This window comes from Ruegeria sp. CDSA020 (assembly GCF_059612345.1).
In genome coordinates, this window is record NZ_JBXWQK010000002.1 from 283,533 (window position 1) to 398,875 (window position 115,343).

The following is a 115,343-nucleotide window of genomic DNA, read 5'->3' on the forward strand; positions in this document are numbered from 1 at the left end:
CGGCTTACTATGGTTGCGCTTTGAAGAACGCCAATCTACTCCGTGCAATCCTAGACGATGTAACGCTCATGAGCGCGGACCTCATGAACGTGGCCGAGGAATTAAAGGTCAGCACGGACCAACTCGAATACAGCGATGGCGGTGATGTTCTTGTTCACGTGCTGATCGACTATGCACATGGGTTTGTGCTCTCAGCCTCGAGCGGAGAAGACAATCCCCTGACAATAGACGATTTTCTGCGGGGGGTTGACTGGATTCTTGCGCAAGCGGCGGGTGACTTCGCGGAGACGTGATATGAAAACATGCCCATCAGAGGGTGTCCTCAAGCAATGAGCAGTTTGCGTCATTCAATTCTGACCCTAACGTCAAGTATTTCAGCCCCAAGGCTACTAACTTTCATCGAGGCTGAGGCTTATGTCTCAAATGAGTTCGGTTTGCCAAAGGACTGATAGTAGGCGGTTAGCTGCTTTCGTGTTCTCGATTGTTTTCGGCTCGAGGAAGGTGCGTTATCGCCGACCACGGCTTAAATGCTTCATACGATGCCTCAGGCACCTAGCCTCGCCGATGTATCCTCTATGGCGTTGCCTTCCGCCATTCGGCAGAACGCTTGTCGCCAACCTTGAGCCAGTTCTTTCATCTGAGACAACACCTCTGCATCTTCTGGCAGAATGCGACGAGTCAACCTTGCACGTGTGACGGCCAATACAGACCAATTGGGATTTAACCTTTCAACCAAGGTGATCCGATCACCGGCGCCAACTTCACCCGGTTCCAGGACACGGTAGTACCATCCGGTTCGGCCCGTCTTCTGAAACTGGTAAGGCATTTCCTTGCGTCCCGTATGTAGCCCAAGTTTCCAGCACGGTTGCCGTCCCTGGCTAATTTGAACTACCGCCGTCCCGAGTGACAGGATGTCGCCGATGCAGAGGTTTTCCTCGGTCAGTCCCGTCGTAGAAATGTTCTCGCCAAACGCCGCTGGCACTGTGCCGGGTGCCATTAGGCCCTCTGCTTGCCAAGCCGAGTAGTGATCAAAAGCATAATGATGGATGGCTTTGTCTTCGCCTCCATGCACGGTCAAATCTGCCTGTGCATCCTCGGAAAATCCGAGCGAGGTAATCAACTGCCGCCCGTCCACCCTGTCTTTTTGAATGGCCGATGGCGGTTTGCCTTCCCAACAATCTTTGACCGCTCCGACAAATATGCCGTCGATGTTCGCCGATAAATCAAAATGGTTCATCTGGCTTTCTCGTGCTCGATACAGATCTTGTCTTTTTCACCGACGTCCAATGATACACCCAACAGTTTGCAGAAACCGTTTTCCGTCGTGGCATCATGGTATGTGCAGGATTTGCATTGGCCGAATGACCGACCTCCATTTGCGGCCAAAGCCAGACTGAGGCTTTGCATCAACCCCTGCTCAAGCATGGCTTGGTTTTCTACGGGTATATCTCCAATTGCCTGTGCAACAGGATTCGGTTGACGTACAATTTTGACCCCCTCCTTGGTCAGGTCATAAGAGATCGACCGTTGATCAAGCTCTTTGCGTTGCTCTTCTACATAGCCCTTGCGCGCCAAAGCCTTGAGCGTTTGTGACATCGTTCCACGGGTTGTTCCGATATACTCCGCAACTTGCGACGGCGAGCGCGAAAACATGTTCGCCTCTGCGAGGTATTCCAGCGCCATCCTCTGAGTCGGGTTCAAATCTCCCGCCCATCCTTCGGAAGCATCAATACGGGCCAAACGGTTGATTAGCGTGCGTATGCGGTGGTCTGTGTTCATAACACTTTTAGTAGCGAGTCGAAATTATAGTTGCAATGCATTTCTCACTATAGTAGCGACTCGATATTATTTGATTGGAGACACTCATGAAACTCTCAATGCTCACTTCCACTTTGGCGCTGGTCATCGGAGGCACGGCTCTTGCAGATGGGAACCATGCCATCCATCAAGATGGCGCCATCATATCTTCGCCGGACGCCAGTAAAGTCGCGGACTTTGACATTCTGGCAACGCATGCGCATCGCAATGGAAACACGGTCACTTTTCACATGACAACGAATGGAGCGGCTGGCGCCTCGGTTCCGGTGGCAACCGGAGAGGTCGGTGGATCAGACGTCTGGTCATATGTCTGGCCTACTTCTTTGGACCCTTCGGCCGTTGGGTTCGAAGGCGGCACAGGCATCCTTGCAATGGCCGCAACCAGTCATCCAGATTTTGATGACACACCGCTTTTTGACGAGAACGGCGACGGAGATCCGGCGAATGACGGTATCGAATGGCACAGCCACTGGGTTGTGTTGACCCCGACCGAAGCGTGCGGGCCCGACGCGCTTGCCGTACGGGACATCCCCGAAGGTTCCACGCCGAAGCTACCTGCAACATGGCCTGGGTTCCCGATCTTTCTGGACAGCCCAGGGTTTACACCGCTGTTTGATGGGCCCGAAATTGTGGTGAACGCAGGCTTTGCCAGCGACGTAGAACTGGATGGTGTCGCTTACGATGGTGTCACTTCTGCATTGCGAGTGAACGCTAACATCCATGCGCCCTTGCTGTGCGTCACAGATGTTTTCGACGTCGCATCCGGCGACCTGAGCCTGCCGGGGAAGCTTCACTGACATTCGACTACGCAGCCGCCGAACCCAAGACGGCTGCGTTTTATTGAGGGCAATGAAAATGCAAACACCAGAACTAGACGTTTCGGAATGGTTTAACACAGACACACCCCTAACCTTAGGCGGTCTAAGGGGACGGGTTGTTGTTATTGAGGCATTTCAAATGTTGTGCCCGGGATGCGTCCTGCATGGTATTCCCTTGGTGCAATCAATTCAAAAAACGTTTCCTGAAGAAAAGGTAGCCGTGATTGGCTTGCATACTGTGTTCGAGCATCACGACGCCATGACACCGGTGTCTCTGAAAGCCTTCCTGCATGAATATCGCATCACCTTCCCTGTCGGCGTGGACAGGCAGGGGGTGGGGCAATTGCCAAACACGATGTCCCGCTTTCGCATGCGCGGTACACCAAGCCTTGTCTTGTTGGATCAGTCGGGACGGATCGTTGTGCATCACCTTGGACAGGTCTCAGAACTGCAGTTGGGGTCTGAGATTGGCAGTCTTCTGACACGAGGGGCCGCATCGGTCACAAGCAATCCCGCCACCGTCAATCAAAACGAAGGCGCATCAGGTAGCTGCAATGTGTGAGCCGGCCAATGCGCCCGCGTATGGAAACCGTCTTTCCCCAAGGTCGTCGCCAAAAGGCTGTTTAGCCACACGCAGCGACGGAATACCCGATCACACCAAACGGTGCCCGCCGTCGAATACCCCGCAGTATCAGGCAAGCCCTCGAAGATCGGGGGCTTGCCAGTTGTCTTTACGCGGGGAACCCACTTTCATCGGTAAAACCAAGAGCCCTTGCTACACCGGCACCATATGCAGGATCTGCCTTGAGACAGTTCGATATGTGGCGGATCTGAATTTCTCTTTGTGCAGCCCCGATTGCGCTGGCAGTGTTTTCGAACAGTACTTCTTGCTGCTCTGGCGTCATCAAGCGGAACAAATCACCAGGCTGCGAGAAGTAGTCATCATCCTCGCGGTGGTTCCAATGATCCGCAGCACCTTCGATGGACAAAGGTGGTTCAGAGAAATCCGGTTGCTCGGACCATTCGCCATGCATGTTGGGCTCATAACCAATCCGAGATCCGGCATTGCCGTCGACCCTCATCGCGCCATCACGATGGTAGGAATGATACGGGCAACGAGGCGCATTCACAGGGATCTGGGAATGGTTGACACCCAACCGATACCGCTGAGTGTCACCATAAGAAAACAAACGTCCTTGCAACATCTTGTCCGGCGAAAAGCTGATACCAGGCACGATTGTAGAGGGGGCGAAGGCTGCTTGTTCAACCTCGGCAAAGTAGTTCTCAGGGTTCCGGTTCAATTCCAGCTCGCCAACCTCAATCAGCGGAAAATCCCCATGTGGCCAAACCTTGGTCAGATCAAACGGGTTGAGGTGATATGTACCCGCATCCTTCTCTGGCATGACTTGGACATAAAGCGTCCATTTAGGAAAATCACCGTTTTCAATGGCGTCAAAAAGATCTCGCTGATGGCTTTCACGGTCACCGGAGATGATCTGTGCTGCTTCCTCGTCGGTGAGGTTTTTTATCCCCTGTTGCGTTTTGAAATGGAATTTGACCCAGAACCGCTCGTTGTCCGAGTTGTTAAAGCTGAACGTGTGGCTGCCAAAGCCGTGCATGTGTCTGTAGGTGGCCGGAATCCCCCGGTCAGACATAACAATCGTCACCTGAAGCAAGGCTTCGGGAAGGCTGGTCCAGAAATCCCAATTGCTATCCGCACTGCGCATGTTCGTCCGCGGATCGCGTTTGACGGCATGGTTGAGATCGGGAAATTTCAGCGGATCGCGAAGGAAGAACACAGGGGTGTTGTTGCCCACAAGATCCCAGTTGCCCTCTTCCGTATAAAACTTGATAGCGAAGCCGCGGATATCCCGTTCTGCATCCGCTGCGCCGCGTTCCCCTGCAACGGTCGAGAACCGCAGGAAGAGATCCGTCTTCTTGCCAACATCAGAGAACATTTTGGCACGCGTATACTGGGTGATGTCATGGGTCACTTTGAATGTACCGTAAGCGCCAGACCCTTTGGCATGCATCCGACGTTCTGGGATCACCTCGCGATCAAAGTGGGCCATCTTCTCGAGAAACCAAACATCTTGAAGCAGCGCAGGTCCACGCGGCCCCGCCGTCAGTGTGTGTTGGTTGTCAGGCACTGGCGCGCCAAATGCGGTGGTCAGCTTCGATTTACTGGTCATGTCAATCTCCTGAGTTGGTATTGGCAGGACAAAACCGAAAACCGCCAAATTACTCCAACTTATATAAATTATCCGATCGATAATCAGAGGTGATGCATGGTTAGAAGAACCTCAGTCGCCGGCCTTTCACTCAGAGATCTTGAGTACATTCAAAGCATTGCCGAAGAAGGTCATTTTGGCCGGGCGGCTGATATCTGTGGGGTTTCACAACCTGCAATCAGCCAACAGGTATCCAAGCTGGAGGCGCGTCTTGGCTTTTCGATATTCGAACGCCACGGACGGCATATTTCGTTGACGCAAAATGGCCAGATAGTTCTGCAAAAAGCAGAAATCCTTCTGACAGAGGCCCGTGAACTGCTGGAATTGTCGCTGAGCCTAAGTGACAATCTGGAGGGAGAGTTGAAATTTGGGGTACTTCCAACACTTGGGCCTTACTTGCTGCCGCTTATCCTCAAGTCTCTCAAAAATGCGTACCCCAATCTCCAGTTGTCATTGTTCGAAGAACCCACTCACGTTCTTGAAGAGATGCTCGTCAGGAGGACGCTGGACGCTGCACTGATTGCGACGGCCCCGAAACAGCTTGTACTGAGAGCGCTTCCGTTGTTTCACGAACCATTTGTTTTTGCCTGCCCCAAGGATCTGAACTTCAGACCCAATGAGAAAGTTCGCTGGTCCAAGGTTCTGTCCTCTCAGCTCGTTCTGCTTTCTCAAGAGCACTGCCTAAGAGATCAGACCGTAGCATTCTGCGACCGGATTGACCGACCTGGACAGAGGGTGGCGAGCAGCCTTGAAATGCTCCGGCAAATGGTCGCACTCGGAGAGGGTTGTGCGCTGTTTCCGGCATTGTCTGTGAGTGGCCCTGATCGTTTCGGCGGCTTGGCAACGACACATCCCATTGCTGATGGGATCTTTGGCCGTTCTATCAGATTGGCATGGCGCGACAGCGACCCGCGCGCAGGGTCGCTTGAACATTTCGGGACTTTCATTCAGACGCTTATGGCCGCTCCGGATATGACGCGATATTTGAACGGAAATACCTAGAACGAGACCAGCCAAGGTTGGGATAGGCTTTGCTGATGACGTGGGTGCCTCCTCCTGACGAAATCGCAACGTGCCAATGTGATGTTTTTTAAGCCATCAACAAAGCCACCCAAAGATCAAATTCGGCTGATGCCCTACATTGAGGCGCCTTCTGACGTCGAACGTTCATCACATTTCTAGCCCAACTGTGACGGTTGGTTCAGGTTCATTCAATTCTGACCGAAACATCAAGCATTTCTAACCCAGAACGAACAACAACCCCTCATCGACGCTGCGATAAATGTCTCAAATGAGCCCGACCTGTCCCTTGCGCTTTCTCACAGCCAACTTGCAGTGGGAGAAATAGTCATTCATGCGGCGAGCAGCTATGCTGGCACTGGTTTTTCATAAGCACCCGGACTTTCCTGCCTTTCGGTTGGAAGGCAAAAAGTGTGCTCGACCACGGTTTTCCGTTGGAGCTCTTAAGGTGAAAATCCTGTGATTTAGTAACCCAATAATTGAGTGAGTTTTTTCCGATCAACTTTGGACCTGTGCCGTTTGTCCATAGGCATTTTTTTCACATGGGTCACATTGGCAACACCGAATTCCTGCGCCAGGCTATTCCAGTTTGAAAGCTGATCCGCGTCGCCTTCAATGCATAAAATCGGACGCCCATCGAAGCTCATGAGCGCGCTGTTCGCCACGCTCGGCCATTGCCGGGCAGCTACTTCGATTGCAAAAGGAAAGGTTTGACCAGCCGGGGTTGTCACATCGCTCCCCAGTCTGCCCCACAGCCACAAACGCCCCTGATCATCTAACCGACCCGCGTCGCCGGTTCGATGCCAAATCGTAGTGCCGTCTTTGATTTTGTTTTCCTTGGAGTGTGCGAGATCAAGATAGCCATCATTTACATGATCGCCCGCCACCTGAACTTCATCTTCCTGAATTCGGAGTTTGATTTGCGAAACCGGATGCCCAACAAGAAGCCCCTTGCCCGCCGCCATTTCAAGTTGATCAACTTCGGTGATTTCCCGCGCATCAAGATGCGCAATCGGTTCAGCTTCAGTCGACCCATAGACACAGACCACGTCCAGATCGGAATTGGCGAGAAGCCTTTCAATCAGGTCAGGGAATACCGGACCGCCGCCGGTGAAGACTGTGTGCAGCCGGCCCGTATCTTTACGCTGTGCAAGTTTTTCGCACAACGACGGAGGTATCAAAAGACGGGTCACTTGCTGCTTCGATATCCAGCCCGCAAACTGTTCGGAGGATAGTCGATCCAGATTACTCATTCTCCAATTCGGCAGAACTGTCGTGCGCCCAGCCGCCAGGTTGATCAGGGTGAACACCGGGAACGCTACCAGATCCCGTTCAACTGCATCACTGTCCAGAAGCGGCGCAATGGCATCATGTTGTGCCATCAGAAACGCGTGGCTGCGGGGGATGGCCTTGGCCTGACCTGTAGTGCCGGATGTAAAGGAAATGAGCGCCGTGTCACCGTCTTGAACGGGCGCGACGCTCAGATCACCCCGGGCGGTGCCTGGTAGCAAAAGGCGCAGCCTCAAGAGTTCCGGCACAACAAACCTGAGCAACGCAAAATAACCCGACGCGCAAAAAGCCTTGGGCCGGGTCGTTCTCGCTGCATGACGCAGCCCCGCGAGTCCCATCGCGGGTTCAGGCAAAACCACAGTTGCGCCCAACAACCACAAGGCCGCAAGACTAGCGTAGAGATCAGCGTTGACCGGCATCGCCAGAAGAACGCGGTCGCCACGCCCAATCCCCTTACGTCTCCACTTTCTAGCTATTTGCTGCGCGCGTATCTGCACATCACGAAAGGTGACTTCGCGACCGCTGCCTTCAACAATGGCCGTCCGGTCCGGGTGTCTATCAACCGCTACGGCAAATTGATCCAACAAGTTAGTCATCCAGGCGCAGTCCTAACAGGTTGTACCGTCGAAATACGGTGGCCCCTTCAACAACACTGCGATCCGCGGATTGGTTGTCATCATGGATCAGCGCGTGGATAGCGGAATCAAAGCCTAGCTTCAGAGCAGACTTGTGGAAATGACTGGCCAAATGGCGACCCGCACCACGCTCAAGGCTTGCATAAGTTTTCAGGATCGCGGCTGTTGGGTTTGGGCCTTCAGCATAGTTCGGAATACCAAACAGAAAGCCCGCTAATGAGCTGTCGGGACGGCGGGCAAAAAAGATAAGCTCGCGCTTCAACATCGGAACGACAGGCATATACATTGCAAGAAAATCGCGCTCAGAAATAGGTTTATAGAAAGCGTTTCGAGAAAAAGCCTCGACAGATAGTTGATACACCTGCCGGAACAACTCCTCAGGGTTGGTTCCGTCCCAGGGTTCTACGTCGAACCCATCAACTGCAGCTAGAGACGAATTGGCCGTTTGCGCCAATGATACTCGCGCCGAGAAATACTTGCTGATGGCGGCAAATCCTGCCGCCCTAAACACATCGGGCTCATGTGACTTGTGCGTCGGCTCCATTAAAAAGGGTGCTGATCCGTCACTGTCCGATACAAACCGATAGCTGTGCCATGTATCACCGGACATAGGTCCAATAATCCGATCAACCCCAGCGTACCGGACCCGTCCAATAGCCGTTTGCAATACCTCCAGACCGGCCTCTGGGGTCTCGCACGAGAAGTCGCCTATTGTTGCCGCTGGGGCACCATCCCAATCAGGGCCCTGCAGATAAACAGATAGTTTGGCGCCTTTGGTCTGAATGTTTTCTTTCGTCATGATACAACTCCGGCAACAATCCCGCCGTCAATAGACCCTGCTATGGACCAGATGTAATAGGCAAGCGGAGGTAACAGCGCCAAAAGCGTGAGCCTCGAAACGCGGTTCTTTTGGAGCAAATGCGGAAGCACCAAGGGCACAATCGCCATAAATGCGAGTGATACAAGTGAGAGCGCGTTCAAAGGCTCGGCCCAGTTTGATTGGTCAGAATTCAGGGAAACCGCCCAGGTACGGATTAGAAACAGAACAGCGGCAGCAAGCGGTATCGCAATAGGAATGGCACGCAGCGCCACAGCTGTGAGCCCCATGGCCAACCCCATTGCACTCATTCCAAAAAAGGATATTGCATCCCATCCCGTTGCATTTCCCGCTGCAAGCCAGCCGAACCCTATTAGCCCCAAGGCGGCTACGATGTCCAAATCGGGGAACTTACTGTCACAAGGAGAAGCAGTACGCGCCCAGCCGTGTGCCGCGAGAACCATGATCGGCAGTACTGTATTTTGCAGTTTCGCGGTCGCCAGCAGCAGAAAAACCGCAACAACATACACACGGGTCGTATGTTTGGTCAGGCCCAGCTTGGTTCCCACCACCCCAAAACTGGCAAGTGCGGCAAAGAACAAAATGGCCAGCAAAGCCAGCTCTGCCAAGGAGCTGTAGTAGTGAACTTTCAAAAAAATCAGCAAGCCAAGCGGCAGGAACAAGTTGTCAAACCCCCGCCAGCTTTGTGCCTCGACCAATGTGCCAAAGGCCGCAACCATAAGGCACAGCATCATGATGTTGGACGGTGGGAGTTTCGACGAAAACAAGAAGCAGATGATCGCAACCAATAGCGTTACGACAAAAAACACCACTGACCCTTCTAGGCTTTTTTCGCCATCTTCGACCACATAGCGTTTGGTCCCGTACGTGGTCCCGGCAAGCGCGGCTGCGGCATCAGCCAGTGTTAAAACGGCGATCGGAAGCACGTAATACAGGGTGTTTTCCCCGGCCAGCAACAAGCAAAGCCCAACGGATAGCGCCAACAGGAAATCGCCGTATGACGTGCGCTCGACGCTGTGTAGGGTTGCGCCCAGACCTTGTGAGAACCGGGGCAGGCGCAAGATCAGCATGACGATCAGCGTTACCCCGATTAGCATGTATATTGGCCAGCGTTCCGGAAAAATCCACGGCAGAACCAGTGTAAAGAGTCCGGTTCCAACATGCATCAGTTTACGTTGCACTTCTGCGCTCAAGCCGACCTTTTGCGCCAGCCATCGGACAACTGCCATCAATCCCAACAGGGCCGCAACAGACGCCAAGGCCAGTAAAATCTGGGCCTGGATGCTCACGAAAGCACCTCTTCCACGACGAAATCCGAGTAGAAAAACGCCATGTCGCGTGACTTCAGTCGATCCTCAGTCGTGCGATGTGTTTCAACTTCGCTCCTGTATCGCGCAGGCACGCGGCGCGGTGCCATCATGTTCCAATACACGAGACGTGCCTTGGGCGCGGCAGCTGACAGGATCGAGCCATAGACTTGCTCAAATACATCGGGCGACATGTATTCGAAAATGTCAGACAGGTTGAACCCGTTGGCTTTTTCACCGGTCGAGACAAAAGCCTCTAATGATCCCGGACGGATATCGAGACGATCCAGGCGGGTGCGGATCGTATCAAAATGCTCGGGCCGCCATGCCATCGGCAACGCGTCTCCGTGCGTGCCTTTCAGAATCCAGTGCAAATAGGGGTTCTGTGACGGGTCGGTATCAACGCCCGCATGGCGAATGCGACGAGCCACATGCTGGGCCGGGCTGCCCTCGACGTGATCGAAAAACGCCTTATCGCGGCCCATGCGCCCCATCACAAAGCGGGAAAAGAACACATTCAACAACAGCCGCCATCTGAAGGTGTCAAAGCGCGTATCGAAAAAAACCTCGCGCGCCTCAGGTGACCGGGGCGTAAAAACGTCATCAATCGTACGTCGGGAATGCACAAACGGCAAAAGCCGGGTACGGAAGATGCGAAAATACCGCTCGAACTTGCCAACCCCGCCTGCCCCGTATCTTTCAACGTCAGGGACAAAACCACTCCAGAAGGTTCGGGTTTCAGGGTCGGTATCCTGCAAAGCTCGCGCCAGCAGGGCTGCTCTCCTCTTGCTGGGCTGCGATCCCGTCAGCTCCAGAAACTCGGGATGTGTCAGGGTCTGGAAAGCGCCAATTCGTAGCTTTAGGCAGGCGATTTGTGCTGGCGACAAATCGACAACCACAACTTTCGCTGGATCGAGTGTCAACATAGCCAGCGCATTATCCCCGGCCGAGCAGATGGATACCAGCGTTCCTCCCGCACAATCGCCCAGCGCGTCGGTCAAAACGTCTGCATCTTCCCACAGCTGTGCATAGCGGATGTGATCAAAATCAGCCTTGCCTTCGATTTCACTATGCCCCATCGCACCGCTCCACCTTACCACTCGCCCCGTCGACCGACAGGGTTTCGCCATCCTTGATCCATTGAGTGGCCCCTTTCAGACCGACCACACAAGGGATTCCCAACTCTCGCGCCACTATTGCGGAATGCGACAAAAGTGACCCCCGTTCCACAACAATGGCCGAAGCGTTCGAAAATACTGCGATCCAGCCCGGATCGGTGTGACGCGCCACGAGGATGTCACCAGGTTGCAGCGCCTCAGTCCGCGGGTCACGGATCACACGGGCCTTTGCGATAACTTGTCCAGCAGAACAGCCGGTGCCGGATTTAATCCGCTCCGGATCGCTGTCTACCTCTTCTATTTCCGCCCAAATCGGAGCAATGGCGGGACCTCGAATTTCTATACGTTCTGGCGGATCCGGACGCTGGGACGCAGCGGATTCTTCGCGCTGACGCTGCGCGACTATGGTTTTCAGATCAGGCGAAAGGCTGAACCCTTCGACGGCTCCCAAGACCTCATACGTCGTCAGATGAAATACGTCTCGGGGTTCTGCAAGCAGCCCCCTTGCCGAAAACTCTCGACCAATTCCCAGAAAAACACGTCTCGCATGGCCAAAGATACGGGTGCGTTCAAAGCGCAGGTTTTCACGGTCTCGTACGCGGCCCTTGGCCCAGCCTACGAACCATTTGGATAGGTAGCGTTTCAGCGGATTGCCGGGAAACAGGGCTTTCCAATCCGGCTCGGTGCCGATGTGTCGCTTACCCTCAGTACGGGCGGCACTGGCTGCGACGGCCATCAACAGGCTGGTGGGATCATCGCGCAGCGGAATGCTCTCCAGCTTCAACTCCTCAGTGCATCGATCCCCGAATTTATCGAGATATGACCGAACCTCGGCTTCAATCTCAGGGTAAGGAGCAAGGGTTTCCAACCGGCATTTCGCGCCTAGCTGATCAGCAATCCCGGCCTTGCGGACCAAGCCGGCCATGCGGGCAATACGCTGCGCCGGTTCGGCTGAGACGATATCACCCTGACCAATCATGACGTCGTTATGCAGCAACAGCCCGTCTTCACCCAACCACCTGTGCAGCAAGTTGCGCGATGCACCAAACGCAACCATGCAAAGGAAATCATTGATAAGCGGCGCATCCCAGCGATCCAGTAGGGTGCTTTCGATCTGACGATACTCGGCGGCCAGTTCGGTTGCATTCGCAGCTTCTATGTCCAGACCACGGTCCAGAACATCGTTCAGCCTGACATAGAATTTACGCCGCGTACGCGGCAAACGCACGGCCTGCCAGATCAGACTGCCCGCTACCGTCGCTAGTTTGGCGTATTCCAGTATCTTGCGCACACCTCTGGCAGGAGCAGGTCCAATGCTATCTGTGATCTCGCGGGGCATGGGTTCGGACACACCCATCATCGTTTCCATGTAGTCGCGATTCAGCGAGAACCCCGGCAGCAACGCCAGCGCCCGATACCAGTTGACCAGATTGTAGTAGACACGCCCATCAATACGCCCAAGAAAATTGTCGAATATGGCTGAGTTCTGCGCGACAGTTTTATTCGAAACGCCCAGAAGCCGCACAAAAGCGCGATAAACCCGTGAGTAGACGTGCAGGGCAAAAGAATAGGTCAGTGGACTGACCATGCCCGGATAGCTTTCGACGATGTTCGAATTGTCAAAAATGGTAAGTGCATCATCCGGCACCGCCACTGGTCGCAGCTCGGTCGTAATCGGCCGAGCCTGAAGAATGTGCAGCCCATCCGCATCGAACGCCCACTCGATGTCTTGGGGGACGCCAAAAGCCTCTTCCGCTTTGCGCGCCAGCATCGCAACCTGCAGCACCTGTTCCGGTGTCAAAACCTGAGGCGTGGTTTGCGCGCACTCGGGCTGTTTGGCTTGATCAATAATCCAATCCTCACCATCGACCTCACCTGCTACTAGCGCATCGCCTAAACCTTTGATGGCAGACACGACAACGGTGTTTCGCTGCCCGGTCACTGGATCGGCCGAAAAAGCAACACCCGCGGTCGTCGCATCAATCATGCGCTGTACGATTATCGCAGGCGCTTCTGTCTCGCCCCCGGATTTGACCGAGCGATAGGTGGCGATTGTATCCGCAAACCCCGATTGCCAAACCTGTTTTGCCGCCTGTATGACCTTGCTACCGGTGACATTCAAAACCGTATCAAACTGACCTGCATGGCTGTGTTCGACACCATCTTCGGCCCGACCGGAACTACGCACTGCATAATATCCCGGACCCAACGCATCCAGCGCAGCGGCAAGCGCCTTAATCAACCCACGTGCTGCCACAGGCCCTGTCTTACCTGCACGGAATGCGGCATCGGTGATAACAAAAAACGCAGGTGGATTGAATCCGCGACGAGCGAGGTTTGATAGCGCAGCGGCTTTTCCTCCGACCACTGTTGGGTCAGTCGCATCGGATTGATTGATGATAAGGGTCATCTAAAGCCTCCAATCAGGAACGGCAGAAAGCCCGCAGTGGCATAGCAGAAAAATACCCATAGTCCCGCGATTGCGTCCATCTTGTCCTGTGCCTTGGGTGTTGGAGCCTTCACATAGCTGCGTGCCGCAAGACCACAGGGCACGAACGCAGCGGCCCCGACCAATACGGTTAACCAACCAGCTCCAGACGCAAACCCCGTGCCAACCAGAAACACGAATGACAGCACAACGCAGCACAGCCAAATGATAGCGGCGCGGCGATACCCCCAAAGACCGGAATAGGTGTCCACCCCGTCAATTTCGTTTTCGGGCGACCATAGCTTGCGACCGATCTCAAGAACGCAGCCATTCACGAAAGACAACGCCAGAAATAACCACAGCATTGATGCGGCCTTTCCGGCCGGAAGCCATTCGATGCTGGTCAGCAGCAAGTCGATCAGCGGCATGATCGCCATATGACTGACGAGATATAGAACTGGGCGCGCCTTTAACCAGGTTGGCACCCCGAACTCGGCCGTCATTGCCGCCAGCCATACCCAAACCAAAAAAAGGCACCACAGAACCGGGAGGTACCAAAACCATGCAGCGGCGGCGGCCATGGGAAGGGTCAGCAAGCCAAGGACAAGCACCTCAGCCGGGGACACCAGCCCTCGGGGTATCGGTCGCTCGGGCCGGTAGCGGCGGTCCTCTTCGGCATCCTTGAATTCGTCGCAAACGCGCATCTGAAAAAACAGCGCCATCGCCAGTACGAACCCCACCACAAAGGCAGACCACTCGGGCAATGGTCGATCAGCAAGCCGGGCCGATACGCAGATACTTGCTGCTGAAAACACCAGCAAAAGCGGAACAGTTTTCTTCAGTGGGAAGCGTTCGGATTGATATATCCACAGTCGAGCCAGCAAAGTCATCTTTGGCGGGCCAAACTTTCATGGGCTCGCGTGAAATGCCCCGCAGCGATTGCGGCGACAATCGATATTTCTCCGCACAGGCATATGGCGGCAGCCACTTCGGCCAGCGCCGTGCCGTGGCCGGCGCCTTTCAATCCCAGAATGTTCAGTGCCGCAGTCTGGCTGGGCAAACCGGTACCACCGCCCACGGAGCCGACAAGGATGTTCGGGAGCGTCACCGAGCAGAAAAGATCATCCCCTCTGGGCTCCATCCGCGTCACCCCCATCGCGCTTTCGGCGACACAGGCCGCGTCCTGCCCAGTTGCTATGTAAAAGGCCGCAAGCCCATTGGCATAATGGGCCTGAGCTCCAAGCTGACCCGACAGATGTGACCCAAGATTGGCGACCCGACCATAAGCCAGCATGGCATCCACGGTGGTGCCAAGCGTCTTTTCCACGACGTCCGCAGGCAAGGTTACCGACGCGCTAACCTTTCGGCCACGACCCGTTACCAATCCAAGCGCCGAGGCTTTTTTGTCGCCTGAAAAATTTCCCTCAATATACCAGTTCTCAATTGGAACTGGACAGTCTTTGGTGATGGTGCAGCACAGCGCATCCGTTGCAATGGTTACCATGTTCTGACCGGCCGCATCACCTGTGGTGTAGCGGCAAATCAGAAAGACGATATTTGTGTCTATGAAAGGCTCCAGCGAGACAAGTTTACCATGCCCGGTTGTGGCATCAGCCGCCGCCTGGAGTTCATCGACATTGCTGACCACCCAATCCACGAACTGACCGGCCTGCAAAAGGCTTTCGAACACAAAGGCCGGCGTACGCAAAACACCTTCATACAAAACAGCTGTGCTGACCCCACCAGACCGGCCAGCTGCAAAGGCCCCCCGCGCATAAGAGGCAACAAGCGCGGCCTCAGTCGTCGCCAGAGGCACATAAAAATCCCCGTTGGCGTTCATACCGTTCAAGCGCAAAGGCCCGACGATGCCAACTGGCACTTTCACAGTTCCAATGAAGTTTTCAATATTGGCGCTGTAGGTTTCAGATGCCTCGACTGTTGCAGGATCCGCAATCAATGCCTGATCTGCGCCGCTTGCCTTGGGCTTTAGATGATCCCAGAACCGCGCAACTGTCTTACGGTCAGCCTTGCGAGAGGGGCGTATAGGCGAAAACACTTCGTCACTTGGGGCCATCTGCTGTGGCGTGCGTTCAACATCATATCGCATTTTGATGCGCCGCAGCATCTCCCGCACATGAAATGGAATGATCAAATGGCAGCTCCAATAAACGCTGTGCAAACGGCTGCAGATTGAATTCTGCGCCGGCTGCACCCTAACAAGAAAGTATGCGATTTCCAGCGAATACATCCAGTTGGAGATTGTGAGTGATCCTACCTTTTTGAGTTGCTCGGCCCCAGACACAGGCCCGGCATTTGCTTATCGGTCTTTGGAGACGGGGATATTGGCAAGTTGTATCACGCTCATGATCACGCCCCCACTAGACAGGATGTCTGGTTGACGCGGGCGTCGCGACACCCTTGACCGTGGGTTTCGACGCCGCTCGCCAATAGCCGTAGCCCATGATCCCGGCACCGGCGAGTGCGTTGCCCAAGGTGACATACATCAAATTGTGGGCGGCTCCGGCCAGGGTGATGCTGTCGGGATGATCTGAGAGTAGCGCCAGTGAAAACACAGTCATGTTCGCAACACTGTGTTCAAACCCGGCGGCGATAAATGCATACAGGCACCAGAAGATGACGATGCATTTGGTAACATCGTCTTTTGCGCGCGCCGAACACCACAAGGCGAGACAAACCAGCCAATTGCACAGGATCGCTTTGGCGAACAGCTCCAACTCGGTGCCGTGCATCTTCTTGGTGGCCACCTTGTAAAGCAAAGCGTCTTCTCCTGCTCCCAGGATAAGTCCGCCACCGCCTACGACGAACAGCAACGTCAACAATATGGCCCCGATCAGATTTCCTGCCCAACTGACAAACCAACAGCGCAGCACATCCGACCACGCAATACTTTTGGCAAGCAATCCGTGCGTCATGTACATGGTGTGACCGGTGAACAGCTCGGCCCCTGCAAAGACCACAAGGGTCAAGGCGATACCGAAGCTAGCCCCCATGACGATGGGACGGATGGATGGATCCGCGCCCTGCCCCACGGAAAAGATCAGCAGGATGCCCGCCCCAACAAACGCACCTGCCTTTACAGCGAGGATCAGAAAGGCGATTGGATCTGCTCGCAGGTTGACGCTTTTCTTTTGCGCCAGTTCTGCAAACCCAATGACTGTGTCAGCATAGGTCATTTCGTATTACACTCCACAGCTTGCGCAGCTGGTCGCATTCGACCTTTGGCCGTTTGGAATTCCAAACAGGATCGGGATAGCCCAGAGACAGGCCAAGCCAGCAGCGAGGTAGAGAAAGGCCATGCCCAGATCCTTCTGAGCCGAGACCAAGTAAGAGTTGCAGATCCTGACAGGTGCATGCGTGTACAGAAATCCCAGCACGCCCAGCATCGACAGCGCATTCGCCTTCAGAAACCCCCTCAGGACCGGGCCCAGCCTGGGCCAGGACACCCTTAGAGGAACGCCCAACAACAGTGGCAAGCTTAGGTATTTGGCAATTTCGCCCGTCGATGTCAGCGCCCAATCGACATTTCGCGGAAGCATCCAGAACAGAAAGACGGTTAAGGCGACAAGCAGCAATGGAACCGCCCATTCTTGCCGAACCTGCCTGTTCCAGGCTAACAAAACCCCGGCCAAAACCAGCAATGGCATTTGCACCAAGACATGCTGGATCGGGCTTTCAATGACCGCATAACGAAGTGCGACAGCTTCGGCAGCCGCAAGTAATGCAAGGCCAAGCAACTTCATGAGCTGTGCTCCTCCAAATGGGTCAGAACAGCGTTAATCGCATCAGTGTCAAACACCGCCGAAAATCTGCCGTTGCTGTCAATCACATGGATCGCGGCATTGTGCTGAAACCCGCCCCACTCATCCGGGATGACGGTAACGTCAAACAACTTCAACAATACCGGCAACTCTTCCGGCCTCGGCCGAGCGATGGTCCACATTTTGCCGTCCGCCTCATGGGCATCTCCATAAACTGCCATCTGCTCTGGCGTGTCCCGCACGGGATCGAAACTGACCGAGATCATCCGGACGGGCACTTCGCGCAGCTCCAATTGATCCCGGATCTCGGCAAAATCCGCCGCTGCAACCTGGCAGATGTCGCCGCACACAGTGTAGATAAACTCGACCAGAACCACCTCTTCCCCTTGCGGCGACAGGGGCAGCAACTGACCTGACATATCTTCCAATTGCAGGGCCGGAACTGGACGTGGCGCGCGCACCACGTCCAATCTCCGTGCGGCTTCGCTGGTGAATGCCTGCCCTCCGTCTGTGGCATGCCAGAGCATTCCCAGGCCCATGATTGCGACCAGAACCGATGGAAGAGCGCGCGCCATCATCAGCCGTTACTCCGCCCAAGACGCAACACAAAGCGCAAAACAAAAGCCAATGTTGCCAACACGATCAGCACGCTGAACAAAGTGCCTATACGGTCGTGCATCAGCCATTCTTCATAGTGCACTGCCCAGCGACGTGGGATCGAAGCCGCGCCAGAGAAAAGAAACACCGTCACAAACCCTGCGGCACCCGCGAGGTAGGTCACAAAGGCGACACGGTCCAGCCCGCTCATCTGGGCGATGGTTTTACCGCGAACCAGCCAGGCCATGAAACCAAAGGCCATCGCCACCTCGCCCAGCAGCAGGTAGGTGTGAAAATGCCCCGGGACCCACATAGTGTTGTGCATCACCTTGTTCACGCTGATCATTCCATCGATCGACGCGGGGATTGAGCCAACCGCCCAGCCTGCCACGGACAGAACCAGCAGCGAAGACGTCAGATCCCAGGTCATTTTTGAGCCGCGCACGTAGAGGAATGTGGAAAACGCCGTGACCGCGATAAGGGGAATGCCGCTGAAGTACGAAACCAGTTGCCCGATCACCAGCATCCAGGGTGGCATGACAACATCTTGCAGCAGATGGTGCCAGTAAACAGCCATCACGAATATCAGTACGGCATTCCAGGCTATCGCAAACAGTCGGTTCGATTTCCAAGGCTTGCCGGTGTATTCCGGCAGGATTTCATAAACCGCAGTCACTGCCATATAGATCGAGGCATTGATGAAAACGTGGCCAAAGAAATAGATCAGGTTCTTGGCCAGCAGCGCATTTACTTCAAATCCTGGGACTAGCAGGTGGACAAAGCTCGCCACCAATACGGCAGCACCAAGGATGATCCCGATCGAATTGAAAATAGTCACCGCCGCCGCCGCGACGATGGTTGGCGGTGGAGGGTTCTTGTCCTCACGCCCAAGGATCAGGTTCCAGCCCAAGGCCCGTACAAGGCTACCATAGCGGGCATGAATCTGGCGACCGAGCTCCAGATAGTACAACAAAAATCCTACGCCGATCGAAATATATCCAAGCATAAACGCAGCCGCTGCACCTGCCTCCCACGCTCCGCCGGACATTGCCGGTAACGGATACAGGAATGTCCATGCGCCGCCATATCCGCCGATGAAGATCGAGCCCAAGATCAAGGCCACGCCCAACAAAAACAGGGCAAGGAATGCCCAAAAAATTCTTGGCGTCAGAACTATGTGACGTCCGCAAAAATACCACATGATCGCGGCGCCAGACAGCGCCGCTGTACCGACCATTCCGGCACCATGGGCCGTCAGGAGCTGATAGAACAATGCAGGATCCACTTCGATCCATTGACCCTGCGCGGCGCGCATGATCAGGCCAAAGACCATCATCAAGGCAAAAACCACGCCTGAAAGGATCATCGTGAGCTTGACCGCTCCGGTTTGAGGTTCAGCGGCGATTGATTTCCCCGCAAAAGGCTCAGATGCAGTGCTCATTCAGTCCTCCACCGCGACGACTTCGAATTCGTTGACCATGTCCTGATGTGCCACTCCGCAGAACTCCATGCACAGGATCTGGTAGGAGCCCGGATCATCGAACGTATACGTGACTTTGGTTGTGTAGCCCGGGATCACCTGGACCTGCGTCAGAAGGCGAAGATCTGAGGTGTAAATGCCCAATCCGTGGGTAACGTCTTCGGTCGTGGCGCTAAAATTTATGGGTATTCCAGCGGGGATCTCGACGGTGTCGATATCCCACCACCACTGCCCGCTGGTGATAGAGACGGTCAAGGCGTCGTCTGTTCTGGCTACGGCATGCGGCCACGGTCGCAATGTGCCAACCGCAACAATTACGCCGACAATCGTCATTGCCCAGATCAAGCCCGAACGTTTCGAGTTGGCCTTGGGTCCGGGTTCCGGCCCATCAGAAGCCCGCACGGCCAACCAGAAGACAAGTGACAGCACTGCCATCAGGATCAGCGAGATCAATAACACAACGGGCTGCATGAGCCATCTCCCATATTAGGTATTATAAATACCTATTATAAAGGTAAGAAAAAGATGTCAATAAAATAGGCATTTTCAAAGCCTATTTTTTATGGGAAGAATAACTATGCAAATTACCAAGTTCTCCGACTATGCCCTGCGCATCCTGATCCATCTTGCCACCCACGAAGAAGGGTTGATGTCGACGCGTGAGATCGCGGCTATGCAAAACTTGCCCTTTAATCACCTGGCCAAGATCTCGCAGTGGCTTACACACGAGGGCTATGTAGAATCCATGCGTGGGCGCAACGGTGGCATGCGTATGGCCCTACCTCCCAATGCTATATCGATTGGCGGCCTACTACGAAAATCCGAACGCGGCACACCTTTGGTGGAATGCATGAAGGAAGACGGCGGCTGTTGTGTAATGACGCCCGCTTGTGGATTGTTGCCAATTCTGAACGAAGCTCAGGAGGCGTTTTTTGCTGCCTTGGACACCAAGACTTTACAGGACGTATTGGAAGGGAACCGTGGCATGAAAAACCTGATCCGAGCGTTGGAAGTCAGTCATGCGCTGGCATCAAGCGATTAATACGCAAACTGTAGTCCTATAATAATTTGATTGTTACTTGGCCGCGCCAGGCACAGCCTTTACAATCGCCTGCCCTTCCCATGCCTCGAAAGCCATGGACAGGTGCCATGCCTTGAACCCGATGTAGCCGACCAGAAGGACCAGTATCATCAGATACATTGCCCTTCGGAATCGTGGATTTTCTTCAACTTGGTGCATCTTCTGCATTCCACAGTAGATACAACGTGAGCATTCGAATCTGGGCGTCGCTCAGACGTCCTTCCCACGCAGGCATCACACCTTGCCGACCGTGATAAATGCTATGGTAAATCTCATCCCGGTCGCCTCCATAGATCCAGCGTTCATCACCCAGATCGGGCGCGCCGATTTCATAGCCCCCGCGCCCGTCATCGCCATGACAGGCCGCGCAGTTTTCTTCGAAGATCAATCTACCGGCGCCAGCCGCCGTCGCATCATGCTGCTTTCCAGAGAGGGCCAAGACAAATTCTGTAACCTCTTCAACCTGCTGCTTTTCGATCATGCCGTCTGCGCCAAACGCCAGCATCTGTGCAATCCGTGTATCGTCATGCTGCGCATTGATCCCATAGCGTATGGTCGCCTCAACCTCTTCCGGTGCGCCTGACCACAGCCAATGTCCGTCTACCAGATCGGGAAAACCAGGCTGCCCTTTCAGATCATTCCGGTGACAAGCGGCACAATTGTCAGCGTAAAGCTTGGAAATCGACGCGCTATACCTTGCCTCCAGTGTTGGGTCTGCGGCCAGTTCTTCGAGATCCTGTGACGCAAAAGGCGCAAATGTCATTTCACGATCAGCATTCGCTTGCTGAAGTTCTGCAACAACCTCTGATCGGGATGAATACCCCAACAGCCCTTTTGCATAGTCGCGCGCACCTGGGAAGGATGGGTAGAACACCCAAAACAGTGCTGCGATGATGATACTGATCCACAAAGCCCATCGGGCCGCCCAGGGAACAGGTGTGTCCAACTCTTTGATACCGTCCCACTCGTGGCCGGTCAGATCAGTACCGGAAATCGGATCCTTTTCCTTTAGCGCCACGGCTGATCCTCCTGATGGTCCAGCGGAGATTGCGCAGCGTCATCGTAGACTTTTCGCCGTGAGGGCCAGTAGGTCCAGACAACTGCGGCAAGAAAGACGACCAGCAGGTAGATTGCACCCCAGGTCTTGGAGAAGACAAGAACGGTATCATGTGTCATCGGTCAATCTCCTCGTGATCTACCGAATCCAGATCGGCCAATGTGCCAAGAACCTGAAGATAGGCCACAAGGGCATCCATTTCCGTCAGCTTGCCCGGTTGCCCGTCATAATCCCGAACCTGAACGTTTTCACCGTAACTTTCTTGCAGTTCACCTTCATAATATTGCTCGGCATCTGCTTGCCATGCAGCATCCTTTTCCGCATTTTCGATCTGAGCATCTGTGTAAGGCACCCCGGCGCGGCTAAGGGCTCTTAAAGAGGCAGGCAGGTGGCCTGTTTCCAGCCGCGCGTCAGACAAAAACGCATAACCAGGCATGATCGAGCCTTCCACCAGCTCTCGCGGCGCTTCCAGATGCGCCACATGCCATGCGTCAGAGTATTTACCGCCAACTCGCGCCAAGTCCGGCCCTGTACGTTTCGAGCCCCATTGGAACGGGTGGTCATACATGCTTTCGGCGGCCAGGCTGTAGTGCCCATAGCGTTCGATGTCCGATCGTAGGGTGCGGATCATTTGACTGTGGCAGGCATAGCAGCCCTCGCGCACATAAATATCGCGCCCGGCTAGTTCCAGCGGAGTGTAGGGCCGCATGCCGTCGACTTCTTCCACCGTGTTTTCGATGGTGAACAAAGGGGCGATTTCAACAATGCCACCGATTGATGCAACCAGCAGGATAGCCATGGCAAAGCCAAGTGAGTGGCGTTCGAGCTTTTGGTGTTGTGTACTCATGGGCTGCTACTCCGCCGGCTGGACCAAAGGTCCGGATTGCCTGGTCTCGGCTTGCCGCGGCCCACTGACCGTCATGTAGATGTTGTATGCACCGATGCACGCTCCGATTAGATACAGCAGCCCCCCGATCGCACGGGCGACATAGTAAAGATGCATCGCGATCACACTGTCGAGGAAGGAATAAAGAAACGCACCATCCGCATCATAGGTCTGCCACATCAGTGATTGTGTGATGCCACTGTTCCACATTGCGCCGACGTAAATCAGCGTCCCGCTCAGGGCGAGCCAGAAGTGCCATGCCTCCAGCCGCAATGAATACACGCCATCTCGTTTCCAAATCCAAGGCACCATTTTATACATGGCACCAAAAGTGATGAAGGCGACCCAGCCCAACGCGCCTGCATGTACGTGGCCGACGGTCCAATCCGTGTAGTGGCTCAGCGAATTGACCGGACGGATCGCCATGAACGAACCTTCGAATGTCGACAGTCCGTAGAACAGAATCGCGACCATCATGAACCGGACCGCCGGATCCGTCCGGACCTTATCCCAAGCCCCATTGATCGTAAGGATGCCGTTGAACACAGAGGCCCAGCTCGGGACCAGCAGGATGATCGACATGGTCATACCAAGGTACTGAACCCAGTCCGGTAGTGCCGTGTAGTGAAGGTGATGTGAGCCAGCCCAGAGATACAGGAAGGTGATCCCCCAGAAGCCAACAATTGACATTCGGTAAGAGTAGATTGGCCGGTTCACAGCTTTGGGCAAGAAGTAATACAGCATCCCTAGGAACCCGGCGGTCAGCAGGAAGCCAACAGCATTGTGCCCATACCACCATTGCGTCATTGCATCCTGTGTGCCGGAAAATAGCGAGTAGCTTTTGGGATAGGCAATGGAAACCGGAACCGAGAGGTTGTTCACCGTATGCAGCATCGCGATGACGACGATAAAGGCCAGGTAGTACCAGTTAGCCACATAGATATGCGGTTCAGCCCGGCGAGAGAGCGTCTTTAGGTATAGACCAAGATAACCAACCCAGACGATCAGCAAAACCAGATCCATATACCATTCCGGTTCGGCATATTCCTTGGATTGGGTGATCCCCAAGGGGTAGCCGGTCGCCGCAAGGACCATGAACAGATTGTACCCCCAGAACACCATCCAGGGCAGCGATTCACTGGCCAATCTGGCGCGCGAGGTACGTTGGACCACATAAAACGACGTCGCGATTAACGCGTTGCCGCCAAAACCAAAAATCACGGCAGATGTATGAACCGGGCGCAAACGGCCGAAGTTCGACCAGAACATATCGCCGTTCAGTGCTGGAAACGCCAACTGCCAGGCGAGGATATCGCCAACCGTGAACCCTATGATTGCCCAAATCAGCGCGGCGATGACACCAAACCGAATGACCTTGTCATTGTATTCTAAAGGGATGTCCTTTGGGGCCTCGCTCAAACGGTTGATCATCCACATCAACCCCCAACCAGCGGCTATTGCGATCAACCAACCGTGCAGCACGTAGGCGGTAGGAACCCCCCAGCCAAGTATGGCTATGCCACCGACAAAGATCAAAGCAAGGGCACACAGGACGGCAGCATCCTCAAGAAAACTCTCACGCTGCATCGGGCGCCTCCTGCCGGTGGAAGCGTACTTCAAACTCGACTTCGCCAATCGGGTTCACCGAATGAGTTTCCTGTGGTGCGAACACAGCAGTATCCCCAACGCCCAGAACCAAATCACACTTGTCATCCCGGCTCAGTAGAAGTTGCCCATGTTGCACAGCCAATTGACCCCAAACACCCGCTTTGGTACTGTGATCTTTGCGCAGCTTTTCTGGCAATGTCTCATGCGTGAACCGCGAGGTCGCATAGTGCACCACGCCTTTTGGAAGCGCTTCGGTCATTTATGCATCTCCATGAAAAAGCTCGGCATAAGCATGCCAGGTCGCGTACCCGAGCAATGGGAACACCACGACCAAACCCAGTAGCCCGGACAGTATTCCAACCAAAGTCAAAAGAGTGATGATGGCTCCCCAGCACAAGCAAAGCTTGAAGTTGTGAGTGGTGGCGTTGAAGCTGAGCCCCATAGCCGAGAAGCCATCGATCTTGCGGTCGATCAGCATTGGCAATGAAAACGCTGACACCGCAAACCCTAATGCCGCAAACAGCCCGCCAACGAATGATCCTGCGATCAACAGCGCCCATCCTGATGGCGTAGTAATCAGCAAAAGCAGCGTATCTGCGAAGCTTGAGAATGGGCGCAGCCCGTAGACTATGGCGAACATAACTGTGGCCGCGCGAATCCAGATTAGGGCAAAAACCATCAGTATGACGCCCACCAACGTAATCTGACCCGTGGCCGCTCTGAGCCCTGTTTTACCACTTGCTAAGGAATAAAGACCAATCGTTGCAAGTGGTCCGACCAAAACGCCGCCAGCTAGCAAAGGCAACAAAACCCAACCAAGATCGTTGAGCATCAGGGCCGCAACGCAAATCCACCCCAGAACTACGAGTGAACCACCGTAAAGCAAGGAATATCCCGGGTTGCGTTTCACGTCGCCCCAGCCCGCCTGCAGCCAACGTTTGACAACACGTGCGGGAGGATCAGAGATGACCTGAGCTTTGGTATAGACAGAGACCGTCATGACAACACCGGCGGAGCGTCAGCCTCTCGACGAAAGTTCTCAATTCCGAATGACAAGCCCTTACCGATCCTGCTGGCCAAATGAGAGAACGCTTCGGCGGTTGCAGGTTTAAGGGCTTTTTTTGCGGTGTCTTCGAACAGGTCAAGCCACAAGCGAAAATGTTCTGGCAGGATTTCAGAGTTCGCCAGGTGAACCTGCATCGGGTTACCCGAATAGCCTGTCTCTCGTAGAATGGCGCCGCGCCAAAAGGCTGCGATCTTTTCTTCGTGTTCCGGCCAATCTTCGATTGCCCTGTCAAATACCGGCCCCAGATCAGGATGCACTCTGATGCGCGCATAGAACCGGTTGACCAAAGTCGCGATTTCATCCGCTGTGATGTCAAACATATGTGGCCGAATTGGCATGGTACGAGTCATCGGATCTACCTTAACGATACGCCTCACTATCTGCGCACTATAATAGGCATTGTCAATACCTATTATAGTGTGAATGGTACGACCTACATCAAGGGGAAAGGCGCGTGGGTCTATCTTTACCCAGCCGTCGACATCCACAGCAAAACGCTCGACGGAATAGAAGTGGTGCACATAATCCGCAAAGGACAAATCACGCCCGGTGTCTGTCCGTTTCGGCAATTTGCGGAGCTGGCGGCTTAGTCCGCCGGTACAAAGATATCACTGTGGCAAGTTAAAACTTCGCAACAGATCCCGTCCGGTTTATTGCGCCGATGATAACGTGATTTGCCGACGGAAGCCGGCAGGTGAGAGGCCAATTTCCCTCTTGAAAACGCGTGCAAAAGCAGAATCCGATGCGTATCCAGCACGTTCTGCCGCATCCGAAACAGAACTTGATGGGTCAGTAAGACAGCGTTTGGCGATCTCCAGCCGCCAAGCTGTTACGTATTGCATTGGCGACATCGCCATCTTTTTCTGAAACTGAACCGCAAAGTTTGTTCGTGACATGCCTGCAATGCGCGCCATTGTTTCTATCGTCCAGGATGCGCTTGGATCCTTGTGAAACGCGTCAAGAGCCCGGGCCAGATGGTGATCAGAGAATCCGTTCAAGCCCCACCTCGAGGATTCGTCACTTTCCACAAACGAACGTATGGCCTGCGCAAGAATGGCTTCTGACATTTTCAAAGCAATGAGATCGCCACCGAGGCGAAGACCCCCGGCCTCATCTCCGATCATGCGCAGTGTAGCCTCCATCCATTTTCCAGCGGATTCCCCGTAATTCCTGAGGTGAATGATCGGTGGAAGGCGTTCCAACAGTATATGTTTTGCATGAGGGTCGAATGAAAAATGGCCGCAGATAAGTTGCGTGTCACGTTCATCGCCGTCGCCGCCGTAAACCAGAACCCCAGTTCCAGTGTATCCAGACCGTTCGATGACCGTGTCCAGCGGCAAAACTGCATTTCTTGTTTCAGCTGCGCAGTACAACTTGTGTGACGCGCCATGCGGAACAATCAACAGATCGCCCTGCTCCAGCGCCACCACTTTTTCATATCCTTCAACTTCGATCAGGCAATTGCCCCTATGAGCAAAATGAAATCGGGCGACGTTTTTGAACTTGGGAACTTCAATCCCCCAAGGGGTGGTCAACGAAGTTCGAAAATAGAGCGCGCCTTGAACAGACAGTTTCGTAAGAATATCGCTAAGCAAATCAAGCATGCATTTTCATGGCAGTATTTGGCGTTTTTGTACAGAAGCTTGAACGATCTGCACAGAAAATCGAACGTTCCCGCATATATCTCACTTCCCGGTTCGGATTACTCCTATTGCCATCGTAACACTCAGTGGAGTCTCCAAAATGAAGAAACTGATTTCCGCATTTGCTGTGGCACTTGCCATGACTGGCGCTCAAGCCTCTGCGCAGGACGTCGCCGAGATGAGCGATCTCGAATACGCTCACATTGCCTATACGGCCGACAACATCGACATTCGGTATGCCTATCTGGCGCTGGCTTTGTCTTCGAACCCCGACATCCATGAATTCGCAAACACGATGATCCGCGACCATACTGCCGTGAACGCAGCGGCCTTGGGCCTGCTCGAAAAACTGGGCGCGTCAGCGCAGGACAATGCGTTCAGCCAAACGCTGAATGCCAATGCCGAAGAGATCATCGATGGCTTCGTCAAGCTGCGTGGAGCAGAGTTTGATGCCGCTTATGCAGCCAATGAATTGGCCTATCACCAGGCGGTGAATGATCTGGTGGAGAACACGATGATCCCCAATATCGACAATGCCGAGGTGAAGGCTCTGTTCGAGCAGGGCCTTGAGATCTTTAAAGCCCATGAAGGTCACGCCGAAATGATGGTCGAGGCACTGCAGTGATGGGAAAAGCCCATTCACGCCGTCGCGTAATGGTTGGAGCGGTCGCATCGGCGGCCGCTCTCGCTTTAACCCGAACGTGGGCCCGGGCGGCAGAACCCGTAGTCCACGAAGTCAAGATCAAAGCATTTGCATTCACGCCAAAGCTTCTGAACGTGTCTGTTGGTGATACCATTCAATGGACCAATGAAGATCTGGCACCACATACGGCCACGGCCGATGAGTTCGGATGGGACACTGGGGAGATCCCAAACGGTGTCAGCGCCAAAGTTGAGGTTACTAAAGGTATGGAAACAAAATATTTCTGTGCGTTTCATCCACATATGAAGGGAACAATTGTGATTATGTGATTTGGCTCATTGGATCGACTGAACGAAAGCGGACTATGATGCAGGTCGCAGCATATGGAACTTTGTGCTTCGCACCTTCCAGCTTCTGTTGGGGCACACAAAAATGGGCAGCACGGTCAGGTATCTTGGCGTTGAACTTGAAGATGCCTTGGCTATCTCTGAAGCCATTGAAATATAACATCTCTAGGCCGCTCTCGCTGGCAACCCGAAGCGGACCATCATCGCAACTTCAAGTGCTGCGATGCAGTGTTCTCAAAATCCGGCGAGGGTCACGAGCAATATGCGACTTCACTGCACGGAAGTGAATGAGTGCTTTAATTGGCATATTCTTTCGACAGAAACTCGGGCGACTCGAAGAAAGTGGATTTCTGTCTGGCAAACACTGTTTTGTGTTCTGACACCCCATCCACTAGGGATGGTGTTGCATTTAGCAGGAAGTGAGCCGACCTATGCATAACATCATTGCACGAAGAAACTTCGCCGTTGCGGTAGCAGAAGAGGCAGGCGCGCTTGCACTAGAGTATTTTGCTTCCAGAGACACCTTGGTCATTGATCAAAAAGGCGCGCAAGACTGGGTCAGCGAGGCGGATCGCAACGTCGAAACCTTCATTCGTCAAAAGATTATGAACTCTTTTCCTGATGATGGGATTTATGGCGAAGAACACGCCGAAAAAGCTGGCTCCAGCGGTTTTGACTGGGTGATCGATCCGATTGATGGGACAACGAACTTCGTCAATGGCATTCCGGCCTGGACGATTGTCTTAGCGGGCGTCTCAGACAGTCAGACGCAGGTCGGTGTGATTTTCGAGCCAAACGTTGGTGAAACTTACGTGGCGGTCCGAGGCGAAGGTGCCACTTTGAATGGACACGCCATGCAGGTTGCCTCAAGCGTGGAGCTGGCAAGTGGAACCGTCTCAATAGGTTATTCGAACCGGGTCGAGGCATCAAAAGTCATACCGGTGATTGCGGCCCTTATCGAACGTGGCGCTCTTTATCATCGCAATGCAAGCGGTGCGCTTTCGCTGGCCTATGTCGCGGCGGGACGTTTATTGGGGTACATTGAAGAGCACATGAACGCCTGGGATTGCCTCGCCGGTCAGTTGATGATTGCCGAAGCAGGTGGCGAGATCGAGGATCAAGACGCCGACGGGATGATCCGGGACGGTGGTCGCGTGATCGCTGGTACACCGGCCGTGTTCGAGACCTTGAAAATGATCTGCGACGACGCTTGGAACGAATGACGTCGTTCAGGCAATCGGGCTCGACCCGAATTCAGGTTGAAGAGTATTAATATCCACACGCCTGAAGTGGCCCAGACCAGGTTGAGCAATCCGACGATCGATTTTCTGCCCTGCAAGATGGCACCAAAGCAGTGTTCCGACCGCGCCTTGGGTTACAATGGCCAGGTCTTTTCCGTCTTGGTTTATGACGATTGACAAGACTGTTCGAACGATACGCAGTTGCGCGGCATGGGCTGTTTCCCAACTGCAGAAGCTGGACATAGGTGCCTTGAAAAAGGGTGTCAGCGGTGGACCTTGAATATCGAGGGAGGAAGGAACCCGGTAGTGTTTCGGTCGTTCTCACTCAATCCAGGCTCGGAATTCGCAACCAGCCCCAAAGGCTTTGCAAGGATAGCGTCTGTTTCGGACGCTTTTCGCTCGGTACTGGACCAGATATCTGTCGCGCTAGACATGGCCTTGCTTTGTGAAAATGTGTCGGCTCGGGCGCGGCCAATTTCACTCAAACCCCATTCGGTGACCGGTGTCTCTGGCTCAAGGACGACCTCCGGTTGAGAGACGACTAAAAGTTTACCCACGTCACCCTTCCGGCAACAGAACGGGGCCACGTTCGGCAAAAGACATTTTGACTTCCGAGCCGATTTCCAGTGGCTCGTCCACGTCGTCCTGCACAGCAAATACCTGCCCGAAGGCACCGGCCAGAGTGTACTCCATCCGCACGCCAACATAGGTCGCCTTGGCAACTTTGGCCGGGATGCCGATATCAGATCCAATCAATATCCGTGACGGGCGCACGGCCAGCGTTGCGGGACCAGGCGTTAGGCCACGAGAGGGGAGCGTGTGTTGATAGCCCTCGATTTCGATCGTGGCTAAATCGCCTTTGACGGAAAGAATAGTGCAACTGATCAGGTTAGCCTCACCAATGAAATCGGCCACGAACCGGTCAACCGGCGCATCATATAGTTTACGCGGCGTGCCGATCTGTGCGATGGCAGCGTTGCGCATGACGACAATCTCATCTGAAACGGCAAGGGCTTCTTCCTGATCGTGAGTCACATAGACGACGGTCAAACCGAGATCTTGCTGAATGGCACGGATATCTTCGCGCACCTGGCGACGCAGTTTTGCATCGAGGTTTGAGAGAGGTTCGTCAAAGAGCAAAACCTGTGGCTCCAGTACCAATGCACGAGCGACAGCAACACGCTGTTGCTGCCCGCCGGAAAGTTCGCTTGGCAAACGATTGTCGAAGCCCTTCAGGCCAACCAAGTCTAACCCATGCAGCGCGCGCGATCGGGACTCGCGCTTGTCAAAGCCGGAAAAGGTCAACCCATACATGACGTTCTCTAGCACGCTCATATGCGGAAAAAGCGCGTAGGATTGGAAGACCATCGACACGTCACGGTCGGTAGCGGGTAATTTGGTCACGTCTCGGTCGCCGATCAGAATTCGACCCGAGGTCGCCATTTCCAGTCCTGCGATCATGCGCAACGTCGTCGTTTTACCGCAGCCCGAGGGGCCTAAAAGCGTCACCAGTTTGCCCGCTTGGACGTGCAGATCGATGCTGTCGACGGCCACCACATCCCTGCCGAACACTTTCGAAACACCGTCGAAACGAACAGGCGCGGCTTTACTTGCTATAGTCGTTTCGGTCATGTCGTTTTCTCTGTCCCGAGTTGTGTACGTCGCCCGATCTGAACACGGCCCACGAGGATTTGTAACATCCCGACTGCCGCCAACATCACGAAGATCAGCGTTGTGGAATATGCGATTGCAAGACCGTAATCGTTGTTTTCGACCCGACCGATAATGTAGCTGGTGGCCATGTCATACTCGGCGGAAACAAGGAATATCACCGCCGATATCGCCGTCATTGCCCGGACAAAACTGTAAACCAACGCAGCCAGGATAGCGGGCCGTAAAAGAGGAAGAATTACCCGCCTGAAAGTCTGCCAGGAATTTGCACCGAGCGTCAGCGAAGACTCGTCAAGCGACTTGTCTAGTTGTGACATAGACGCAATACCCGCGCGAACCCCAACCGGCATATTGCGGAAGATAAAGCTGACGACAAGGATAACGCCTGTGCCAGTGATCTCGATCGGGGGCACGTTGAATGCCAGGATATAGCTGACGCCAATAACCGTGCCGGGAATAGCGAAAGAGAGCATCGTGCCAAACTCAAACGCATTCTTTCCCGCAAAACTTTGCCGTGTCAGCAGATAGGCAGTGACCAACCCCACGGCGGCCGTCAACGGTGCGGCAATGGCAGCAATGGTGATTGTGGTCCAGAAACTGTCCCAGGCGGCTCCGGTCCAGCGAATACCTTCTTCTTCGAAGCGAACCGAAAAGGCTGTGACGTAGTGTTTGAACGTCAGCGAGTTATCAACGCCCCACAGTTCGACGATACTTCCATAGATGATCATCCCGTAAACCACGGCAGTGAAAACCGCCCAGGCAATTGCAATGCCCAGAACCGGTATGGCAAGGCCGCGCGGCATCAAGGGGTGCACACCCGCGTCGCCCTTGCCGGAAACGGTGGTATAACTCTTTTTCCCCAGCCACGCGCGCTGCGCATAGAAGGCGGAAAGTGTGAAGAACAAGAGCACCATGGCCAGAACAGCAGCACGGCCCTGATCGTACTGCGCTCCGACGATGGCGAAGAAAATCTCGGTCGACAGCACATCGAAATTCCCGCCCAAAACAAGCGGGTTGCCAAAGTCGGCCATGGATTCGATGAACCCAAGCAGGAAGGCATTGGCCAGGCCGGGACGCATCAGAGGCAGGGACACGGTTTTGAATGTTTGCCAACGATTGGCTCGAAGGGTTTGGGCGGCCTCTTCCATCGAAGGTGACACCCCTTCGACCACCCCGATCAAAACCAGAAAGGCGATCGGCGTAAATGCCAGAGTCTGAGCGATCAGCACCCCGGGCATGCCATAAAGCCAGCGCGTAGGCTGCACACCAAAGATCTCGGCAACAAATTTGGTGACCGAACCGGAAAGCCCAAACAGCAGGATCAGTGCAAGACCAATCACGAAGGGCGGTGTGATAATCGGCAAAACTGTCAGCGCGCGCATCCCGCGTTTAAAACGAAAACCTGACCGTGTGACGACAAGCGCGAAACAAAGGCCAAGCGCGGTTGTGATGAAGCCCACAAGAACTGCAAGAAACAGAGAGTTCCACGCGGCCCCACATTTGGCACCGGCAAAACAGCCCAATCCCCAAAGTCGGTCATCAAAGAATTTCGAGGCAAAAACCGAAACTGAATAGGCACCATCTTCGGTAACGAAGGCGGCAAACAACATCTTCGCAATTGGAAAGAAAACGAAAATTGTAACAATGGTGATTACGCCACCAATAGCGCTGACGACGAAAACGTCGCCATTTATTGCGCCGCGGGCCGCAATACCCTGAGTTAAAAGGAACAGGAACGCTGTGGCGCAGATCATCGCGCCGTATCCCATGCCGAACTGGCGGATCTTCGGCTCTCCGAACAGCGCCTTCATCCAGTCGAAATTGAACCCGCGAATGCCAATTGAGAACCCTTGCGCAATCAGCCAGCCAAAACCCAAGGCACCAGCCAAAATCAGGATACGTGCGTATTGTGGATCGGACTTCGGTTTGCCGAGTATCAACAAAGGCAAGGTAAGCGGGACCAAAAGCGGCGTAAGCCACAGCTTTTCGCCCTGTCCGATCAGGAAAGCGGCGGGCGCATAATCTTCATCGAACGGATATCCATCGACCAGCCATACGAATGACCAAATGCCATCCTCCACCATGAACCATGGCAGCAGACAGAAACCGACCCACCCGGCAACAATCCAGAAGATCAGAACCGGGTGGTTCGTTTTTGGTGTGGTGTCAGTCACTTACTGTGGCAGTACTGAGACCTCTTCGTCCCATTTCTGCAAGAGACGCTTGCGTTCGTCAGACGAGCCGTACTTTTTGAAGTCATAGTCAATAAGCTTGATCTGGCTCATGTCAGGTGCGCTTTCAGAGGTCTCCGAATTTTTGTTGGACGGAACCTGGAAGGCGTTAACCTCAAGCGCAAGGTTCTGGGCCTCGGGGCTGAGCGCCCAGTCATAGAACTTTTTGGCTTCTTCTTCATTTCGAGCGCCGTCAATGATCGACATCGAGCCGATCTCATAACCTGTGCCTTCGCATGGGGCCACGACCTTGACCGGAAAACCTGATACGGCCTGCTTGACCGCATCATGCATAAAGACGATGCCGATGGTGTTCTCACCCCGGCCGGCGGCCTTGATTGGGGCCGAACCCGACTTGGTGTATTGGTTGATGTTCGAGTGCAGGCCCTTCATGAACTCAAAGCCGTCGTCTTCGCCAAATATCTGAACCATCGAGGCAAGCGTCGTATAAGCGGTGCCCGAGGAATTCGGGTTCGCCATTTGCACGTGCCCTTTATATTCGGGCTTCAGCAAGTCTTTCCAACATGCGGGCTCGGGCAAGCTGTTCGCGGCCAAGAGGTCGGAGTTGTAGCCGTAGCCGAGTGCGCCTGAATAAATTCCGATGGTTTTGTTACCTGCACTTTCAGCCTGCGAGATCGCCCAGTCGTGAAGCTGGTCACGCATCGGCGACACGTATTCCATCGTCAGGCCTTCTTCGGCGGCTTGCAAATGGGGATCACCGGTACCGCCCCACCATACATCGCCTTTAGGGTTAGAACTTTCCGCGCGAATTTGTGCAAACGTCTCGCCCGAGGACTTGCGGGTCATATTGACGTCTATGCCGGTGGCATCCTCGAAACTGCGCGCCATGAGTTGACACCAATCTTCCTGTGCCGAGCAGTAAAGCGTCAGCTTCTCAGCTTGGGCCGCAGTTAGCGAAGCCGCAAATGCTATCAGCGATCCCGCCAGCGTCGTCGTCAGATTTTTCAATTTCTTTCCTCCCCTATGTGTCGTGCCGAAATTCCCAGCGCGATACTCGTCAATTCGTCGCTAGTGGCGGTCGCTCTAAGTCGCTAGTTGATCTACTTGCGTTGGCCAGATCAACATCCGACCAGCCTCCCAATGACAGAAGCAATCTCAACACTGTACTGCTGGTTCTGCAAGAAAATTCAACGAGCATTGGTTTTTTGCACCGGTGGGATTTGAACCGCCAAGCCTGTTTACAGCACCAAGTTTGAGTATCGGGAGCGTATTTTGATGCCGCATTGTTTAGGGTCAGGACTCATAACCAATAGATGACAGTTGCTGCGAGAGCGATTGCTGAGAGGAAGACCTTTGGACATCGGTCATAGCGGGTTGCGACCCGCCGCCAGTCTCTCAATCTGCCGAACATGATCTCGATGCGATTGCGCCGTTTGTACCGGTGCTTGTCATAGCGCACGGCTTTGGCACGCGACTTTCTACCAGGGATACATGGCCGTATACCCTTATTTTGCAGGGCTTTTCTGAACCAATCAGTATCATAGCCGCGATCACCAAGCAGCCATTCGACGCTCGGCAGGCTGCTCAATAGTGCCCTTGCACCAATGTAATCGCTGACCTTGTCCAGCCGTTACAAAGAAGCTGATGGGGCGTCCCTGACAGTCGCAGACAGCATGCAGCTTGGTGTTCATACCGCCTTTGGTCCGTCCAATCAGGCGTCCACGCCCCCCTTTTTGACGCCCATGCTGGTCGCAGTCCGGTGGGCCTTCAAATAGGTGGCGTCGATCATGACAGTCTTTTCTTCGCCGTGCTCGGTGGCCAATCCCATTATGATCCGGGCAAAAATACCTTTCTCACTCCATCGCTTCCAGCGGTTGTACAGGGTCTTATGCGGTCCATACTCTTTGGGTGCATCTCGCCAGCGTAAACCGTTGCGGTTGATGAAGATAATACCACTCAGCACGCGTCGATCATCGACACGTGGCTTGCCATGTGACTTTGGAAAGTAGGGCTCGAGACGTGCCATCTGCACGTCATTTAGCCAATAAAGATCTCTCATGTCACCGCTTGATTTTCCACCCGTGAATCATGCAGAGCGGTGAAAATCAATGGGTCCTGACCCTAAGTCGCCGGTTGCTGCCCAGCAGAATTGCCATGTAGTTGAACGACGAAGCTTGCCTTCGAGAGGCTAGATCAAGTGGCGCCGACACTCGCTTGTCGAAGCAGGAACCTTTGAATTTTGCCGCTGGGTGTCTTTGGCAGTTCTCTAACGAATTCGATAAGCCGAGGATAGGCGTGTGCAGAAAGGCGCTGTTTGACATAATCCTTCAGCACTGCAGCCAACGCCTCATTACCTTCTGTGCCTTCCGCCAGTACGACCACCGCTTTCACTATTTCGGTCCGTTCCTTGTCCGGCACGCCTACAACTGCCGCCTCCGTCACAGAAGGGTGTTCAATCAGAGCGCTTTCAACGTCAAACGGTCCGATGCGATACCCCGAAGAGGTGATGACGTCGTCGTTCCGCCCTACGAAAGTGATACATCCGTGTTCGTCCCGCTCCACCGTGTCCCCGGTAAGATAGTATCCGTTCTCGATCGATTTGTCGCCCTTGTTCAGGTAGCCGCTAAAAAACAAGAGAGGTGAATCCGCGATGTTGACGGCCAATTGACCAGGCTCATTGAAATCGGCGATGCTGCCATCATCGGCCAGAACCTCGACCCTGTATCCCGGCATAACAAAGCCGGCCGATCCCGGACGAACCGGATGTTCGAGCCCGTGATGATTATTCACCAGCATACCCGTTTCGGTCTGCCCATAGTGATCTTTGATCGGCGCATTCAGTTCGGTCTCGAACCAGCGGATGACTTCGGGGTTTAGCGGCTCGCCTGCGCTGCTGATGCACCGGATCTGATCGCGCAGCTGTGCCGCGCGCTCGGTTCCGGCGGCGATGATTAGTCGAAACGCAGTAGGCGCGCCTGCAAAGTTAGTCACATTCAATCTCGAAATCACGTCATATGTACTGTCCACTGTGAATGGTCCCTCGACCAGAGTGGTTGCATGACCCAACAGTAGCGGGCCGATCAACGCATAGTATAGACCATAGGCCCAGCCCGGATCGGCAATGTTCCAGAAAACATCCTCATGCCGCAGACCGATCCCTTCGACCATGTAAGATCTAAAGGCAGGCAGCGCCTTTAGGGGCACGGGAACTCCTTTTGCGGGACCTGTAGTTCCAGATGTCGCCATCATGAACATCAGGTCATCGCCGTTCCGCAATACCGGGACGAACTCAGGCGATTGCGAGGCCATTGCCCGGCGGAAATCAATGTCTCCCCCAACTACCCCTTGTTGCGTATCCACAATCATCGCGACAGGCGGGCAACCTTCCACTCCGCTGAGTTTTTCGCGGTTCGCGGCGTCGGTCACAACCAGCTTCGCCCCGCTCATGGTCAAACGGTCTTGAATGGCCTTGGGCCCAAAGGCTGTAAACAAAGGTTGATAGGCCGCACCGGCCCGGAGGGCGCCTAGAACAACTGTCACAAGATCCGGGGTGCGCGGCAACAGACCCGCCACGATGTCGCCGGGTTGGATGCCTTGTTCCTTAAGCAAATTGGCAAAACGCGCAGCTTCGTCGCGCAACTGCTTAAAGTCGCGGGTCTCATGGTGCCCGTCCAATGCAATCCAGTTCAAAGCCATGGGATTGCCCTGCAAATGGGCGTCACAGCATTCTACGCATGCATTGATCCCGTCGCTGAAATTACCGAAAAAGACAGACTTCGCGACGTCCAGATCAAATTTCTCCACCGCTTTGGAGTATTCTGGGGAAGTCCCAGAGTCAGAATTCGATTCCATCAAAACGTATTCCTCCAAATGCAGCCCTAAATTACCTTGCACTCAAATAGGTCGAATTTCCACGTTGGAGATTACGCGAACATCAGCGCGCCACGAGTGGTCCGTTGGTCCCGAACCAAGGCTCGATTTGGCACGAAACGGTAGGGCAACGGTCCAATGCGTGGCAGATGAAATGGGAGTGAGCCGACGCTCGTTACAGAGATACCTAGACGCGTCAGGATTCACATTTTCAGGGATACGCGACCAGGCTGTAAATCATGCAGCATTGCTCGTGCAAATGGTCTAGGTCAGGGCAGGCTCGTTCGACCATCGGAACTTTGCCTCTCAGCGAATTTCATCGAGCCGGTCATTGAAGGCCGCGCTGGGATGCGAAAATTGAGCAGCCCATTTACTGCGGTTGGTTTGAACAATAAGAATGGCTGTCAATCCTGACGTCAATTTTAGAAAACGCGGGAGCATTCCCGCTACACGGAGCAATGACAAATCAACTACTTGCCTGCGAGTTGGAATTTAAGAGCACACCATGCAAAACGTGGTAGTTCACGAAGATTCTACCCTGCGTAACGGTTTTTCCTGATCTTGCTCAGACGGTACGTGTTGCGATTTTTAAATGATCATTTTAATATGCTCCGATGGGTAGACCAAGATCATATTCACGCGAAGCTGTAGTTGAAAAAGCCATGGGTGTTTTTTGGCAAAACGGCTACAAAGCTGCATCGATAAGTGACGTTGTCCGCGAAACCGGGCTGAACACGGCCAGCATGTACAAGGAGTTTGGAGACAAGGAAGGATTGTTCTCAGCAGCTTTGGATCATTACCGCGATCATGTTATCGGGCCGCGCTATCGTATTTTGATCGACAACCCTAACTTAGAAGGCGTCGAAATGTTTCTCCGAAACGTTTTTTTGGGGGCCGCCAAGTCGGAATACAAGGGCTGCCTGATGATGAACCACCTTGCACAAAAGCATGTGATAAGTCCTGAAGCCGCAAAGCAAGTGGGCGCGTTCTGCGCAGAAGTCGAGTCATTGGTTGAAACTGCTCTTCGTAATGCCCAGGCGGATGGAGATATCGGGGCGGAGAAGGACACGGCGCAGCTTGCGAGCTTTGTGGTTTTTTGCGTTCACGGGACCGTCTTGTATGGGCGGCACGACGAAAAAAAGCACGTTATACCAAACTTTTACGACCTGGTCATGAGGGAAATTCGCGAGTGAATTTCATCCCTTATTTATTTTAAAATTGATTTTTTAAAATAAATGTTCTAAAACTATCCCATCCAGACGGAATTGAAGGCAACGACGTGCTGGACGCTAGTGAAACAGGGATAGGAGAAACACGATGAGTATTTCCGAAACGGCCATGGCCTTCTTTGATGCATGCGAAACAGGCAAAGGCTGGAACGTCTGCAAGTCATACTGTCAGGACGGTGCCGCTTTTACATGTGAAGCCGACGCATTGGCCGATATCTCGACAATCGAAGGCTATACAGCTTGGACCGCCGGAATTTTGACCCCAATCCCAGATGGCAGTTACGACATCACCTCATTCTCGACTGATCACGAACGCAACATCGTAACGGCCACAGCAGTATTCAGCGGCAAACAAACCGGTGAAGGTGGACCAGTTCCTGCCACCGGCAAAGAAATCGCAACCAACTATGCCTACGTTATGGAATTTGAAGGTGATAAGATCGCCCGAATGACCAAAATCTGGAATGATGGGCACTCTCTAAAACAACTCGGATGGGCGTAGTGACGTCGCTATAGCGGCGGCGCCATTTAGCGGCTGTTTTGCGGGAACTTGGTAACCACTTCGGGCTCTCACCGGCAACTTTGCGTCTGAGCTCCAGCCTACACATCAAGATGACCGTCTAAGGCGCATTTGGACCCAAAGTGGTTTTGAACCCTTTGTAGGTCAAAATAACCACGCCAAACACTCTTTTGGGGAGCGTGCCATGTCAACACAAACTGGATATCTGTTGATCGCCGACATTTCCGGCTACACAAAATTTTTGACCACTTCGGAAATGGATCACGCTAATCCGATTTTGCATTCCTTGCTGGGCGTACTGGTCGAACAGGTGGGTGATCCGCTCCATTTCTGGAAAACCGAAGGCGATGCCGTTCTGGCATATTCGACGCGGCAGGATTTCCCCTCCGGCGAGACCTTCCTGACCATCTGCGAGAATCTCTACAACGCATTTGCTCTTCGTCGGCAGGACATAATTTCCAACACAACCTGTACCTGCAACGCGTGTGCCAATGTCGGAGGGCTGGATTTGAAGGTTATCACCCATCATGGCCAATTCGAAGAAATGCAACTTGGCCCGGTAAAGGATTTTTCCGGCGCCGACGTTATTTTGGTCCACCGAATGGCCAAGACGAACGTTGCTGAAGCCACCGGTGTGCGCAGTTACGCGCTGTTCAGCGAAGCTGCTGCAAATGCCATGGATATCAAAGGTATAGTGGAACCGTTTTCACAGGACATCGAACATTTTGGCGAGGTTTCGATGATGGTCTACGATTTGGCTAAATCTTGGGAACGTTTGCGTGCCAACCGCGAACGCCATTTCTTGACCAAGGAAGACGGAGTTTGGACGTTCCTCCATCATTTCGATGCCCCAATTGCGGTCGTCTGGGAGGCGTTGGTCGCGCCGGAACTAAAGCTGAAATGGATGAACCGTGTACAGGAAATCACCGTCGACAGCCCGCAAGGGCGCCTCGGCAACGGGTCGGGATATCATTGCTCTCACGAACTGGCGGACTTTTTCTATCGCATCACTGATTGGGAGCCGTTCGACTATTTCTCGACCTGCATCCAAGACCCGGCGCGCACCGGGGTGAGCTTGCCCGAGACATATCAGCTGACGCAAACGAACTCTGGCACCGACTTGCGATACACAATGGGTCAAGCGACGGATGCCGAGGGCAATAGGTCGGAAATCTCAGAACAGGAGGTTTCAGCGTTCCTGGCAGAATTCTGGGCCGCATCGTTCTCTGATCTGGACGAACAACTCAAGGCCTCGAAGTAAGAGCGCTTTGTTGGGACAGCTTACATTGCGTCGGCAACCGCGAAATGCTGCTCTCTGTGATGTGTATGATGTCTGACGCCATCACCTACCGAACATTGGAGCAACAGTAACGTTTTCCCATGCCCTGCTTCCCACGATCAATCCAACGACCCTACCCGTCATAAACTCTGGGACAACATTTCACTCAGGGATTTCCACGGTTCCTACTATGTGGGTTCGCCTCAAAGGTAGTGCTTGGTACATCGACACAATGTCCGTCGTGGCTATGCCCTCGCCAGTCATCCCATCATAGCGCCCGGTTCCGACGATAATTTCCCAAGAGTTAGCCGCGCCTTTTTCACCTGCTTTCCAACGCATCGTGAAAGTGTCTTCGCCCTCACCAAAAATGCATATTCCGGAGATTGAGTTGGTCCCATCTTGGTAACCGAACCCCGATCCAAGGCATCGAGCAAGCCCGCCGTCAACAGGACCTTCGATAACTTCAAATCCTCCTTTGTTGTCGGCGATGTGGAAAATATGATCACCAAGGTCAAAGTTTTCCTGAGAAAGCGGATAGAAATTATTAAGCTCGATGCGTCGCTCCTCGGCACTGGTCGCAGTACTAGTAGCGGCCAAGACCGAGATCAAAATTAGGTTCTTCATTAAGGCCTCCTAAGGCTCCATTCACCTTAAGAGTTTTAGTGACATTAGCAAACGACGGGCATGTAAATTACGGCTATTCATGAGCGCCCGCTCGTCTCGACCCGCCTGTATGTGCGGATTGTCCGGGAATGGGTGAAGCCCATGGACCTTGAGGCGAGCACCAACGGAACGCATTCTAAGAGGTGAACCAAGGTTACTCAGATCTGCGGAAACATTGACAATCTGCGCAATAAGCGACTTCTGCCTGGACATACAAAATTGGATAGGACGGTACGGTATCCTGGCCTAGAGTTGGAGGACACATTGGCCATCGCGGAAGCTTTTGAAATTTAGAGCCACAGGGTCGTTTTCCTAGACGGCCCAAAGCTGCCATTCATCGGGTCAGGCCACGCCGCAACGCAGCTTCATCAAACCGGCCATTCGCTGCGCGGGCGAGATCCGTGCGTTGTGATAGGTAAGCACCGCGGACGAAGGGGGCTTTCGCATTATCTCGGACAACGACGCCAGGCAGCCCTAAAAACAATCAAGGGATCTATCACGACCGGCCGCCAGAGCGGCGGCGACCTTGACCGACGCCTTCCGGCACAGCCGCGCGCCAAGCTGAGGTGCCCTTGCAGCGGGAACAGATGCGCTCGCCAAAACCTTCACTCCAGAAAGAGGATTTGCAGCGCAAGCAGAACCGTTCCTTGGGCGCATCTGCAAGCGCACGCTTTGGCGGTTCCGAGACGATGAATTCCTTCTTCTTTTGCATCAGTTCCTCGCGTATCGTTGATTCAGGCATTCGCTTCTTCAACCTCATTCGGGCATAGGCGAAGTGGACTGTTGGCATGGCATCCCTTCATTTTCGGCGTTCTGAATTTCAGAGCTGTCCTGCGAAAAAACTTGCGGGGTATCGTCTTTGGAACTTTGGTCAACGAGATCGATATTCTCCCGTGTTGTCCGCGATCCCGAGTAAAGATGGCGCAATTGGGCCTCGGATACCCCGTCGGCCTGCATCACAAGCTGCACCATTGGGTCTGCCAGCATTTCTTCCAGAAAAACATCAGACAGCTCTCTTCCTGAAAGCTTGTCCTTCGCGCGGGCATTGTCGAGATCAATCAATGAAACGGTTAGGCTCCGGGTTAATCCCGGATGGGAAAAGCGTGGATGCAGGTGGACAACAACCGAAGCCTTCCAAGCTTCCGGGTTTTGGTGATCCGGAGGCGAGGCGAGTTCGGTCTCGATTTCATACTCGCCGGCGGGGAGCGTTTCTGCGAAACCGGGCACTGTGAATGGCCCGTCGAAAACTGCGATGGTCTTGCTGAATTGGTCATCCATTGCGGTGGTCCTTTCGATTAAGGGCCAGGTAGGGCTCGTCAGCCCGCTCCGGCGCGACTCTCGGGATTTTTCGAGATTGGCTGAACCGGCCTTTGCCGCCCTGATTGTCGGTTTCCTTATTCGACGGTTCAGCAGGACGGCAGACCTAATAGCCAGGTCATTGAAAGACTTGATCCCAATCGATTTCGGATTTTCCACTGAGACCTCGGTGCGTCGGTCAGACCCGAAAATTCGCACGTAGCCTATCAGTATATGGGGTTTGAAGTGCCGATTTACTACGGCGCGTTGCCAAGCAAATCAGCACACGAGGCTCGGTATCGGACCAAGGAGCGCTATTTGAGAAGTTACAACAACTTCAAATTTAGGCAGGCTTCGCTATCCCCGTTAGTTTTGGCAAGTTTTCCTTGCATAATCGAATTCTCGCGACATCCGGCGCGTTTGTTTCCCCAATAAGAGCGCTGTAGTTCATGCCTATTTTCATTTCGGACCTGACGGGCCCGGTTGGTTTGGCTGAGCCGGTGTGATCGCTTGTTGCGCTGCGATAGATTGTACCTGAGGGAAATTTCAGACTGCTTGCATCGGTATCCCGCTTTCTAACATCAAGGGTCGAACAGGTTCCATGGTCACTTTCCAGTTGCAATCTAAGCATCCCACTGACCGTAGCAAACCAGTGTAAATTGATGAGGGCGGCATTAACACAATCATACTAAGATGCATCAAGGTTCAGTCCTTCAATGCACGCTTTGGCGAGATCGCGGTTCGGGGAATCGGAACCAGGCATGGTCGCCCAACCCGCATCCATCACGGCGTCGCGTCGCTTGTACGACGTGGCAGCCTGGATCGTCGCGAGCTTTGCTAAACGCTGATTATCCGTGCGGGACATGTCGTGGCAAATTGGCACGAGCGCCGCGATCACCTGGTCCCGCGCCATTTCGCTTGCCAACTTGTTCGCGCTTCCGCCGGTCATCCAGCCGCCCCAAGAGAATCCAACGACGCCGACAAACACCGCGCCGAGCAGTGCGCCATACATACCGGGTTTCAGCCATTCAGGATTGGTCATATCAAGTCCTCCAGCGGAGAAAGCGCCGCTTCGCTATGTTGAATTGTTTCACAACGGGCCTAGTCGCAGGCAATGGCGTGCTCCAGATCCTTTTGTGTTGTCATGTGCATCGTTGTTTGACCGACATGACTCCCTCGACCCCTGACCATTAAGTAGGTCGCAGTGCGTCGGTAAGCCTCAAAGCTGAGGCCCTGCAGCAACTCCTCCTCGAAGAGAATTTCATACGCGCCAGCCGGAAACACGATGTCGCTGTTTCCCAACCTGAAGGCATTGGTGAACGTCACCTTTGACCTGATCGAACGCGTGAGCATCCCATATCTCCGTTGAATTGATCGCTGGATTTCCGGTACCGACCATGGTCGGCCGCATCAGTCCAGATGCCCCGTCAAGTCACAGCACTTAGGGCTATATTATTCCCAACCCATGGGCTTTATGCTGATCGAAGTTAGCACCCATCAGGTTCTTTACTGTCAGGATGTGAGCAACAGCCTCACCCCCAACAACCGGGGCTTGAAGGTGGCGCATTCAGGTAGATGCAAGTCTGTGCGCCTTGCAGCAATCAAGCAATATTGAATGCGGTATCCAACGCGTTGGTCGGTATCTTTGTCCCAACGATTTTTGTCGAGCGCCGCTCCCCTAGTCCGAAAGGAAAAATCATGTCTGTATCAGATGTTCTTCGCCCGGATGGCTCCGACTACGACCCTTTCCTGCTTGCAGAAGTGGGTGAAGACAAAACCGGTGCAACAGTCACGGTTTTGTCAGCCCTTGCGCGTCTCGGGCTCGAGCCTTGGACCGAGGCTCGTGAGCTTGCACTTCTGGGCCGCGATGCAGCGCATGCCCGGCTGAAAGCACATCTTTCAACAGTCAGGGATGTACCCACGCTTGATCATGCGAGCGGCAGTGTGGCGACAAAGTTGGTGGCCTTGTTACCTAAGCGCGTGTCGCATCGCGTTTCGAAATTGCCTGAGACAATAAAATATACCGGCCCCCGGATCCCGATCTATTGGATGCTAATTTCACTCATGGGCGCTCTGATACTTGCGCGGATCTTTTATCTGGCTCAAGCGGGCTAACCTGCGTCAGTACGAAGGCGCTCCGAAACCCGTTAGGTAACATGTGTCCGCTGTGTATTTGGTTGGCATTTTTTTTGAGTATCTGAGGGGCGCGGGGAACATGGAGTTCCCCAAAAGAGCTGTATGAGTCTCGTGCTTCTTGTTCTCGGACCGTCCAGGAAAGGACATTCCAATGAATGATGAAGACCAGAGTCAGGAAAACCACACCGTCAAACACATGGCCTCCGTCAAGGCCGCCTGGGACCAAGCGCCTGAAGGCCCCAAAAAGGCGACGGCATTGAAACACTATCAGGCCGCTGAAAGCGCCCATGAAGCCGAAAATGACGAAGAGGCTCACAAGAAACTCAAGGAAGCCAGTCGGGCGCTGATGTAACGTCACCCGTTGGAGATGTAAGCAAGATCGTCCAAAACCAGATTGTGGGACCCAATCAGGCCAGAAGTGGCCGCTTCTGATCCAGATACGCTGGATCGAAATCCGCCAGTTTAACCAGACCCTCATAGTTATTGAACGTCACAAACCCATCCCGAAATGTAACCAACTCGTCCTCCCTGAGTTTGCGCAGGACGCGGTTGACGTGAATGGCGCTCAATCCCAGTGCATCGGCAAGATGGTACTGTGTGAGCGGGCAGGCATAGCCTTTCTTGCTGCCCATCCCTACAAGCGACAGCCTGACTCCTAGTTCCAGTAGGAAATGTGCCATGCGCGCATCCGCATCACGCCGTCCAAGCCCGACAAGATGTTCGACAACCATCGCTTCGTCGCGTGACACGGCCCATAAAATTGCAGTGGCCAGCCGAGGTGTCTCTGCGAAGGTTTGCAAAAGATCACTCACCAGAACCTCGGCGGCTTCGATATCAACAATCGGCTCAATGCCATGGTCTGACGTGTGCAACAAAACGCTGCGCAGCCCAAGGAAATCCCCTGGAATCTGGAAATCGACGATTTGGCGTGATCCGTCAGGCTGAATCTTATATGAAACAACCCAGCCAGCGGCGAGGATATAGGCAGCCTGTTCCGATTGTCCCTGATGAACAAGATCTCGGCCAGCCTCAAAGGTTCTCCTCCGCTGGTGCAATTGTTCCAAAACGGCCAGTTCCGCCTCTGCCAAGGCAACAAATGCCGAGAGTTTCTGTGTTAGCGGGCTGGTGTTGGTGTTCATCGTTGGATTTCCCCGAGCCTGCAAAGACTCTACGAAGAATTTGGTATTGAGGCTACTTTCGATCAGTCCAAAATACCAAAACTCATGTGACAATAGAAAAACCATCACCACCTCGCCTGGTCACGAATCCAATGACTTTAAAAGGAATGACCCCAATGTCAGACCACCAAGATCCCGCAGGCATGGCTGCACTCTCGATCTGCGAGGCTCTTCTACTTGCCTTGAACGATCTCAATCTTCTTCAGGAACGTGAGATCGTCGGGGTTTTGCGCGATGCTGCCGTGACCCACGAGTGTGCCAATGGTTCGGAATTAGAGCTAGAAACCCATTCGGCAGTCGCCAAATTGATCAACGAGATTATTATCAGCGGTAACTTTTCGCGCCGATCTTAGATCACGCGGCCGGGTACTTGGACGTCCTGTTGTTCGTGTTTCTACCGACGATGCTCCTCGCTGCAATTGCCGGCATGTGGTTCTTTCACATGCAACACCAGTTCGAAAAAACCAGTTGGCAGCGGGAGCATGATTGGAACGTTCAGAATGCGGCGCTTGAAGGTAGTTCAAACTAAGCACTGCCCGGAATGCTGAGCTAGATCACCGGGAAAGTCTGAGTTCACCATGTTCATAATCTGGCCAGCCGTATCCCGTTCTATCGTCTTCTCGAGGTCCTTCGAGGTCCTTCGAGGTCATGACGTCCTTGCCAACACCCGGCGCAACACTCTCCGCGATAGCTTGCGCTTCACAAGCCTCGCGCTCTGGGAGGAATCCTAACGCATCGTTATAGTGAGTTATGAATCAATCCGGGTATAGATCAGAAACTTCAGAAACCAAATTGCGAAGCATGCCAAAGCGGCGCTCCAATGGCCTTCGGACACCATGGGCCGGAGTTGCGGCTATTGCCCATGTCTCCATCCCTTCCTGACGACGGGAATCCTGCACGCACCGCCTTGGTTGCAATCTTCGTCTTGCGACAATGGAAATTACTTTTTCTTACTCCCTATCTTGACCGGCTTCTGACCCTTTGAGAAATCGGCCGTCGCCACGATTTTTTCCTTTGCTTTCTTTGGTTTTTTAACTTCGCGGTTGCCGCGCCTCTTGTCACCTTTTGACATCTGAGTTCCTTTCAGGTTGGATTCTCTCAATACGTTTGCATGTCACAGACCAACCGACTGCATTGTGGTGGTCCCGTAGTTGGGTCAAAAGACCTGCGTCACGCCCTCAAGGATCCCAAATCTGATGCAGTTCCAGACCTGTAGGGTTTTTGTGCGACCATCGCCTCGGTTGTGATCAGAAGGCTTGCAATCGACGCCGCATCTTCCAGAGCAACCCGGACAACTTTGGTGGGGTCAATGATCCCCGCTTTCAACATGTCGACATAAGTTTCCATTTGAGCGTCGAACCCGAAGGATGGGTTTTCGCTTTCGATGATCTTTGCCGCGACGACCGATCCGTCCACGCCGGCATTTTCGACAATCTGGCGCAGCGGTGCCTGGATTGATCGCCGGACGATCCTGATGCCGGCATCCTGGTCGGAGTTGGCACCTTTAAGGGTCGCAAGCGCTTTGTCTGAATGGAGCAGCGCAACACCACCGCCTGGAACAACACCTTCCTGAACCGCTGCGCGAGTGGCGTTCAACGCGTCGTCAACCCGGTCTTTGCGTTCCGTTACCTCAATCTCCGTGGCCCCTCCGACCCGGATGATGGCGACCCCGCCTGCCAGTTTAGCAAGACGATTCTGCAGCTTTTCCCGTTCGTAGTCGGACGTCGTATCTTCGATTTGGGAGCGAATCCGGGCGACCCGTGAAGAGATTGCTGATTTGTCGCCCGCGCCATCAATGACGGTCGTATCGTCCTTGGAGATGACGACTTTTTTTGCGGCACCGAGCATGCCCAGCGTGACGGTTTCAAGCTTGGTCCCCAAATCGGTCGAGATCACTTGGCCACCCGTCAGGATCGCGAGATCCTCCAGCATCTCCCTGCGGCTATCCCCAAACCCAGGCGCCTTCACGGCGGCTACTTTCAATCCGCCTCGAAGCTTGTTGACCACAAGCATGGCCAGCGCATCGCCCTCCACGTCCTCGGCAAGAACCAGAAGCTGCTTTTCGGCTTCCATGACTGCTTCGAGCAACGGCACCATGTCGGCAAGAGACGACAACTTGCTCTCGTGGAACAGGATAACGCAGTCTTCCAGCTCTACGCACATCTTGACCACATTTGTTATGAAATATGGGCTAAGGTAACCGCGATCGAAATTCATACCTTCGACCACTTCGGTTTCGGTCTCCAATCCCTTGCTCTCTTCAACCGTGATTACGCCTTCAATGCCGACCGCAGCCATCGCATGGGCGATCTGACGGCCAATCGCTACATCTCCGTTGGCGGAAATAGCCCCTACCTTCGCAATTTCAGCACTGTCGCCAACCGGTCGGGACAGGTCCTTGATCTTTGCGACGACGACCCGGACGGCTTGTTCAATACCTCGCTTCAGATCCATCGGATTCATGCCAGCGGAAACGGCCTTCATCCCTTCCTTGACGATTGCCTGAGCCAGAACGGTAGCAGTGGTTGTGCCATCGCCAGCCTCTTCGTTGGTGCGGGAAGCGACTTCCTTCACCATCTGGGCTCCCATGTTTTCAAAGTGATCCGGAAGCTCGAATTCTTTGGCAACAGTAACGCCATCCTTGGTGATACGCGGGGCACCGTGGGATCTGTCCAAAATGACGTTACGACCTTTGGGACCAAGAGTTATCCTGACGGTGTTCGCCAGCATGTTGATCCCTGTTAGGATTCGGTTGCGCGCATCAGCACTGAATTTGACGTCTTTGGCGGACATGTCGGGAACTCCCTGAGACAAGGATTGGATGATGGTCTGCAGCGTCGGAAAAGACCGACTGGTCCATGGTCTTTTCGTCTTCGTCGAAAAGGCGACGTCGAGTGAATGGCCTCGAAGCACTCCTTTTTAAGGTTTGCCGAGCAGAACAGCACTGGACGGAGGCGTGCTGATCGAGTGAGTTTCATTCGGGCGGGAGCGGTGGCGATTTCTTTTTCGGGTCCACTTCAAAGGTCGGGAGCCAAACCACTACCGCGCGGTGTCACAAACATCGAACCGTGTTTTTGGTGACTATGATCGCGTTAATCAAGTCAGCAACGGCCTGATGGCATTTTGTTTCCAATCCTATTGTTGGAGCGTTTTCGTGAGCCGTCGCCGCGGCGCGTAATACCCTCGCGACATGGCGTTCCGGAAGCAATTTTTTGATTATTCAAGGAGAGCGACGGTGCCTCGCTGGTCGAGAGTGCCGCCATTCCTGCAAACTCTGTTGGGTCAGACATCATGGGCGGTTCCTGTTGCGTGAATTCATCAGGATCAGAATTGGGCCCGATGAATTCAAACATCGTTGCAGAATTTTCTGCATGTTGGACTGATTGAAAGCAGCTTCACGGCGAATTTTCTTATGAAATTTTCGTCGCACTTAGAGTACTCAATAAAAACAAGCGAAAACAGGCCTCTCATTCGAAAACTATCTGCAATCGTCGCTCTTTCGGGTGCTGAACGGTTGTTTGCAAACTTTTAAAACGGCCAGAGTTAGCGACATGCTGGACACATTTGTCCAGCGATCACAGCAAACAACCGAAAGCCCGAAGTTGTAGCGCTAGAGAACTGCTTCATTCAGATCATATGGACGACTTCGATGCCATCCGGCTTAGCGGGTGCGGATGCGAAGGATCCGAACACACACATGCGCGGAACACACAGATATGTTTAGTCCATGCGGCAGGAATTCAGCGCAGGGCGCTTTTTCGATTATGCTCGCGCGGCGATCATCGGCGAGTATTTGGGAACATACCTAATCAATGTGGCATGATCTACGCGCATGACCGACTGCTCTGCGGGCTAAGCGGACATAATATGCTCCTTCAACTTGTGCCATCGCCATGGAGTGTAGTCTAATCTTGGGAGCATTGGAGGATGTCACATTGTGGGTGTCGTTGCTTGACCGCCTTTTGACCAAGATCATCCAGGAAGGTGAGCTTGCGGTGACTTGGCCGGATGGGCGTTGTAGCACCTATGGCCGCGGAAAAGGACCCAGTTCAGCCATAACCCTCCACGACAAAGCGCTTCCGCGCAAATTGGTAATGAACGGCGATCTCGCCTTGGGCGAAGCCTATATGGATGAGACTCTAACAATTTCGCAAAACGATTTACGCGGCTTTGTTTCGCTAATTGTGCGCAATGCAAACAACTATGGTGGTGGGCGTTACGGCACGTCGGTTACAGGGCTGCGCAAGTCACTTAGACGTATCGCACAGTATAATCCCGTTCATATCGCGCGCAGAAATGTCGAACATCATTATGACCTTTCCGCTGATCTCTATGAACTTTTTCTCGACCAGGACCTTCAATATACCTGCGCCTTTTTCTCAGACCCGGGGCAAAGCATCGAAGAGGCCCAGGTAGCAAAGAAGGTGCACATAGCCAAGAAGCTCTTAATCGAACCAGGAATGACAGTGATGGATATCGGCTGTGGTTGGGGCGGCATGTCAATTACCTTGGCGCGAGACTATGGAGCGAAGGTGGTTGGTGTGACCTTGTCCAAAGTGCAGTTGGAATATGCAAAAAGAAGAGCCGAAGCGGCAGGTGTCGGGAATATGGTCGAATTCCGCCTGATCGACTATCGGGACGTCAACGAAGAATTTGATCGTATCGTTGTGGTCGGAATGATGGAGCACGTTGGTCGGCCCCAATATCCAACTTTCTTTCGCAAGCTGCGTGAGAATCTGAAACCGGATGGCGTCGCATTGGTGCATACAATCGGTCGATCCACCCCACCCGGTCGAACGTCACCATGGATTCACAAATACATTTTTCCCGGCGGATATGCACCATCAATGTCCGAAGCCATGAAGGAGATTGAAAAGCAGGACTTGGTGACCACAGATGTTGAAGTCTGGCGCGGCCACTACGCGCGAACGCTTCAATGTTGGCAGGAAAAGTTCGAGGCCAATCTGGAATCGATCCGCGACCTCTACGATGATCGGTTTCTGCGAATGTGGCGATACTATCTGATCGTATCCGAGATGGCCTTTTCGGAACAGGGCTTGGTTGTATTTCAGTTTCAGTTAAGCCGAGGTCAGATGGTTGTACCTGTAACCAGGGATTATCTGAGCAAAACGTCTAATCACTCGGCTTGAGGGTCGTGGGAGTCAGCGGTTCTAAGATACGGCGGAGGAGCCTGTGCGGGCATCGAGAACAATAGAACTTAAAGTGAAAACATCGAGAAAAAAGGGTTCCGTTTTGGGCTTTAGAGCGGTCATCGACAGGCTGTACAATTTCACTTTTTCAGACAAACCCTGACTGTCGCGCTGCGGCCCATTCCGAACCTTCACTCACTTTCTGCAATGCTGCGGTGCGGCCCGTCATAGCTGCCGTTGGTGCGGCGCGCAGCATTTCAGTTATCAGGACGACTGTACAGCGGGACAAAGTTACCTTTCGCCGTGTTCGAACCAACGGCAGCGACATTCAGAATTCCGGACTTTGAAATTTTCGCTCAATCAAATGTCTTCAGTTTCCAGGCCTGCTTTGCGAAGACTATTCATCAGATTCCTCTGAAACGATTCATCCAATTGCCAGATTGACAAAATTTCGGGCGCCTCTGACGCAAAATCTGGCTGCAGTGACTGCAATTCGTTCAGTGATGCTTGGGCCGCTTGTTGATGCCCCAACTCACCGTTCAAGGCCGCGCTCCACAGGTGAGTCCAGAAGAAGTTCGGCATGTCGATTTGATCTAGAAGCGTCAGGGCCTGTTGGTGGTTTCCCTGATCGAACTCATAAAAAACACTCGGAAAACGATACCAGTGCGGATGTACCGGGTTCAGGGCGATGGCTCGTTCCACGAAGGTCAGCCCTTCGTCCCATTCGCCACTGAAGGCCAATCTCATTCCGTAATGTGCCAATACTGCGCTATCATTTGGGCTCAAGCCAATCGCGACCTGGCCAGCTTGGCGAAACCCTTGAATGTCGCCAAGAACAAAGCGCATGTTGGCCAGCATCAAATGCCCTGCAGCCAAATTTGGATCAATCTCCACAGCCCGATGCGCCGCCTCATCTGCGGCGGTAAGAAGCTCCTGGCGGCCTCCCCCAAGACCAAATCGGATCTGCTGTAGATAAAGGTTGGACAAAACCGCCCATGCTTCGGCGTAATCGGAGTTTTCTTCAAGCGCCCTCAGAATGCAGGCCTTGATCGCGTGATGCCGGTCAAGATCAATTGTCACCTGATAGCTGTAATAGCTCAGCACACAGTCGTAGGCATCGCGGTTGCTAGGTGGAGTTCGGGCAGCCGTCTTCATCGCATCTTGTGTTAGTACACCGTACTTACCTGCGAGCTTTCCGATCACATCCTGTATGACCATATCTTGCGCGGCATAGATGTCGCTGGGTGAGCTCCCCACTTTGTATTCGTGAACCCAGACGTATCGCTGACTCTTGAGGTCTATGAGACGGGCAGACAGCAGTATCGTGTTGCCCTTGTCCATGACGCTGCCTTCCAGCGCGAAATCCGCGTCGAACTCCGTACGCAAAGCTTGTGAATCTGTTCCGCCTTGTAAAAATCGCTGGACGCTGCCCAAAGGGAGAACCCAAATATCGCGGAACCGGACCAACTCGCTGGTCAGTTGCTGTGTAATGCCGTCGGCAAAATAACTCGGCCCTTCACCCAGAGTGTTAAATGGCAGCACTACGACCACAGGACCCTGCGGCAACGATTGAACCGAGAGCTGAGGCGTTCTTGTGGATGATCCCAAAAAAGAAACCCAGATCGAGGCGCAAAATACCAAAGCCCCTAAAACAGCCAATCCGACGCTGAGAACGCGTCGGGAACTGAGGCCATAATCAAGAGGAGTCTCAGGCGGTTCTGGTGCTGGTTCTGCTGAGGGCGCAACGCTCTCAAACCGCGGTGCATAGCCCCCCTTGGGAATGGTCAATCGAACAGGATCTGATCGGCCAGGTCCAGCATAATAGCCGTCAATATCTTGACGCAGGCGCCGCGCTTCAAGCCGAACAATCGGATCAACCTGCTGATCGAAGGTTTCATCCCGTCCGAAAACGGACATGGCGATGGACACACCTTTAATTTGACCCGCGCGTCCGGCCAGATACTCATCCACGATATAAGAAAGAAAAGCGCGGCGTTGGGGGGTGGCGGTGAAATCGTGATGCGTCAAAAGGCGATGCAACTGCGCCCGAATTTCATTTTCCGACAAGTCCACCCTAAGAATCCCAGTTCTGTAAAAAGTCTACACAAATCAAAGACTCAGATCACTACGGCCACCTTGATATATGGGAATGAGCACAAGTTGCAACATGTTCGCACTTCCTTAATCCAATTCTCAGGTTAGCAGGAACGTGCAGTTTGCCGCGCAGGCAGGTGCCGGAGAGTCAAGGAAACGGTTTTTGTGTTGAAAATAACTGCCGTCCCATGCGAACGACCAGATCTTTCCTCGTGATGTGGTTTTGTCGCTGTTTCCTTGCCGCTTTCGCTATTTGAATTCACCTCGACAGGAACCGTATGAACATGGCACGCCGACATACACTTTTTCTTTCCACCGCACTTTCGATTTTGACTGCTGGCGCTGGGGTCGCACAGGAGCATTTTGATCCAAAAGGCAAGATGCCATCGAAATTTACAGTCGAATATCAGGAACAGATGCGCGACTCTCTTCCGTTTGAAGACCAGCGCGATTTTGAAGAAAGCCGCAAAGGTCTGATCGCAGTTCCCGATTATCGCCAAATCAAAACCGAAGACGGCACCGTTGCATGGGATATCGGCAGCTATGACTTCCTGTTGGAAGACGGGCAGGACTTCGACTCGATCCACCCATCGCTGCAACGTCAGGCGATCCTGAACATGAACTATGGTCTTTACGAGATTCTGGAAGGCAAGATCTATCAGGTGCGTGGCTTTGATCTGTCGAATATTTCATTCATCCGGGGGGATACCGGCTGGATCATCTTTGATCCGCTGGCATCTAAGGAAACAGCAGCTGCTGCGTTAAAATTGCTGAATGACACTGTTGGGGAACTGCCAGTCAAGGCGGTTGTCTATTCACATTCACATGCCGACCACTATGGCGGTGTACGTGGTGTCATCACCGACGAAGACGTGGCCAATGGCGTCGAAGTCATCGCACCCGAAGGCTTCATGGAACATGCGGTTTCCGAAAATGTCTATGCCGGTAATGTGATGAACCGTCGCCTGTTCTTCCAATACGGCGTTCTGCTGCCGCGCGATCCGCATGGCCATGTGGATCAGTCGATCGGAAAAAATATCTCTGCTGGAACAACCGGCCTGATCGAGCCGACCCGCTATGTATCGGATGACTACGAAGAGATCACCATCGACGGCGTGCGCATGATCTTCCAAAACACACCCGGCACCGAAGCTCCGGCAGAGATGAACACCTATTTCCCCGATCTCAAGGCATTTTGGGCTGCGGAGAATATCACCGGTACGATCCATAACATCTATACCCTGCGTGGCGCACTTGTGCGCGATGCACTCAGCTGGTCCAAGCATATCAACGACGCGCTGTATGAATTTGGACAAGATGCCGATTTGATGTTCGCTTCACATTCCTGGCCCCGCTTCGGCAATGACCGCATTCAAGAGGTCATGCGTGCACAGCGCGACACCTATGCCAACCTCAACAACGGCGTGTTGAACCTGGCCAACAAGGGTGTAACCATCAATGAAGTCCACAACGTCTACGAGGTGCCGGAAAGTCTTCAGCAGCAATGGGCCGCGCGCAGCTATCATGGCTCGGTTGAGCATAACAGCCGCGCTGTCATCAACCGCTACCTCGGGTACTGGGATGCAAATCCGACAACTCTGACACCCTTGTCGCCAAAGGACAGTGCACCGTTGTTTGTTGAAATGATGGGCGGCGCTGCGCCGATCCTGACCAAAGGGCAGGAATTGTACGACGCCGGTCAGTACCTGCACGCAACCGAGATTCTGAATAAGCTGGTCTATGCAGAACCTGAAAACCAGCAAGCCAAGGATCTATTGGCCGATGCGTTCGAACAGATCGGGTATCAGAAAGAAAGCCCTTCGGTCCGCAACTCGTTCCTTGGGGCCGCTTATGAACTGCGCAATGGTATTCCACAAGGTGCAACCATCGAAACCACAGGCCCTGACACGATCCGGGCAATGGAGACGTCAATGTGGCTTGATTTCATAGCCATTCGCGTCAACAGCGAAAAGGCGGCGGATATGGAGTTCACGATCAACCTGTCGATCCCGGATCGGGATGCGAACATCGTGGTTGAGATGAGTAACGCTACACTGACCCATATCGTTGATCGAACAGCACCCGATGCAGACCTGTCGATTAGTTTGAGCCGGGCGGATTTAGAGAAAGTCATGACCGGCGAGAGCAGGCTTGTCGATATGCTGGCGGACGGTACTGCCCAATCCGAAGGCAACAGGGATGTTGTGTCGCAACTGGCTTCGACTCTGGACCAGTTTGATCTTGGGTTCGAATTGATGCCCGGAACCGGAGCCGAGGATTTGACACCGCCAACCAATGATTTCGCCCAGCCACCACTGGCGAACTCAAACGGAGGTTAAGTTCTACATCAATTGCAACTGATAAGACCCAGGTCGGCAACGGATCGTGGCAGCAAGAATCGAGCTGGCAAAAATCCAAAACCGGCTTGGGTCACATTTCCTCAGAGATGTCAGCATCGGCGTGAGATGCAGCCATTTGTCCTTGGTGCGGCATCAGTAGTTTATGGGCTCGTTGCCGACCTTCGAGGCAGCGCAGCATCGGCCCAACGTGAGCCGTCGAGCCCGTTCAAGGCAGCCCACAACTGCCGTTCGTCGGATCGTCAAGCGTCGCAGCGCAGCGCAGCGCAGCTTAGGGTCATGGCGACGTCACCGTCAGGGCCAGCACTGATTGTTTGAATGGCAAGTCAAAAAGCGCTTATCACCAGTTCCTTGATTTGAAGGGCTGCGCTGGACAGACCCATATCGCGTTCTACAATTTGAATGCAAGTCCTTGGCAAGTTAGGGAGCCGGTAACTCTTGGAAAGCGGGCGCAGCTCAACAGGAATGGTCCCCAATGCCATGACGGTAATAGCGGTTTCCGCGGCGGCGGCGCTCTGAATAACCTGCCCGCTGGGGCTGACCAAAGCTTCACGAAACGCTATGCCTTGCTCAGCAAGACATTTCTTGGCCGCGGCGCGGAACGCACAGCCCTCAGGAAAGAAGGCAATAGGCCAGGGCGTTCCCTCTCCATGTCGGAAGCCGGGGGCGGCTACCCATTTCAACTCAGGTTCGGCCAGCACATGCGCCCCGGGTTTGGTCTCTGGTAGTGTCACCACTGCCAGATCCAGATTGCGGGCTTCAACCTGCTGGCACAGGTTTCGACTGAGCCCAGTAACAATGCTCAACTCGATGCCGGGATAAATTTGCTGTACGCGCTTCAGAAGATTGGCCAACATCGGTAAAACATAGTCCTCGGCAATCCCCAGTCGCACATTGCCTGACACCTGCCCTTTGCGAGCCCGGTTCAGGAAGTTGTCGTGCTCGTCTACCACTCGCTGGGCATGGGGCAACAACTCGGTGCCACCGGGGGTGAGGACAACACTGTGATAGCCGCGTTCAAACAATGTAACGCCCAACAGCCCTTCGAGCTGACGAATGCGTTGCGACATGGTCGCCTGCGAGTATCCCAAGCGACTGGCCGCGTTGGAAAAGCTGCGTTCGGTGGCAACTGAGAGAAAAGACCGCAGAAGTTTCGTATCGATATCATACATGAAGTATTGGATATTCCAATATCATTGATTGGTCAAAATTGTTTTACTGATGATACATCGCATCCGTAGAAAGCTACCGGCATAAGGAAGGATTCTATCATGAAAGTCGGCTTCATCGGTCTTGGAACCATGGGCGGTAACGCTGCCAAGAACATCATCCGCGCGGGTTTTGAAACCTATGTTTTTGATCTGCGTCGTGAGGCGGCCGAGCATCACATCGCCATGGGTGCAACTTGGGCCGATAGCCCGAAAGCTATGATCGGTCAGGTTGACTGCGTCGTTTCAATGGTCTTTGGCCCTCCGCATTGCGAGGCGGTTCTGAAAGGCGAGAACGGCCTGATCCACGGGGACTGCGCCGGCAAGATCTGGATCGATCTGACCACCTCGTCGCCCGGTTTCATGCGCGAATTGACTAAGGATTTCGTCGCCAAGGGCGGCAAACCCGTGGATGCGCCGGTGACCGGTTCTGTAGACGCGGCCATTCGTGGTGACATGCCCATGTTCGTCGGCGGTGAAGACGCTCATGTCGAAGAGGCCCGCCCGGTGATTGAAGCCATGGGCGAAGTCCGAAAGGTCGGTCAATATGGCAACGGTTACGTCGCCAAGTTGGTCAACAACCAGCTTTGGAAGATCCATGCCACTGCCATTGGTGAAGCCATGGTGACCGCCAAGCTGGCCGGGATCGACCCCGATGTCTGGTGGGACGTGATGAAAGGCGGCGCGGCCGACAGCTTTGTCATGCAGCACGATGTGCCGTCGATCTTTGCAGGCCATTATGATCCGTCCTTCCCGTTGAAACTCTGCTTGAAGGATCTGGCGCTGATCAAGGAACTGATGGACGCCACCGGCACTCGCTCCGAGCTGACCGATGCCTGCCACGACCGGTTCAAGGAAGCGGGTGAACGCTATGGCGTGGATGCTGGCGAGATGACCGTCTGCAAGCTGATCGAGGAAGACGCTGGCGTCACGCTGCAGATCGAAGGCGATTGGGTCGCTCCGTGGGAAGTGCCCCACGACGCCGTGGCCTAGAAAGAAACGCGAAGCCACGTCAACGACATGGCTACCCCAATCCACTAGCAAAACCCGGCACGGGGATCACTCTAATTTCATCGGATGATAAGCGAGTGTAGGTCAGCAAGGCGTTGACGATGTGGAGACTCGGCCCATTCCGGACCTTCACTCACTTTCTGCAGTGCTGCGGTGCGGCCCGTCATAGCTGCCGTTGGTGCGACGCGCAGCATTTCAGTTATTAGGACGACTGTACTGCGGACGGAGCTTGAATTCGCTGCAAGTGCGTCAATGGCCGCTTTATAGGGATTCCATATCTAGCGACAATCATTCCGCATCCAACGATTTTGCCACTCAATACCGGTGTCGGTGCGTCCGGAATTACGCAATGTCTGAGCCGTGCCTTCTTCTCGATGATTTTGGGCGTCCTGACAGAGATAGCGTTGCGTCGGCCCGAGGCGACTGGCTAATAACTTGGCCATTGGCGATAACACAAAGTCGGGCAGAACGCAGGCGAAGGGCTTCGATTGGGTTGCTGGCATCAAGTACAACCAAGGATGCCTTAGCTCCGACGTGCAGCCCGTAGTCTGTCAAACCCATCGTTTTGGCGTTGTTTACAGTGACCATATCAAAACAGGCCCGCATGTCTTCAGGGCTGGTCATTTGCGCGACGTGTAGCCCCATGAAGGCCACATCGAGCATATCGGCAGTGCCCAGCGAATACCAAGGGTCCAGCACGCAATCTTGCCCCCATCCGACATTGATCCCCATGGCCAACATTTCCTTAACGCGCGTCAAACCGCGTCGCTTCGGAAACGTGTCATGCCGTCCCTGTAGAACAATATTGATTAGCGGATTTGGGATCACGTTGATTTCGGCTTCGGCAATTAGCGGCAGCAATTTCGAGACATAGTAGTTGTCCATCGAATGCATCGACGTCAAATGCGATCCCGCGACCCTGCCATTGAGGCCCAATCGCTGCGTTTCGTATGCGAGTGTTTCGATGTGGCGTGAATGTGGGTCGTCGGATTCGTCGCAGTGCATATCAACCTGCAAACCACGCGCAGCTGCGATTTCGCAAAGCTCATTTACCGTTGCCGCACCGTCAGCCATGGTGCGCTCGAAATGCGGGATTCCCCCGACAACGTCAACACCCATGTCCAAGGCGCGGATGGTGTTATCGCGTGCAGTGGGGTCGCGGTAAAAACCGTCTTGTGGGAAAGCCACGAGTTGTAGATCAATATAGTCTTTGACCTGCTCACGCACCTCGAGCAGGGCCTCGACCCCCAAGAGCCGGTCGTCGCAGGTATCAACATGGCTTCGAATTGCCAAAAGTCCCATGCTCGCGGCCCAATCGCAATAGGTGAGCGCACGGGCGATGATCGCATCTTGGGTCATGACTTGCTTGAGTTCGCCCCAAAGCCCGATACCTTCCAGAAGTGTGCCGGAGCTGTTGATCCGAGGCAGACCGTAGGACAAAGTTGCATCCATGTGAAAATGCGGGTCGACAAATGGCGGGCTGACCAAGTCGCCAGTTACATCCACAACTTGACCTGCTTCTGCCGCTTCAAGTGAACCGATTGCAGTAATCCTATCGCCCAAAATCCCGATGTCTGAGACTTGTCCATCTGGCAGCGTGCCGCCTTTGACGATCAGATCAAACATCAGCGTTCTCCTTTATTGAACGGAACCATGAGCGCGGCGGGCACTTCGGCGCGCCGTGACATCAGGATAAGCGCGAGTATGGACAGGATGTAAGGCATCATCAGGAAAATCTGGTAAGGGATCTGGGTGCCCAGACTTGTTTGCTGTACTCGGATCTGCAGCGCATCAAAAGCCGCGAAAAGAACTGCGCCAAGCAGGGCCTTGCCCGGCCGCCACGATCCAAAGACAACCAGCGCGATACAGATCCAGCCACGGCCATTTACCATTTCAAAAAAGAAACTATCGAATGCCGACATGGTCAAGAAAGAGCCGCCGACTGCCATTAAACCGCTGCCAACGACAACTGCCCCCATGCGGATTGATGTGACGGATAGACCCTGGGCCGCAACGGCCGCGGGATTTTCACCGGCAGCGCGTACAGCGAGGCCAAGGGGCGTTCGATAGAGGACCACACCGACGACCCCAACAAGAATGAAGGCAAGATAAGTAAGCGGGGTTTGCGAAAACAACGCAGGGCCAAGCAGCGGAATGTCTGACAAGACCGGGATCTCAAAAGGTTTGAACGCTTCGATTTTTGGCGGGCTTGTGACCTCTGGCAACGCCAGCCGGTATGCAAAATAAGTCGAAGACGTCGCCAGCAGCGTGACGCCAAGGCCGACCACATGCTGAGACAAGCCAAACGGCACCGTGAGTGTACTATGCAGCAGGCCGAATAACATTCCCACCAGCATCGCGACACACACACCGGTCCAAAGCCCGGTGCCCGAGTAGACGGCCATCCAGCCGGCAAATGCACCGGCGACCATGATGCCTTCTATACCAAGGTTCAGCACGCCCGCGCGTTCGCAAATCAACTCCCCCATCGTTGCAAAGATCAAAGGGCTCGCGATGCGAATTGCTGCGGCCCAAAAGCTGGCTGTAAAGAGGATCTCGATAATTTCCATAGCTAGTCCCTCACCACGCGGAACCGCGTCAGCATGATTGCCAGCACCATAAGAAGAAGGGCTGTCGCAAGCATGATATCGGCCAGATACGTCGGGACGTCAGCGGCGCGGCTCATGCTGTCAGCGCCCACAAAGATGCCCGCGACAAACAACGCCGCTACGACCACACCAAGTGGGTTCAGTAAAGCCAACATCGCGACGATGATCCCCGTGTAACCAAACCCCGGTGACAGATCGAGCGTTAGACTTCCCTTTAGTCCGGCCACCTCGGAAAACCCTGCCAATGCTGCAAGACCGCCAGAGAGGAGTGCCGTTTTCACGATCACGACGTTGACTGGAATACCAGCAAAGGCAGCCGCATCCTTGTTCAATCCAACGGCACGCATTTCATATCCCAAAGTGCTGCGGGTCTGGATAACCCAAATGCAAACGGCTGATAAGATCGCCAACCCGAACCCCCAATGCAGGCGCAGCCCATCAACAATTCTCGGCAATTTCGCTTCGGGTATGATGCGGGCCGATTTCGGCCACCCCATGCCCATCGGATCCTTGAGCACCCCTTCAAGGAGCATTGAGATAAACAGAAGGAAAATGAAATTGAACAGCAGTGTCGTGACAACCTCATCCACGCCGAACCGCGTTTTGAGAAGCGCGGGCACCACAAGAACCATAGCTCCCGCTATGATGGATGCGATGGCAATAATGGGTAGGATCGCAAAGCTTGGCCAGGGCAACAGTCCGGTCCCGAGTAGGACTGTCACAAGTGCACCGGCATAAAGTTGTGCTTCCGCACCGATGTTCCAAAACTTGGCGCGAAACGCGACAGCAACAGCAAGACCGGTGAAAATCAACGGCGTTGCTCGATTAAGTGTTTCAAGGATCGCGAATTGCGAGCCAAACGCGCCCTTCAGGATCAACCCAATAACAGAAAAAGGGTTCGCGCCCGCAACCATTGCCAAAAGCGAAGCAATCACAACGGTTGACGTAAGCGCAATTGCTGGTGGGACGAGTTTGCGGGCCAGCGTCGGGTTCTTGATCGGTTCAAGACGCATGGGCGATGTCCGCTTCAAATCCTTGGCCGGCCATCCAAAGCCCAAGTTGGGCAGGTGTCATTTCACCTCGCTTAAATTCTGGAGAAAGTCGCCCGTCTGCAATGACATGAATTACGTCGGATAGCGCCATAACTTCATCCAAATCTTCAGAGATCAATAGCACCGCAGCACCGCTTTCACGTGCCGCCAGCAACTGGCTGTGCACATAGTTGACCGCCCCGATATCAAGACCGCGAACAGGTTGATTTGCCAGTATGATCTGCGGATCGGCCTCTAGCACACGGCCAAGGATCAACTTCTGCATATTTCCGCCAGACAGCAGACGGATCGGCGTATCCGATCCGGGGCATCGCACATCGTACTTCTCAACAATACCGTCCGCAAAGGCCCTAGATTTCCGCCAATTCAGCCAACCACCCTTGCTAAAGGAACTAGATTTGTAACGTTCCAAAATGGCGTTTTCCACAAGGTCAAAATCAGCAATCGTGCCAGTCTTGTGCCTGTCTTCTGGGATACGCGCGATGCCACTTTGCACCGCGATACGGGGTGTCCATCTGTGAACGGTTCTACTACCCAGGTTGATCTGTCCATCGCTTGGGTTTAGCAAACCACCAACGACATCGGCCATTGCAGCCTGTCCGTTGCCAGACACACCCGCCAAGCCGACAATCTGACCCGCTTTTAAAGCCAATGAAACTGCTTTCAAACCCGGGGCGCTTCCAACATTAGGAGTTGTGACTTTGTGGAGCGCGAGCAGCGGCATACCGGGTTTCGAGGGAAGCACTTCCGGTGGTGTTGCTTCAGTCCCCATCATCATCGCGGCCAAGGCGTTCTTGTCGGTGCCACCTGTTTTTACTCCGCCCGCCATCTTCCCGTGCCTCAGCACAACAACACGATCTGCAATCGCCATGACTTCGTGGAGTTTGTGTGAAATGAAGATGATCGATAGCCCTTCAGCGACGGCACGCCTAAGGGTCGCGAACAGATCATCAGTCTCTTGTGGGGTTAACACGGCTGTCGGTTCATCGAGAACAAGAATACGGACGTCACGGTAGAGTGCCTTGAGAATTTCAACTCTCTGACGCTCGCCTACTGAGAGTGTGCCAACACGTGCGTCCGGTTCGACGGCCAAGTGAAACTTCTTTGATAACGCCACAATCCGCGCCTTCGCGGCTGACCGTCCCAAACTTGGGCGCAGAAGTGAATGGACCCCTAAGGTGATATTCTCTTGAACGGTCAGGTTGTCTGCAAGCGTGAAGTGTTGATGCACCATGCCGACACCTGCGTCCAAAGCCGCACGCGAATTGCCCGGCGGTATGGTCTCTCCGAATACACGGACGGTTCCACTATCGGCCGTGTACTGGCCAAACAGGATATTCATCAGGGTTGTCTTGCCCGCCCCGTTCTCGCCCAACAGGGCGACAACCTCCCCGACGTTCACGGAAAGGCTGACCGCATCATTCGCGATCAGCTCTCCGAATCGTTTGGTAATGGCGTTAAGGGAAAGAGCCTCAACTGCGTCCTTGGACATGATCGATTAAGACGACGATGGTTCGCTGTCGTTGATCACGACCGAGAACGCGCCGGACCTGATTTCGGCCTCTCGCTGCGCAACCAACGCAAGTGCCGCCTCCGGAACTTTTCCTTCAAACGTGCCCAATGGGGCCAGACTGCACCCACCTTCGATCATAAAGGAATAGACACCATAGTCAGCGGCCGCAAAGCTCCCCGCTTGAACTTCAGCAATTGCTTTGTTCAGTGTTGGTTCAAAATGCCAAATCGCTGATGCCACAACGGTCTCGGGGTAGTCAGCTTGCGTATCAATGACGTTTCCGATGGCAAGAATACCTTGTTCCTGCGCAGCATCTGATACCCCGAAACGTTCGGCATAAAGAATATCTGCACCGTTTTCGATCATCGCAAATGCTGTTTCCTTGGCTTTTGGCGGATCAAACCAGCTACCGATAAAGCTGACCTGAAACTGGATGTCCGGGTTCATTTCGCGCGCGCCGGCCATGAATGCATGCATCAGGCGGTTCACTTCGGGGATCGGGAAGCCGCCAACCATGCCGATATTTCCAGACTCTGTCATTGCTCCGGCAATGATGCCAGACAAGTACGATGCGTCTTGGATATAGTTGTCAAAGACCGAGAAATTCGGCAGCGCGGCGTCTTCTTTAAAACTTGAGCCCATCAAGAATGCCACGTCCGGATATTCCGCTGCGACTTCGCGGGCTTCTTGTTCCGCGCCAAAGACTTCACCGATGATCAGCGTGTTACCCGCCTCGGCATATTCACGCATCACGCGTGTATAATCTGTGTTGCTGACATTTTCAGAGAACGAATACTCTATGTCGCCACGATCTTGCGCTGCAAGTGCCGCTTGATGAATACGGCTGACCCACTGCTGTTCGACGGGTACCGTATAGATACCTGCCGTCTTGATTGGTTCTGCGGCCGTGGCACGTCCGGCCCCAAGCATCAGCGATGTTGCCGCGGTCGTCGCCATAAATCTGCGGCGGCTAAGACTTGTTGTTTTAATCATCGTATCGTTCCTCCCCAGGGTTTCGTAAGAGTAATTACTTTTTTAACCGTTTGGTCAAGAAAAATACCGGAGATCTCATGCAGGCCCGTAGAACTCGCATTGCTCAAGTCCAGGTTTCCACAAAACCATCAATTCAATGGGCTGGTCGCAGCCTTTCCACAAAAGCAGCCATTCGTTCAAGCGCAGCATCATGCACTTTGGGCTCCGAACCGACCTCGAATGCAATGCGGCATCCTGTGATATGATTGGCCGTCAACGTCGGGTTGTCGTTCTGGGAGGGCATGGCGGATCGGAGGATCAGTCATGGAAACACCAAATTTACCTGCCATTCGCGCACTTCGCCCTGCTTGGAACAAGGGCCGGATCGTCGGACAGAAGCGCCCACTGAAACCGAAACATGTCTGGGCGATAAGAGTTCGCCTTGAACTCGCCGAAAACCACAGAGACCTCGCTCTTTTCAATATGGCAATTGATAGCAAGCTTCGGGGCTGTGACCTCGTTCGCATGCAAGTTGTGGATGTGATGGCGTCCGGTCAGATCAAGGAACGCGCATCTGTTCTGCAAAGCAAGACTCAGAAGCCAGTTCGATTTGAAATCTCGGAAGGCACTCGAGCATCAGTTGCGAAATGGATGGAGGACCCTCTTATGGTTGGTTCTGAATTTCTGTGGCCAGGCCGCTTCCACGAGCGGTTACACATTTCAACGCGCCAATATGCACGGATCGTTCGCGATTGGGTTACATCTATAGGTCTTGAGGCAACAGCCTATGGTACGCATTCAATGCGACGCACCAAGGTCACACAGATCTACAAAAAGACTGGCAACCTGCGGGCCGTCCAGCTCCTGTTGGGACATACCAAGATGGACAGTACTGTTCGATATTTGGGTGTTGAGCTGGAAGACGCTTTGGCCATCGCAGAAGCCATTGAGATATAGAATGGAGGGGCCGTCTTCGCGGGCGGCCCATACCGGACATTGAACACCCAAGCAAGATTCTGCGGTAGCAGCCTGCTTTGCGGTCATTCGCTGCAAGCGCATAATTTAACTGCTAACGAATTCACACATCGCGGGACATTCCTGCCGTTCGAGAGATTTCGTTGGAGGTCTGCTTTATTCTGCCTAATAGTGTCAACTCCATCGCCAAAGTAAGATGTTAATGGCTTCGGACCCTACGACGTGTTAGCACACAGCTTTGTTTGGATCAACAGCGCAACCTTCTATACACTGCTGGCGGATTGCCCAAGTAAACATGGTTTACATCACGATTTCTCGTGCTGCCGTTTTTTTGCTATACTTGACTTTGTATACGCAAGCGCCGCGAATTTTGAGCGCCCTGCGGAATATTGAAGCCAAGGGTATTTAGATGACTGATGTTATTTCATCCATAAGCGGAAATCTTCATATTGTCAGACGTTTGGTTGCGGGCTTTGTGGTGATCACCTTTGCCGCATTCGCACATGTCGAAGTGATAGAAACCGCCACCCAGGAGGTCTACAAAGAACTGATGAAATCTAACGCCGTTCTTTTCGCGACGGTGTTCCTGCTCACGGCTTATTTAGTTGGCTCATTGGCCGAATTTGCAGGCAATAGTCTCCTTCTGCATTTTTCCAGTGTTCTGGCTGAAACCTTTGGCTACCCGCTAAAGCGCTTTTTTTGGCTTCCGATTCCGTATCGCTTTGTTGCGGTTCTCTTTTGGTGGATCATCGGTGGATATTTTGTCGCCACTTATCTTCTCATCCGTCGGATCTTTGGCGTACCCAGCTACAAGATTCGTCTCGAGGAGCACTTGGATCAGCGAGGCAAAGACCTGTTTGCAGGTCTCAGCCCTGCAGTGAAATTTGGACTTCTGCACCCTACCAGCATACATTACGAACATGCAGCCGAAGAAATTCTGCAACGAGCTGGCGAAAGACGTGCTTCAGTAACCAGCTTTTTGGACCGACAGGCGGACGCATCGACTGCGATAGCCGCGGTTTTGATGGGGTCGCTGGTCTATTTGGCGCTGGTGGTCCCAAACTTACAAACCGTGTTTCAATATCCAGAACGCTCCGAGGTAATCTACTTGGTACCGGAGGAGATCGAAGTAATCCCGCAAGATCCTTCCGTAGACGGCGAGGGCCACCTTCCCCCTTCAGGAGAAGACCGGACCAGTGACACTCCGGTTGTTGAGCCTTCGGTCGCCAACGACCCCATCGAAATTCCAGTTATCGTCGAAGAACACGCCGACTTTGATAGCTATCGCACGGTCGCAGTGATCATCTCGATCCTTCCATTTCTGATGGCGTTGTCATTCTTCTTCCTCCAGTTCCGGCGTGACGCGGTGATCACGATGATACAATCGGCAGCGTCCGAATGCCGCGAAACCGGCACCCTTGATGATGGCCCTGTGGCGGTGATGTACAGGACTGCAAGCCAAAGCAAAGCCAGCCGGTATGTGTTTGGTGTTCTTTGGATGGCAGTGCTGGTGTGCATCCCTTTGGCGGCAATTCGATGGGTTGTCGCAGAAGACCCGTTTTTCCTGTTCGGCGGCGGCCAAGACACTGTGGTGCAAGAGGTCGGCCGGTTCGTTTTGCACCGCCTTTATTGGAGCGCACTTCTCGCCATTTTGGTATTCAACGCGCTCAACGTATTCAGTTGGCGCACGACACGGTCAAGAACAGCGAATCTCGTTGCCTCCACCCTTTTGGGGATCGGATACTTTATCGTGTGGGCAGCGTTCAGCCTGATCGTCATGGGCGTCGAATATGTAACCGAAACAGAACTTCGGGCTTGGCAATACGATGTGGTGGTCTCGGTTCGGCACGCCGCCGGGTTTGTTCTGGGCGGGTCACTGACCTACGCCTATCTCAACGACAAACTCTCTTTTGCCAAATGGACGCGTCAGGAAATCATCTTTGCGCTTCGCCTCTTCGTCGTCGCAGCACTTGCCGAATTAGCACTACAGCTAATCGCAACACTAACTTACGGCATCAGTATGTTAAACTATAGCATCATAGATTTCGGAGGGATCATCTATGATGTCGCGTTTTTCTTTGGCGTCGCATTCGCAATTATGTTTGTGGGCCGACCAGCAGCGGCAAGATCATGGCGATCCTTTCGCTGGCTTTGGAACCAGTCGCTTTGGTTCGCCGCCGCCTCCCTTGTTTTTACGTCAGTCTATATCGACATGCCATTGATCTTGTTTAGGGGTTTTGACATTTCTATAGAAGGCTTTGATTTGGATTTTGGAACCTTCTTTATCTACGCCCTGGGCGGTCTTCTTTTGTCTAGAATCCTACAATTCCGCACATCCGCTAAGACTGCGATCTAACTGAGATTTGCAACTCCCATATAGCGAAAGGCGCATGCGGCCCGAATGCCTACAGTAACTGGTGCGTGCCGTAGGTCCCGAGATTGCTCTAGTCGCGTGCAAGTTTCATGCGGCGTGGGAACAGCCTTCTTACAAATGGCGGCATCTATCTCTCTAGGCTTAGAGCCGACATCCGATCCTTTCACTCTGGCAGTTGACGAACAACTTGGCGACAAATGTCGGTAAAGTGTTGTAAGCGGCCCAATGCGCTCGCAGCTGCCAATTCACTCAGCGACGGCGGCTCTGGGCTCAAAGCGGAAATCCCTTTTCGGGAGCATTATCATCTTTCTTTAATTCTAGATTGTTCCTGAACCAACTGCCTCCACCACTACTGCAGTTGCAAAATATCCGGTACGCAGAGTTTTCTTTTGGCAGGCATTTTGTCTGCACCATCTGATCGTTTCAGTCGCTTCGGGCCGTCCTTGACCTTGATTTTCGGCTTAGCTAGCGGGCCTTTTAGAGTCACTGGCCAGGGGCTTTTCGAAAGAGGTTCGCCAATCTTACGGGGCTGTAGATCTAAATCCAAGACCTTGCCAGCCACATCGACCCCGCCAAAAACGACAACTTGGACATGATCCGTTTCCAAGGTGGTTTGTTTCGTCGAAATACTTCCATTGGAGATACTAATCGGCGCGCGCAAGCATATGATTGGGGCAACCTTTTGTTTTTCTTTGGTAAACACCCAAGGTAGCACACCCAGCCCCGCCAAATCCAAAAGCTGGGTCTCGATCGAGCCATCACGTAATGAAACTGTGGCGTTGCCGTTCATGCTGTTGGCAAAGTGCTTGGGTGAATCGGTTCCTCCTGACACCGAAAAATCTGCATAAATCGTACCGCTTGCACCTTTTTTGAAGTTCAGACCGTGAAGAATATCATCCAGCTGCCAGCCGCCTGCCTTGCCGGTCAACGTGAGCAGGTGCGCGTCGTTCGATAGATCCATTTGCCCGCTGACGTCGAAATGAGCGCCACCGTATTCAAATTTCAAAGGCCCAGCTTTAAGCTCATTTTTGTTAAGCGTCAGTTCGCTCTGCAAACTGCTAATGCCTTTGGCACCCTCTATGTGCCAAAGGTCAATGTCGACATCCATATCCATACCGGACAAAAGAACTGAACGTCCAATTGGTTTAAGCGTCACATCTCTTAAAGGGCTAGTGCCACCGGCTTCTTGATTGACATCTTCCTCATCGGGCTCCGTACCGCCTAGCTTCCGCAACTGTGCGGCGGCCTGAACGATGGTTCGGATATGATCTATCTTTATCAGGTCACTCTCTATGGAACCCTTCAGCACAGGATCACTTGTTGCATCATCAAGATCGGCGACAATTTCCAGGACAGATTCAGCAACCTCGACATTGGCACTCGCGTTCCAATCGGTGCCTTCGCTAGCGAGGTCAATCTCAAGGCGAGCCTGTCCGGTTTCCACACGTTCAAGCGATAGTGCCTCCAAAAGGTCCGCTCCTGACGGGACTTCAACATCAATTGCCAAATCCAGGTCCTCGAATTTGAGTACATTCTTGACAGTGCCGTGTACTTCGAGGTTCCAGACTTCTGTTTCACTTGTCTTTCCATCTAAATTCGTCAACGAAAGCTGACTGATGTCGCCATTCAAATGAAAGTCGCCGGAAAACCTGCCGAGTTGGTCGTCCGGTCCTAACAGTTCTGGTGAGATCAAACTGCTTGCCGGAATACCCATTAGACCTTCTGCTGATATTCCTTGTAACTGCAGCGCGTCATCGACCGAACCGTCCAAAATGATAAACGGATCAGCCGGGTTCCCAATTCTCAAGTTGATGCTTCCGACCCTTAAGGTGCCTTCTGGTGTTCTGGAAAGTTCGGAGAATTTGATCGGAGGCGGACCCTCGCCAGACGTGTCCAATGTGAATCCGTTGGTCTTAATGACCATTTGCCGCTGCGGAATCTGCCCGGGGACGCTGTCGATAACCATGTCGACCGCGATAAGTTTAAGATCATACCGCGATGCGGCTGTGCCCGGTTCAGCATCTTCAGGGTACAACCGAATGCGGGTTGTCAGCGATACGTCTTCCGGGTTCCCCAATTCTCCGATTTGCCCTGTCAGCGAGAGGCTTTGCCCGCCATCCAACTCCGTCAAAACACTTAGATCATCAATCCGGGCAATGCCGTCGACCGATTTGAATGTTGCACCAATGCTCCCTGAACCTTCCAGGACACGGTCAAGCTTCAGGATATCGAGAAGCTGGCCAAGTTCTACAACCTCTAGGGTCGTCTTCACTTGCAGCCCGTCTTCTATGGGGGTTTCCTCTGCGGTAATCGAAATCTGTTCGAAGTTCACCGCTACCTGAAACGGGTCTTCCGCAGGGAATGTCGCGTTCAGATCAAACCTCTCTCCATTTAGCGAACCGGCCCCAACTGCGGTCGCAACGTCGGTTTCCGTATCGCGTTTTAGAAGCAGCTCAGAAAGCTGCAGATCCAGCTCAAGCCCATTTAGATCGTTTTGGTAAAAAACGGTGAATTCGGTCAGGTCAATTTTATGGTCCGTTAGAACTCCAGCCAAAGGCATTTTCGGAGACTTAGCAGCTTGCCCGGCTTCTACATCTGATTGGGAAAGGGACTGCCAGTTTCCGACGCCGTCTTTGCCTGTGATCAGGTTCAGGTGAACGCCCGAGAGAGAAAGGTTGCTCAGCGATAGATTACTGTTCCAGAGGTCGCGCGTGGAAATTTCGAACTCTATTTCGTCGATTGCTGCCAGATTCTCGTTCGCTCTCCGCGAACCAGGCAGTACCAGCCCCGCCGCTGACACCTCTAATTGCCGGCCAAGGCCTAGACGCACTTCATCTTCTATGATGACGTCCTGACCAAGTTTCTTGGAGATCAGGTTTTCAACGAAGGTGGTCCTTACAGAAGAAAACAACGTAGAAGACAGGAAAAGCCAAGCTGCTAACACAGCCACAAACGCGACAGCGCAACAAACAAATACACCTTTTGCAACGTACCGCACGCTTTTCTCCTAATGTTCCGATTCATACCTTGGGCAACCTAAACCATTTATTTGTTAGGTTAATGGATTATATGGTCGGTAAATTTCCCGACCTCTGAATGATCTTGACCGTACAGCTGATAACTCTCGCTGATTTGGTCGGACAGCTAAATCACGGGTAGATGACAAAGTAACTTTTGAACCGCTGACCCAGCTTCCAATCAGCTGGCTTGAAGCGAGTTTGACCGACCAGAACTGGACACGTTGCAGGGGTTGCGACTTCAGCGGCTCGACGCATTCCCAAGCTATTGGCAGCCAGATTTCTTCGATTTCCCACATTTATCTAATTACTGTTATATGTGAATTCTTCAAACGACGAGGACAGGATGAACTCACTAACTAGAATAACACGTGGGATAGGCGTCGCTTTCAAAGACGGTAGAGTGAAAGGCATTCTTGCCTTCACGGTTGGAATGATTTTATGGGCCTCGGTCTTCTACCACTTTGTCGAGGGTTGGAGTTGGCTCGACTCAATCTACTTTTCTGTAGTGACAATTTCGACCGTAGGGTTTGGTGACTTCTCACCTGAAACCGCGGCAGGGAAGATCTTCACAATGATTTACATCATCGTGGGCCTCGGTGTCTTCGTGACCGCGGCGACCACAGTGGCAGATACAATCTTGTCCCAAGACGACAAAAAAGCGGATTAATAGACTACACTCAAATGAGCCAAACCAAGTTCCTGCACAGGCATTGGCCCGTCTGTGCATCTCAAGCCGCGGCCTGGATTCATTTGCGCCTTCAAGCTGATAGATGATCACTAAAACTCAAAAAAATATACATATTATGTTTTTTGAGTATAACATTCAAAAAAATATATGGAGGGATGGAATGGAAAAGACACAGGACGCAAAGATTGTCGATCTAGCGATACGATTGCTCTTTCTCGGACTATTTCTCTACAGCGCTCTGGTCATGGTGGCCCCGCTTGCAAGCGTGGTTATCTGGGCAACTATCCTCTGTGTGGCGCTTTACCCGGCATTTGATTGGCTGCAGTCCAAGCTGGGAGGTCGGAAAAAGCTTGCCACAACGATCTTGGTTTTGCTGGGCCTTGTTTTGACCCTGGGGCCAGTCGCAACTGCGGTGTCTGGTGCTGCAGAACTAGGGGCTGAATTCGCGGAACAAGCTGACAAGGGTGAGCTGAAAGTCCCCCCTGCGCCCGAGGGCCTCAAGGAATTGCCATTGGTTGGAGACAAAATTTCCGATGTCTGGGGGATGTTTGAGCGCAATCTTGACGGCGCGCTTACGAAATATGGCGCGCAAATCCTTGAGATCACCAAGTCGCTGTTTGGAAAGGTGTTGGGCATCGGCATCGGGCTTCTTGGCTTAGCTCTGTCCGTATTGATTATGGGGGCGTTGTTCAGCCCCGGGCCAAATATGGTCCAGGGTCTTCAGCGCTTTGCCAACCGTGTTTTCGCTCCGCGCGGTGGAGAATTCGTAACACTGGCAGGCGCAACTATTCGGAACGTTACAAAAGGTGTGATTGGCGTAGCTGCCATTCAAGCGGTCTGCGTTTGGATACTGTTGGCTTTGTTTGGGATTTCTTCGGCCGCCACATTGGCATTCATCTGCCTGATACTCTCGATTATCCAAATCGGGCCCGGATTGGTTCTTATACCGGTAATCATCTACGCATGGAGTTCCATGTCCGGCGGAACTGCTTTGATCTTCACCATACTGGCTGTTCCCGTCACTATAATGGACAGTTTCCTAAGACCCGTGTTCATCTCAAAAGGCCTCGAGACTCCCATGTTGGTCATCCTCATCGGTGTTCTCGGAGGTATGATGGCGTACGGTTTGATCGGCGTCTTTATGGGGCCGGTTCTTTTCGCCGTCTTTTATGAGCTGTTCAAGGTTTGGATTGATACCTCGCCCGAAGCTGAGGGCGCTGCAGAAAGTGCGGCGAAATGAGGAAGACGATATGGACAACCCTGGCTGTCATTCTGATTTTTCTTGTCTGGTACCTGATCGCTGATCGGAAAACGCCATTTACCGGGAACGCAAGAGTAAAAGCCGTGGCGACCCAGATCGTCCCTCAGGTGACTGGCACTGTGACTGAAGTATTGGTCGAAAATGGTCAGATTGTCTCGGCCGGAGATGTCCTTGTCCGGATCGATGCGCGACCCTACGAGATTCAGCGCGACAAGGCGGAAGCTGATCTTGAAGCAGCCACTCAAGAAGTGGGCGCATCTTCGGCAGAGGTAAGAGCCGCACAGGCCAAACTGGCAAGGGCGCAGAGCGATCTGGATACGATGCGCATCCAAACGGAACGCGTATTTGCGCTCGAAAAGAAAGGGTTGATTGCCGTCTCAAAGGCCGATGATGCGCGAGGGCAACTGGGGGAGTCCGAGGCTAACTATGAGAACGCAAAAGCGGATCTGGAAAAAGCAAAACAGAGACTTGGTGACGACGGGATTGAAAATCCGAAAATCCAGCGCGCGTTGGCGGCCTTGGCGGATGCAGAGCTTAACCTTGAGTGGACTGAGTTGCGCGCTCCGGCGACAGGTGTCATCTCGAATTTGCTGATAGCCCCCGGAACATATGCGCGATCCGGCCAGGATCTGTTGACGTTTCTGGACGCAACTGACGTCTGGATTGAGGCGTATTTTTCCGAGAACAACCTAGGAAGAGCCTCGATAGGGTCTCCGGTTGATGTCGTGTTGGACATGCATCCAGGTCAGGTTATTCCCGGCGTCATTGAGAGCTTTAGTGCGGCTGTTTCCCTAAGTGGCGGTGATGTGCCCGGGCAATTGGCGAGCCCTCCAAGCACTAAAGGTTTTTTGCGCGAGCCTGAGAGATTCCCAGTCAGGATCGTTTTACCTGGCTATGAAGCCGGAAGCGCCGAAGATGACCTTCGCTTTCAACTGAATGGGCAAGCCGATGTGATCATGTACCTAAGCGACAACTCGTTGCTGAACCTCGTAGGTCGCACCTACATCCGCGTGGTTTCAATTCTGTCCTATGCGTACTGAGGACCAACGCTCTGTCACCCGGCTTGCGCTGGGTGTTACCGGCGTCTTTTCATTGGGCCTATTTCTTGGGTGGCCGCTTGCCGTCGTTGGGGCGGTGTTCGCCGCCCTTTTTCTGCAAGCACCTGCCGCATTGCCTTTGACAGCATTTGCGAAGCTCTTTGTCTTCTCTATTGGGTTGATGTTCATTTCGTTTCTGGTGTCGTCAATTTTCTCACCATATCCGCTTGTATTTCTGATGCTGGTGGCGATTGGAATAATCCTGTCTTTCATGTGGTCAGTTTCCGGCGCCGGAGTATTACCCGGTGTCATAGCTCTCATGGGAGCATTGATGATCCCGAACCTGGTTCTGCAATCACAGGACCTGGCTTTGGTGCTCGTGTATTGGATACCGTTGAACCTGCTGTTCGCAGGCTTCGTATCGACACTGATGTTCGCGCTGATCCCCGCCGAACCTCAAACAGCGGCCCAGAAGAAGGCCGCATCGTCGCCGAACTTCGACCCACATCGCCGTATAGTCAGGATGTCGCTTGTAACAGTGCCGTTTGCCTTGGCGTTTTTTGTTTCCGGCGCATCTGCACTACTTGTTTTGTTTTTTGTCGCCCTGCTGAGCCAGCAACTTGCGGCAATGCCCGCTGCAGGCAAAACAGTTGCAAAAGCAATGCTGACGGCAAACCTTCTTGGGGCGGCAGTATCCATCATTTGCTATGAGATAAACGTAATAGCTCCGGTTATTCTAATGCCCATTCTGCTGTGTTTTTTCTTTTGCCTGACACTCGGAGCACTCGGTAAATCTCAAGCCCCACTCGCCGCCGCTGCCGGCTCTGCTATTACAACGGCTCTGATTGTATACGGCGGGTCGGTTGCACCGTTTTCAGACGAGGCTGACGTCAAGAGCATCATTCGAGTTTTGCAAGTTGCCAGCGCCGCCTTCTTTGTAATCATCGCATATGTCGTGGTAGATGAATTCTGGCCGGAAAAAGAGCGCCAGGCGGCTCAATGATGTTTGTTGCAACAAGGCTTGGCGCTGAAACCGACAGAGTTCTCAACTTGACCAATTCTACTTAGGGTCAAGATTCATAACCAGTACATAACGGTTGCCTCGAGTGCGAAGGCTGAGAGGAAGACCTTGGGACAACGGTCGTAGCGTGTCGCCACGCGCCTCCAATCTTTGAGCCTGCCGAACACGATCTCGATCCGGTTGCGGCGTTTGTATTTGCGCTTATCGTATTTGACCGGTGTCTTGCGTTGCATACGGTCTGGGATGCAGGCGCGTATCCTTTTGTCTTATAGCGCTTCACGGAACCAATCAGCGTCATAGCCGCGATCCCCGAGCAGCCAATCCACGTTTGGTATGCTGCTGAGCAGAGCCCGAGCACCGATGTAATCGCTGACCTGCCCGGCGGTAACGAACAGGTTGAGCGGGCGACCTTAGCTATCACAAATAGCATGCAGCTTGGTATTCATGCCGCCTTTGGTTCTGCCAATCAGGCGGCCATGCCCCCCTTTTTGACACCCAAGCTGGACGCCGTGCGATGGTCTTTTAGATATGTGGCGTCGATCATGACCATCTTCTTTTTACCGTGCTCGGCAGCCAGACCAACCATCATCCGTGCGAAGATGCCTTTCTCACTCCAACGCTTCCACCGGCTGTAGGGCGTCTTGTGAGGTCCGTATTCCCTAGGGCATCTCGCCAACGCAACCCATTGCGATTGATGAAGATAATCCCGCTCAGCACCCTTCTATCATCGACCCGTTGCCTGCCGTGCGACTTCGGGAAGAAAGGGGAAAGCTTGGCCAACTGCTCGTCTGTCAACCAATAAAGGTCGCTCATGTCATCGCTCCATATTTGGAGCTGTGAATCACGCAGCGCAGCAAAAATCAATGCATCCTGAGCCTAACATAGATCCAAGCGAAAGCTTCCTTCGCACCAAAAGTCAATTCATGGCAAGCGTTGTTGAATAGCCGCTAACTGAGACTGTGAATGCTTCTTATGCGGGAGTAGCGAAAGTCTGCTTTCCGCCCTTATTACCCAAATATACAAGCCGCAACATCGGTCAATACGGGCTTGAATCGAACAACTGCTGCGGCGCGAATGTGAGTCCGGTCCGGATTGGCGAACGGCAAGTGCCGCCCGCTAACGTGGTTCAAATGTCGATCTGCTCGGCGATGCTCAGCGCATCTTCAAGTTCGACACCAAGGTATCTGACAGTGCTGTCTACCATTGTGTGTCCAAGCAGGAGTTGAACTGCTCTGAGATTTCCGGTTTTGCGGTATATCTCCGCTGCTTTGGTCCGGCGCAGCAAATGGGCGCCGTATCCACTGGGCTCCAGCCTGATCGCCGCCACCCAATCTCGCACAAGTCGACCATATTGGCGTGTTGAGATATGCGAGCGGTCGTGAAACCGGCTCTCGGAAGTCAGCCGAGAACACCATTTCTGCCGATGCATTCGGCAGCTACCAGCCCAAAATGATCCATGCCGCGATAGCCAAGAATGTCATCTAAGCGCAGCTATGCCAACTTTGCAAAAGTGCATACATGGCTCACGATGGACATTCGCCAATTCAAACCGCAAATTCTCCAAAGCTTCTGTTATAAATTTTGAACCCAACAATCGAGGCTATGACTTATCGAGTCATTTTCAGACCAACTTCGGCAGCCACACTCCTACTTGCATCATCGTGACAAAGCCGAGAGCTGAGTATTCCCACAAATTGAAAATTGATGTTATATAGAGAAATAGGAATATTAATTCTTGAGATGTAAGTCACCGGCACCACCGGGCGATCTTGAGTTGGGAGGTCAATATGCTTCGAGCTTTTGTTTATTCTATCTCACTGGGGCTGGCATCATCGACGGTCTTTGCCGACGCTGTTCCTAGCGAAGAAGCGGCGGAAGGCTTGTTCTCAAAGCAGCCTTATTCTCCATATGCGAACCGGACTTTCCCTGAGCGCCCGCTGTGGGGAGACTCGCATCTTCACACCGGACTTTCGCTGGATGCAGGTGCTTTCGGGAACACACTGTTACCTGATGAAGCTTGGCGCTTTGCAAAAGGTGAGCAGGTCATTTCATCCACGGGTCAACCAGTAAGACTGGCCCGGCCTCTCGACTGGATGGTTCTCACGGATCACACTGACCTGATGGGATTTGCCCCGGACCTTCAGGCTGGTAAGCCGGGCGTCCTTGCGGATCCAAAAGGATTGGAATGGTACGAAGGTTACAAGGCAGGTGGCGAAGAGGCCGGCAAAGCGGCGTTCGACATCATCACCAACTTTTCGCAAATGACCCTGCCAGAAGTTCTTCTGGAGTCTTACAGCCCGGGTGCAGACGCTTTTGCTTTTACATGGGAGCAAATCGTTCTGGCTGCGGAAGAACATAACGACCCCGGCAATTTCACAGCGTTCATTGGATTCGAATGGACCTCTGTACCCAAGGGTTTCAATCTGCATCGAAACGTCATGCTGCGTGATGGGCCGATCAGGGCGCTTCAGATGGTGCCGCCGGTCACGCAACCACCCTTTGGTGATACCGACCCAAAGGCGCTATATGCATGGCTGGAAGACTATCAAGAAAAAACGGGCGGTCGGGCGGTAGCTTTCGCCCATAACGGCAACCTTTCGAACGGGTGGATGTTCCCGACCGAAGACACCTATCACGGTGGCAAGGTAGACGAGGAATATGTGGCCGCCCGCGCGAAATGGGAACCCCACTATGAAGTCACGCAGATCAAGGGCGACGGCGAAGCGCACCCCTTCCTGAGCCCCGATGATGAATTCGCGGATTACGAAAACTGGGACGTCGGCAACCTCGACATAACCGAGTTGAAAACCGATGACATGCTGGCTGGCGAATACGCCCGAGAAGCTTTGAAGCGCGGTTTGTTGTTAGAAGAAAAGTTCGGCGTTAACCCATATAAGTTCGGCATGGGCGGCGCAACGGACAGCCATACGTCTCTGGCAACTGCCGAAGAAGACAACTTCTTTGGAAAATCCGTCAGTGTTGAACCTTCGGCCACGAGAATAAAGCATCCTTTCATCGCCAATGACCTTGGTGAAATTCCTGGCGACCTTCTTGTCGCATCGGGATACACGGCAGTTTGGGCGACCGATAATACTCGCGCTGCAATCTTCGATGCGTTCAAGCGACGCGAAACCTATGCAACCACAGGACCTCGGATCGGCCTGCGGTTCTTTGGCGGTTGGGGTTTCAGTGACGCGGATGTTGAAACACGCTTCCTTGCAGATGTGGGCTACACCAAAGGTGTTCCGATGGGCTCGGATCTGCGACCTCGCGAGGGTGAAGGTGCGCCCGCATTCCTGATCGCTGCACTACGCGACCCGGTTGGTGCCAATCTGGATCGCGTGCAGGTGGTAAAGGGTTGGCTGGATTCTGAAGGGGCCTTGCAGGAAAAGGTTTACGATGTGGCGTGGTCGGACAACCGTGTTGCTGACCAAAACGGCAAGATCCCTGCGGTTGGAAACACAGTCGATGTTGAAACCGCCAGTTGGACCAACACGATTGGAACTGCCGAACTTGTAACCGTTTGGTCTGATCCTGAATTCGATCCAAATGCACGCGCATTTTATTACGTACGTGCGATCGAAATTCCAACACCGCGTTGGATTCTTTACGATAAGCTGAGATTTGGCGCCGAATTGCCCGAAGACGCGGTGCTCACACATCAGGAACGCGCTTACTCTTCCCCGATTTGGTATACACCGGCAGAGTAACACTGCCGATCACGGCGTTGGCAACCGAGGTAGAAGCCTTTACCTCGGCCCATTCACCAGACGATTGATTTGTGCGTCGCGTTGATTTTCTTGCAATGCTCAATCGACTGATGTCAGCATCGATACGTAAAACCGGAGCGCGTTTCATGCAGGAGCCTTCATGCGAATATTGAAAGAACCCCTGTTCCATTTCTTCCTGATTGGAGCAGCTATTTTCATTTGGTTCCAAATGGTTGCGCCGGAAAACGAGACTGTCGAAGTTTTTGTAACAATTACAATCGACGAAAACGATATCGCGCTTTTGTCTGATCAGTTTGAAGCACGGTGGAAACGGCGCCCAAGCGGTGCCGAGCTGCAAGCTTTGACTGATGCAACAATTCGCGAAGAGGTACTGGTCAGAGAAGCAAGAAAGCTTGGCCTTGATCGCGGAGACACTGTGATCCGGTCTCGCCTCAGTCAAAAAATGGATTTCCTGACCGAAGCGATCGCCACGTCAGTTGTTCCGGAAGACGAAGATTTAGAGGCCTTTTTGCAAAACAACTCGGAGCGCTATGCGACGCCCAGCAAGCTGGCCTTCATTCAGGTCTTTATTGGTGAGGAGCCAAACAAAGCTGAAGTCGAGGGGGTATTGGCCGCCCTGCGCGCGGGAGATGAGGTTTCCGACCTGGGCGGCTCGACACTGCTGCCCGCATCTATGCCTTTGACCGCGACCAGAGTGATAGACTCGGTCTTTGGATCTGGCTTTTCCAAGGGTCTTACAACATTGGATAAAGGTCAGTGGGCTGGCCCGATCCAGTCGGGTTACGGGGTCCATCTGGTTCAGGTGCAAGACATCGAACCTAGCCAAATACCCCCATTGTCAGAAATTCACGATGCCGTGCTGCGGGATTGGCGTCGCGTGATGAGCGAAGATCTGGCGCAGGCGCAATATGAGATTCTTGCTGCCAACTATGAGATCATAGTGCCGGCTCTCTCAGGTCAAACCAAATGAAAGCTGTATTTGGCCTACTGATTGCGTTGCTGATTGCGTGGGTCGCAGGAAATGCCTCGGCGCATGCGCTTGATCCGGGGTACTTGGAAATTCGCCAAATCACATCGGGCACCTGGAGCGTTCATTGGCGAAAACCCGATGTGAATGGTCAACCCATGGCGATCGATGTCATGGCGCCGGATGGTTGCACCCCGGCGCGCGGCCCTACCCCAATTTCCGATGGCAGAGCATGGGTTTCTTCCTGGGTTATCGAGTGCCGCGGGGATATTGCGGGCCAACCCTTCCAGATAGAAGGTCTGGAGGTTCAAAAGAACGACGTATTGGTCCGTGTGCAGCCCCTGCAGGCTGAGCCCACGACGCTTCGGTTCACACCAGAGACGGCCGTTCAGAACATACCTTCTGAACAGACCACATGGTCTGTTTTCACCGCGTATTTCCAGTTGGGTTTTGAACACATACTGGAAGGTTGGGATCATCTGCTGTTTGTCTTCGCGTTGTTTATTCTGGTCCGTGATCCGTGGAGACTGGTAGGAGCAGTCACAGCATTCACACTGGCGCATTCAATAACACTGGCACTGGCAACGCTAGGTTTTCTGAATGTCCCTGGTCCGCCGGTCGAGGCCATCATAGCGCTTTCTATTGTTTTTCTGGCGATGGAAATTGTTAAGGGTGGCGACGGGCGTTTCCGACTTTCAAAGCAGAAGCCCTGGATCGTTTGTTTCGGGTTTGGGCTTTTGCATGGCCTTGGTTTTGCAGGCGCTTTGGCCGATATCGGACTACCCTCAAACGATATTCCTGCGGCCTTGCTTGCCTTCAACCTGGGCGTCGAGGCCGGCCAGTTGAGTTTTGTCGGGGCCTTGGCACTTCTTGTCGCGATCTGGCGATTGATGGCACGTCCAGTTAGCCAAAGGGCGATTGTGATTACAGCCTATGGCATCGGTTCGGTATCGATGTACTGGCTCATAGAACGCATAAGTGGATTCTGAAGCGCTTTGCCTCGGTGTCGGTTCAGGTGCAACCGCGCAGAATGCGCCTGCGCACAAAAACCCACTTCGTCGCATGCCCAACGTTTGTTTGCCTGGGCAGCCATAGTTGCTTCCTGTCCAATCTGCGGATCGGACATGTCCGCGTTTGGTTGCGAGGGATCATTGAAACCAAACAAGTGAAGGGCAGATTTGTCCGCAACCTGTAAATCTGGGAAGTAAATCTCGCAGCGGCATGCTTGAATGGGCGGTTTTCACACCGCGCAGCGGCGCTGAGAATGATGCGGCTGTGACGACTTTCGTGCTGCGAGCGCACGCAGCGAGAAAACCAAATTCACGCTTTGGGCTCACAACAGACTCCGGTGCCACTGCAGAAAGGGCCCCCGCCCCACCAATAACTGATCATGCGGACGGCTCAAATCTGCCGTTCATGGGTACTATCCACGCACGCATGCGGCTCCGTCAAACCAGACATTGAAAAGCGGTCCAAATCAGTCGACACGCCTTTACAAGACTGAACAGATAGTGACGCCAGCTATCTATGCTTTTGGTTGCCGTTGCTTATTCATGAATGGCACGCATCTTGCATCTTTGTCTAAGCCGCACCGGCAAACCGCGCTCCAAAATCATCCCATGTAATTCAAACCTGTCCAGGAAGCCACAGAACGATAGCAGGGAACGCAACGAGCATTGCGATCGTCGCTGCATCCGCCAGAAAGAAAGGCGTTACACCTTTAAAAACATCCTGAACGCTTAGGTCATCACGCACGCCAGCCACTACAAAGCAATTCAGCCCGATAGGTGGGGTGATCAGGCAAAACTCGGCCATTTTGACTACCAGAATGCCAAACCAGATGGCACACATCGGGCCGGACATTCCAAAGGTACTATCGGCCGCACTTACCGCTTCACCACCGTTCAACGCCATGACGGCTGGGTAAACTACGGGCAACGTCAGCAGCAGCATACCTATCGCATCCATGAACATGCCCAGTACAGCATAAGCCAGCAGGATACAGATCAGAATGAGCATTGGTGACATCTCAAGCGAGGTGATCCAGTCGGAGAACGCGCTGGGTAGTTCGGCAAAACCCAGAAAACGAACATAGACCAGCACGCCCCAGATGATGGTAAAGATCATGACGCTCAGCTTGGCTGTCTCCAGCAACGCGTCTTTAAGTTCGGACCAGCGCATGCCCTGAAATAGCGCCATCAGAAAGACAACGAAGGCACCGATTGCGCCACCCTCGGTTGGCGTGCCCCAAGCATCGCCTCCGAATGGGTTGTAGACAAAGAAGATGATGGTAACGACGACAAACAAGATAGGCAGTGCGGGCGGAAGAGACATGAAACGCTCTTTCCATGTAAAGCCTGAGACTGCGGGACCAAAGTCTTTGATCACAACAGCCATGCCAATGATCAGCAAGCCATAGATCAAAGCTGAGAACATGCCCGGAATGAAACCGGCTAACAGCAGTTTGCCCACGTCCTGTTCCACGATAATCGCGTAAATAACCAAAATGGCCGAGGGAGGGATGAGCGACGCCAACGTGCCGCCTGCAGCGACGACACCTGCAGCAAAGCGCTTGTCGTAGCCGATCTTCAGCATCTCGGGGATGGCGATGCGGGCAAAAACGGCGGATGTGGCAACCGAGGCTCCGGAAACCGCAGCGAACCCGGCGGTGGCAAAGACGGTCGACACCGCCAGCCCGCCTGGAACCCAGGCGAGCCATCGCTTGGCGGCTTCGAACAGCGCTTTAGTCAGGCCCGCGTAATAGGCGAGGTAGCCAATAAGGATGAAGGTCGGGATAAGGCTCAGCGCTTGGCTCGAAATCTTAGAATGAGGTACCTGCCCGGCGGTTTTGACCGCCACAGTTACTGCTTTGCCGAACCGCGCTGGATCGTATCCAAATTTGGCCCAGAAGATCCAGATTAGACCAACCATGCCGGCAGTCGCGGCGGCAAAAGCCACACGCATTCCAAGCACCACAAGAACAAGCATTCCGCCCGAGACGATCAGGCCAATATCAATGGGTTCCATCAGAATTTACCTCAGTTGTCGTGGCCCGAGACATGCTCGGCTTCCATCGCAGCCTGGGTGGCGGCATCGGGAATCAACGGGACGGCGATAGGCGGCTGGTCAGGATGGCGAATCGCACGACCGTAGGCACAAAGCTGCAGAAAGAGCCTTATGCAAAGCACACTGAAGGCGACGGGGGCCAACAGCTTGGCGGGCCACAGCGGGATACTGATGTCAATGGAACTGTCGCGGCTCCACAGTGGGGCACCATAGTCGAAACTGCGCGCGAAGTGCGCCCAGCTTCCCCAGATCAGCAAGACGATCAGCGCCAGAATGACGGCGGTTGTCACGAATTCAACGATATAGAGCGTTCGGCCTTTAAGTGCACCAACGAACATGTCCATTCGGATGTGGCCGCCATCGCGCTGCGCATAAGATATCCCCATGAAGGCAATCAACGGCATGGCCTGTTCAATCCAGTCGACATACCCGGGAAGCGGCGCATTGGCGATGTTCCGACCACCGACGGAGACAACGGCCATGACCATCAGAGAGAAAACCGCAAGACCGCTGACCAAAGCCAGAAAGCTCTCCAGTTTGTAGAGATGTTGATCGAGAATGCTGAGACGGCTGTCGTCGGACAGCACCAGGGATGACCCGGCCATCGTTGTGCTCCGCTATCAGGGGAATAGGCACCCGACGCCAGCTTGGCCGACGTCGGGTGGTGAGTGGGTTAGCTACCGTTGGCGATCTTGCCGGTCACGAGGTCATAGAGCTCTTGCGCCGGAAGACCGCGTTCGGTGTTTTCCGCAATCCAGGCTTCTGCTGCGGGTGCGGCGGCGGCCTCTTTGAATGCCGCGATTTCTTCATCGCTGAACGTGACCCGTTCGATGCCGCGTTGATCCAGCTCGGGGCCCCAAGCTTCCATCGTTTTGGTCTGGTATTGGGAAACGTAGTGATCCAGCGCTTCGTCTATCGACCCCAGCAGAGCTTTACGATGTTCATCGGACAGATCTTCCAGTGCCAGAGTATTCACGACGACCGGGCAGTTGACTGTTCCGGGGTTCAGGTTCGTCGTCCACCACGTACCGTTCTCAATAGTGCCAAAGGACATATGGGCGTGTGGTGCAAAGCTGACGGCTTTGACGATGCCGCTGTCCATTGCCTGACGTACTTCGGATGCGGACATCGAAGTCGGAACTGCGCCAACCGTCTCCATCGCTTTACCGATACCGCCGGTGGCGCGCACACTCAGACCTTCAAAATCGGCCAGAGATTTCGGCGCGTCACCTACCCCGACAAGGTTGTACTGCGGTAGCGGCGACGGCATCAGCAGAGTCGCGTCCCAGCGTGCCAAATCCTCGACAACGGCTGGATGTTGATAAACGGCCATCGACAAGTCGACTTCCTGTTCAAGGGATGTCACGCCCAGAAACGGCAGTTCCAAGACAGTGATTGAGGGGTTCTTGTCGCGGTGGTAGCCAGCGCAGAACTGGGCCATTTCAAACGCACCAATCGAAATCCCATCGAGGTTTTCTTTGTTCTTCGACAGGCCACCATAACTGATGTTCAGGGTAAACTCACCGTTGGTCTTTTCGTTCACCAGTTCAGCCAGCTTTTCGACATGCTCTGTGAAAGCACGGCGCTTGCCCCACAGGGATACATTCCATTCGACGGCCAGTGCTTCGGATGCAACGGTCAGCGACAAGGCGGCAATGGCCGCCCGGTTAAGGTGTTTGCGCATAGTGGCTCCTCCCAGATCATGCAATTCGTTTGGGCGGAGTATTCAGAATGCGCGACGTCCTGACTATGAAGGAAAATGCGCGCGTTTTCCCGGGCGCCCTGCGGATTTCCGCAGAGCTGTTTTCGCCTACAACAGAGCCTCTTTATCGAGACCAAGTTTGACGATCTTTTCGTTGAGCGTTCGGCGGCCAATCCCAAGCGCTTCGGCGGCGGCATCCATGCGGCCTTTATGCGCCTTGATGGCTTTGCCGATGAGCTCGCGTTCAAAAGCGGCAACGGCATCGCGCAGGGTATCCGGCACTTCGTCGAAGTGCTGATCGCTTTGGATAGCCTGCGCCAACGAACCGCCTCCGCGCCGGGCCGCCAAAATGCGCCGTTCGCAGACATGGCGCAATTCACGCACATTGCCGGGCCAGTCATGTGCAAGCAGAGCCGCCAAATCGTCCTGATCAAGTTCTGGTACGTCTATCTCATAAACCTGCGCGTATTCGTTTAAGAAATGCGTTGCCAACAGAACCAGATCATCCCGTCTTTGTCTAAGCGGGGGTAAGGACAGGACGACAGTATTCAATCGAAACAAAAGGTCCTGACGCAGGCGGCCTTGCTCGGCTGCCAGTACAACGTCTTCGTTGGTTGCTGACACGACCCTGAAGCTTACCGGCACCGGCGACACAGCCCCCACAGGCAGCACTTGTTGATCTTCGATGACCCTTAGCAGCTTGGCCTGCGCCGCTGGTGGGCACGAGCAGATTTCATCCAGAAACAAGGTCCCACCCGATGCCGCCCCAAGCCTTCCGTCGGATTCACCCGCGACGCCGAACATTTCCGCTTCAAATGTATCGGCCGACAATGCGGCGCAATTCAGCGCCAGAAACGGTGCCTCCGGCGAGCGGCCCAAATCATGTAAAGCATGAGCAACCAGCTCTTTCCCGGTGCCGGTATCTCCCTGCAACAAAACCGCAACCGATGTATCAGCAAGATCAAGTACTTCTTGTCGCAAGTCTGTAATGGCGTCCGTTTGGCCCAGCAGGATGCGGTCAAGGCCTGACAGTTTGAACAGCCGGTCTTTGAGGCGGGCATTACTTCTTCGCATTCGGTATTGTTCGGCCGCGTGCCTCAGCACCGTAAGCAATCGCCGTGGTTCATATGGCTTTTCGATGAACCCATATGCCCCGTCCTGTATGGCCTGAACCGCCATCGGGATATCACCATGTGCCGAAATCAATACCACCGGAGGCGCCACATTCCTGTCCAGGCTGGCCAGCAGCTCAAGTCCCGACATGCCGGGCATACGCACATCGGATAAAATGACATCGGGCGAGGCGTTGGCCAGATGTTCCGTCACCTGAGTCGCACGTGGCAAGGCGCTGACAGTCCAGTCGGCGGCTTCGAGCAACTCAACAAGGGACTGTCGCATTGATTTGTCATCGTCAACGACCAAGACTTTGAAGGGTTGCTGCTGGGTCATTCGTCCGTTTCTTCAGTAATTGAGGCTATCGGGAAGGTGACACGGAAAATTGTTCCGCCGCCATTTCGATTTCGGGCCGTCATTGTGCCATCGTGATCTTTGACAATGCTAGTGGAAATGGCCAGTCCCAAGCCCATGCCTCTCCCGCTCTCTCTTGTGGTTACAAATGGCTCTTGCAACTCTGCCAGCGTTGCCTCGCCCAACCCGTGACCGTTGTCCTGAATTTCCAACACGACCTCATCATCAGAAGCCATGACAGCGATATGGATTTCAGGCGCATCCGCTTCATCCGTAGCATCTATGGCATTGCGCAAAAGATTTGTGATGACCTGTTCGATCCGCAGGGCACTGCCCCGGATAAACGCCGGACCAGTCGACGCATCAATTGAGATTTTCACCTTACCCTGTTCGATGTTTGGGGCAACCAGAGCCAACGCGGCATTAACCGAAGTGCGTAAGTCTACGTCGTCGAACGCCTCACTCTCCGACCGTGCAAAAAACCGTAACTGGCGTGTGATCCCTTCCATCCTGTCAACCAGGTTGCCGATTTTTTGTGGCAGCTTGGTTTCACCGGAAGATGAAATCTCTGCAGCCACCAGATGATTGCGCATCGCCGCGATGGGCTGGCCCAGCTCATGCGTCACCGACGCGGATAGTTGCCCTAGAGCGGCCAGTCGGCTTGCGCGCTCCAACTCGCCCTGGGTGCGTCTGAGGCTCCGCTCGGCTGTCTTGCGGTCGTCGATTTCGATGGCAAGCCTTTCATTTGCTTCGCGCAGCATTGCTTCTTCCTCTTCGGACCGCGCCAAGGCAGCGCTTACACGTCTCGCACGTTGTATCTGGAAGAAGATAAATGTGAGCCCCGCCAAGAGGACAAAAACTGCAGTTACAAGCCAACTGCGCGCTACAGCCTGATCGTCACTTGCAAAATAGTGAAGCGACCAGCCATGAGGCAAATCCGTTGCTGCAAGATGCAAGCGCTTCGTCCCCGCAATTCTGGCCTGATCTCCCGGCAACTCAACCCAATCCAACGCATCTAAGGCTTGCCCCGGAAACTGCCGGGCGTTTCGAATTCGCTCTCGCTGTGGTTCTGACAATGGCGTCAACGCGCGATATTGCCAATCCGAGTTCGAAGAAAGCAGAATGACACCGTCTTCATTGGCCAAAAGAACCTGTTCGCCCGAGTTTTTCCAACTATCCTGAAGATTAGAGAAATCGATCTTAATCGCTATGACACCAGTTGAATCACCCTGGTCGTCAAGCACTGCGTTGGCGATGAAGTATCCTGGCAGACCAGTCGTCGCCCCGATGGCATAGAAGCGGCCCTGTTTACCAGAAATGGCACTTTGGAAATATGGGCGGAAAGCGTAGTTCTGGCCAACAAAGCTCCCTGTGTCGCGGTAGTTCGATGCGGAAATCGTGATCCCGTCTTCGTCCATCAGGTAGATAGCATCCAGCTCCGCCCGCTCCGCAAAATCCTCAAGGCGTCGGTTTAAAGCTCCGGTGCCGTCTCCTTCGGCTGTTCCAATTACAAAGGAATCCTGTGACAGCACATATGTGAGGTGGGAAAATCGTTCGAGTTCGCTGTTTACCGAGCTTTGGTAGAGAGAGAGCCGGCCCTGAGCTTTCGAAAGCTCCTCCGAAACGAAGTACTGGTAAGAAACCAAATAAAGGCCAATGCTGGCGGCAATGGCTACCAAAATACCTACAATATACGAAGCTGATCGCATTGAATGCCCATGAACTGCGACAGCATAGGATCACAGTAGGTATTAGCCGTCCATCCCAAGAGTTCTAATCCGATATTTGGATGTTCAGGCCAAACAAGAATGACCGAGTAATTTGAGAACGCGAAGCAATGAACGAACCCGCCGAAACAACTATGTGCATTGCGCAAGCAGACTCGGCCCAAACCGGACATTGGCTACAGCGTGGTGATGCTGCGGTCGTAACCCACTTTCCGGACATTCGCTGCGAGAGCGAAGCCCCTGGCGCGCTGAGCACATACAACACAAGACTTGTCGGACTTTCCCAAAGCCCCTTAACTTAAACGGAAGTTACCTACTGGTTCTTGTTGGTGCTAGTAACCGCACGCCAGCCTTCCTTTGGCGGCCTGTCTAACAGGTCTTGGGCGCGGGTCATCATGGCGACTGAGGCGGGGTCTCCGTTTCGCGCCTGGTCTGCGGCCGAAAAGGCGGCAACGGCCTCTTCAAACCGCCCTGTCCGATAATGTGTAAGGCCCTGTTCATAAGCCTCTATCCAGGCAAATGATCCAACACGCCCATCCGCCATCGCGATCAGTTCGTAGACCACCAGCTCTTCAACACGTCCAAACACGGTAAGCGTGTCCAACTCACGGACCACGATTGCGTCAGCGGCCTGTCGCCTCGTTTCCGGCCCGACCAGGATCAGCGTTCCATAGTCTTTGTTGGCCCCTTCCAACCGACTGGCTACGTTCACGACATCACCAATCGCGGTGTAGTTCAACCGCTGCTCTGATCCGATATTTCCGACCAGAGCCTCGCCGCTGTTCACCCCGATCCTGACGCGTAGGGGGTTGCCGGCCTCATCTTCAATTCCGGACGCGCCCACCGCAGCGACAAGATCCAGCGCTGCGCGGCAAGCATTTTCAGCGTGATCGGCATCTTTACGCGGCGCCCCCCAAAACGCCATCACGGCATCGCCTATGAACTTGTCGATCGTCCCACCGTTTTGAGTAATGGCCGCTGAGGCTGCGCTGAAGAAGGGCTCCATCAGCTGGACAATATTTGGGCCAAGTTTTTCGGACAGCCCTGTGAAACCCGCTACATCGCAAAACAACACAGAGATCTGTTTCATTTCTCCGCCCGGCTGTATCTTGATGCCCTCAGCAACCAGCATACGCACGAGATCGGTGGGCACGTATTTTCGGAAAGCGGACAAACCAGCGGCCATGCTCGCGGTTGCCGCAGAAAGATTGGCAAGCTCAGACAGTCTGGAGGGTCTGCGCTCAATGCGTTCGACGTCAAAGCGTTCGATTTTGCCAAGATCTTCGGCGATGCGTGCCAACGGATTTGCGACAATGCTTCGGATCAGCCAGATCGCCAGCCCGGTTGCGACGACTACCACACCGATCAAAACGTATATCAAGTTTATCAGCGCTTCATCGATGCTCGACAGAAACGCCGCTTCGGGTATGACCGTGGCAACGCGCCAGCCGTAAAACCCCAGTGGCGTCAGCGCCACCGCATAAGGCACGCCGTCGATGACGACACGTTTCGTCAACGTGCCCTGGGCATTCGCTTGGGGATCTGCCAACAACCTTTCGCCTGAGATCATGGCAACTTCATAGAGCTTCCCTTCGCCCATGCGCGCCGGGGTAATCTCATCCGCTTCTGCATCAGGTACTGCAATAACTTTGCCGTCAGCGTTCAGAATAAATGCCGCGCCGAATTCGCCGGGGGCAAGCGTGGCGAGAAAACGTGACAAACGATCCGTTTCGATTGCAACCGCCAGAACACCTTGCCGCGTTCGGTTAACGTCTATCGGACCAGCAAAGGCGTAAACGGTTTTTTTACTATCCGGAAGGTCGCGCGTTTCGATCCACCCCGCAGAGCTGAGACCCATGAAGTTTTCAAACCAGGCATGTTCGCGCGGATCATAGGATGTTTCGGCAAAGGTCCTCTCCTCGAACTGAATGTCACCGGGGATAAAGATGTAGCGATCCTTCCGCAGCATTCGGTCGCGGATCCCCTTGTCGATTTCAATCATCTCAAGCCCGCCGTCACCTAGACGGTGCGACGCGAAAAAATTGCCATCGGGCCAGCCAAAGAACATCCATGAGATATTCGGCTGCGCCTGCAGTTGCGACAGAAAAACAAACTCGCGCTTGTCGGCCTGTCGCGTCGCGATGACGTTCTGGACAAAGATCGTGCGAACGGCTGCCCAGGCGGCCTCGGCCGACCTAAGCGTCACCCCCACCTCGATGCGGACAGTGTTCGCGATCTGGCCGTTGATTTCAGCTGCAAGCATGCGGCTATTGTCGCGCGCAGTCGTCCACCATAGGGAATGGACAATAAAGGTCGACACTCCGATAGACACAGCCACCAGAATTGACACAGCGATGCCCACGCTAAGTCGCACTTAAATCTCCGCCAAATTACTCATATTCTTCAGTATTGAATTGAGATTGCTAGGAGGGCACAACTTTTTTAGACCTATCCCGAAATCTCACGCAACTGTTAGGTAGCAGCAAAGCATTGTGTTGAAGCGGGCGCTTGAACATTGACTACTGTAGCTGACCTTTGCGATTTTTCCAGACGCTGTGTGCAAATGAACGGGCGGCCCGAACCTGCCATTGGCAGATTTGTCCCACCACTGCGCTGCAGCTCATCAAAGGAGACATTCGCCGCAGCCACAAAATCGGCAGGTCTACGAACTAACAGCTCGCGAAAGGAATCTGCCGTTCATCTACTCTGCCCTTCCGACCGCATATTGCGGGAAGAGCCACCGTTGGTCCGAATTCGCAAGTTCGGTATGATCTTAGCGGCTTTGTCGCAAAATTCTCTGAAGTGTGAGGGCTGGTTGGAATTTACTAAGTTCAAGCGGTTTGGTTCGCAAACTGCTTGAACGGGCAGATTCCGACTCCGAACTGACCCTTTCTGACCATCTGCGCAACTTCAATCCCATCGAGCGTTGCAGAGGCGGACGCAGTTTCGCTTCTGGCGACGTGCCTTGTCGGCAATCAATGGCGCATATTTGACGATCCAACGGTTCAGCGTCGCGTGATCAACCTTAACTCTGCGCTCAGCCAGGATTTCTTCCAGATCCCGATACGACACTGAGTAGCGCAGATAGAAAAACACCTCGTGCAAGATCACATCTTTTGGGAAATGCGAGCCCTTGAATGAGATCGCCACCGGATGCTCCTGTCAATTTTGGGCTGGTCAAAAATATTGTTTTCTCCAGTGACAGAATAATTAAGTCTATTGAGAACCAGTACCGCCAACTACTAATCCAAGTATATAAGGGCGCTTCTTGATAAACGTGGCCTTTGTGCCGAATGGGCAAAGCATTGGTTTTTCACCCGTCGCGCAAACAAACCGCACCAGGGAATGGCGAACGACATCTAATCTGATCTCTAGACGGCGGCGGCTGCTAGCTGAAGGGTGCGTTGTGGGCTAACACTTGCCAGATCTCAGGCGTTAGCCCTGGATGCTAGCATTGGATCGAGTTCCCTTTCAGCACATAGAAGCTAACCATCTAGCGCGCTCCTGTAGAAAACTTGACAGTTACCGGGTTTGCGCCTTTGACGCGCAGCTCCGCCACATGCTCACCTAGCTTGGGTACATCGATCCAAGCATCCAGATCTTTGGCGACCTTCTTGCCGTCCAGATACCATTCAACGGATTTTGCTTCGGTGCGGCCAGTGAATGTACCCCAGAGATGCAGCGGTCGGTCCGCGCGCACCACTTGCCCCTCAGAGGGGTGAATAATGGCGAGTTCGGGTGGCGCTGGTGGCAGTTTAACTTGCTTGGTGTCTGCCGTTGCGGTGAAGTAACCGTCATGAGCAAGGACCCTAATCCAAACCTTGTCGACCGGAATGGTGTTGGGGTCGATCTCTACGCTGTTACCTCTCGCACCAACCCTGAGCCCGTTCCAGCGTTCACCATCAGAAGACCATTGCAGCCAAATATCGGGATCGTAACTACGCTTGGCCCCGGTCGTTTTCCAGGAAACCTTTAGACCAGACTTGCCAATGCTGGCTTCAGCCGAAGCCAATTTAACCGGCCGTGTCGGTCGCTTGCGCTCCCATATGACTGCGTCCCCCTGGCAGATGCGGATTGCAACTCCAGAGCCGACATCGCCCATTGCCGCAATGAAACTATACGGCGGTTTAGGCGGATCCTTTTTATCGCCTCCGCCGCAACCGCAGCCATCGCCATTGGCGTCGTGATTATCCATTGTGAACACCGGCGCGGATGAGATCACCTCGTCCTTGTCCCCGATCAACTGCAAAACTAGATCGGTACGCGCGCCAGACATCCGCAAGGGCCGGGTTGGAACCCGTACGAGGCTTGCGACCGAGACCTGCATGTCTTTGCCGACTTCACCCACGATCGTCACGAAAGGACGCATCTGGTCTTGCCTGTCGACTTCCATGGCACCTGCCCCCTCCGAGCTGCCGCCAGACACGCCCGTTGCCAGCGCCACCGGGTCAAATTCGGCGCGGTTCAGCATATAGTTATGCGTAAAGATCGAGACCCACCGGGGGCCGCAATAACCCATCAGATCCTCACTGTTGGCTGGCCGGTGTATTGTCCCGTCATTTGTGTCGAGGCCGTATTCGCCGATGCTCGCATCCGAATAGACAGTGTTGCCATTGCTATCGGTCGTTGTCATGCCGGTATCGTAAGGCTCGTAAAGCGGGTAGCTCGCGTTTGGCGTGCCGACCGTGCCACATGGGGCATGTGGTAAACCCGCCTGATGGCCCAACTCATGCGCCAACGTGACCGGGCTACCGGACAAGCCAGCGCCGTTGCCGCCGCTGGCGCATCCTGTGTTGCCATGCGAGCGCGGGATCGCCGCATTGACCAGTCCATAGTAAAGCCAATCGCCCTGATTACCGTCATTCGTGCGCGCGTTAGCCACGAAATTCAGGATCGGCGTCCAGTTGGGATCACACCCCCCCGCTGGGAAATTGTTGTTTGTCAGACCTTGTGTTGTTGTCTGGCTGTCGATGATCCGCACATTGGGCGTACTGCCTACCGGGAAAACCCGAAGGGCAAAGCTGGTATCAGCGGCAACTTGCGCTGCGTTGGGGGCAGGCAAGGTAATATTGGCGCCGCCGCCCATCGGTGGACCGTTATAGCCAATTGTGACGGCTGCAACGCGCAACTCTTGCTCAAGATCGACATCAACAAGCTGTTGGGCCGTGCCGCTGCCTCCATAGCAATCGTCTGGCGACGAGACAGTGATAGAAAGGCGCAAGAGCCCGGTCATCACGTTGGCAGGGATAATGAAGTTCAGCGTCGCATCAATGTCGCGTCTCTCTGCGTCGTAGCTCGAGAAACTGTCCTGCGCTGTCACCGGGGCATTGGTCGGAACGATATTGGCCACCGTGGACCAGATCCCACCAACCCGGCGTTCCACTTGAAGTGTGCCACTGACATTGCCGAGCTGCCCATTATCGAAATTCGGATCCTGCCCACTGCGCAGATATGTCCGCACCCAGGCCGATTTATTGGCAACAAGTTGAAGGGAGTTGTCCGGGCCGCGGTCAGCTGGATCAGTCAGATGCTGGTTGGCTCGGAAATACTGAATCGCCTGCGTTACCTCGACCCCGTCGATGGATAGATCCGGCGGGTTCTGGAAAACGAGGTCTAAGCCCTGACTTACTGTAGGAGGTTTACATTTACCGGTCACGACGATTTCGACCCACACTCGGGTCGTTTGGTCGAAGTCAGTCTGATCGAAGTCCCAGCGTCCCAGATCGGGGGCCGGTGAAATCTGCGCAATGGCAGAGCCGGTGTCTGTATTGACGATGCGCACAGTCACTGAGTCAGCGGCGCAGACCTTCCAGCGGATTTTCAGAACCTCGCCGGGTAACAGGCAGTCGTCGTTCTGATGCCCTTTGACGATAAACTTGAGAATGTCAGCGCTTGTGCCTTCGAACTCAGCCAACATCGTGCCGCTTTTTCGATAGTCCAGGAAACGATCGCAGACGCTGATCGTTTGGGTCGGAGGAATGATCGCCAAACCACATCCTGCACTGGACGGGACGATCACGCAGAGGCGTTCGTCTGACCACGAGGTCGGCACAGCGATCGGACCGGGGTTCATCGTGCCATGCTGGGTGAACTGCACTTGCCCCGCAATATCGCCAAACCCGCACCCGCAGATCGCAACCGTGTCACCGGGGCAGGCACGCTCTGGGTTGATCTTGGTCACGGTGTAGCATTCGATACTGCACCAGTTTCTATATGCATCCGTGATGCAATCCAGGATGGGCTGGCGGACACAAGTTTGACAGCAAGGCACTTGTCCACAAGGGGTTTGACCGGTGCAGATGCACATCACATATTCGAGCAGATCCTTAAAATGACGCCCTGCGTGCGGCTTCTTGCAGACCAGGTTGACAGCTGCTTCATGAAGCGCGGTCAACGCCTGGAACCGGCAACGTTGTTCAAGCAGCGCGCCGACGTATTTGATCATTGTTGGTCTGTGACCACAGGATACATGCATGGCCGCAAAGACCATCAAGCTCATGTCTTTGTCAGCGATCAGGGACTTACCGGTCGGGCAGACATGGTCGGAACAGCACACCGGGTTGGGTTTGGATTTGATGGGCTTACAGCTGTCATCATTGCAGTCGTCGGAAAAAATGTCCTGCAAGATACCGCTTGCATCATCCCCGGATGCGCTGCCACAGCCGCAGCCCGTTGGCGACGTGGCACAAAGAGCATTGAGTACATCCACATAGCGCCCCTTGGCAGCGACGTCTCCCTTCAGAACACTCCAGGCGTCACTAAGCGAGTTGTCAAAAATCGCAAGCGTCGGGCGGATGCACTCAAAGAAGTGAGTGCGCTTGCGCAGCAACCGATCAGCATCCGCAAGCTCAAGCGCTTCCTCAATGTCATCGAGAACGCTTTCTGGCAAAAACGGCTTATCCGGTGCAGCCCAGCTTAACGGGCGCCTCAGGTGACACGCCAGCTTCTTTGCCGGGATGGCGACGTCGATTTTAATATCGTCGGTGCAGGAACAATCCTCAATCTTGAGCCGGGCTTTATGGATGCGCACGCCATCGCGGTCGCGCAGCTTTATCCGCAATTCCATCGGACCTGCACATCGACAGTCTTCGGGTATTTTCGACGAATCCACTATGAGCACAAATCGGCCATCGGCGGCCGTCAGGACGCATCCAAGATCGATCTTACAGCCGTCTCGCTTGCGCCAGCCATCCCCAAATACCGCCTGAATCTTGACCAATATACCGTGTACGGGCTGACCGTTTTCCTGTTGGGTGACACGACCGAAAACAGATTGAATAAGACTGGACATAGCTAAAGTAAGCCTCCGTTTTAAAAATGAACTTCTGTCAATTTCTCTTGGGAATTGCGCCAAATAGGACGCTTTACACCAATCTCGACCAAGTGTGATTTGCAAATTTGGAATAGTGTTAATGCTGTTTAAATATGCTTTTATTTTGCGCCAAAATACCCAAAATGTCAATCAGGTGCCACCTAGGGCGTCGCCGCTCGGAGGCATTAACAGCAATGGACACCGCACTCCTTCCGCACGGTGCCAAGTGCAAAATGCCGCACAGCTCTGACGTGAAGAGCGGGTTATTGTGCAATTTTACCGCGCACGCGGCCAAAAAGCACTGAGCGGCCCATAAGAGACATTCGGCACCCTGCTGGGATTCTGCGGTCGCAGCCCGCATTCCGGTCATTCGCTGCAAGTGCAAATTTTGGCGCTACTCGAACTCACACATTGCGGGACGAAGCGATCTTTCGCTTTCTCATTCGGAACGTCCGCTTCCGCCGCTAGATTATCCGCTGATCCAGCTCTTTCGGGTCTTCGACGTCGACATGCCAGAATGCCACGGCCTCCTCGGGGAGTTGCATCAGTACCCTTTCGAAATCCCTGGAGTCAGTGCAACGTCGAATTGCCCAAGCTGTCGCTTCGATTGCGTTGTCTGGCGTTAGGTTGTGGTTCACGCGAACCTGCTTGGCTTCGTCGGTGAGGACCTGTCGCTCCGCAAATTGAACCGGCGGTTCGGAGACAACCCAACCTGCCACAAACACCGCGCGGGGAACAGCCGGAAGGACGCTTGCGAAAGCCAGACCCTGCTGTGCTGTCAGGCGGCGTCTAAAGACCTGCAAAACAGCATCCACAGCGGTGTATGCCATATTGTCGGACTCAAGAGACATACGCTCTTTCACATCATCAAGAAAGGCGCGCCACTCTTTGGAAGCATGGCGGTATGTCCACGGCATCGGCATCTTTGGTTTTACCTCACACACTTTCAGTCATTGCCAAATATAGCCGGTCGCAGGCCGAGTCGTCGAGCCAAACAGATTTGCAAAAACAGACTTTCATGCGTCCCGCAGCATCGGTAAAATGGGCTCAGTGCCGACCTCAGATGCGGCGCGGCATCTGCCAGTTTCGCAGAACTAGCATCGTAGCAGATGGCCCAAAGGAGACATCCATCTTCCTCGACAGCGCCGCTTCACCAGACCGGCCATTCGCTGCGCAAGCAACATCAACGGGCGGATTAAGGATCAAGTCGCGGGACGAAGCGGTAATACGTCTCGTGGTACATGCGTGACTGAGTTGGGGACAAAGCCTGATATGCAGGTCGTGCCTGCGGTATTATCCTAACGTCCCGCGTAAGTTTCCGGCGGTAAGGAAATTGACCATGGTTCTGAGTTGCCTAACGCGGAATTGAAAGTATATTCTATCTGGCTCTTGTAGAGGCAGCCAAAAGGGAAATTCCTTGTCTGACCGTTTTGTTTTGTTGCTCGCATCCGTTGGGTTGTTCCCGATCGCACTGTCTTATGGCGCGATGCCGTCGGCGAGTGTGCCGATGTTGCTGGGATTTCCAGTCGACACGACAGAGCTCACCCACATCTTCCGGGCAATTATGGGGCTGTATCTGGCGATGTTGATGTTTTGGATTGCCGGGGCATTCAAGCCCGCCCTTACAAACGCCGCCCTTTGGAGCCTGTTCCTCTTCATGGCCGGGCTCGCCGCTGGCCGACTGCTGAGCTTTTTGGTCGATGGCTTGCCAAATTTCTTGCTGGTGTTCTACTTTTTGGCAGAAATCCTTTTCGCAGCTTTGGCTCTGCTTCGTTTGCGTCAACAAGGCGCGGTTTGATCAGGAGGGTCAACTTGGGTATCCGAAACACTCTGTTGGCCGCTGCGCTGGCATTAACTCCGATCTCCGCCGATGCAGATGATACACTGCAAGCCGACACCGATATTTTGTTCGAAGCAGTGGCAGAGGCGGTGACAGATGCCAAAATGGCAAGGGTGATCGAGATAGATCATGCCCGTTTGGCGGCTGGCGAAGGCGTGGAGATGCCACCGTCGAGAGTTTTGCTTTTCTCTGATCCCGGCGTGAACGCTGCCATCCTGAGCGAGAACATTCGTGCGGGGTTGGATCTGCCCTTCAGGGTGTTGTCATACGGCGACGAGGCTAAGCCGTCCTTATCTTACACGTCCTCTGCGTTCATCGCCAAACGTCACGGGCTTGAGGGGTCAGCGGCCCTTGCTGCCTTTGATGAGCGCCTGCAAGCGGTACTGCGCGCCGTAGATAGCGCAGACCCGAGCCCGATTCCCACCGATGCTGTCGAGCGTGATTTTGGCATTTTTGAAATTGCGTCAGCGTATGACGTTGCCGAAACGGTTGCGCGCCTCGAAAAAGCAGTGACCGCGCAAACAGATACAATTTGGTTCGGCGAGATCGATTTTATGAAAGAAGCTGCCGCGTTTGACGTTGCCCTTCCCGCCGCAAAGCTGCTGCTGTTCGGGGGGCCAGCGCCCGGTGGAGTCGCAATGGCGGATTACCCGGCGATCGGTCTTGATGCCTTTTGCCAGAAACTGCTTGTCTATGAAGGCACAGATGGCAACGCTGTGGTTCTGTTCAACGACATCGCCGCCTTTGCACAGCTCTACTATGGTAGCTCAATCGAGCCACACGCGATGCTCAACAAACGTTTAAGCGCGACATTTTCCGCTGCTGTACAGTAATTACGCGCTTATGAATTTGGGGCTATGAGGACGACCAGACGACCCCGATACGATGCAAGAAAGGATGATTCATGCAGAAACGCTTATCAATCGCGCGCACTTTCGTCGGAGCGGTCGTCGCTTCGGTTGCTGTCGCCGCAAGCGCAGTTGCTCAAGAGGACAAGCCAAATATCTTGGTGATCATGGCTGACGATGTCGGTTGGGCCAGTTTGGGAAGCTACCACCAAGGCATCAAAAGTATCAAAACACCGAACCTAGACCAGCTTGCCGAAGCGGGAACGCGGCTGACGGACTACTACGCAGAACCGACCTGTACCGCAGGTCGCGCTGCGTTTTTGACCGGTCAGTTTCCTGTACGTGTCGGGATGCACACTGTTGGTCTTCCCGGTGATCCCGTGGGTCTGAGCAATGAAGACCCCACGCTTGCAAACATGCTAAAGGCCCTGGGGTATACCACCGGTCAATTCGGGAAAAACCACTTGGGCGACCAGAACCAGTTTTTGCCAACAACAAAAGGTTTCGACGAGTACTGGGGCTGGCTCTACCATTTGAATGCGATGGAATATACGTCGGACCCTGACTGGCCAGACGATCCTGAATTTAATGCCCAATTCGGTCCGCGCAACATCATACATGCCTTTGCAACCGAAGAACTGGATGAAACGGTGGATCCGCGTTGGGGCGTGGTCGGCAATCAGCGCATCCTGGACGATGGACCCGCGCCGCCCGAGCGTCAAAAGACGCTCGATGATGAGGTGACCGAAAAGACGATCGACTTTATTGATCGCGCTGTCGAAGCGGATACACCGTTTTTTGTATGGATGGCCCCGGCCAGAGCGCATGTTTGGACGCACCTGAGCCCCAAATATGAAGACATGCTGGGCGATGGGCGTGGGCTGCAGGACGTTGTGATGCAAGAGCTTGACGACAATGTGGGCAAAGTGATGGCGCGGCTTGACGAGCTGGGTGTCACTGACAACACAATTGTGGTTTTCACTGCTGACAATGGCCCTGAAACGATGACCTGGCCGGATGGTGGCACGACACCATTTCACGGGGAAAAAGGAACAACCTGGGAAGGTGGTTTCCGCGTTCCGGCGATTATCAAATGGCCCGGCAATGTTCCTGCTGGACGCGTCGCAAACGGCATTATGTCCGGTATGGACTGGATGCCGACGCTGGTGGCAGCGGCAGGTGGCCCTGACAACCTGCCCAAGGCGCTCTTGTCTGGATATGAAGGCTACACAGCACATTTGGACGGATACAACCAACTGTCGTATTTGACGGGAGGTGCCGAAAGCAACCGCGACGAAATCATCTACTACGAAGGCACGAGCCTTCAGGCCGTCCGCTACAGGGACTGGAAAGCCCATTTCGTAATCCAAGAGCATGGCTGGGCCGGACCAAAAGAAGAATTAAACGCGCCGATGTTGTTTAATCTGCGCCGCGATCCTTATGAAAAGGCCGCCGAAGAATCCGGGATGTATACCAAATGGATGGGGCAGAAGATGTGGGCGTTTGGACCTGCTGCGCGACTGGTGCAGCAACACCTTCAGACATTCCAAGAGTTCCCGCCGCGTGGCTCTGACCTGGCCAATCAAAGCCAAGTTGAGAAACAGGTTTCCAGCGAAGGCGGGATGTCTCAATAACGACTAGAAATACACGATTCAGCACTTCGCCGTGGTGACGGCGGAGTGCTCCTTCCACTATCTCTCAAGATTCTGCTTTGGGCTCGGTATCGCCGTTCGCTGCTATTCACATCAGGGACTGATTGCAGTCCGAAGCGCGCGTTATCACAGCTTCGAATCAAGCCCTTCGAAAAGGGCCTCAAACTGCGATTTGGTCATCGTCATCACCCTGTCACTGACGCGTGGCCATTCAAAACCCTCACCCCCGATCCGCTTATAGATCAGCACAAGACCCGCCCCGTCCCAAACTATGAGCTTCAGCCGGCCCGTGCGTGTCGAACGGAAAACAAATATGGCAACACAGCATGGATCGAGATCGAATTCATTCAGAACGATCGCCTCCAAACCACCCATGCCTTTACGAAAATCGACTGGCTTGGTGGCGGCGTAGAATTTAAAGTTGCCAGCTGGTGAAATCATGAATGGCTATCCATCGCGAGTGCAATTTTGACCAAACAGTTCACCGGATAATTGGCAGGAAAGGCATGGTGCTTTCCCGGCGCGCCAGAAGATTGCGATTGTCAGTTTCTGGATCACGGCCTGGCTGCGTCTCTTCGTTAATTAGAACCTTCGAAAAAATTTGTTCTTCGTTCCGCGCGACGCTATTGACCCGTGAAGATTTCACGCCTGACCTCCATTTGTAGACGAGGGATTGCGAAACGTTGCAATCCTCCAAGATGTCACCAACAGTCAGTTCACCGAGATCAAGTTTGGTTTTGACAAACCGCTTGAAGCCGGGTGGCCAGACACGGCGTCCTCCCGCATGCACCTAAATGGTGAAACCATAGACTTAGAATGATTGTGGAAATTGCCTCATTGCTGCCGCCTCTCGTTTTAGACAATATGCCATGGAAACAAGAGGCAGATCAGGGGCTAATTCGGGGGTCAGTTGCAACGCTAACGCTCAACGGATACATCAACGGATTCTACAATCCGGGCCGCAGACATTCAGCACTGAGCGGGAACATCCGGTCGCATATTGAGGGTTTGGGCATCCGTATTGAGAAAAAACCGGCGCAAGCAGCGCCGGTTTTCATGGTCTCATCCTAAGAGACTGCTAACGGTGTCAGCCGAATACACGCCCCAGTGCGCCATCGACAGCATCGGTGATTTGGTCGATGTCATCCGCGGTGGCAATCAGCGCTGGTGAGAAGCACAGAGTGTTGTTCCGACCGGGGACCGAGCGGTTGGTGACGCCGATGATCACGCCCTGCGCCATACAGTCGGCCACAACGGCCTGCGCCAGTTTTTCATCGACCGGCTCACGGGACGCGCGGTCTGCGACCAGCTCAGCACCCAGGAACAGGCCCTTGCCGCGGACGTCGCCGACGACCTTGTGCTTTTCCATCAGCGCCTGAAGGTTGCCCGTCATCCGGTCACCCATAGCGACACAGTTGGCCAGCAGGTTCTCATCCTCGATGATCCGCATGTTCTCGATCGCGGCCGCTGGACCGGCGGTACAGCCACCAAATGTCGAGATATCGCGGAAGTAGCCCATCGGGTCCGAGGCGTCTTCTTTGAACATGTCAAAGACTTCCTCAGTAGTTACCATGCAGGCGATGGCGGCATAGCCCGAGGCGACACCCTTAGCCATGGTCACAAAATCTGGCTTCACACCATATTGCTGATACCCGAACCATGTGCCGGTGCGGCCCACGCCGCAGACGACCTCGTCGATATGCAGCAGGATATCGTATTTCTTGCAGATTTCCTGTACGCGCTGCCAATACCCTTCGGGCGCTTCGATCACGCCGCCACCGGCTGTCACGGGCTCAAGGCACAGGGCGCCAACCGTATCGGGGCCTTCGCGCAGGATCACCTCTTCGATCTGATCCGCGGCCCATTCGCCGAAATTCTCTTCGGGCGCGCCGTCCAGCTCGTGCTTGCGGTATTCCATGCAATGCGGCACGCGGATGAAACCGGGGGCGAAAGGCCCGTACTGCGCGTTGCGCTCGTCCTGACCACCTGCCGACATCGCTGCCAGGGTCGAGCCGTGATAGTCGCGGTCACGGTACAAAATCTTAGTCTTCTTGCCGCCGTATTTCTTGTGGGCGATCTGGCGAACCATCTTGAACGCCTTCTCATTCGCCTCGCTGCCCGAGTTGGTGTAATACACGCGGCTCATTCCAGGCATTTTCTCGATCAGCTTTTCGGCGAACAAAGCACCAGGGATCGAGCCCGCCGAGTTGGCGAAATAGCACAGCTTCATCAACTGGTCATAGACCGCCTTGCAGATCGATTCGCGGCCATAGCCGACATTCACAGTCCATACGCCGCCCGATACAGCGTCCAGATGCTCTTTGCCTTTTTGATCCCAGACACGCATGCCCTTACCTTCGACAATGATGCGCGGGTCGTTGGTTTCAAAGGGTTTATGCTGGATCAAGTGGTGCCAAATATGGGCGCGGTCGGCTTCGACGACGCGTGAAAGATCGTTTTCGTTGAACGTGCCGTCCATGACATGTCCTTTCAAAATTAGCGTGTGCACATCTTACAGAGGCGGTGTCGCCTCGGCTTGTATATTCGATGGCTCAGATCAGCGTGAATGGCCAGTACAAGATAGGGCCAGATCGGGTAGGTTGGTATCGCCAGTCGGGCGCAGCACAGTAATTTGGCCGCCTCACGCCGTATTTCTACGGGTTTGTCATAGGACTATGTTTGTGTTCAATTCGCGCAACTTACGATTTGGGAGGATCCGCAGATGACAGGGGCCAACATATATGAACGCCACTTGGATCAATGCCAGGCGAATTATACGCCGCTGTCACCGCTAAGCTTTATCGAACGGACGGCGCAGGTCTACCCTGATTACCCGTCAGTTGTTTATGGCGTCCGCCGGTATTCCTGGGCCGAAACCTATACCCGTTGTCGTCGACTGGCGAGCGCTCTGGATAGGCTTGGAATAGGGCGAGGCGATACAGTTTCGATCATCGCAGCAAACATCCCCGAACTGTACGAGGCCCATTTTGGCGTTCCCATGGCCGGCGCCGTGCTGAACGCGATTAACACCCGGCTGGACGCGCCGATCATTGCCTTCATCCTGAACCATGCGGAATCCAAGGTGCTGCTGGTCGATCCGGAATTTTCTGCGGTGGTGCTAGACGCGCTGGAACAGGTTGATCACGATATTCTCGTCATCGATATCGAGGATCCCAGCTTTGATGGTGGCGAGAAAAAGGGCAGTCTGACTTACGATGCGCTCTTGGCCGAAGGCGATCCCGAGTTCGCATGGTCCCTGCCAGCGGATGAATGGGATGCGATCACGCTGAACTATACGTCGGGCACCACAGGCAATCCCAAAGGTGTCGTCTATCATCACCGCGGCGCGGCCCTGAATGCGCAATCCGATCTGCTGGACTGGGGCATGCCCCGGCATTCTGTCTATCTGTGGACCTTGCCGATGTTCCATTGCAACGGCTGGTGTTTCCCTTGGGCTATGGCGGCAAATGCAGGGGTCTCGGTTTGCCTGCGGGCGGTTCGGGATGAGCCGATTTATGCCGCCTTTCGGGATGAGAAGGTCACGCATTTCTGTGGTGCGCCGATTGTTCTGAACATGTTGGCCAACGCGCCCGATCACCTTAAGGATTTCGATCACGAGATCAAAGTGATGACCGCAGGCGCTCCACCTCCGGCGGCTGTGGTTAAGAAGATGGAGGATATGGGGATCGAGGTTACCCATGTCTATGGCCTGACCGAGACTTATGGTCCGTCCGTGGTCTGCGCCTGGAAGGATGAATGGAACAGCAAAGAAGGCGAAGAACGCGCCGCTTTGAAGGTTCGTCAGGGTGTGCGGTATTCGGCCCTGTCCGGGCTTATGGTGGCCGACCCGGATACGTTGGAGCCCGTGCCTGCGGATGGCGAGACGCTGGGTGAGATTTTCATGCAGGGCAATGTTGTCATGAAAGGGTATCTCAAAAACTCCGATGCCACGGACAAGGCGTTCCGGGGCGGCTGGTTCGCCTCGGGCGATCTTGGGGTGATGCATGCGGATGGATATGTCGCACTCAAGGACCGGTCCAAAGATATCATCATCTCGGGAGGTGAGAATATCTCATCGGTTGAGGTTGAGGATATCTTGTACAAGCACCCCGCCGTGATGGAGGCCGCCGTGGTCGCCCGCCCCGATGACAAATGGGGCGAAACACCCTGCGCCTTTGTTGAACTCAAACCAGATGGGCAAGCGACAGAGGCAGAGATCATCGCGTTCTGCCGGGACAACATGGCCCATTTCAAGGTGCCTAAGACGGTGGTCTTCGGTCCTTTGCCAAAGACCTCGACCGGCAAGATTCAGAAGTTCAAGCTGAGAGATCAGGCGAAGGCGTTGGGTTAAAGCTGGTCGAAGATCGACAGATCCAGATCCAGCATCTCACCCATCCAAATTGCGCGGTCGCGGTGGTCTGCCAGATGCTCGCCGGTTTCGGGATGGGTGAATATCGTCAACCCTTGCCGATTCAGCGTCAGCCAGGGAATGACCTGATCAAATGCGTCGGCTGCAAAGCCCAACTGGCAGCTCCACCTTGGATGTGGGCCTACATTGCGGGCGTGCATCCGCCCCATTGCAACTGGGAACAGGCGCACTGCTTCTTCACAGAGCTGCCGGGCGGTATCCTGCGTTTCTGCATCGAAATAGACATGGGCGTGATAGCCGATGATTTCGGGCATTGGGGCCTCCTGCATTTTGTTTTGAAGAACGTAAGGCAGGGGTTAGGCAATTCCCATTCGCATCGGCACACAGACCCTGTGCAGAGGATCAGATGGGGGCGTGTTGATCGGGATGCGCTGCGGCAAAGGCTGGGTGTTTGGCGCAGGCGGCCTCGACGCCCAGGATACGGGGCAGGTCGGTCAGATCGACCTGATAGCGGCGGGCATTGTACATCTGTGGGACCAGGCACAGATCAGCCAGCCCTGGCTGCGGCCCAGTGCAATATGGGGTCTGTTGGAAACCGCGCAACTGGGCTTCGAACGCAAGCAGACCCGGTCGTATGAAATGGTTCATCCAACTGCCAGGCATACCTTCTGCATTCCCACTGAGCGCGGTTGCATGGCGTGCGACTGACAAATTGCAGACTGGGTGAAGATCAATGGCGATGGTTTGTGCCAGCGCCAGTGCTTGTGCGCGAATACCAGGTTCCGCCGGAAGCAACCCCAGACCCCGTGTCATGTCCAGGTAGTCGATGATTGCCAAAGATTGCGTCAGCCGCAGCCCGTCAATCTCAAGCACAGGAACCAGCCCCTGCGGGTTGCGCCTCAGATGCGCATCAGATTTGTGATCTCCGGCGACAAGATCGACAGACACCGCACGATAGGTGATGCCAGCCAAGTTTAACGCGATCCGCACCCGGTAGCTGGCCGACGAGCGCCAATAATCATACAGAACTACGCCACTCATCGCTGGCCTCCTGTTTACGTCAATTCTCGTTCAGCTTGGCGGCTTTCAGGGCTTCAAACAACACCTCGGCATTTCCGATATGGTTGGCTAGCACCAGTACCAGCCGCGCATTCAGCGCGTCGCTGTCGGTTTTATCCAGCCCGTCATGGGCGGCGATCAGTTCAAAATAGAAATCATCTGCATTGTCCAGATTAGGGGTGAGGATCAGTTGGGTCATCTCGCTTACTCCTTACCGGTGGCCCTGCGGATCGCCTGCCGGAATGCGTTTTCTTCGTACGTATCACGGCGGGCGGCCACGTGTTGATCGGGACGGATCAGATAAACCGCGCTGGTGGCATCCCCCAGATAGCGGCGCTTGAGCGCCAGGGTCGGATCGTCCTTAACCGACAACGCCAAGCGGGTTGCCTGAACCCCGTCTTCCTCAAGAGTGTCTGGTGCGTCGGCGTCAATCGTCAAAAGGGTAAACTTGCCCGCGAGTTTCGGCAGCAGGAACGCGGCGCCGAGGGGGGCATCCGGGCACGCAGCGCCGGGACGGGTGATATCTGGCCCGTTCAGCGCATCTGCGGAATTCAACGACGAGCCCGCATAGGTACAAGGTGTGCTCAGACGGCCGGAATTCACCAGAGGGCGCGCGAATTCGTAGTGCTCGCCCAGGTCAAGAACGGCGTCGCGCAACAGGCGGGACATCTGGGATTTCGGCGTGATAAAGTCGGTCGAGCGACTGGAATAGGCAATATTCTCATCAGCGGCCTGCACCCGTTCATGGCTGTAGCTATCCAGCAAATAATCGGGCGCTTTTCCGTCGATAACCAGCTTCAGCTTCCAACACAGGTTGTCCGAATCCTGCACACCCGAATTGGCCCCACGCGCACCAAACGGGCTAACCTGATGGGCGCTGTCGCCGGCAAACAGGACCCGGCCATACCGGAATCGCTCCATCCGGCGACACTGGAAGGTATAGATCGAGACCCATTCCAAATCGAATTCGACATCTTCGCCCAGCATCTCCTTGAGGCGCGGGATCACATTCTCGGGCCGTTTTTCCCGTTCCTTGTCGATATCCCAACCCAGTTGCAGGTCAATGCGCCAGACATTGTCGGGCTGTTTGTGCAGCAGGGCGGATTGCCCCCTGTTGAACGGTGGATCAAACCAGAACCAGCGTTCGGAAGGAAAGTCAGCCTCCATCACGACATCAGCTATCAGGAAGTTATCTTCGAACACGCGCCCGTCGAAATCCAACCCGAGCATCCTGCGGGCCGGAGAGTGTGCGCCGTCACAGGCGATCAACCAGTCGGCTTCTATGTTGTAGGGGCCTTCGGGGGTCTCTACCTCAAGCGTGACATGGTCCTCATGGGTGCCGATCGCCTCGACCCTATTGCGGCCGCGAATATCGATTGGCGCGCCTTCAGCTTGGAGTGCGCGCAAGCGGTCCACAAGGATCTGTTCTAGGTGATATTGCTGCAGATTGATAAATGCCGGATTGGCATAGCCTTGTTCTGGCTGCAAATTGAACTCATAGATCTGTCTTGTGTCGAAAAAGACCTTGCCGGTATCCCAAAGAACACCTTTCCGGACCAAGGGCTCTGCGCATCCAAGCCTGTCGGCTATGTCCAGCGTGCGCTGTGAAAAACAGATGGCCCGGCTGCCAAAGCTGACCTTGTCATTTTCGTCCAGAACGACAACCTCAACGCCCTGTTGTGCCAGATCAATAGCTGTGGCCAAGCCGATTGGCCCGGCGCCGATGACGATCACCTTGTGGCGTATTGGGGCTACGGCGTCCTGATCGGGATTTCGCGCGTAGGCGTAAAGCGGTATTTCGAAGATCTTGTTCATGGGGCTCTCCCATTGCGCTGCGCTGAGGGTCCTTTCCACCAGCCGTTCAGGCTCAGTGGTCCCGATCCCAGGGTCTCACCAATCCGTCCTGCGAAAAACGATCTGGATCAAATGCGACCGTATGTCCTTAACTCTGCAAGGCTTCCCACATCTCCAGATCTCGTTGGGCGGTCCAGATGCGCGGGGTGTCGATCCCGCGCGCCTCGTCATAGGCACGGGCGACGTTGAAGGGCAGGCAGTGTTCATAGATCGCGTAATCGGCGAATTTCGGGTCGCATTCGACGCGCACCGCGTCCCATGCTTCTTTCAGGCTTCCTCCGCGCGCCGCAACCTTGGCTGCTGGACGATAGGTGCTGTCGACAAAATCCCGGGTGTTTTCGATGGCTGCATTGACCATGTCCTTGCCGACCAGGGCATCGCCACGGCCTGGCGCAATGGCGTCGACATCAAACCACTTGATCTCATCCAGTGTATCGCCCCAGTCGCCGAAATGCCCATCGCCGCAGTAGCAGGCCGAGTGATACTCGACGATGTCACCGGTAAACATCACATTCTGATCGGGTACATGGATCACGATATCGCCTGCTGTATGTGCGCGGCCCAGATGCATCAGGTCAATCCGACGTTTGCCCAGATACACCGTCATGGTGTCGCTGAACGTGGTCGTGGGCCAGGTCAGACCGGGAATGCTTTCGTGCCCTTCGAACAGGCGCGGGAAACGCTGGAACTCACTGTCCCAATCTTCCTGTCCCCGTTCCACCACCATCGCGCGGGCCATGTCTGACATCATGATCTGCTGCGCCCCAAAGGCACTGGCACCCAGAACACGGACGGCGTGATAATGGGTCAGCGCCACATGCGTGATCGGCTTGTCGGTGACCGAGCGCACGCATTCGATTACCTTGTTGGCCAAACGGGGCGTCGCCTGTGCCTCGACAATCATGACACTGTCATCACCGATGATGACGCCCGAATTCGGATCCCCTTCGGCGGTAAAGGCATAAAGCCCGTCTCCTACCTCGGTGAACGAGATTTTCTTTTCCGACATGTCCCCTTGGGACGCAAATGCCTTGGCCATTTCTGGTTCCTTATCGCGAGTATGGGTTTTCAAGCGCGGGCAGCACGGTTCCGGCACATTCGCCAAATCCAATCGTGTACCCTTTCCCTTTGGCCGCCCCTGTTAGGGTCAGCGTGTCGCCATCCTCGATAAAGCTGCGGCTTTCGCCGGTCTCCAGCGTTAGCGGCTCTTTCCCGCCCCAGCTGAGCTCCAGCATCGAACCGCGCTCGGGCTTTGTCGGGCCAGAGATGGTGCCGGACCCCAGCAGATCACCGGTGTTCATCGGGCAGCCCGACGTCGTGTGATGGGCCAACTGCTGTGCGGCGGAATAGTACATCTGACTATAGTTTGTTCGCGCGATTGTGGTTGCGGCGTTGCCGTCCGGAGCCATCGTGATCGACAGATCAATGTCATACAGCATCGGGCCGTTCTCTTTGAGGTGATCCAGCAACTCAAAATCCCGCTTGGGTGTGTCACAGCGGAAGGGTTCCAGCGCGGCCTTGGTCACGATCCATGGGCTGATCGACGTAGCGGTGGCCTTGGCCTGAAACGGCCCAAGCGGCTGATACTCCCACGCCTGAATATCGCGGGCGGACCAGTCATTCAGAAGGACATAGCCAAAGATATTGTCGTCTGCCTCTTGTACGGAAATTGGTCCGTCAGAGGGCGTGCCCACGATGGCGCCCATCTCAAGCTCGATGTCGAAACGACGGCTGGGGAGGAAGGCCGGAAGGTCCTGATCAGGGGATTTCAACTGGCCCCAAGGGCGGCGGATATCTGTTCCCGACACCACGACCGAAGACGCCCGGCCATTATACCCGATGGGAATATGCAGCCAGTTAGGGGGCAATGCATTCTCTGGTCCACGGAACATGGTGCCGACATTTTGGGCGTGGTGCCGACCGGCGTAGAAATCGGTATATTCGCTGACGGCAAAAGGCATGTGCAGCTCGGCATCTGCCTGCGCCACAAGCAAAGGCGCGACGTCCTCTTGTGCCGTGCTGCCTTCGGCCAGCAGATCCATCAGGCGGTTGCGCAGGGCGGCCCAAACGGCGGGGCCTTGCTCCATCAGCGGGTTCCAGAAAGGCAGGTCGAACAGCGGTTCGTCGTCCAGAACGACCAGGCCCTCGGCCTCGGCAGCTGTGACATCAAGGATCATATCGCCGATTGCAACACCACAATGCGGGTCTTCGCCGCCTGTCGAAAACACGCCATAAGGCAGGTTATTCAAAGGAAAAGGGTGATCGGCAGAATTGGCCGAGCTCACCCAGGATTTCTTCAATGGCATTTTGTCTCCAAACCTCTGTCAGGGGCCAAGATTTTTCGTCGAAAAATCTGCGACCTCAATCGGTATTATTTCTTGCCCGGTGTACCGTCGAACTTTTTCTCAAGCGACGTCCAGCAGTCAATGTAATCATCCTGCAGCGGGGCCTCGGTCGCTGCAAATGATGTCAGATGCTGCGGGAACCGGGTTTCGATCATGAAGGACATCGTATTATCCAACTTATCCGGTCCAAGGTTCGAATTCGACGCGTTGTCAAAGGCATCCTGGTCAGGTCCGTGCGGCAACATCATGTTGTGCAGACTCATGCCGCCGGGAACAAAGCCCTGTGGTTTGGCGTCATACTGGCCGTAGATGTTCCCCATCAGCTCGGACATGATGTTCTTGTGGTACCACGGAGGACGGAACGTATCTTCGGCCACCATCCAGCGTTCGCGGAACAGGACAAAGTCGATATTGGCTGTGCCCGGCTGTCCGGACGGCGCGGTGAGTACGGTGAAGATCGACGGGTCAGGGTGGTCAAACAGGATCGCCCCCACCGGGCAATATGTGCGCAGGTCGTATTTGTACGGGGCATAATTGCCGTGCCAGGCGACTACATCCAGCGGGCTTTGCCCAATCTTTGTGGTGTGGAACTGCCCGCACCATTTGACAGTGACGGTCGATGGTACCTCACGGTCTTCATAGGCCGCGATAGGTGCCTTGAAATCGCGTGGGTTGGCCATGCAGTTGGCGCCGATCGGGCCGCGTCCGGGCAGTTCGAATTTTTGCCCGTAATTCTCGCAGACAAAGCCGCGGGCAGGGCCCTCAAGAACCTCAACCCGATAGACCAACCCGCGCGGCAGAATGGCGATTTCCTTGGGTTCAAGGTCGATGATCCCCAACTCGGTCGCAAAGCGCAGGCGGCCTTCTTGCGGCACCACCAGCAATTCGGAATCGGCCGAGAAGAAATAGTCATTCACCATCGATTCGGTGACCAGATAGATGTGGCTGGCCATCCCGACCTGCGTATTCACATCCCCTGCTGTGGTCATCGTGCGCATGCCTGTCAGCCATGTCAGCCCATCTTGGGTATGAGCGACGGGGTCCCAGCGATACTGGCCCAGGCTGGTAACATCTGGGTCAACACAAGGTGCCGATTTCCAATAGGGCAGGTCGATCTTATCGTAGCGATGCGAATGCTTCACCGAAGGGCGGATACGATAGCACCAGGTGCGCTCGGGTGGGTTGGCGGTAAAGGCAGTGCCGCTCAGTTGTTCGCCGTATAGCCCATAGTTGCAGCGTTGCGGGCTGTTCATGCCCTGCGGCAGCGCACCGGGTAGGACCTCGGTTTCGAAATCATTGCCAAAGCCGGGCATATAGCCCGGATGGGTGCCAGCGGGCGTACTGGCCTGGATCATTTTATGCGGGTCTGTCGGATGGTTCATCCTTGGCTCCTGCTGTTTTCTGCTTGTGAGATAATAGTTGATTTTGTAACTAACAAGCATGACAAAGACAGAAAGTACCGAAAGAGACGGGTTTGATCTGCTGGATTTCCTGCCCTATCTGCTGAACCGGGCAGCCGAGGAAAGCGCACTGGAATTTCAGCGTGTATACAAAGACCGCTATGGGATGCTGCGCACGGAATGGAGAGTGTTGTTTCATCTGGGCAATTACGGAGAATTGAGCGCGAAAGAAATCGGTCAACGCGCCCGGATTCACAAAACCAAGATAAGCCGCGCGGTCAGCAGGCTTGAGCAGCGCCGATTTCTTGTCAGGACCGTCAGCCGGACAGATCGCCGCGTTGAACATCTTGCATTGACCACGGCCGGACGGTCGGTTTATCGCGAATTGCGCGGTATTGCGCAGCAATATGATGCTCAGCTTGCCGCAATGTTCACAGAAAACGAGGCTACCTTGTTGCGCAAAATGTTGCGAAAGCTGGCTGATATGAATTGACCTCTGGTAATTCGAACCTTTCGCTCCCAGATGGAAGCCAGAGCGGACACAGGAATGTGAAATGACAGCCCCGAACCAAAACGCGGCAAAATCAAATGATCTGATCAACTGGCTGGTGACGCGGGGCCTTGAAGGTGCCGAAAAAGAAGAATTGCTGGATGGCTATTGCACCCGTCTGATTGAACTTGGTGTGCCCCTGATGCGATTTCACGCGGCGCAATCGGCGCTGCACCCGGTATATGGCGGCACCGGATACAGCTGGTATCAAGACACCGGCGGTGACTATCAGAAATTCGAGTATTCAGAAGAGACCAGAGAAGACTGGATGAGCAGTCCTCTATATGCGATTTTACATCACGATCTTGACGGCGTCCATGAACGCATGGTCGATCAGAACGAGCCCAGCCGCTATCCATTGATCAATGAATTACGCGAAGCTGGTGCGACCGAGTATTACGCTAAAGGTGTGAATTTCGATCCGCGGTCGCAGACCTCAAAAAAAGCCGTAGATGGAGTCCTGTTGTCGTGGGCCTCGAACGCGCCGGATGGGTTTCGGGAACAGGATCTTGACCTTATCAATACGGCCCTGCCCCATTTGGGCCTGGCACTAAAGTCAGCCTCGAACGCGCGGATATCCAAAGATCTGATGCGCGTCTACTTAGGTCGGGATGCTGGACGGCGTGTTTTGTCGGGTGAAATTCGTCGCGGATCCTTACAGCAGATCGACGCCGTGATATGGAATTTCGACCTTGAAGGCTTTACCAGCCTGTCCGAGAATCTGCCCGGGATCGAGATCATCGATATGTTGAACGACTACCTGGCGGTTGCCGTTGGCGTCGTGCACGATAATGGCGGCAATATCCTGAAGTTCATGGGCGATGGACTGATGGCTATGTTCAATGTCGGCGAGATTGAAGAGGACGTGCAGGCGGCCCTGCAGGCGGTTCCCATGTTGCAGGACCGGATCGCCGAACTGAATGCGCAGCGCGAATCCGCTGGACTGCCGGTGGCCAACTTCACACTGGCCTTGCATGCGGGCGAAATTCTGTATGGCAATATCGGTTCTGAGACACGTTTGGATTTCACAGTGATCGGCCCAGCGGTGAATCAGGCCGCGCGTATCGCTGGGATGCATCGGTCCTTGGGGCAACGGATACTGATCTCGGATGACGTAGCCCGCGCGGCGCAGCCCTGCGATCAGGATCTGATCTCGGTCGGGCGCTATATGCTGCGCGGTGTGGCCGAGCCGAAAGAGCTGTTTACGGTTTATAATGTTGCCGGAACGCAATCAGGCGTTTGAGCGTCCGGTTTGAGCCCATATTAGCGGTTTTCTGCAACGCGGCGAAAGTCAGCTTCCGCAAAACCGGATGCAGTCTAACCGCTTGACGACAGAAAAATTTCAGATTAGCCAACGTACAGGCTGTGGACGCCTGCCTCCCGCTGACTTTTGTCTTGGTTAAGTTCTGCGACTTAATTCTCTATCTACCTCTTTCCGCATATCGCGCGGATGGTAATGCGGGTCCCATCTCAAATTGCGCGATCAGGCAAGAGAGATATGGGACATGACTGATACCCCCACCAATACATTCACCGATGGGCCGCTTGGCACCATCTACTTTAGGACCGCACTCCCGATCATTTTCGTGATGGGGATGAATGGGCTTCTGTCTGTTGCAGATGCGCTGTTTCTGGGCATTTATGTAGGCCCTGATGCGCTGGCTGCGGTCACGTTGATGTTCCCGATCTACATGTTGATTGTGGCGCTTTCCACGCTTGTGGCGAACGGCATGTCGAGCCTTCTGGCGCGATCCCTTGGCGCGGGTGACATGAACGGCGCGCGTGCCACGTTTGCTGGCGCACATGGGCTGGCAATTGGATTGGGCGCAGTTCTGATAGTGTTGTTCCTTCTATTGGGCCAGCCAGTTGCATTGCTGGCCGCTGGTGGGTCAGAGACTTTGGCGCAAATGGGGTTGGTCTACCTGCGGATTACGGTGTTCTTCTCACCGCTTTTGTTCGTGTTGTCGGTAAATTCTGATGCGCTGCGCAACGAAGGGCGCGTGGGCTTTATGGCCGCGATGAGCCTGCTGGTTTCGATTGCAAACATCGGGTTCAACTACGTACTCATCGCCGTTCTGGACATGGGCGTAGCTGGGTCAGCCTATGGCACAGCGGCGGCACAAGCGCTCGCGTTTGCGATCATATTTGCGTTCCGATTGTTTGGGGAAACATCGCTGCGTCCTGCGACCTTGCTGTCCCATTCCGTATGCGGAAAATGGGGGCGGATCCTCGCACTGGGTGCACCACAAAGCCTCAATTTCATTGGACTAGCTCTCGGGTCGGCCGCGATTATCTCAGCCCTCCAATGGATTGGTCGCCCGGGTTACGCCGACACAATTACTGCTTACGGGATCATCACGCGGGTCATCACCTTTGCTTTCCTGCCACTTCTGGGCTTGTCGTTTGCAATGCAGACGATCACGGGCAACAACTATGGTGCTGAACTTTGGCAAAGGTCAGATGCAAGCCTGCGCATGGCACTTTGGGTCGCGTTTGTTTATTGCTCAATCGTGCAGGTCGTTGTGATTAGCATGCCTAGCCGGATCGCCAGCGCGTTTGTAGACGACACGTCGGTCATTGCAGAGGTTGCGCGCATCTTGCCGGTAATGACATGTGTCTTTTTCCTGTTGGGCCCGTTGATGATGATTGCGACCTATTTTCAGGCGATTGGATCTGCAGGAAAGGCAGCCCTTCTAGGGCTGACAAAACCTTATGCCTTTGCGATCCCGTTGACGTTCCTGTTGCCCCTCTGGTTTGGCGAAGTTGGCATCTGGTATGCGGGCCCGCTGGCCGAAGTGATGATGTTGGGTCTCACTGTTGTAGTGTTGTGGCTCTCTGCCCAAGACCCAGAGTTAAAATGGGGTATTTTCCACACCAAAAAAGGAGTGGCGTCATGAACACGCAATTTCCGTCAGCTACGCAAGCCAAGGATCAAGCTAAGCGTTTGCGCACAAAATTGACCGAAGAAGGGGCATCGATTGGCCATGCCAAGTCCCTCGAGTTGGTCGCCCACCAACACGGGTTCCGCGATTGGAACACGATGTTTGCAGCCATCGGAAACGGACCACTCAAGGGATGGGCCATCGGGGACAAGGTCAGCGGAACGTATCTATCGCAACCGTTCACGGGGCATGTGATCTCTATTTCGATCATGAAAACAGGATGGTTCCGGTTAGAGCTGCACTTGGATGAAGCCGTAGACGTTGTCACATCCGAAGGCTTCTCAAATTTCCGCTCGCGCATTCGTGGTGTGATTGGTCCCAAAGGACATTCTGTTGAACGGACAAGTGACGGGCAGGCACACCTTCAAATCAATTTATGCTGACAGGGAAATCCGGTTCTTAAATTCGTCAGCTGCTGTTGGCGCGATTGAAGCCGATGGCCGTCTTGTCTAGCAACCTGCGAATATGTCGTATTAAAAATTCTGCGCAATCGACGAATGGCAGATTTTGCCGCTGCCCTGCGGCAGCGGAACCTGACCTCTTACGGCGATTTTCGTGCTGCGAGCACGCGCAGCAAAAATACCGAAGGTACAGATTGGGCTCAAAGCCGTCATCTGACAGTTTTTGTATGGTTCAAACGATCAGAAGTGGTGGTCGATGTCTGTTGTGCGGACTTTCCCGACATTCACCTGATTAGGTCGATAGCCGCTAAGGGCCCCATTGCTGACCTTGGTGCGGGGTTGCGATGAAGGTTCGGTCTGATGGCAGGATTGATTGGAAATGCACTTCCACGCATTATCGGTTTCACGGTGTTGACCCATTTTAGTCACGGCCCTTTAAAGTTTTGAATGATAGACACAATTGTGTGAGCTGTTTGATTCTGTACCTGCTATCGATAGATGCTGAATTTGTGTCTCGTCTGTCGTACGGTGCAGCTGAAAGAAAATTGCGATTGACCAGGTAGGCAAACAGGAATTCACAATGGAGAATTTTGCTACTCATCAGATTTTTCGCACCGTTTTTCTTGGCTGCGTTCTTTCCCTCGCCCATCAAGCCATGTCCCAGGAATTGGGTGATCTGGGGTCTCAGCCGACTGAGAATATCGAGTACTCACCTTACATAAATGACGATTATCCAAATCAGGTTTTTTTTGGTGATACACATTTACATACAGCTTACTCGGCCGATGCCGGTCTGGTCGGGGCAATTCTGACCCCAGATGACGCCTACAGGTTTGCCAAGGGTGAAGAGATCACCTCGTCCAATGGAATTCCTGCGCGTTTGCAGCAGCCATTGGATTGGTTGGTGGTGACGGATCATGCAGAAAACCTCGGCCTACCAATCGCTCTGGAAGAAGATAGCCCCGCTCTTCAGGAGAATGAGTGGGGGCGCAAGATCAGCGAAATTTACGCACCACGTACAGATGAATCCAGGGCCTTGTCATATGATACTTGGATGCAAGACGCGCTTAACATTGTCACCGACCCGCTTGCTGGAACTGGTTTCAGCGAGGCCATGTGGCCGCGCGTAACGGCTGCTGCCGAACAACACAATCAGCCGGGCGCATTTACTGCGTTGATCGGCTATGAATGGACGTCTGGACCAAACGGCAACAACTTGCATCGGAACGTTATTTTCCGGGATGGTAAAGCACTGGCAGATCAAATTATTCCGTTTAGCGCCTATGATTCCGAAGACCCTGAGGAGCTTTGGGACTGGCTTGAAAACTACGAAAGTTTGACCGGTGGGCAAGTGCTGGCAATCCCGCACAATGGTAACCTGTCAAACGGATTGATGTTTGATGACACGACCCTTTCCGGCGAGCCGATTGATCGCAACTATGCGTTGCGCCGTCAACGGTGGGAACCGGTCTATGAGATTACCCAGATCAAAGGTGATGGTGAGGCACATCCCTTGTTGTCACCACAGGATGATTTCGCGGATTATGGAACCTGGGACAAAGGCAGCTTTGGACCAGAGCCCAAGACAAACGATATGTTGCCTAAAGAATATGCCCGCAGCGCATGGAAGCGCGGCATGGCCTATGAAGATGATATTGGGGTGAACCCGTTCAAATTTGGCGTGGTTGGCTCAACGGATTCTCATACTGGCCTGTCCACAGCGCAGGAAAGTAATTTCTTCGGCAAGGTGTCGCTTGTTGAACCTTCGGCCAATCCTCATCGCTTTGAAGAGCGTATCACAGGGCGTTTTACTCCGGATGACCCATCTGATGACTTGACCCATGCAGACGGGCTTGCTGCAGGGCTTGCGGCAGTATGGGCGCGTGAAAACACACGCGAGGGGATTTGGGATGCGCTAAAGCGCAAGGAAGTCTTTGCAACAACTGGCACACGTATGCGCGTACGCGTTTTCGCGGGGTTCGGTTTTACTGAAGATGATCTTACCCGTTCCGACTTTGCCAAATTTGGCTATGCAAACGGAGTGCCGATGGGCGGTGATTTAATCGCTGACGACCAAGCGCCCCCGCCCAAACTTCTGGTTCGAGCGCTGCGTGACCCGAATGGAGCCAATCTTGATCGTGTTCAAATTGTTAAGGGGTGGCTCACAAAGTCTGGCGATCTGAACGAAAAGGTTTTCGACGTCGCATGGTCAGATGATCGTGTCGTCGGAGATGACAATAAACTGCTGCTGGTTGGCAATACCGTCGATGTCGAAACCGCAACTTACCGCAATTCAATTGGGTCCCCATTTCTCGAGGCATTTTGGGAAGATCTCGATTTTGATCCAAGCCAACGCGCATTTTACTATGTCCGTGTTCTGGAAATCCCGACGCCGCGTTGGACCACATTTGATGCTCTGATGTTTGGCGTGGATCGACCTATTCACCTTAAGCCGTGGCAACAAGAAAGAGCCTATTCATCGCCGATTTGGGTCACACCAGAGTAACACTCCAAATGACGCGCTAACACATTTGCTCCTGTTTGTTGGGAGGGGCTGAAAACCCGCATTGCATACCTTCGTGCATCCCGCAGAAAATGGCTGCTTTCCGCCCATCAGGTCACCTTCGCTGATGCAGCGCCGATTGAGCGCTTGCAGCGAACGGCGCGTAGGTTCGCATCAACGAAACTGCAAATTCCTGTCTTGAAGGTTCGCTTTGGGCTGCTTGCGGCCTATCGTGCTTGCTGCGGACAATGGCAACACTGAACCCAAGGTGTTCATGTTGCAATAGGAAAGAGCGGCAGCG

Annotated in this window: 97 protein-coding genes and 6 pseudogenes (1 of these 103 only partly in view); 38 read left to right on the plus strand and 65 right to left on the minus strand. The window is 54.0% G+C overall.

Features of this window, described 5'->3' with window-relative positions:
* A protein-coding gene (locus AC2FJW_RS04395) for a TetR/AcrR family transcriptional regulator (RefSeq protein ID WP_496749324.1) crosses the window boundary here: on the plus strand, positions 1-293 show its 3' portion. It extends 280 nt beyond the left edge of the window; 293 of the gene's 573 nt are visible here — the last part of the coding sequence; the start codon falls outside the window, past its left edge; the stop codon is at positions 291-293.
* A 251-nt stretch (positions 294-544) separates the two neighbouring features.
* Here the strand turns inward: AC2FJW_RS04395 and AC2FJW_RS04400 are convergent, their stop codons facing one another.
* Complete coding sequence (locus AC2FJW_RS04400) at positions 545-1,237, minus strand: MOSC domain-containing protein (RefSeq protein ID WP_496749325.1); 693 nt, start codon at positions 1,235-1,237, stop codon at positions 545-547.
* The gene (locus AC2FJW_RS04405) at positions 1,234-1,779 is read right to left on the minus strand and encodes a MarR family winged helix-turn-helix transcriptional regulator (RefSeq protein ID WP_496749326.1); all 546 of its coding nucleotides are present in this window, start codon (positions 1,777-1,779) and stop codon (positions 1,234-1,236) included. The genes AC2FJW_RS04400 and AC2FJW_RS04405 overlap by 4 nt, the downstream gene beginning before the upstream one ends.
* Positions 1,780-1,865: 86 nt before the next feature.
* On the opposite strand from AC2FJW_RS04405, the gene AC2FJW_RS04410 reads away from it, so the two are divergent.
* Complete coding sequence (locus AC2FJW_RS04410; RefSeq protein ID WP_496692043.1) at positions 1,866-2,615, plus strand: hypothetical protein; 750 nt, start codon at positions 1,866-1,868, stop codon at positions 2,613-2,615.
* 280 nt (positions 2,616-2,895) lie between these two features.
* Positions 2,896-3,198, plus strand: a complete 303-nt coding sequence (locus AC2FJW_RS04415) for a TlpA family protein disulfide reductase (protein ID WP_496749327.1) — start codon at positions 2,896-2,898, stop codon at positions 3,196-3,198.
* 169 nt (positions 3,199-3,367) lie between these two features.
* Here the strand turns inward: AC2FJW_RS04415 and AC2FJW_RS04420 are convergent, their stop codons facing one another.
* The gene (locus AC2FJW_RS04420) at positions 3,368-4,828 is read right to left on the minus strand and encodes a catalase (RefSeq protein ID WP_496749328.1); all 1,461 of its coding nucleotides are present in this window, start codon (positions 4,826-4,828) and stop codon (positions 3,368-3,370) included.
* 96 nt (positions 4,829-4,924) lie between these two features.
* Here AC2FJW_RS04420 and AC2FJW_RS04425 point away from each other — a divergent pair, with 96 nt between their 5' ends.
* Positions 4,925-5,869, plus strand: a complete 945-nt coding sequence (locus tag AC2FJW_RS04425; protein WP_496749329.1) for a hydrogen peroxide-inducible genes activator — start codon at positions 4,925-4,927, stop codon at positions 5,867-5,869.
* A 482-nt stretch (positions 5,870-6,351) separates the two neighbouring features.
* On the opposite strand, the gene AC2FJW_RS04430 is transcribed toward AC2FJW_RS04425, so the two are convergent.
* The 12 genes from AC2FJW_RS04430 to AC2FJW_RS04485 all read right to left on the minus strand — a co-directional run bounded on the left by AC2FJW_RS04430 (position 6,352) and on the right by AC2FJW_RS04485 (position 19,830).
* Positions 6,352-7,761: an AMP-binding protein gene (locus AC2FJW_RS04430; RefSeq protein ID WP_496749330.1), complete on the minus strand. Its 1,410-nt coding sequence runs from the start codon at positions 7,759-7,761 to the stop codon at positions 6,352-6,354.
* 4 nt (positions 7,762-7,765) lie between these two features.
* Positions 7,766-8,611, minus strand: a complete 846-nt coding sequence (locus AC2FJW_RS04435; protein WP_496692038.1) for a hypothetical protein — start codon at positions 8,609-8,611, stop codon at positions 7,766-7,768.
* The gene (locus AC2FJW_RS04440; protein ID WP_496749331.1) at positions 8,608-9,939 is read right to left on the minus strand and encodes a hypothetical protein; all 1,332 of its coding nucleotides are present in this window, start codon (positions 9,937-9,939) and stop codon (positions 8,608-8,610) included. Before AC2FJW_RS04440 ends, AC2FJW_RS04435 begins: the two co-directional genes overlap by 4 nt.
* Positions 9,936-11,036, minus strand: a complete 1,101-nt coding sequence (locus tag AC2FJW_RS04445; RefSeq protein WP_496749332.1) for a BtaA family protein — start codon at positions 11,034-11,036, stop codon at positions 9,936-9,938. Before AC2FJW_RS04445 ends, AC2FJW_RS04440 begins: the two co-directional genes overlap by 4 nt.
* On the minus strand, positions 11,026-13,485 hold the full coding sequence (locus AC2FJW_RS04450; protein ID WP_496749333.1) for a PEP/pyruvate-binding domain-containing protein: 2,460 nt from the start codon (positions 13,483-13,485) through the stop codon (positions 11,026-11,028). Before AC2FJW_RS04450 ends, AC2FJW_RS04445 begins: the two co-directional genes overlap by 11 nt.
* A complete protein-coding gene (locus AC2FJW_RS04455) occupies positions 13,482-14,393 on the minus strand; it encodes a UbiA family prenyltransferase (protein WP_496749334.1) in 912 nt (303 codons plus the stop codon). The genes AC2FJW_RS04450 and AC2FJW_RS04455 overlap by 4 nt, the downstream gene beginning before the upstream one ends.
* The gene (locus AC2FJW_RS04460) at positions 14,390-15,610 is read right to left on the minus strand and encodes a hydroxymethylglutaryl-CoA reductase (RefSeq protein WP_496749335.1); all 1,221 of its coding nucleotides are present in this window, start codon (positions 15,608-15,610) and stop codon (positions 14,390-14,392) included. Before AC2FJW_RS04460 ends, AC2FJW_RS04455 begins: the two co-directional genes overlap by 4 nt.
* Before the next feature lie 271 nt (positions 15,611-15,881).
* The gene (locus AC2FJW_RS04465; RefSeq protein WP_496749336.1) at positions 15,882-16,697 is read right to left on the minus strand and encodes a formate/nitrite transporter family protein; all 816 of its coding nucleotides are present in this window, start codon (positions 16,695-16,697) and stop codon (positions 15,882-15,884) included.
* 6 nt (positions 16,698-16,703) lie between these two features.
* The gene (locus tag AC2FJW_RS04470) at positions 16,704-17,264 is read right to left on the minus strand and encodes a hypothetical protein (RefSeq protein WP_496749337.1); all 561 of its coding nucleotides are present in this window, start codon (positions 17,262-17,264) and stop codon (positions 16,704-16,706) included.
* Positions 17,261-17,857, minus strand: a complete 597-nt coding sequence (locus AC2FJW_RS04475; RefSeq protein ID WP_496749338.1) for an SCO family protein — start codon at positions 17,855-17,857, stop codon at positions 17,261-17,263. Before AC2FJW_RS04475 ends, AC2FJW_RS04470 begins: the two co-directional genes overlap by 4 nt.
* Positions 17,858-17,859: 2 nt before the next feature.
* Complete coding sequence (locus AC2FJW_RS04480) at positions 17,860-19,320, minus strand: cbb3-type cytochrome c oxidase subunit I (protein ID WP_496749339.1); 1,461 nt, start codon at positions 19,318-19,320, stop codon at positions 17,860-17,862.
* Positions 19,321-19,830: a cupredoxin domain-containing protein gene (locus AC2FJW_RS04485; protein WP_496749340.1), complete on the minus strand. Its 510-nt coding sequence runs from the start codon at positions 19,828-19,830 to the stop codon at positions 19,321-19,323. It lies immediately after the preceding gene.
* 106 nt (positions 19,831-19,936) lie between these two features.
* On the opposite strand from AC2FJW_RS04485, the gene AC2FJW_RS04490 reads away from it, so the two are divergent.
* Complete coding sequence (locus AC2FJW_RS04490) at positions 19,937-20,401, plus strand: RrF2 family transcriptional regulator (protein ID WP_281973916.1); 465 nt, start codon at positions 19,937-19,939, stop codon at positions 20,399-20,401.
* A 33-nt stretch (positions 20,402-20,434) separates the two neighbouring features.
* On the opposite strand, the gene AC2FJW_RS04495 is transcribed toward AC2FJW_RS04490, so the two are convergent.
* From AC2FJW_RS04495 to AC2FJW_RS04530, 8 genes are read right to left on the minus strand one after another with little or no spacing between them, the layout of a single operon-like run.
* Positions 20,435-20,560 (minus strand): hypothetical protein, encoded by a 126-nt coding sequence (locus AC2FJW_RS04495; RefSeq protein ID WP_496701351.1) that lies wholly within the window; start codon positions 20,558-20,560, stop codon positions 20,435-20,437.
* Positions 20,561-20,585: 25 nt separating this feature from the next.
* Complete coding sequence (ccoP, locus tag AC2FJW_RS04500) at positions 20,586-21,458, minus strand: cytochrome-c oxidase, cbb3-type subunit III (protein WP_496749341.1); 873 nt, start codon at positions 21,456-21,458, stop codon at positions 20,586-20,588.
* Positions 21,449-21,616: a cbb3-type cytochrome c oxidase subunit 3 gene (locus AC2FJW_RS04505; protein WP_281973918.1), complete on the minus strand. Its 168-nt coding sequence runs from the start codon at positions 21,614-21,616 to the stop codon at positions 21,449-21,451. Before AC2FJW_RS04505 ends, ccoP begins: the two co-directional genes overlap by 10 nt.
* Positions 21,613-22,344, minus strand: a complete 732-nt coding sequence (ccoO, locus tag AC2FJW_RS04510; RefSeq protein WP_496749342.1) for a cytochrome-c oxidase, cbb3-type subunit II — start codon at positions 22,342-22,344, stop codon at positions 21,613-21,615. The genes AC2FJW_RS04505 and ccoO overlap by 4 nt, the downstream gene beginning before the upstream one ends.
* 6 nt (positions 22,345-22,350) lie before the next feature.
* Entirely contained in the window at positions 22,351-23,970 is a 1,620-nt protein-coding gene (ccoN, locus tag AC2FJW_RS04515; protein ID WP_496749343.1) for a cytochrome-c oxidase, cbb3-type subunit I, read from the minus strand.
* On the minus strand, positions 23,960-24,250 hold the full coding sequence (locus tag AC2FJW_RS04520) for a TehB-like domain-containing protein (protein WP_496749344.1): 291 nt from the start codon (positions 24,248-24,250) through the stop codon (positions 23,960-23,962). The genes ccoN and AC2FJW_RS04520 overlap by 11 nt, the downstream gene beginning before the upstream one ends.
* Positions 24,251-24,991 (minus strand): DUF2189 domain-containing protein, encoded by a 741-nt coding sequence (locus AC2FJW_RS04525; RefSeq protein ID WP_496749345.1) that lies wholly within the window; start codon positions 24,989-24,991, stop codon positions 24,251-24,253.
* Positions 24,988-25,377: a group III truncated hemoglobin gene (locus AC2FJW_RS04530; RefSeq protein WP_496749346.1), complete on the minus strand. Its 390-nt coding sequence runs from the start codon at positions 25,375-25,377 to the stop codon at positions 24,988-24,990. The genes AC2FJW_RS04525 and AC2FJW_RS04530 overlap by 4 nt, the downstream gene beginning before the upstream one ends.
* Positions 25,378-25,551: 174 nt before the next feature.
* Here AC2FJW_RS04530 and AC2FJW_RS04535 point away from each other — a divergent pair.
* Positions 25,552-25,647: pseudogene (locus AC2FJW_RS04535) on the plus strand (IS6 family transposase); the annotation flags it as partial.
* Positions 25,648-25,707: 60 nt separating this feature from the next.
* Here the strand turns inward: AC2FJW_RS04535 and AC2FJW_RS04540 are convergent.
* Positions 25,708-26,661 (minus strand): AraC family transcriptional regulator, encoded by a 954-nt coding sequence (locus AC2FJW_RS04540; RefSeq protein ID WP_496696621.1) that lies wholly within the window; start codon positions 26,659-26,661, stop codon positions 25,708-25,710.
* A 139-nt stretch (positions 26,662-26,800) separates the two neighbouring features.
* Here AC2FJW_RS04540 and AC2FJW_RS04545 point away from each other — a divergent pair, with 139 nt between their 5' ends.
* The 4 genes and pseudogenes from AC2FJW_RS04545 (at position 26,801) to AC2FJW_RS04560 (ending at position 28,913) form a co-directional block, all read left to right on the plus strand.
* Complete coding sequence (locus AC2FJW_RS04545) at positions 26,801-27,325, plus strand: DUF4142 domain-containing protein (protein WP_496696619.1); 525 nt, start codon at positions 26,801-26,803, stop codon at positions 27,323-27,325.
* Between the two features lie 29 nt (positions 27,326-27,354).
* Complete coding sequence (locus AC2FJW_RS04550) at positions 27,355-27,672, plus strand: cupredoxin domain-containing protein (RefSeq protein WP_496749347.1); 318 nt, start codon at positions 27,355-27,357, stop codon at positions 27,670-27,672.
* 67 nt (positions 27,673-27,739) lie between these two features.
* Positions 27,740-27,850, plus strand: a pseudogene (locus tag AC2FJW_RS04555) (integrase); the annotation flags it as partial.
* A 271-nt stretch (positions 27,851-28,121) separates the two neighbouring features.
* Positions 28,122-28,913, plus strand: coding sequence for an inositol monophosphatase family protein (locus AC2FJW_RS04560; protein ID WP_496701367.1), 792 nt, complete (start codon positions 28,122-28,124; stop codon positions 28,911-28,913).
* Between the two features lie 576 nt (positions 28,914-29,489).
* On the opposite strand, the gene AC2FJW_RS04565 is transcribed toward AC2FJW_RS04560, so the two are convergent.
* From AC2FJW_RS04565 to AC2FJW_RS04585, 5 genes and pseudogenes are all read right to left on the minus strand, one after another.
* Positions 29,490-30,563 carry an ABC transporter ATP-binding protein gene (locus AC2FJW_RS04565; protein ID WP_496749348.1) on the minus strand — a complete coding sequence of 358 codons (1,074 nt, stop codon included), beginning with the start codon at positions 30,561-30,563 and terminating at the stop codon, positions 29,490-29,492.
* Positions 30,560-32,776 carry an ABC transporter permease gene (locus AC2FJW_RS04570; protein ID WP_496692016.1) on the minus strand — a complete coding sequence of 739 codons (2,217 nt, stop codon included), beginning with the start codon at positions 32,774-32,776 and terminating at the stop codon, positions 30,560-30,562. Before AC2FJW_RS04570 ends, AC2FJW_RS04565 begins: the two co-directional genes overlap by 4 nt.
* Positions 32,777-33,802 carry an ABC transporter substrate-binding protein gene (locus AC2FJW_RS04575; RefSeq protein ID WP_496749349.1) on the minus strand — a complete coding sequence of 342 codons (1,026 nt, stop codon included), beginning with the start codon at positions 33,800-33,802 and terminating at the stop codon, positions 32,777-32,779.
* Between the two features lie 292 nt (positions 33,803-34,094).
* Positions 34,095-34,853 (minus strand): annotated as a pseudogene (locus tag AC2FJW_RS04580) (IS5 family transposase).
* Between the two features lie 134 nt (positions 34,854-34,987).
* Complete coding sequence (locus AC2FJW_RS04585) at positions 34,988-36,490, minus strand: AMP-binding protein (RefSeq protein ID WP_496749350.1); 1,503 nt, start codon at positions 36,488-36,490, stop codon at positions 34,988-34,990.
* A 788-nt stretch (positions 36,491-37,278) separates the two neighbouring features.
* On the opposite strand from AC2FJW_RS04585, the gene AC2FJW_RS04590 reads away from it, so the two are divergent.
* From AC2FJW_RS04590 to AC2FJW_RS04600, 3 genes are all read left to right on the plus strand, one after another.
* A complete protein-coding gene (locus AC2FJW_RS04590) occupies positions 37,279-37,857 on the plus strand; it encodes a TetR/AcrR family transcriptional regulator (RefSeq protein ID WP_496749351.1) in 579 nt (192 codons plus the stop codon).
* Positions 37,858-37,981: 124 nt separating this feature from the next.
* Complete coding sequence (locus AC2FJW_RS04595; protein WP_496691956.1) at positions 37,982-38,395, plus strand: ester cyclase; 414 nt, start codon at positions 37,982-37,984, stop codon at positions 38,393-38,395.
* Positions 38,396-38,597: 202 nt separating this feature from the next.
* Complete coding sequence (locus tag AC2FJW_RS04600; protein ID WP_496749352.1) at positions 38,598-39,674, plus strand: DUF2652 domain-containing protein; 1,077 nt, start codon at positions 38,598-38,600, stop codon at positions 39,672-39,674.
* Between the two features lie 180 nt (positions 39,675-39,854).
* Here AC2FJW_RS04600 and AC2FJW_RS04605 read toward each other — a convergent pair whose 3' ends face one another.
* From AC2FJW_RS04605 to AC2FJW_RS04625, 5 genes are all read right to left on the minus strand, one after another.
* Positions 39,855-40,316, minus strand: coding sequence for a hypothetical protein (locus AC2FJW_RS04605; RefSeq protein ID WP_496749353.1), 462 nt, complete (start codon positions 40,314-40,316; stop codon positions 39,855-39,857).
* Positions 40,317-40,851: 535 nt separating this feature from the next.
* Positions 40,852-41,097 carry a hypothetical protein gene (locus AC2FJW_RS04610; protein ID WP_496690100.1) on the minus strand — a complete coding sequence of 82 codons (246 nt, stop codon included), beginning with the start codon at positions 41,095-41,097 and terminating at the stop codon, positions 40,852-40,854.
* Positions 41,098-41,111: 14 nt separating this feature from the next.
* Entirely contained in the window at positions 41,112-41,831 is a 720-nt protein-coding gene (locus AC2FJW_RS04615) for a hypothetical protein (RefSeq protein ID WP_496690099.1), read from the minus strand.
* Between the two features lie 508 nt (positions 41,832-42,339).
* Entirely contained in the window at positions 42,340-42,693 is a 354-nt protein-coding gene (locus AC2FJW_RS04620) for a hypothetical protein (protein WP_176865328.1), read from the minus strand.
* Positions 42,694-42,752: 59 nt separating this feature from the next.
* Positions 42,753-43,004 (minus strand): hypothetical protein, encoded by a 252-nt coding sequence (locus tag AC2FJW_RS04625; RefSeq protein WP_496690098.1) that lies wholly within the window; start codon positions 43,002-43,004, stop codon positions 42,753-42,755.
* A 345-nt stretch (positions 43,005-43,349) separates the two neighbouring features.
* Here AC2FJW_RS04625 and AC2FJW_RS04630 point away from each other — a divergent pair, with 345 nt between their 5' ends.
* A complete protein-coding gene (locus tag AC2FJW_RS04630; RefSeq protein ID WP_496690097.1) occupies positions 43,350-43,766 on the plus strand; it encodes a hypothetical protein in 417 nt (138 codons plus the stop codon).
* 172 nt (positions 43,767-43,938) lie between these two features.
* Positions 43,939-44,139: a hypothetical protein gene (locus tag AC2FJW_RS04635; protein ID WP_496690096.1), complete on the plus strand. Its 201-nt coding sequence runs from the start codon at positions 43,939-43,941 to the stop codon at positions 44,137-44,139.
* A 55-nt stretch (positions 44,140-44,194) separates the two neighbouring features.
* Here the strand turns inward: AC2FJW_RS04635 and AC2FJW_RS04640 are convergent, their stop codons facing one another.
* Complete coding sequence (locus AC2FJW_RS04640) at positions 44,195-44,926, minus strand: Crp/Fnr family transcriptional regulator (RefSeq protein WP_496690095.1); 732 nt, start codon at positions 44,924-44,926, stop codon at positions 44,195-44,197.
* 155 nt (positions 44,927-45,081) lie between these two features.
* Between AC2FJW_RS04640 and AC2FJW_RS04645 the strand changes: the two genes are divergently transcribed.
* The gene (locus AC2FJW_RS04645) at positions 45,082-45,318 is read left to right on the plus strand and encodes a hypothetical protein (RefSeq protein WP_496690094.1); all 237 of its coding nucleotides are present in this window, start codon (positions 45,082-45,084) and stop codon (positions 45,316-45,318) included.
* An 817-nt stretch (positions 45,319-46,135) separates the two neighbouring features.
* Here the strand turns inward: AC2FJW_RS04645 and groL are convergent.
* Together groL and AC2FJW_RS04655 are read right to left on the minus strand one after the other, a co-directional pair.
* Complete coding sequence (gene groL, locus AC2FJW_RS04650; protein ID WP_496749354.1) at positions 46,136-47,758, minus strand: chaperonin GroEL; 1,623 nt, start codon at positions 47,756-47,758, stop codon at positions 46,136-46,138.
* 308 nt (positions 47,759-48,066) lie between these two features.
* On the minus strand, positions 48,067-48,318 hold the full coding sequence (locus AC2FJW_RS04655) for a hypothetical protein (RefSeq protein WP_496690092.1): 252 nt from the start codon (positions 48,316-48,318) through the stop codon (positions 48,067-48,069).
* 588 nt (positions 48,319-48,906) lie between these two features.
* On the opposite strand from AC2FJW_RS04655, the gene AC2FJW_RS04660 reads away from it, so the two are divergent.
* On the plus strand, positions 48,907-50,115 hold the full coding sequence (locus tag AC2FJW_RS04660; RefSeq protein WP_496749355.1) for a class I SAM-dependent methyltransferase: 1,209 nt from the start codon (positions 48,907-48,909) through the stop codon (positions 50,113-50,115).
* A 360-nt stretch (positions 50,116-50,475) separates the two neighbouring features.
* Here AC2FJW_RS04660 and AC2FJW_RS04665 read toward each other — a convergent pair whose 3' ends face one another.
* The gene (locus AC2FJW_RS04665) at positions 50,476-52,188 is read right to left on the minus strand and encodes a tetratricopeptide repeat protein (protein WP_496749356.1); all 1,713 of its coding nucleotides are present in this window, start codon (positions 52,186-52,188) and stop codon (positions 50,476-50,478) included.
* 305 nt (positions 52,189-52,493) lie between these two features.
* On the opposite strand from AC2FJW_RS04665, the gene AC2FJW_RS04670 reads away from it, so the two are divergent.
* Complete coding sequence (locus AC2FJW_RS04670; protein ID WP_496749357.1) at positions 52,494-54,548, plus strand: alkyl/aryl-sulfatase; 2,055 nt, start codon at positions 52,494-52,496, stop codon at positions 54,546-54,548.
* Between the two features lie 344 nt (positions 54,549-54,892).
* On the opposite strand, the gene AC2FJW_RS04675 is transcribed toward AC2FJW_RS04670, so the two are convergent.
* Positions 54,893-55,738: a LysR family transcriptional regulator gene (locus AC2FJW_RS04675; protein ID WP_496749358.1), complete on the minus strand. Its 846-nt coding sequence runs from the start codon at positions 55,736-55,738 to the stop codon at positions 54,893-54,895.
* Positions 55,739-55,837: 99 nt separating this feature from the next.
* On the opposite strand from AC2FJW_RS04675, the gene AC2FJW_RS04680 reads away from it, so the two are divergent.
* Positions 55,838-56,767, plus strand: a complete 930-nt coding sequence (locus tag AC2FJW_RS04680; RefSeq protein WP_496749359.1) for an NAD(P)-dependent oxidoreductase — start codon at positions 55,838-55,840, stop codon at positions 56,765-56,767.
* Between the two features lie 360 nt (positions 56,768-57,127).
* Here AC2FJW_RS04680 and AC2FJW_RS04685 read toward each other — a convergent pair whose 3' ends face one another.
* From AC2FJW_RS04685 to AC2FJW_RS04705, 5 genes are read right to left on the minus strand one after another with little or no spacing between them, the layout of a single operon-like run.
* The gene (locus AC2FJW_RS04685; protein ID WP_496749360.1) at positions 57,128-58,411 is read right to left on the minus strand and encodes an amidohydrolase family protein; all 1,284 of its coding nucleotides are present in this window, start codon (positions 58,409-58,411) and stop codon (positions 57,128-57,130) included.
* The gene (locus AC2FJW_RS04690) at positions 58,411-59,355 is read right to left on the minus strand and encodes an ABC transporter permease (protein ID WP_496698536.1); all 945 of its coding nucleotides are present in this window, start codon (positions 59,353-59,355) and stop codon (positions 58,411-58,413) included. Before AC2FJW_RS04690 ends, AC2FJW_RS04685 begins: the two co-directional genes overlap by 1 nt.
* A 2-nt stretch (positions 59,356-59,357) precedes the next feature.
* Positions 59,358-60,407, minus strand: coding sequence for an ABC transporter permease (locus AC2FJW_RS04695; protein WP_496698535.1), 1,050 nt, complete (start codon positions 60,405-60,407; stop codon positions 59,358-59,360).
* Positions 60,397-61,938, minus strand: coding sequence for an ABC transporter ATP-binding protein (locus tag AC2FJW_RS04700; RefSeq protein ID WP_496698534.1), 1,542 nt, complete (start codon positions 61,936-61,938; stop codon positions 60,397-60,399). Before AC2FJW_RS04700 ends, AC2FJW_RS04695 begins: the two co-directional genes overlap by 11 nt.
* A gap of 6 nt (positions 61,939-61,944) precedes the next feature.
* Positions 61,945-62,952 carry a BMP family protein gene (locus tag AC2FJW_RS04705; protein ID WP_496698532.1) on the minus strand — a complete coding sequence of 336 codons (1,008 nt, stop codon included), beginning with the start codon at positions 62,950-62,952 and terminating at the stop codon, positions 61,945-61,947.
* Positions 62,953-63,255: 303 nt separating this feature from the next.
* On the opposite strand from AC2FJW_RS04705, the gene AC2FJW_RS04710 reads away from it, so the two are divergent.
* Both AC2FJW_RS04710 and AC2FJW_RS04715 read left to right on the plus strand, forming a co-directional pair.
* Positions 63,256-63,888 carry a tyrosine-type recombinase/integrase gene (locus tag AC2FJW_RS04710; RefSeq protein WP_113789758.1) on the plus strand — a complete coding sequence of 211 codons (633 nt, stop codon included), beginning with the start codon at positions 63,256-63,258 and terminating at the stop codon, positions 63,886-63,888.
* Between the two features lie 427 nt (positions 63,889-64,315).
* On the plus strand, positions 64,316-66,262 hold the full coding sequence (locus AC2FJW_RS04715; protein ID WP_496749361.1) for a hypothetical protein: 1,947 nt from the start codon (positions 64,316-64,318) through the stop codon (positions 66,260-66,262).
* Between the two features lie 367 nt (positions 66,263-66,629).
* Here AC2FJW_RS04715 and AC2FJW_RS04720 read toward each other — a convergent pair whose 3' ends face one another.
* A complete protein-coding gene (locus tag AC2FJW_RS04720; RefSeq protein ID WP_496749362.1) occupies positions 66,630-69,278 on the minus strand; it encodes an AsmA family protein in 2,649 nt (882 codons plus the stop codon).
* 422 nt (positions 69,279-69,700) lie between these two features.
* Here AC2FJW_RS04720 and AC2FJW_RS04725 point away from each other — a divergent pair, with 422 nt between their 5' ends.
* The 4 genes from AC2FJW_RS04725 (at position 69,701) to AC2FJW_RS04740 (ending at position 73,289) form a co-directional block, all read left to right on the plus strand.
* Entirely contained in the window at positions 69,701-69,967 is a 267-nt protein-coding gene (locus AC2FJW_RS04725; RefSeq protein WP_246097203.1) for a potassium channel family protein, read from the plus strand.
* Positions 69,968-70,070: 103 nt separating this feature from the next.
* Positions 70,071-71,228 (plus strand): AI-2E family transporter, encoded by a 1,158-nt coding sequence (locus AC2FJW_RS04730; RefSeq protein ID WP_496698605.1) that lies wholly within the window; start codon positions 70,071-70,073, stop codon positions 71,226-71,228.
* Positions 71,225-72,289 (plus strand): HlyD family secretion protein, encoded by a 1,065-nt coding sequence (locus tag AC2FJW_RS04735; protein ID WP_496749363.1) that lies wholly within the window; start codon positions 71,225-71,227, stop codon positions 72,287-72,289. The genes AC2FJW_RS04730 and AC2FJW_RS04735 overlap by 4 nt, the downstream gene beginning before the upstream one ends.
* Positions 72,279-73,289 carry a DUF2955 domain-containing protein gene (locus tag AC2FJW_RS04740; RefSeq protein ID WP_496749364.1) on the plus strand — a complete coding sequence of 337 codons (1,011 nt, stop codon included), beginning with the start codon at positions 72,279-72,281 and terminating at the stop codon, positions 73,287-73,289. Before AC2FJW_RS04735 ends, AC2FJW_RS04740 begins: the two co-directional genes overlap by 11 nt.
* Positions 73,290-73,363: 74 nt before the next feature.
* Here AC2FJW_RS04740 and AC2FJW_RS04745 read toward each other — a convergent pair.
* Positions 73,364-74,120 (minus strand): annotated as a pseudogene (locus AC2FJW_RS04745) (IS5 family transposase).
* Positions 74,121-74,433: 313 nt separating this feature from the next.
* Positions 74,434-74,697: pseudogene (locus AC2FJW_RS04750) on the minus strand (tyrosine-type recombinase/integrase); the annotation flags it as partial.
* Positions 74,698-75,094: 397 nt separating this feature from the next.
* On the opposite strand from AC2FJW_RS04750, the gene AC2FJW_RS04755 reads away from it, so the two are divergent.
* The 3 genes from AC2FJW_RS04755 to AC2FJW_RS04765 all read left to right on the plus strand — a co-directional run bounded on the left by AC2FJW_RS04755 (position 75,095) and on the right by AC2FJW_RS04765 (position 78,994).
* Positions 75,095-77,017 carry a DUF3604 domain-containing protein gene (locus AC2FJW_RS04755; RefSeq protein ID WP_142640387.1) on the plus strand — a complete coding sequence of 641 codons (1,923 nt, stop codon included), beginning with the start codon at positions 75,095-75,097 and terminating at the stop codon, positions 77,015-77,017.
* A 160-nt stretch (positions 77,018-77,177) separates the two neighbouring features.
* The gene (locus tag AC2FJW_RS04760; protein WP_496749365.1) at positions 77,178-78,008 is read left to right on the plus strand and encodes a peptidyl-prolyl cis-trans isomerase; all 831 of its coding nucleotides are present in this window, start codon (positions 77,178-77,180) and stop codon (positions 78,006-78,008) included.
* Positions 78,005-78,994 carry a HupE/UreJ family protein gene (locus AC2FJW_RS04765; protein WP_496698628.1) on the plus strand — a complete coding sequence of 330 codons (990 nt, stop codon included), beginning with the start codon at positions 78,005-78,007 and terminating at the stop codon, positions 78,992-78,994. The genes AC2FJW_RS04760 and AC2FJW_RS04765 overlap by 4 nt, the downstream gene beginning before the upstream one ends.
* Before the next feature lie 637 nt (positions 78,995-79,631).
* Here the strand turns inward: AC2FJW_RS04765 and AC2FJW_RS04770 are convergent.
* The 9 genes and pseudogenes from AC2FJW_RS04770 to AC2FJW_RS04810 form a co-directional block, all read right to left on the minus strand.
* Positions 79,632-81,032, minus strand: a complete 1,401-nt coding sequence (locus tag AC2FJW_RS04770) for a TRAP transporter large permease (RefSeq protein ID WP_496698626.1) — start codon at positions 81,030-81,032, stop codon at positions 79,632-79,634.
* 11 nt (positions 81,033-81,043) lie between these two features.
* Positions 81,044-81,676, minus strand: a complete 633-nt coding sequence (locus AC2FJW_RS04775; protein WP_496749366.1) for a TRAP transporter small permease subunit — start codon at positions 81,674-81,676, stop codon at positions 81,044-81,046.
* Positions 81,677-81,744: 68 nt separating this feature from the next.
* The gene (gene dctP / locus AC2FJW_RS04780) at positions 81,745-82,755 is read right to left on the minus strand and encodes a TRAP transporter substrate-binding protein DctP (RefSeq protein WP_281995470.1); all 1,011 of its coding nucleotides are present in this window, start codon (positions 82,753-82,755) and stop codon (positions 81,745-81,747) included.
* Positions 82,756-82,881: 126 nt separating this feature from the next.
* Positions 82,882-84,222, minus strand: coding sequence for a sigma-54-dependent transcriptional regulator (locus AC2FJW_RS04785; RefSeq protein ID WP_496749367.1), 1,341 nt, complete (start codon positions 84,220-84,222; stop codon positions 82,882-82,884).
* The gene (locus AC2FJW_RS04790) at positions 84,219-85,949 is read right to left on the minus strand and encodes a sensor histidine kinase (protein WP_496749368.1); all 1,731 of its coding nucleotides are present in this window, start codon (positions 85,947-85,949) and stop codon (positions 84,219-84,221) included. The genes AC2FJW_RS04785 and AC2FJW_RS04790 overlap by 4 nt, the downstream gene beginning before the upstream one ends.
* Positions 85,950-86,280: 331 nt before the next feature.
* Positions 86,281-88,341, minus strand: a complete 2,061-nt coding sequence (locus AC2FJW_RS04795; protein ID WP_496749369.1) for an adenylate/guanylate cyclase domain-containing protein — start codon at positions 88,339-88,341, stop codon at positions 86,281-86,283.
* Positions 88,342-88,913: 572 nt separating this feature from the next.
* A pseudogene (locus AC2FJW_RS04800) lies at positions 88,914-89,117 on the minus strand (hypothetical protein); the annotation flags it as partial.
* 343 nt (positions 89,118-89,460) lie between these two features.
* Positions 89,461-93,258, minus strand: a complete 3,798-nt coding sequence (locus tag AC2FJW_RS04805; protein ID WP_496749370.1) for a hypothetical protein — start codon at positions 93,256-93,258, stop codon at positions 89,461-89,463.
* Positions 93,259-93,743: 485 nt separating this feature from the next.
* The gene (locus tag AC2FJW_RS04810) at positions 93,744-94,196 is read right to left on the minus strand and encodes a DUF2267 domain-containing protein (protein ID WP_496749371.1); all 453 of its coding nucleotides are present in this window, start codon (positions 94,194-94,196) and stop codon (positions 93,744-93,746) included.
* Positions 94,197-94,696: 500 nt separating this feature from the next.
* On the opposite strand from AC2FJW_RS04810, the gene AC2FJW_RS04815 reads away from it, so the two are divergent.
* From AC2FJW_RS04815 to AC2FJW_RS04825, 3 genes are all read left to right on the plus strand, one after another.
* Entirely contained in the window at positions 94,697-95,077 is a 381-nt protein-coding gene (locus AC2FJW_RS04815; protein WP_496702829.1) for a DUF4345 domain-containing protein, read from the plus strand.
* Positions 95,078-95,091: 14 nt separating this feature from the next.
* A complete protein-coding gene (locus AC2FJW_RS04820) occupies positions 95,092-95,952 on the plus strand; it encodes a DUF302 domain-containing protein (protein ID WP_496749372.1) in 861 nt (286 codons plus the stop codon).
* A gap of 71 nt (positions 95,953-96,023) precedes the next feature.
* Positions 96,024-97,601, plus strand: coding sequence for an arylsulfatase (locus tag AC2FJW_RS04825; protein WP_496749373.1), 1,578 nt, complete (start codon positions 96,024-96,026; stop codon positions 97,599-97,601).
* A 144-nt stretch (positions 97,602-97,745) separates the two neighbouring features.
* Here the strand turns inward: AC2FJW_RS04825 and tnpB are convergent, their stop codons facing one another.
* Positions 97,746-98,060: an IS66 family insertion sequence element accessory protein TnpB gene (gene tnpB / locus AC2FJW_RS04830; protein ID WP_496749374.1), complete on the minus strand. Its 315-nt coding sequence runs from the start codon at positions 98,058-98,060 to the stop codon at positions 97,746-97,748.
* A gap of 423 nt (positions 98,061-98,483) precedes the next feature.
* Here tnpB and AC2FJW_RS04835 point away from each other — a divergent pair, with 423 nt between their 5' ends.
* Positions 98,484-98,690: a hypothetical protein gene (locus AC2FJW_RS04835; protein WP_496749375.1), complete on the plus strand. Its 207-nt coding sequence runs from the start codon at positions 98,484-98,486 to the stop codon at positions 98,688-98,690.
* A gap of 16 nt (positions 98,691-98,706) precedes the next feature.
* On the opposite strand, the gene AC2FJW_RS04840 is transcribed toward AC2FJW_RS04835, so the two are convergent.
* Positions 98,707-100,098, minus strand: a complete 1,392-nt coding sequence (locus AC2FJW_RS04840; RefSeq protein WP_142639090.1) for an aminotransferase family protein — start codon at positions 100,096-100,098, stop codon at positions 98,707-98,709.
* 243 nt (positions 100,099-100,341) lie between these two features.
* On the opposite strand from AC2FJW_RS04840, the gene AC2FJW_RS04845 reads away from it, so the two are divergent.
* On the plus strand, positions 100,342-101,970 hold the full coding sequence (locus tag AC2FJW_RS04845) for an acyl-CoA synthetase (RefSeq protein WP_496749376.1): 1,629 nt from the start codon (positions 100,342-100,344) through the stop codon (positions 101,968-101,970).
* Here AC2FJW_RS04845 and AC2FJW_RS04850 read toward each other — a convergent pair.
* The 7 genes from AC2FJW_RS04850 to hmgA form a co-directional block, all read right to left on the minus strand.
* The gene (locus AC2FJW_RS04850; RefSeq protein ID WP_142639094.1) at positions 101,967-102,302 is read right to left on the minus strand and encodes a DOPA 4,5-dioxygenase family protein; all 336 of its coding nucleotides are present in this window, start codon (positions 102,300-102,302) and stop codon (positions 101,967-101,969) included. The two genes, AC2FJW_RS04845 and AC2FJW_RS04850, sit on opposite strands and share 4 nt — an antisense overlap.
* 88 nt (positions 102,303-102,390) lie before the next feature.
* On the minus strand, positions 102,391-103,029 hold the full coding sequence (maiA, locus tag AC2FJW_RS04855) for a maleylacetoacetate isomerase (RefSeq protein WP_496749377.1): 639 nt from the start codon (positions 103,027-103,029) through the stop codon (positions 102,391-102,393).
* A 19-nt stretch (positions 103,030-103,048) separates the two neighbouring features.
* On the minus strand, positions 103,049-103,246 hold the full coding sequence (locus tag AC2FJW_RS04860; protein ID WP_496749378.1) for a DUF2783 domain-containing protein: 198 nt from the start codon (positions 103,244-103,246) through the stop codon (positions 103,049-103,051).
* 5 nt (positions 103,247-103,251) lie between these two features.
* Positions 103,252-104,862 (minus strand): FAD-dependent oxidoreductase, encoded by a 1,611-nt coding sequence (locus tag AC2FJW_RS04865; RefSeq protein ID WP_496692093.1) that lies wholly within the window; start codon positions 104,860-104,862, stop codon positions 103,252-103,254.
* A gap of 127 nt (positions 104,863-104,989) precedes the next feature.
* Positions 104,990-105,940: an MBL fold metallo-hydrolase gene (locus AC2FJW_RS04870; RefSeq protein ID WP_496749379.1), complete on the minus strand. Its 951-nt coding sequence runs from the start codon at positions 105,938-105,940 to the stop codon at positions 104,990-104,992.
* Between the two features lie 10 nt (positions 105,941-105,950).
* On the minus strand, positions 105,951-107,207 hold the full coding sequence (fahA, locus tag AC2FJW_RS04875; RefSeq protein ID WP_496749380.1) for a fumarylacetoacetase: 1,257 nt from the start codon (positions 107,205-107,207) through the stop codon (positions 105,951-105,953).
* 65 nt (positions 107,208-107,272) lie between these two features.
* A complete protein-coding gene (gene hmgA, locus AC2FJW_RS04880) occupies positions 107,273-108,628 on the minus strand; it encodes a homogentisate 1,2-dioxygenase (RefSeq protein WP_496749381.1) in 1,356 nt (451 codons plus the stop codon).
* A 58-nt stretch (positions 108,629-108,686) separates the two neighbouring features.
* Between hmgA and AC2FJW_RS04885 the strand changes: the two genes are divergently transcribed.
* The 5 genes from AC2FJW_RS04885 to AC2FJW_RS04905 all read left to right on the plus strand — a co-directional run bounded on the left by AC2FJW_RS04885 (position 108,687) and on the right by AC2FJW_RS04905 (position 115,045).
* Positions 108,687-109,139 carry a MarR family winged helix-turn-helix transcriptional regulator gene (locus AC2FJW_RS04885; RefSeq protein ID WP_496749382.1) on the plus strand — a complete coding sequence of 151 codons (453 nt, stop codon included), beginning with the start codon at positions 108,687-108,689 and terminating at the stop codon, positions 109,137-109,139.
* Between the two features lie 61 nt (positions 109,140-109,200).
* Positions 109,201-110,439 carry an adenylate/guanylate cyclase domain-containing protein gene (locus tag AC2FJW_RS04890; protein ID WP_282022217.1) on the plus strand — a complete coding sequence of 413 codons (1,239 nt, stop codon included), beginning with the start codon at positions 109,201-109,203 and terminating at the stop codon, positions 110,437-110,439.
* Positions 110,440-110,701: 262 nt separating this feature from the next.
* On the plus strand, positions 110,702-112,093 hold the full coding sequence (locus AC2FJW_RS04895; protein WP_496749383.1) for an MATE family efflux transporter: 1,392 nt from the start codon (positions 110,702-110,704) through the stop codon (positions 112,091-112,093).
* Complete coding sequence (locus AC2FJW_RS04900; RefSeq protein ID WP_496749384.1) at positions 112,090-112,521, plus strand: glyoxalase superfamily protein; 432 nt, start codon at positions 112,090-112,092, stop codon at positions 112,519-112,521. The genes AC2FJW_RS04895 and AC2FJW_RS04900 overlap by 4 nt, the downstream gene beginning before the upstream one ends.
* A 673-nt stretch (positions 112,522-113,194) precedes the next feature.
* On the plus strand, positions 113,195-115,045 hold the full coding sequence (locus AC2FJW_RS04905; RefSeq protein WP_496749385.1) for a DUF3604 domain-containing protein: 1,851 nt from the start codon (positions 113,195-113,197) through the stop codon (positions 115,043-115,045).
* Positions 115,046-115,343 lie beyond the last annotated feature (298 nt).

Bases quoted from the DNA above. Each gene is read 5' to 3' on its own strand.
- AC2FJW_RS04400 (WP_496749325.1), bottom strand. From the start codon at position 1,237: ATGAACCATTTTGATTTATCGGCGAACATCGACGGCATATTTGTCGGA.
- AC2FJW_RS04405 (WP_496749326.1), bottom strand. From the start codon at position 1,779: ATGAACACAGACCACCGCATACGCACGCTAATCAACCGTTTGGCCCGT.
- AC2FJW_RS04410 (WP_496692043.1), top strand. From the start codon at position 1,866: ATGAAACTCTCAATGCTCACTTCCACTTTGGCGCTGGTCATCGGAGGC.
- AC2FJW_RS04415 (WP_496749327.1), top strand. From the start codon at position 2,896: ATGACACCGGTGTCTCTGAAAGCCTTCCTGCATGAATATCGCATCACC.
- AC2FJW_RS04420 (WP_496749328.1), bottom strand. From the start codon at position 4,828: ATGACCAGTAAATCGAAGCTGACCACCGCATTTGGCGCGCCAGTGCCT.
- AC2FJW_RS04425 (WP_496749329.1), top strand. From the start codon at position 4,925: ATGGTTAGAAGAACCTCAGTCGCCGGCCTTTCACTCAGAGATCTTGAG.
- AC2FJW_RS04435 (WP_496692038.1), bottom strand. From the start codon at position 8,611: ATGACGAAAGAAAACATTCAGACCAAAGGCGCCAAACTATCTGTTTAT.
- AC2FJW_RS04445 (WP_496749332.1), bottom strand. From the start codon at position 11,036: ATGGGGCATAGTGAAATCGAAGGCAAGGCTGATTTTGATCACATCCGC.
- AC2FJW_RS04450 (WP_496749333.1), bottom strand. From the start codon at position 13,485: ATGACCCTTATCATCAATCAATCCGATGCGACTGACCCAACAGTGGTC.
- AC2FJW_RS04455 (WP_496749334.1), bottom strand. From the start codon at position 14,393: ATGACTTTGCTGGCTCGACTGTGGATATATCAATCCGAACGCTTCCCA.
- AC2FJW_RS04460 (WP_496749335.1), bottom strand. From the start codon at position 15,610: ATGCGATATGATGTTGAACGCACGCCACAGCAGATGGCCCCAAGTGAC.
- AC2FJW_RS04465 (WP_496749336.1), bottom strand. From the start codon at position 16,697: ATGACCTATGCTGACACAGTCATTGGGTTTGCAGAACTGGCGCAAAAG.
- AC2FJW_RS04470 (WP_496749337.1), bottom strand. From the start codon at position 17,264: ATGAAGTTGCTTGGCCTTGCATTACTTGCGGCTGCCGAAGCTGTCGCA.
- AC2FJW_RS04475 (WP_496749338.1), bottom strand. From the start codon at position 17,857: ATGGCGCGCGCTCTTCCATCGGTTCTGGTCGCAATCATGGGCCTGGGA.
- AC2FJW_RS04480 (WP_496749339.1), bottom strand. From the start codon at position 19,320: ATGAGCACTGCATCTGAGCCTTTTGCGGGGAAATCAATCGCCGCTGAA.
- AC2FJW_RS04485 (WP_496749340.1), bottom strand. From the start codon at position 19,830: ATGCAGCCCGTTGTGTTATTGATCTCGCTGATCCTGATGGCAGTGCTG.
- AC2FJW_RS04490 (WP_281973916.1), top strand. From the start codon at position 19,937: ATGCAAATTACCAAGTTCTCCGACTATGCCCTGCGCATCCTGATCCAT.
- AC2FJW_RS04495 (WP_496701351.1), bottom strand. From the start codon at position 20,560: ATGTATCTGATGATACTGGTCCTTCTGGTCGGCTACATCGGGTTCAAG.
- AC2FJW_RS04505 (WP_281973918.1), bottom strand. From the start codon at position 21,616: ATGACACATGATACCGTTCTTGTCTTCTCCAAGACCTGGGGTGCAATC.
- ccoO (WP_496749342.1), bottom strand. From the start codon at position 22,344: ATGAGTACACAACACCAAAAGCTCGAACGCCACTCACTTGGCTTTGCC.
- ccoN (WP_496749343.1), bottom strand. From the start codon at position 23,970: ATGCAGCGTGAGAGTTTTCTTGAGGATGCTGCCGTCCTGTGTGCCCTT.
- AC2FJW_RS04520 (WP_496749344.1), bottom strand. From the start codon at position 24,250: ATGACCGAAGCGCTTCCAAAAGGCGTGGTGCACTATGCGACCTCGCGG.
- AC2FJW_RS04525 (WP_496749345.1), bottom strand. From the start codon at position 24,991: ATGACGGTCTCTGTCTATACCAAAGCTCAGGTCATCTCTGATCCTCCC.
- AC2FJW_RS04530 (WP_496749346.1), bottom strand. From the start codon at position 25,377: ATGTTTGACATCACAGCGGATGAAATCGCGACTTTGGTCAACCGGTTC.
- AC2FJW_RS04540 (WP_496696621.1), bottom strand. From the start codon at position 26,661: ATGCTTGATTTGCTTAGCGATATTCTTACGAAACTGTCTGTTCAAGGC.
- AC2FJW_RS04545 (WP_496696619.1), top strand. From the start codon at position 26,801: ATGAAGAAACTGATTTCCGCATTTGCTGTGGCACTTGCCATGACTGGC.
- AC2FJW_RS04550 (WP_496749347.1), top strand. From the start codon at position 27,355: ATGGTTGGAGCGGTCGCATCGGCGGCCGCTCTCGCTTTAACCCGAACG.
- AC2FJW_RS04560 (WP_496701367.1), top strand. From the start codon at position 28,122: ATGCATAACATCATTGCACGAAGAAACTTCGCCGTTGCGGTAGCAGAA.
- AC2FJW_RS04565 (WP_496749348.1), bottom strand. From the start codon at position 30,563: ATGACCGAAACGACTATAGCAAGTAAAGCCGCGCCTGTTCGTTTCGAC.
- AC2FJW_RS04585 (WP_496749350.1), bottom strand. From the start codon at position 36,490: ATGGCTTTGAACTGGATTGCATTGGACGGGCACCATGAGACCCGCGAC.
- AC2FJW_RS04590 (WP_496749351.1), top strand. From the start codon at position 37,279: ATGGGTAGACCAAGATCATATTCACGCGAAGCTGTAGTTGAAAAAGCC.
- AC2FJW_RS04595 (WP_496691956.1), top strand. From the start codon at position 37,982: ATGAGTATTTCCGAAACGGCCATGGCCTTCTTTGATGCATGCGAAACA.
- AC2FJW_RS04600 (WP_496749352.1), top strand. From the start codon at position 38,598: ATGTCAACACAAACTGGATATCTGTTGATCGCCGACATTTCCGGCTAC.
- AC2FJW_RS04605 (WP_496749353.1), bottom strand. From the start codon at position 40,316: ATGAAGAACCTAATTTTGATCTCGGTCTTGGCCGCTACTAGTACTGCG.
- AC2FJW_RS04610 (WP_496690100.1), bottom strand. From the start codon at position 41,097: ATGCCTGAATCAACGATACGCGAGGAACTGATGCAAAAGAAGAAGGAA.
- AC2FJW_RS04620 (WP_176865328.1), bottom strand. From the start codon at position 42,693: ATGACCAATCCTGAATGGCTGAAACCCGGTATGTATGGCGCACTGCTC.
- AC2FJW_RS04625 (WP_496690098.1), bottom strand. From the start codon at position 43,004: ATGCTCACGCGTTCGATCAGGTCAAAGGTGACGTTCACCAATGCCTTC.
- AC2FJW_RS04630 (WP_496690097.1), top strand. From the start codon at position 43,350: ATGTCTGTATCAGATGTTCTTCGCCCGGATGGCTCCGACTACGACCCT.
- AC2FJW_RS04635 (WP_496690096.1), top strand. From the start codon at position 43,939: ATGAATGATGAAGACCAGAGTCAGGAAAACCACACCGTCAAACACATG.
- AC2FJW_RS04640 (WP_496690095.1), bottom strand. From the start codon at position 44,926: ATGAACACCAACACCAGCCCGCTAACACAGAAACTCTCGGCATTTGTT.
- AC2FJW_RS04645 (WP_496690094.1), top strand. From the start codon at position 45,082: ATGTCAGACCACCAAGATCCCGCAGGCATGGCTGCACTCTCGATCTGC.
- groL (WP_496749354.1), bottom strand. From the start codon at position 47,758: ATGTCCGCCAAAGACGTCAAATTCAGTGCTGATGCGCGCAACCGAATC.
- AC2FJW_RS04655 (WP_496690092.1), bottom strand. From the start codon at position 48,318: ATGTTTGAATTCATCGGGCCCAATTCTGATCCTGATGAATTCACGCAA.
- AC2FJW_RS04670 (WP_496749357.1), top strand. From the start codon at position 52,494: ATGGCACGCCGACATACACTTTTTCTTTCCACCGCACTTTCGATTTTG.
- AC2FJW_RS04675 (WP_496749358.1), bottom strand. From the start codon at position 55,738: ATGTATGATATCGATACGAAACTTCTGCGGTCTTTTCTCTCAGTTGCC.
- AC2FJW_RS04680 (WP_496749359.1), top strand. From the start codon at position 55,838: ATGAAAGTCGGCTTCATCGGTCTTGGAACCATGGGCGGTAACGCTGCC.
- AC2FJW_RS04685 (WP_496749360.1), bottom strand. From the start codon at position 58,411: ATGTTTGATCTGATCGTCAAAGGCGGCACGCTGCCAGATGGACAAGTC.
- AC2FJW_RS04690 (WP_496698536.1), bottom strand. From the start codon at position 59,355: ATGGAAATTATCGAGATCCTCTTTACAGCCAGCTTTTGGGCCGCAGCA.
- AC2FJW_RS04695 (WP_496698535.1), bottom strand. From the start codon at position 60,407: ATGCGTCTTGAACCGATCAAGAACCCGACGCTGGCCCGCAAACTCGTC.
- AC2FJW_RS04700 (WP_496698534.1), bottom strand. From the start codon at position 61,938: ATGTCCAAGGACGCAGTTGAGGCTCTTTCCCTTAACGCCATTACCAAA.
- AC2FJW_RS04705 (WP_496698532.1), bottom strand. From the start codon at position 62,952: ATGATTAAAACAACAAGTCTTAGCCGCCGCAGATTTATGGCGACGACC.
- AC2FJW_RS04710 (WP_113789758.1), top strand. From the start codon at position 63,256: ATGGAAACACCAAATTTACCTGCCATTCGCGCACTTCGCCCTGCTTGG.
- AC2FJW_RS04715 (WP_496749361.1), top strand. From the start codon at position 64,316: ATGACTGATGTTATTTCATCCATAAGCGGAAATCTTCATATTGTCAGA.
- AC2FJW_RS04730 (WP_496698605.1), top strand. From the start codon at position 70,071: ATGATCACTAAAACTCAAAAAAATATACATATTATGTTTTTTGAGTAT.
- AC2FJW_RS04735 (WP_496749363.1), top strand. From the start codon at position 71,225: ATGAGGAAGACGATATGGACAACCCTGGCTGTCATTCTGATTTTTCTT.
- AC2FJW_RS04740 (WP_496749364.1), top strand. From the start codon at position 72,279: ATGCGTACTGAGGACCAACGCTCTGTCACCCGGCTTGCGCTGGGTGTT.
- AC2FJW_RS04755 (WP_142640387.1), top strand. From the start codon at position 75,095: ATGCTTCGAGCTTTTGTTTATTCTATCTCACTGGGGCTGGCATCATCG.
- AC2FJW_RS04760 (WP_496749365.1), top strand. From the start codon at position 77,178: ATGCGAATATTGAAAGAACCCCTGTTCCATTTCTTCCTGATTGGAGCA.
- AC2FJW_RS04765 (WP_496698628.1), top strand. From the start codon at position 78,005: ATGAAAGCTGTATTTGGCCTACTGATTGCGTTGCTGATTGCGTGGGTC.
- AC2FJW_RS04770 (WP_496698626.1), bottom strand. From the start codon at position 81,032: ATGGAACCCATTGATATTGGCCTGATCGTCTCGGGCGGAATGCTTGTT.
- AC2FJW_RS04775 (WP_496749366.1), bottom strand. From the start codon at position 81,676: ATGGCCGGGTCATCCCTGGTGCTGTCCGACGACAGCCGTCTCAGCATT.
- dctP (WP_281995470.1), bottom strand. From the start codon at position 82,755: ATGCGCAAACACCTTAACCGGGCGGCCATTGCCGCCTTGTCGCTGACC.
- AC2FJW_RS04785 (WP_496749367.1), bottom strand. From the start codon at position 84,222: ATGACCCAGCAGCAACCCTTCAAAGTCTTGGTCGTTGACGATGACAAA.
- AC2FJW_RS04790 (WP_496749368.1), bottom strand. From the start codon at position 85,949: ATGCGATCAGCTTCGTATATTGTAGGTATTTTGGTAGCCATTGCCGCC.
- AC2FJW_RS04805 (WP_496749370.1), bottom strand. From the start codon at position 93,258: ATGTCCAGTCTTATTCAATCTGTTTTCGGTCGTGTCACCCAACAGGAA.
- AC2FJW_RS04810 (WP_496749371.1), bottom strand. From the start codon at position 94,196: ATGCCGTGGACATACCGCCATGCTTCCAAAGAGTGGCGCGCCTTTCTT.
- AC2FJW_RS04825 (WP_496749373.1), top strand. From the start codon at position 96,024: ATGCAGAAACGCTTATCAATCGCGCGCACTTTCGTCGGAGCGGTCGTC.
- tnpB (WP_496749374.1), bottom strand. From the start codon at position 98,060: ATGATTTCACCAGCTGGCAACTTTAAATTCTACGCCGCCACCAAGCCA.
- AC2FJW_RS04835 (WP_496749375.1), top strand. From the start codon at position 98,484: ATGCCATGGAAACAAGAGGCAGATCAGGGGCTAATTCGGGGGTCAGTT.
- AC2FJW_RS04840 (WP_142639090.1), bottom strand. From the start codon at position 100,098: ATGGACGGCACGTTCAACGAAAACGATCTTTCACGCGTCGTCGAAGCC.
- AC2FJW_RS04845 (WP_496749376.1), top strand. From the start codon at position 100,342: ATGACAGGGGCCAACATATATGAACGCCACTTGGATCAATGCCAGGCG.
- AC2FJW_RS04850 (WP_142639094.1), bottom strand. From the start codon at position 102,302: ATGCCCGAAATCATCGGCTATCACGCCCATGTCTATTTCGATGCAGAA.
- maiA (WP_496749377.1), bottom strand. From the start codon at position 103,029: ATGAGTGGCGTAGTTCTGTATGATTATTGGCGCTCGTCGGCCAGCTAC.
- AC2FJW_RS04860 (WP_496749378.1), bottom strand. From the start codon at position 103,246: ATGACCCAACTGATCCTCACCCCTAATCTGGACAATGCAGATGATTTC.
- AC2FJW_RS04865 (WP_496692093.1), bottom strand. From the start codon at position 104,862: ATGAACAAGATCTTCGAAATACCGCTTTACGCCTACGCGCGAAATCCC.
- AC2FJW_RS04870 (WP_496749379.1), bottom strand. From the start codon at position 105,940: ATGGCCAAGGCATTTGCGTCCCAAGGGGACATGTCGGAAAAGAAAATC.
- fahA (WP_496749380.1), bottom strand. From the start codon at position 107,207: ATGCCATTGAAGAAATCCTGGGTGAGCTCGGCCAATTCTGCCGATCAC.
- hmgA (WP_496749381.1), bottom strand. From the start codon at position 108,628: ATGAACCATCCGACAGACCCGCATAAAATGATCCAGGCCAGTACGCCC.
- AC2FJW_RS04885 (WP_496749382.1), top strand. From the start codon at position 108,687: ATGACAAAGACAGAAAGTACCGAAAGAGACGGGTTTGATCTGCTGGAT.
- AC2FJW_RS04890 (WP_282022217.1), top strand. From the start codon at position 109,201: ATGACAGCCCCGAACCAAAACGCGGCAAAATCAAATGATCTGATCAAC.
- AC2FJW_RS04895 (WP_496749383.1), top strand. From the start codon at position 110,702: ATGACTGATACCCCCACCAATACATTCACCGATGGGCCGCTTGGCACC.
- AC2FJW_RS04900 (WP_496749384.1), top strand. From the start codon at position 112,090: ATGAACACGCAATTTCCGTCAGCTACGCAAGCCAAGGATCAAGCTAAG.
- AC2FJW_RS04905 (WP_496749385.1), top strand. From the start codon at position 113,195: ATGTCCCAGGAATTGGGTGATCTGGGGTCTCAGCCGACTGAGAATATC.